General features: G+C 40.9%; 100 protein-coding genes, 1 tRNA gene, 2 pseudogenes and 1 other annotated feature (1 of these 104 running past the window's edge). Of the genes and pseudogenes, 65 read left to right on the top strand and 38 right to left on the bottom strand.

The window, feature by feature from the left end; translation table 11 throughout:
- Positions 1-289, bottom strand: the 5' portion of a protein-coding gene (locus AACQ38_RS05260; protein WP_011146792.1) for a hypothetical protein. It extends 719 nt beyond the left edge of the window; only the first 289 of its 1008 coding nucleotides appear in the window; the start codon lies at positions 287-289; its stop codon lies off the left edge, out of view.
- Positions 290-690: 401 nt separating this feature from the next.
- Here AACQ38_RS05260 and AACQ38_RS05255 point away from each other — a divergent pair, with 401 nt between their 5' ends.
- On the top strand, positions 691-1170 hold the full coding sequence (locus AACQ38_RS05255; RefSeq protein WP_011146791.1) for an Hcp family type VI secretion system effector: 480 nt from the start codon (positions 691-693) through the stop codon (positions 1168-1170).
- Here AACQ38_RS05255 and AACQ38_RS05250 read toward each other — a convergent pair.
- The gene (locus AACQ38_RS05250; protein WP_158538202.1) at positions 1135-1299 is read right to left on the bottom strand and encodes a hypothetical protein; all 165 of its coding nucleotides are present in this window, start codon (positions 1297-1299) and stop codon (positions 1135-1137) included. The two genes, AACQ38_RS05255 and AACQ38_RS05250, sit on opposite strands and share 36 nt — an antisense overlap.
- Before the next feature lie 619 nt (positions 1300-1918).
- Between AACQ38_RS05250 and AACQ38_RS05245 the strand changes: the two genes are divergently transcribed.
- Both AACQ38_RS05245 and AACQ38_RS05240 read left to right on the top strand, forming a co-directional pair.
- Positions 1919-2251 (top strand): DMT family transporter, encoded by a 333-nt coding sequence (locus AACQ38_RS05245; RefSeq protein ID WP_011146789.1) that lies wholly within the window; start codon positions 1919-1921, stop codon positions 2249-2251.
- 53 nt (positions 2252-2304) lie between these two features.
- The gene (locus AACQ38_RS05240) at positions 2305-2622 is read left to right on the top strand and encodes a putative hemolysin (RefSeq protein ID WP_011146788.1); all 318 of its coding nucleotides are present in this window, start codon (positions 2305-2307) and stop codon (positions 2620-2622) included.
- A gap of 260 nt (positions 2623-2882) precedes the next feature.
- On the opposite strand, the gene dsbB is transcribed toward AACQ38_RS05240, so the two are convergent.
- Entirely contained in the window at positions 2883-3392 is a 510-nt protein-coding gene (dsbB, locus tag AACQ38_RS05235; RefSeq protein ID WP_011146787.1) for a disulfide bond formation protein DsbB, read from the bottom strand.
- A gap of 181 nt (positions 3393-3573) precedes the next feature.
- Positions 3574-5121: a sodium/proton antiporter NhaB gene (gene nhaB, locus AACQ38_RS05230; protein WP_165577612.1), complete on the bottom strand. Its 1548-nt coding sequence runs from the start codon at positions 5119-5121 to the stop codon at positions 3574-3576.
- Positions 5122-5343: 222 nt separating this feature from the next.
- Here nhaB and fadR point away from each other — a divergent pair, with 222 nt between their 5' ends.
- The 4 genes from fadR to AACQ38_RS05210 all read left to right on the top strand — a co-directional run bounded on the left by fadR (position 5344) and on the right by AACQ38_RS05210 (position 10245).
- Entirely contained in the window at positions 5344-6063 is a 720-nt protein-coding gene (gene fadR, locus AACQ38_RS05225) for a fatty acid metabolism transcriptional regulator FadR (protein ID WP_109791603.1), read from the top strand.
- Between the two features lie 671 nt (positions 6064-6734).
- On the top strand, positions 6735-8045 hold the full coding sequence (locus AACQ38_RS05220; RefSeq protein ID WP_165577610.1) for a D-amino acid dehydrogenase: 1311 nt from the start codon (positions 6735-6737) through the stop codon (positions 8043-8045).
- 6 nt (positions 8046-8051) lie between these two features.
- Entirely contained in the window at positions 8052-9140 is a 1089-nt protein-coding gene (gene dadX, locus AACQ38_RS05215) for a catabolic alanine racemase DadX (RefSeq protein ID WP_165577609.1), read from the top strand.
- Positions 9141-9492: 352 nt separating this feature from the next.
- Complete coding sequence (locus AACQ38_RS05210; RefSeq protein WP_011146782.1) at positions 9493-10245, top strand: MipA/OmpV family protein; 753 nt, start codon at positions 9493-9495, stop codon at positions 10243-10245.
- 201 nt (positions 10246-10446) lie between these two features.
- Here AACQ38_RS05210 and gapA read toward each other — a convergent pair whose 3' ends face one another.
- The gene (gene gapA / locus AACQ38_RS05205; protein ID WP_011146781.1) at positions 10447-11442 is read right to left on the bottom strand and encodes a glyceraldehyde-3-phosphate dehydrogenase; all 996 of its coding nucleotides are present in this window, start codon (positions 11440-11442) and stop codon (positions 10447-10449) included.
- A gap of 465 nt (positions 11443-11907) precedes the next feature.
- On the opposite strand from gapA, the gene msrB reads away from it, so the two are divergent.
- On the top strand, positions 11908-12318 hold the full coding sequence (gene msrB, locus AACQ38_RS05200) for a peptide-methionine (R)-S-oxide reductase MsrB (protein ID WP_011146780.1): 411 nt from the start codon (positions 11908-11910) through the stop codon (positions 12316-12318).
- An 82-nt stretch (positions 12319-12400) separates the two neighbouring features.
- Positions 12401-12670: a YeaC family protein gene (locus tag AACQ38_RS05195; protein WP_011146779.1), complete on the top strand. Its 270-nt coding sequence runs from the start codon at positions 12401-12403 to the stop codon at positions 12668-12670.
- A 63-nt stretch (positions 12671-12733) separates the two neighbouring features.
- Here the strand turns inward: AACQ38_RS05195 and pncA are convergent, their stop codons facing one another.
- From pncA to sppA, 4 genes are all read right to left on the bottom strand, one after another.
- Positions 12734-13372, bottom strand: a complete 639-nt coding sequence (gene pncA / locus AACQ38_RS05190) for a bifunctional nicotinamidase/pyrazinamidase (protein WP_011146778.1) — start codon at positions 13370-13372, stop codon at positions 12734-12736.
- A 12-nt stretch (positions 13373-13384) separates the two neighbouring features.
- Entirely contained in the window at positions 13385-14404 is a 1020-nt protein-coding gene (gene ansA / locus AACQ38_RS05185; protein WP_165577607.1) for an asparaginase, read from the bottom strand.
- A gap of 9 nt (positions 14405-14413) precedes the next feature.
- Entirely contained in the window at positions 14414-14551 is a 138-nt protein-coding gene (locus tag AACQ38_RS05180; RefSeq protein WP_165577604.1) for a hypothetical protein, read from the bottom strand.
- Positions 14552-14649: 98 nt separating this feature from the next.
- On the bottom strand, positions 14650-16515 hold the full coding sequence (sppA, locus tag AACQ38_RS05175; RefSeq protein ID WP_165577603.1) for a signal peptide peptidase SppA: 1866 nt from the start codon (positions 16513-16515) through the stop codon (positions 14650-14652).
- A 170-nt stretch (positions 16516-16685) separates the two neighbouring features.
- Between sppA and AACQ38_RS05170 the strand changes: the two genes are divergently transcribed.
- The 3 genes from AACQ38_RS05170 to AACQ38_RS05160 are packed head-to-tail and all read left to right on the top strand — an operon-like array spanning position 16686 to position 20227.
- Positions 16686-17237: an NAD(P)H nitroreductase gene (locus tag AACQ38_RS05170; RefSeq protein ID WP_011146775.1), complete on the top strand. Its 552-nt coding sequence runs from the start codon at positions 16686-16688 to the stop codon at positions 17235-17237.
- 12 nt (positions 17238-17249) lie between these two features.
- A complete protein-coding gene (gene selD, locus AACQ38_RS05165) occupies positions 17250-18293 on the top strand; it encodes a selenide, water dikinase SelD (RefSeq protein WP_058588638.1) in 1044 nt (347 codons plus the stop codon).
- A 5-nt stretch (positions 18294-18298) separates the two neighbouring features.
- Positions 18299-20227 (top strand): DNA topoisomerase III, encoded by a 1929-nt coding sequence (locus AACQ38_RS05160; protein WP_011146773.1) that lies wholly within the window; start codon positions 18299-18301, stop codon positions 20225-20227.
- 57 nt (positions 20228-20284) lie between these two features.
- Here AACQ38_RS05160 and xthA read toward each other — a convergent pair whose 3' ends face one another.
- On the bottom strand, positions 20285-21091 hold the full coding sequence (gene xthA / locus AACQ38_RS05155; protein WP_011146772.1) for an exodeoxyribonuclease III: 807 nt from the start codon (positions 21089-21091) through the stop codon (positions 20285-20287).
- 502 nt (positions 21092-21593) lie between these two features.
- Here xthA and AACQ38_RS05150 point away from each other — a divergent pair.
- Positions 21594-22457: a helix-turn-helix domain-containing protein gene (locus tag AACQ38_RS05150; RefSeq protein WP_011146771.1), complete on the top strand. Its 864-nt coding sequence runs from the start codon at positions 21594-21596 to the stop codon at positions 22455-22457.
- A gap of 268 nt (positions 22458-22725) precedes the next feature.
- Here the strand turns inward: AACQ38_RS05150 and AACQ38_RS05145 are convergent.
- Positions 22726-23542, bottom strand: a pseudogene (locus AACQ38_RS05145) (hypothetical protein).
- Between the two features lie 904 nt (positions 23543-24446).
- Here AACQ38_RS05145 and AACQ38_RS05135 point away from each other — a divergent pair.
- The 5 genes from AACQ38_RS05135 to AACQ38_RS05115 all read left to right on the top strand — a co-directional run bounded on the left by AACQ38_RS05135 (position 24447) and on the right by AACQ38_RS05115 (position 26967).
- Positions 24447-24698: a hypothetical protein gene (locus AACQ38_RS05135; protein WP_207631789.1), complete on the top strand. Its 252-nt coding sequence runs from the start codon at positions 24447-24449 to the stop codon at positions 24696-24698.
- Positions 24699-24786: 88 nt separating this feature from the next.
- On the top strand, positions 24787-25359 hold the full coding sequence (locus tag AACQ38_RS05130) for a hypothetical protein (RefSeq protein WP_165577600.1): 573 nt from the start codon (positions 24787-24789) through the stop codon (positions 25357-25359).
- Between the two features lie 108 nt (positions 25360-25467).
- Positions 25468-25782 carry a type II toxin-antitoxin system YafO family toxin gene (locus AACQ38_RS05125; RefSeq protein ID WP_165577599.1) on the top strand — a complete coding sequence of 105 codons (315 nt, stop codon included), beginning with the start codon at positions 25468-25470 and terminating at the stop codon, positions 25780-25782.
- A gap of 275 nt (positions 25783-26057) precedes the next feature.
- Positions 26058-26828 (top strand): Thoeris anti-defense Tad2 family protein, encoded by a 771-nt coding sequence (locus AACQ38_RS05120; RefSeq protein WP_165577597.1) that lies wholly within the window; start codon positions 26058-26060, stop codon positions 26826-26828.
- Positions 26794-26967 carry a hypothetical protein gene (locus AACQ38_RS05115; protein WP_165577595.1) on the top strand — a complete coding sequence of 58 codons (174 nt, stop codon included), beginning with the start codon at positions 26794-26796 and terminating at the stop codon, positions 26965-26967. Before AACQ38_RS05120 ends, AACQ38_RS05115 begins: the two co-directional genes overlap by 35 nt.
- 223 nt (positions 26968-27190) lie before the next feature.
- Here the strand turns inward: AACQ38_RS05115 and AACQ38_RS05110 are convergent, their stop codons facing one another.
- Positions 27191-27499 carry a hypothetical protein gene (locus tag AACQ38_RS05110; RefSeq protein WP_242685524.1) on the bottom strand — a complete coding sequence of 103 codons (309 nt, stop codon included), beginning with the start codon at positions 27497-27499 and terminating at the stop codon, positions 27191-27193.
- A gap of 240 nt (positions 27500-27739) precedes the next feature.
- Here AACQ38_RS05110 and AACQ38_RS05105 point away from each other — a divergent pair, with 240 nt between their 5' ends.
- The gene (locus AACQ38_RS05105; RefSeq protein WP_165577593.1) at positions 27740-27898 is read left to right on the top strand and encodes a hypothetical protein; all 159 of its coding nucleotides are present in this window, start codon (positions 27740-27742) and stop codon (positions 27896-27898) included.
- Positions 27899-28053: 155 nt separating this feature from the next.
- Here the strand turns inward: AACQ38_RS05105 and AACQ38_RS05100 are convergent, their stop codons facing one another.
- Positions 28054-28536, bottom strand: a complete 483-nt coding sequence (locus AACQ38_RS05100; protein ID WP_232507858.1) for a winged helix-turn-helix domain-containing protein — start codon at positions 28534-28536, stop codon at positions 28054-28056.
- Positions 28537-29197: 661 nt separating this feature from the next.
- Here AACQ38_RS05100 and AACQ38_RS05095 point away from each other — a divergent pair.
- From AACQ38_RS05095 to AACQ38_RS05000, 20 genes and pseudogenes are all read left to right on the top strand, one after another.
- Positions 29198-29329 carry a hypothetical protein gene (locus AACQ38_RS05095; protein ID WP_255563013.1) on the top strand — a complete coding sequence of 44 codons (132 nt, stop codon included), beginning with the start codon at positions 29198-29200 and terminating at the stop codon, positions 29327-29329.
- A gap of 23 nt (positions 29330-29352) precedes the next feature.
- Complete coding sequence (locus AACQ38_RS05090) at positions 29353-29802, top strand: phage tail protein (RefSeq protein WP_011146754.1); 450 nt, start codon at positions 29353-29355, stop codon at positions 29800-29802.
- Positions 29803-29881: 79 nt separating this feature from the next.
- A complete protein-coding gene (locus tag AACQ38_RS05085; protein WP_165577591.1) occupies positions 29882-30976 on the top strand; it encodes a phage tail sheath family protein in 1095 nt (364 codons plus the stop codon).
- Positions 30977-30987: 11 nt separating this feature from the next.
- Positions 30988-32367: a phage tail sheath family protein gene (locus AACQ38_RS05080; RefSeq protein ID WP_165577589.1), complete on the top strand. Its 1380-nt coding sequence runs from the start codon at positions 30988-30990 to the stop codon at positions 32365-32367.
- A 48-nt stretch (positions 32368-32415) separates the two neighbouring features.
- A complete protein-coding gene (locus AACQ38_RS05075) occupies positions 32416-33612 on the top strand; it encodes a phage tail sheath family protein (protein WP_165577586.1) in 1197 nt (398 codons plus the stop codon).
- Between the two features lie 13 nt (positions 33613-33625).
- Positions 33626-34084 (top strand): phage tail protein, encoded by a 459-nt coding sequence (locus tag AACQ38_RS05070; RefSeq protein ID WP_011146750.1) that lies wholly within the window; start codon positions 33626-33628, stop codon positions 34082-34084.
- Positions 34081-34260 (top strand): DUF5908 family protein, encoded by a 180-nt coding sequence (locus tag AACQ38_RS05065; protein ID WP_011146749.1) that lies wholly within the window; start codon positions 34081-34083, stop codon positions 34258-34260. The genes AACQ38_RS05070 and AACQ38_RS05065 overlap by 4 nt, the downstream gene beginning before the upstream one ends.
- On the top strand, positions 34247-34930 hold the full coding sequence (locus tag AACQ38_RS05060) for a CIS tube protein (RefSeq protein ID WP_011146748.1): 684 nt from the start codon (positions 34247-34249) through the stop codon (positions 34928-34930). Before AACQ38_RS05065 ends, AACQ38_RS05060 begins: the two co-directional genes overlap by 14 nt.
- A complete protein-coding gene (locus AACQ38_RS05055) occupies positions 34927-36528 on the top strand; it encodes a phage baseplate assembly protein V (RefSeq protein ID WP_165577585.1) in 1602 nt (533 codons plus the stop codon). Before AACQ38_RS05060 ends, AACQ38_RS05055 begins: the two co-directional genes overlap by 4 nt.
- A gap of 13 nt (positions 36529-36541) precedes the next feature.
- Positions 36542-36958 (top strand): GPW/gp25 family protein, encoded by a 417-nt coding sequence (locus AACQ38_RS05050; RefSeq protein ID WP_011146746.1) that lies wholly within the window; start codon positions 36542-36544, stop codon positions 36956-36958.
- Entirely contained in the window at positions 36955-37371 is a 417-nt protein-coding gene (locus AACQ38_RS05045) for a hypothetical protein (RefSeq protein ID WP_011146745.1), read from the top strand. The genes AACQ38_RS05050 and AACQ38_RS05045 overlap by 4 nt, the downstream gene beginning before the upstream one ends.
- Before the next feature lie 207 nt (positions 37372-37578).
- Complete coding sequence (locus AACQ38_RS05040) at positions 37579-40308, top strand: hypothetical protein (RefSeq protein ID WP_165577583.1); 2730 nt, start codon at positions 37579-37581, stop codon at positions 40306-40308.
- The gene (locus AACQ38_RS05035; protein WP_165577581.1) at positions 40301-43204 is read left to right on the top strand and encodes a hypothetical protein; all 2904 of its coding nucleotides are present in this window, start codon (positions 40301-40303) and stop codon (positions 43202-43204) included. The genes AACQ38_RS05040 and AACQ38_RS05035 overlap by 8 nt, the downstream gene beginning before the upstream one ends.
- A gap of 127 nt (positions 43205-43331) precedes the next feature.
- Complete coding sequence (locus AACQ38_RS05030; RefSeq protein WP_165577579.1) at positions 43332-44588, top strand: tail fiber protein; 1257 nt, start codon at positions 43332-43334, stop codon at positions 44586-44588.
- 58 nt (positions 44589-44646) lie between these two features.
- Positions 44647-46506 carry a contractile injection system tape measure protein gene (locus AACQ38_RS05025; RefSeq protein WP_165577655.1) on the top strand — a complete coding sequence of 620 codons (1860 nt, stop codon included), beginning with the start codon at positions 44647-44649 and terminating at the stop codon, positions 46504-46506.
- A gap of 9 nt (positions 46507-46515) precedes the next feature.
- The gene (locus AACQ38_RS05020; RefSeq protein WP_165577577.1) at positions 46516-48600 is read left to right on the top strand and encodes an ATP-binding protein; all 2085 of its coding nucleotides are present in this window, start codon (positions 46516-46518) and stop codon (positions 48598-48600) included.
- A 24-nt stretch (positions 48601-48624) separates the two neighbouring features.
- Positions 48625-49521: a DUF4255 domain-containing protein gene (locus tag AACQ38_RS05015; RefSeq protein WP_165577575.1), complete on the top strand. Its 897-nt coding sequence runs from the start codon at positions 48625-48627 to the stop codon at positions 49519-49521.
- A gap of 143 nt (positions 49522-49664) precedes the next feature.
- Positions 49665-50591, top strand: a complete 927-nt coding sequence (locus AACQ38_RS05010; RefSeq protein ID WP_110826457.1) for a cycle-inhibiting factor — start codon at positions 49665-49667, stop codon at positions 50589-50591.
- 247 nt (positions 50592-50838) lie between these two features.
- A pseudogene (locus AACQ38_RS05005) lies at positions 50839-50964 on the top strand (IS30 family transposase); the annotation flags it as partial.
- A gap of 54 nt (positions 50965-51018) precedes the next feature.
- Positions 51019-52164 (top strand): hypothetical protein, encoded by a 1146-nt coding sequence (locus AACQ38_RS05000; RefSeq protein WP_165577573.1) that lies wholly within the window; start codon positions 51019-51021, stop codon positions 52162-52164.
- A 165-nt stretch (positions 52165-52329) separates the two neighbouring features.
- On the opposite strand, the gene AACQ38_RS04995 is transcribed toward AACQ38_RS05000, so the two are convergent.
- The 10 genes from AACQ38_RS04995 to AACQ38_RS04950 all read right to left on the bottom strand — a co-directional run bounded on the left by AACQ38_RS04995 (position 52330) and on the right by AACQ38_RS04950 (position 61379).
- Complete coding sequence (locus AACQ38_RS04995; protein WP_058588648.1) at positions 52330-53715, bottom strand: GntP family permease; 1386 nt, start codon at positions 53713-53715, stop codon at positions 52330-52332.
- A 2-nt stretch (positions 53716-53717) separates the two neighbouring features.
- Entirely contained in the window at positions 53718-54683 is a 966-nt protein-coding gene (gene denD, locus AACQ38_RS04990; protein ID WP_165577571.1) for a D-erythronate dehydrogenase, read from the bottom strand.
- A 168-nt stretch (positions 54684-54851) separates the two neighbouring features.
- A complete protein-coding gene (locus AACQ38_RS04985) occupies positions 54852-55619 on the bottom strand; it encodes a DeoR/GlpR family DNA-binding transcription regulator (RefSeq protein ID WP_011146734.1) in 768 nt (255 codons plus the stop codon).
- 12 nt (positions 55620-55631) lie between these two features.
- Complete coding sequence (gene otnI / locus AACQ38_RS04980; RefSeq protein ID WP_165577570.1) at positions 55632-56411, bottom strand: 2-oxo-tetronate isomerase; 780 nt, start codon at positions 56409-56411, stop codon at positions 55632-55634.
- Between the two features lie 18 nt (positions 56412-56429).
- Entirely contained in the window at positions 56430-57071 is a 642-nt protein-coding gene (gene otnC, locus AACQ38_RS04975; protein ID WP_041380095.1) for a 3-oxo-tetronate 4-phosphate decarboxylase, read from the bottom strand.
- Complete coding sequence (gene otnK / locus AACQ38_RS04970) at positions 57064-58341, bottom strand: 3-oxo-tetronate kinase (RefSeq protein ID WP_011146731.1); 1278 nt, start codon at positions 58339-58341, stop codon at positions 57064-57066. The genes otnC and otnK overlap by 8 nt, the downstream gene beginning before the upstream one ends.
- A complete protein-coding gene (ltnD, locus tag AACQ38_RS04965) occupies positions 58341-59246 on the bottom strand; it encodes an L-threonate dehydrogenase (RefSeq protein WP_011146730.1) in 906 nt (301 codons plus the stop codon). The genes otnK and ltnD overlap by 1 nt, the downstream gene beginning before the upstream one ends.
- Before the next feature lie 393 nt (positions 59247-59639).
- Positions 59640-59724 (bottom strand) — tRNA-Tyr (locus AACQ38_RS04960).
- 299 nt (positions 59725-60023) lie between these two features.
- Positions 60024-60872 (bottom strand): formyltetrahydrofolate deformylase, encoded by an 849-nt coding sequence (gene purU / locus AACQ38_RS04955; protein WP_011146727.1) that lies wholly within the window; start codon positions 60870-60872, stop codon positions 60024-60026.
- 45 nt (positions 60873-60917) lie between these two features.
- Entirely contained in the window at positions 60918-61379 is a 462-nt protein-coding gene (locus AACQ38_RS04950; protein ID WP_082302869.1) for a YchJ family protein, read from the bottom strand.
- 158 nt (positions 61380-61537) lie between these two features.
- Here AACQ38_RS04950 and rssB point away from each other — a divergent pair, with 158 nt between their 5' ends.
- The 4 genes from rssB to AACQ38_RS04930 all read left to right on the top strand — a co-directional run bounded on the left by rssB (position 61538) and on the right by AACQ38_RS04930 (position 66337).
- The gene (rssB, locus tag AACQ38_RS04945; RefSeq protein WP_165577568.1) at positions 61538-62563 is read left to right on the top strand and encodes a two-component system response regulator RssB; all 1026 of its coding nucleotides are present in this window, start codon (positions 61538-61540) and stop codon (positions 62561-62563) included.
- 393 nt (positions 62564-62956) lie between these two features.
- A complete protein-coding gene (gene galU, locus AACQ38_RS04940) occupies positions 62957-63949 on the top strand; it encodes a UTP--glucose-1-phosphate uridylyltransferase GalU (protein ID WP_207631788.1) in 993 nt (330 codons plus the stop codon).
- A gap of 23 nt (positions 63950-63972) precedes the next feature.
- Positions 63973-65319, top strand: a complete 1347-nt coding sequence (locus tag AACQ38_RS04935) for a UDP-glucose dehydrogenase family protein (protein WP_165577567.1) — start codon at positions 63973-63975, stop codon at positions 65317-65319.
- Positions 65320-65323: 4 nt separating this feature from the next.
- The gene (locus AACQ38_RS04930) at positions 65324-66337 is read left to right on the top strand and encodes an NAD-dependent epimerase (RefSeq protein WP_165577566.1); all 1014 of its coding nucleotides are present in this window, start codon (positions 65324-65326) and stop codon (positions 66335-66337) included.
- A gap of 298 nt (positions 66338-66635) precedes the next feature.
- On the opposite strand, the gene hns is transcribed toward AACQ38_RS04930, so the two are convergent.
- Positions 66636-67040, bottom strand: coding sequence for a histone-like nucleoid-structuring protein H-NS (hns, locus tag AACQ38_RS04925; protein WP_011146721.1), 405 nt, complete (start codon positions 67038-67040; stop codon positions 66636-66638).
- A gap of 645 nt (positions 67041-67685) precedes the next feature.
- Between hns and AACQ38_RS04920 the strand changes: the two genes are divergently transcribed.
- Complete coding sequence (locus tag AACQ38_RS04920) at positions 67686-68291, top strand: thymidine kinase (protein ID WP_165577565.1); 606 nt, start codon at positions 67686-67688, stop codon at positions 68289-68291.
- Between the two features lie 242 nt (positions 68292-68533).
- Here AACQ38_RS04920 and adhE read toward each other — a convergent pair whose 3' ends face one another.
- Entirely contained in the window at positions 68534-71167 is a 2634-nt protein-coding gene (gene adhE, locus AACQ38_RS04915; RefSeq protein ID WP_165577564.1) for a bifunctional acetaldehyde-CoA/alcohol dehydrogenase, read from the bottom strand.
- A 411-nt stretch (positions 71168-71578) separates the two neighbouring features.
- On the opposite strand from adhE, the gene AACQ38_RS04910 reads away from it, so the two are divergent.
- The 7 genes from AACQ38_RS04910 (at position 71579) to oppF (ending at position 80128) form a co-directional block, all read left to right on the top strand.
- Entirely contained in the window at positions 71579-72223 is a 645-nt protein-coding gene (locus AACQ38_RS04910) for a YchE family NAAT transporter (RefSeq protein ID WP_011146718.1), read from the top strand.
- A gap of 554 nt (positions 72224-72777) precedes the next feature.
- Positions 72778-74415, top strand: coding sequence for an ABC transporter substrate-binding protein (locus AACQ38_RS04905; RefSeq protein WP_165577563.1), 1638 nt, complete (start codon positions 72778-72780; stop codon positions 74413-74415).
- A 138-nt stretch (positions 74416-74553) separates the two neighbouring features.
- The gene (gene oppA / locus AACQ38_RS04900) at positions 74554-76194 is read left to right on the top strand and encodes an oligopeptide ABC transporter substrate-binding protein OppA (RefSeq protein ID WP_165577562.1); all 1641 of its coding nucleotides are present in this window, start codon (positions 74554-74556) and stop codon (positions 76192-76194) included.
- Between the two features lie 84 nt (positions 76195-76278).
- The gene (gene oppB / locus AACQ38_RS04895; RefSeq protein ID WP_011146715.1) at positions 76279-77199 is read left to right on the top strand and encodes an oligopeptide ABC transporter permease OppB; all 921 of its coding nucleotides are present in this window, start codon (positions 76279-76281) and stop codon (positions 77197-77199) included.
- Positions 77200-77213: 14 nt separating this feature from the next.
- A complete protein-coding gene (gene oppC, locus AACQ38_RS04890; protein ID WP_011146714.1) occupies positions 77214-78122 on the top strand; it encodes an oligopeptide ABC transporter permease OppC in 909 nt (302 codons plus the stop codon).
- A 9-nt stretch (positions 78123-78131) separates the two neighbouring features.
- Positions 78132-79130, top strand: a complete 999-nt coding sequence (locus AACQ38_RS04885; RefSeq protein WP_165577561.1) for an ABC transporter ATP-binding protein — start codon at positions 78132-78134, stop codon at positions 79128-79130.
- Positions 79127-80128, top strand: a complete 1002-nt coding sequence (gene oppF, locus AACQ38_RS04880; protein WP_011146712.1) for a murein tripeptide/oligopeptide ABC transporter ATP binding protein OppF — start codon at positions 79127-79129, stop codon at positions 80126-80128. The genes AACQ38_RS04885 and oppF overlap by 4 nt, the downstream gene beginning before the upstream one ends.
- Positions 80129-80256: 128 nt before the next feature.
- On the opposite strand, the gene AACQ38_RS04875 is transcribed toward oppF, so the two are convergent.
- Complete coding sequence (locus tag AACQ38_RS04875; protein ID WP_113025908.1) at positions 80257-80586, bottom strand: HI1450 family dsDNA-mimic protein; 330 nt, start codon at positions 80584-80586, stop codon at positions 80257-80259.
- A gap of 111 nt (positions 80587-80697) precedes the next feature.
- Positions 80698-82158: a cardiolipin synthase gene (gene cls, locus AACQ38_RS04870; RefSeq protein ID WP_041380093.1), complete on the bottom strand. Its 1461-nt coding sequence runs from the start codon at positions 82156-82158 to the stop codon at positions 80698-80700.
- A gap of 371 nt (positions 82159-82529) precedes the next feature.
- Here cls and AACQ38_RS04865 point away from each other — a divergent pair, with 371 nt between their 5' ends.
- Positions 82530-82712, top strand: coding sequence for a YciY family protein (locus AACQ38_RS04865; RefSeq protein ID WP_011146709.1), 183 nt, complete (start codon positions 82530-82532; stop codon positions 82710-82712).
- Positions 82713-82813: 101 nt separating this feature from the next.
- A complete protein-coding gene (gene tonB / locus AACQ38_RS04860) occupies positions 82814-83494 on the top strand; it encodes a TonB system transport protein TonB (protein ID WP_011146708.1) in 681 nt (226 codons plus the stop codon).
- A 62-nt stretch (positions 83495-83556) separates the two neighbouring features.
- On the opposite strand, the gene yciA is transcribed toward tonB, so the two are convergent.
- Positions 83557-83988 carry an acyl-CoA thioester hydrolase YciA gene (gene yciA / locus AACQ38_RS04855; protein WP_011146707.1) on the bottom strand — a complete coding sequence of 144 codons (432 nt, stop codon included), beginning with the start codon at positions 83986-83988 and terminating at the stop codon, positions 83557-83559.
- Positions 83989-84065: 77 nt separating this feature from the next.
- Positions 84066-84602, bottom strand: a complete 537-nt coding sequence (locus AACQ38_RS04850; protein WP_011146706.1) for a septation protein A — start codon at positions 84600-84602, stop codon at positions 84066-84068.
- Between the two features lie 213 nt (positions 84603-84815).
- Here AACQ38_RS04850 and AACQ38_RS04845 point away from each other — a divergent pair, with 213 nt between their 5' ends.
- From AACQ38_RS04845 to AACQ38_RS04830, 4 genes are all read left to right on the top strand, one after another.
- The gene (locus tag AACQ38_RS04845; protein WP_165577560.1) at positions 84816-86573 is read left to right on the top strand and encodes a SulP family inorganic anion transporter; all 1758 of its coding nucleotides are present in this window, start codon (positions 84816-84818) and stop codon (positions 86571-86573) included.
- A gap of 265 nt (positions 86574-86838) precedes the next feature.
- Positions 86839-87390 (top strand): Ail/Lom family outer membrane beta-barrel protein, encoded by a 552-nt coding sequence (locus AACQ38_RS04840; protein WP_113025905.1) that lies wholly within the window; start codon positions 86839-86841, stop codon positions 87388-87390.
- A gap of 524 nt (positions 87391-87914) precedes the next feature.
- Positions 87915-88463, top strand: coding sequence for an Ail/Lom family outer membrane beta-barrel protein (locus AACQ38_RS04835; protein WP_165577559.1), 549 nt, complete (start codon positions 87915-87917; stop codon positions 88461-88463).
- A 183-nt stretch (positions 88464-88646) separates the two neighbouring features.
- Positions 88647-88793 carry a hypothetical protein gene (locus AACQ38_RS04830; protein WP_165577558.1) on the top strand — a complete coding sequence of 49 codons (147 nt, stop codon included), beginning with the start codon at positions 88647-88649 and terminating at the stop codon, positions 88791-88793.
- Here the strand turns inward: AACQ38_RS04830 and AACQ38_RS04825 are convergent.
- Entirely contained in the window at positions 88739-89509 is a 771-nt protein-coding gene (locus AACQ38_RS04825) for a YciC family protein (protein WP_165577557.1), read from the bottom strand. The genes AACQ38_RS04830 and AACQ38_RS04825 overlap by 55 nt on opposite strands.
- 449 nt (positions 89510-89958) lie before the next feature.
- Here AACQ38_RS04825 and ompW point away from each other — a divergent pair, with 449 nt between their 5' ends.
- Positions 89959-90600 carry an outer membrane protein OmpW gene (gene ompW / locus AACQ38_RS04820; RefSeq protein WP_113025903.1) on the top strand — a complete coding sequence of 214 codons (642 nt, stop codon included), beginning with the start codon at positions 89959-89961 and terminating at the stop codon, positions 90598-90600.
- Between the two features lie 36 nt (positions 90601-90636).
- Here ompW and trpA read toward each other — a convergent pair whose 3' ends face one another.
- From trpA to AACQ38_RS04790, 6 genes are all read right to left on the bottom strand, one after another.
- Positions 90637-91443, bottom strand: a complete 807-nt coding sequence (gene trpA, locus AACQ38_RS04815) for a tryptophan synthase subunit alpha (protein WP_113025896.1) — start codon at positions 91441-91443, stop codon at positions 90637-90639.
- Positions 91443-92633, bottom strand: a complete 1191-nt coding sequence (gene trpB / locus AACQ38_RS04810) for a tryptophan synthase subunit beta (RefSeq protein WP_165577556.1) — start codon at positions 92631-92633, stop codon at positions 91443-91445. The genes trpA and trpB overlap by 1 nt, the downstream gene beginning before the upstream one ends.
- 76 nt (positions 92634-92709) lie before the next feature.
- Positions 92710-94074 (bottom strand): bifunctional indole-3-glycerol-phosphate synthase TrpC/phosphoribosylanthranilate isomerase TrpF, encoded by a 1365-nt coding sequence (trpCF, locus tag AACQ38_RS04805; protein ID WP_165577555.1) that lies wholly within the window; start codon positions 94072-94074, stop codon positions 92710-92712.
- Between the two features lie 2 nt (positions 94075-94076).
- Positions 94077-95075, bottom strand: coding sequence for an anthranilate phosphoribosyltransferase (trpD, locus tag AACQ38_RS04800; RefSeq protein ID WP_011146688.1), 999 nt, complete (start codon positions 95073-95075; stop codon positions 94077-94079).
- Positions 95076-95088: 13 nt separating this feature from the next.
- Positions 95089-95667 carry a glutamine amidotransferase-related protein gene (locus AACQ38_RS04795; RefSeq protein ID WP_011146687.1) on the bottom strand — a complete coding sequence of 193 codons (579 nt, stop codon included), beginning with the start codon at positions 95665-95667 and terminating at the stop codon, positions 95089-95091.
- Positions 95667-97241, bottom strand: a complete 1575-nt coding sequence (locus AACQ38_RS04790; protein WP_165577554.1) for an anthranilate synthase component 1 — start codon at positions 97239-97241, stop codon at positions 95667-95669. The genes AACQ38_RS04795 and AACQ38_RS04790 overlap by 1 nt, the downstream gene beginning before the upstream one ends.
- A gap of 28 nt (positions 97242-97269) precedes the next feature.
- Positions 97270-97370 (bottom strand) — a sequence feature (Trp leader region).
- Between the two features lie 758 nt (positions 97371-98128).
- Here AACQ38_RS04790 and AACQ38_RS04785 point away from each other — a divergent pair.
- The 7 genes from AACQ38_RS04785 (at position 98129) to AACQ38_RS04755 (ending at position 112924) form a co-directional block, all read left to right on the top strand.
- Positions 98129-99763, top strand: a complete 1635-nt coding sequence (locus AACQ38_RS04785; RefSeq protein WP_011146685.1) for a glycoside hydrolase family 18 protein — start codon at positions 98129-98131, stop codon at positions 99761-99763.
- A gap of 96 nt (positions 99764-99859) precedes the next feature.
- The gene (locus tag AACQ38_RS04780) at positions 99860-103381 is read left to right on the top strand and encodes a Tc toxin subunit A (RefSeq protein ID WP_165577553.1); all 3522 of its coding nucleotides are present in this window, start codon (positions 99860-99862) and stop codon (positions 103379-103381) included.
- Positions 103374-107462: a Tc toxin subunit A-related protein gene (locus AACQ38_RS04775; RefSeq protein WP_165577552.1), complete on the top strand. Its 4089-nt coding sequence runs from the start codon at positions 103374-103376 to the stop codon at positions 107460-107462. Before AACQ38_RS04780 ends, AACQ38_RS04775 begins: the two co-directional genes overlap by 8 nt.
- A 127-nt stretch (positions 107463-107589) precedes the next feature.
- Positions 107590-109458: a glycoside hydrolase family 18 protein gene (locus tag AACQ38_RS04770; RefSeq protein ID WP_165577551.1), complete on the top strand. Its 1869-nt coding sequence runs from the start codon at positions 107590-107592 to the stop codon at positions 109456-109458.
- Between the two features lie 201 nt (positions 109459-109659).
- The gene (gene rnm / locus AACQ38_RS04765) at positions 109660-110520 is read left to right on the top strand and encodes an RNase RNM (protein ID WP_049789779.1); all 861 of its coding nucleotides are present in this window, start codon (positions 109660-109662) and stop codon (positions 110518-110520) included.
- A 27-nt stretch (positions 110521-110547) separates the two neighbouring features.
- A complete protein-coding gene (locus AACQ38_RS04760; protein WP_011146680.1) occupies positions 110548-111168 on the top strand; it encodes an L-threonylcarbamoyladenylate synthase in 621 nt (206 codons plus the stop codon).
- A 607-nt stretch (positions 111169-111775) separates the two neighbouring features.
- The gene (locus AACQ38_RS04755; protein WP_242685522.1) at positions 111776-112924 is read left to right on the top strand and encodes a C2 family cysteine protease; all 1149 of its coding nucleotides are present in this window, start codon (positions 111776-111778) and stop codon (positions 112922-112924) included.
- A gap of 595 nt (positions 112925-113519) precedes the next feature.
- Here AACQ38_RS04755 and AACQ38_RS04750 read toward each other — a convergent pair.
- Positions 113520-113813: a hypothetical protein gene (locus AACQ38_RS04750; RefSeq protein ID WP_228957021.1), complete on the bottom strand. Its 294-nt coding sequence runs from the start codon at positions 113811-113813 to the stop codon at positions 113520-113522.
- Positions 113776-115343, bottom strand: a 1568-nt coding sequence (locus AACQ38_RS04745; RefSeq protein ID WP_207631787.1) for a DUF637 domain-containing protein, incomplete at its 5' end; no start/stop codon positions are given. The genes AACQ38_RS04750 and AACQ38_RS04745, both read right to left, overlap by 38 nt.

Below are 115343 nucleotides of genomic sequence, written 5' to 3'. Positions count from 1 at the left end.
CAAAATGACGATGCAAAAATGCTGCGGATTCATTAGGCAGAGCTGAAACGGATTGGTTGACCTGATACTGAGATTGTCTTAATAGCTGTATCATGTGGGGCGGATTATAAGAGTCTGGATCTGCCACCAGCAGAATTTGCCCCGGTTTCAGGAATCGGTAATTTGAATTTAATGCCATAAAATAGCGAGCCGCTTCGCTATTTGAATGGCTGAATAACAGACTGGCTTGAAAACTTAATCCTCCAGGTTGCTGTACGACACAGAAACCGGGTTGAATGTTTCTTTTCATAAATACTCTATTTGTTCCTGTGGTAGCTTTTAACATGTTGGCCTGACGTTAGATGACATAACTTAATCAGATAATCGGATTATTTTCAACATATAATAAATGGGTTTCTAATCTTTACAGAGTGAGAATTTATAGGGAGTCGGTGATGTATAAATTCAATCTGATGTTTTCGGTTGATATTGATTAATTTGCAGTTTTTTCTTTGCTAAAGGATAGTAATAGTGAATGGAAATTTGTTTATATATTTGGTCTGACTACGAGCCTTCAATATTTACATTTATATAAGATAATTAACAATTTGTTACAATTATCTTATGGAAATTACAATTATTTTATTGAAATCAAAGGAAAATAACTCAGAATGAGAACTTGAACATAAGGTAAATTAAGTAGGTATAGTTATGGCAAATATGATTTATGTGACGATAAAAGGTGAATCTCAGGGGCTTATTTCTCAAGGATGTTCGACTTTGGATTCCATTGGTAATCGGTATCAGCATGGACATGAAAATCAAATTATGGTGTTGCAATTCAATCATGGTCTGACAGTTGCTCAGAATGTTAATTATCAGCCGGTAAACTTCATTAAACTATTAGATAAATCTTCCCCATTGTTAATGATAGCGGCAGCTAATCATGAAAGACTGGAGTTGACATTTGATATTTATCGGACTTCTCAAATAGGTTCACAGGAACTTTTTTATTCCATCTTGCTCACCGGGGCAAAAATTTGTGATTTAAATGTTAATTGTCCGCATGTTATTAATGATAATAACGGCCAGCCGGAGGAAGTTATTTCAGTTCAGTATGTTAATATTACTTGTCGGCATCATATGGCGGGAACATCAGGATATTGCATTTGGGATGAGATGGTTTATTGATAAATACAGTTTATACCCGTTATCTTTCAAGTTGCCTCTTTGTTGGCCGCACTCACTCACCCCGGTCACATAGTTATCTATGCTCCCGGGGATTCGCTCCCTTGCCGCCGCGATGCATCTTGAAATCAATAGGGTATATACGCTTAGTTTTCATTTAATAGCTAAGCGTGTTTTTAAAAGTAAGTATATTGCTATTGATATAATGATGCTATTCATATTAATATCCCATTGAATATTTAACAATAAGTTTAATAAGCCATTTTCCTCCTTTACTATCCATATAACCACCCGGCCATGCAAATTCCAGCAGCTAATCTTTCAGTTGTTGCGCCAAGAGTAACATATGTTGGCTCAACGTTGGACAACATAACTTCCTTATCGTTTCGTCACCATCATTGCTTAATCAAATGATAAGATTATTTTTAGCTTATAAATGTACACGTTTTTAATTCTACAGTGCTATGTTTTCTTAGAAATCCTAAAGGGTATCGGCGAATGATTCTGATCTAAATCTCAAAGCTGGAACCTATCGTTAGCACTTTTCCATATTCTCTGTAAAATCGCTCCAACGATTTTCCTGCCTGAGTGGTACTTCTTAAGCAGGGGGTAAATAAGGTTTGAATTGGATTTAAGGAACGAAATATATCAATTTTGTTACGTTACACCTTAAAGCGTTTGTGATAAATTCAATCCGTTTTTGTCTATTAATGTTGGTCGATTTATTTTTTCTACTATAGAGAGTTAGGATATGAATGGATTTGTATATTTAGCAATGGCAATTGTTGCTGAGGTTATCGCAACGGCTTCATTAAAAGCCTCTGATGGGTTTAGTAAATTATTCCCTTCTATACTGGTCATTGTTGGATACGGTATCGCTTTCTGGGGGTTATCTCAGGTGGTCAAAGTTGTGCCATTAGGAATTGCTTACGCCATATGGTCTGGCTTGGGTATTGTGTTGGTTTCTATTGCCGCGATATTTTTATATCAACAGAAGCTGGATTGGGCGGCTATTTTAGGTATGGCTCTTATTGTTGCCGGTGTAATGGTAATAAACCTGCTTTCTAACAGCAGTGCACATTAATTAACAATTAACGGTGCTCCTGTTTTCCCTGAATCGTTTTCTGGAGAAGAGATATGTTAAATGCCAGTAATAAGAAAGGATTCCAGACAGTGTTATTAGGAGTCCTCTTTAGTATTGCTGTATTAGCGGGTTGTAGTCGCCAGACAGGGAAAACAGCGACTCAATATCAGGGGATACAATACTCTCAACCGGAAAATTCTCAACCGGCAGTTGCTCTTAGGGATAATGCCAGAGCAATCTGTTCTTATGTAGGTGGCATGCCTGCATTAGCAATACAATTAAATGGTGCGCAAATACCTGTTTGCCAGTTGGCAAATGGTAAGCGTTGTGATGAAAGGGCATTGTTGCAAGGTTCTTGTGCGTCAAGTTGAAAGGTGAGGTAGAAATCAAGCAACTGATATGAGCAGAAACATGCCGTTGGAAAGGCAGCCTTGGGCATGATTCTGTGAGTATACCTGTCATCTTTCAAGTTGCTTCTTTGTTGGCTGCACTCACTCACCCCGGTCACATAGTTATCTATGCTCCCGGGGATTCGCTCCCTTGCCGTCGCGATGCATCTTGAAATCCATTGGGTATATATTTGATTCATCAGACAATCATTTTCAACTATTTCAACTATCTAAGTTGGAAATTATTTACGGCTAAAAAATTGGCTGATTAATACTAATGCAGCAACCACTAGGTAAGCAGCAAAAATACCGACTAGCCATTGTGGCATCTCTAATGTCAGGAATTGCCACTGTCTTACTGAACAATCACCTGTAGCTTCGAATACAGAAGGAAGCCATTGGTTTAACGCCAACCATGAAGGGAAGTTTACGAAGAAATCACAGGTATTAAATGGAGAAGGGTGCAACTGCATCATAGTATGTTGCCATGCGAGTTGCAGGCCACCCCAGGCACTGTAGATCCACAAAATAATAGCCAGCCAGCGTAACGGCGTTTTTGGTGCGATTACACCTAATATCCCAGCGCTCAACACACCAAACAGAGCAACCCGCTCATAAATACACATCACACAGGGTTGTAATTTCATCACATGTTGAAAATATAATGCCGAGCTTTCTAGTATCAGGGCAGTCAAAATCATTAACAGCCATGCGCTTCGTCCTTGAGAACAGTGGTTCAAAAATCGCATCATTTCCGTTTTTCCATGCAGATTAAGATAAATAATTGAGCGCCTATTTTGCCGATTTACAGGTAACAAAAAAAGTCAATTAAGGTAAATTTGGCTTTTTCGGGGAAAAATAATGCCGTATTGAGCGTTATCATTGCTCAATACGGCATTGGCTGGTTAATGCTATAAAATGAATTATTGCTGGTTATGGCAAAGCAATTAGGCCCCAATGAACCATCATGTCAGTGACTGGAATTAGCAGAAATTCTACACACAGCAAACCGACCAGCGTCATGACAATGGTATAAGGTAGTGCCATTATCACCATGCGGCCATAAGATAAACGAATCAATGGCGATAATGTCGACGTCAACAGGAATAGAAATGCAGCTTGTCCGTTAGGTGTGGCAACGGAAGGCAGGTTTGTGCCGGTATTAATCGCAACAGCCAGATATTCAAATTGTTTATGTGAAATCAGGCCCTCTTGCATCGCAGTTCTTGCTTCATTGATATAAACCGTACCGACAAATACGTTATCTGATACTGATGAGAGTAAGCCATTGAATAGATAGAACAGGGAAAGTTGAGAAGTTTCAGAAACCTGTAATACGAACTGAATAAATGGCGTAAACAGTTGCTGGTCAACAATGACGGCAACGATAGAAAAGAATACAGTCAGTAATGCCGTGAACGGTAGTGCCTCTTCAAATGCCTTACCCAGTGCATGTTCTTCGGTAATACCACAGAACGACGTGGTTAGAATAATGACGGAAAGGCCAATCAGACCAACTTCTGCCAGATGAAACGCCAGCGCGACAATGAGCCATATACCGATTAGCGCTTGAGCAATAAGCTGTGCTTTTTCTTTATGTGTTCGTTTTGCGCTGGTTTTTTTATCGTAATCTTCCAATACCTGTCGGACGCGTTCTGGCAATTCTGTACCATAACCGAACAGTTTAAAGTGTTCGACCAGAAAACAGACTAGTAGCCCGCAGATAAAGACAGGTAGGGTAATTGGAGCCATGCGAATAAAGAAGGTGACAAAATCCCAATTAACGTTTTTGGCGATAATCAGATTTTGGGGTTCTCCTACCATCGTCATCACACCACCAAGTGCAGTGCCTACCCCTGCATGCATCATGAGACTGCGCAAAAAAGCGCGAAACTGTTCAAGAGTTTGTTTCTTTTTTGCTGTATCAATGTGGTCGTCATGTTTAGCGTTAATGACATCATTCTGATCAGTAATGAAGTTGTTGTAGATAGAATAGAAGCCAAGGGAAACACTAATAACTACCGCGATAACTGTCAGGGCATCAAGAAATGCTGACAGGAATGCGCTGGCTAGGCAGAATGCTAAGGCAAGCATACGCTTAGATTTTATGGAGAGCAGGAGTTTAGTGAAAGCAAATAATAGTAATTGCTTCATAAAGTAAATTCCTGCGACCATAAATATCAGTAACAGTACAACTTCCAAGTTATTAGCAATTTCATGACCAACTTGTTGCGGGGAGGTCATGCCGATGATGACCGCTTCAATTGCCAACAGGCCACCCGGTTGTAACGGGTAACATTTAAGTGCCATTGCTAACGTAAAGATAAATTCGATAACAAGCAGCCAGCCTGCGACAAATGGATTAATAAAAAAGAATATCAATGGGTTGATGATGAGAAAGATGATGATAGCGAGCTTATACCAATCTGGCGAGTTGCCGAGAAAGTTTTTTACCGCTGTTTTTAGGATACTGGTTTCCATTGCAATTAAAGTTCCTCTAAATTCGTAAAATCGTGTTCTTTAAACAATAGTACGCTTTTATACAGAATGTTTTAAGGGAAATGAGGCATAACTAAGCATGAGTACGCTTTTTTTCATGACCGCCTTTACGCTTTCTAGACTACATAGCTATATTGAAGTTGCGTATTCTGATATAATTTCATCTATTATTAGTTGGAAAAATCACGTTGGAATAATAAAAATATGGTCATTAAGGCTCAAAGTCCCGCAGGTTTTGCGGAAGAGTATATTATTGAGAGTATATGGAACGGCCGTTTTCCTCCAGGCTCTATTCTTCCGGCAGAACGTGAATTATCTGAGTTAATTGGTGTGACAAGGACCACCCTGCGTGAAGTATTGCAGCGTTTGGCACGTGATGGATGGTTAACAATTCAGCATGGCAAACCAACAAAAGTGAATAACTTTTGGGAAACATCGGGTCTTAATATTTTAGAGACTCTGGCCCGTCTTGATCACGATCGCGTTCCTGAGTTGATTGATAATCTACTGGCGGTGAGAACGAATATTGCAGCGATATTTATTCGCACGGCTTTTAAGCATAATCCGGGTAACTCATTGGAAGTACTGGCAGAAAAGGAGCATGTGGAAGATAATTCAGAGTCATTTAGTATGCTAGATTATGATATTTTCCGTGGTTTAGCTTTTGCTTCAGGTAATCCAATTTACGGCCTTATTATCAATGGGTTGAAAGGGCTATATACCCGTATAGGGCGTTATTACTTTTCTAATCCTGAGGCGCGTAAATTGGCGCTGAATTTTTATCAGCAATTGGTGATATTATGTCGTGATGAATCTTACGATAACGTCATGGAATGTGTACGTAACTATGGTAAAGAGAGTGGTGTCATTTGGCACAGTATGCAAAGTACGATGCCAAGTGATTTGTCTGAAGTGTATCGCTGATATCTCGTTAGTATTTTTACTTAATTCCAGGCGTTATCCGATCTATTAGAGCCTATCTCAATAGGCGTAATTGTTGCAGACAGTTTGAACACGGACAGCGCGGAAAAACCGGAGCGTACACGTAGTACGTGAGGATTTTGAGCACTGCCCAGGTTCAAAATGGCAAATAAAATAGCTCTATTGGGATAGGCAGTTAGTTTCAAATCAACATTATTTTAAATTGACCCGGTGCAGAATGTTCTGTACCGGGCATTTTGTTTCTTTTTTTTCATTCCATCTCCAGCCAATCGTTAATGTCTCTATTTCAGAGTATTATTCTGATTTTTTGGTTTTTGTTTGGGTTTTTATTTCGATTAATTGATGGTTATTGGTATCTTGTGGTTGTTTAATTGATTCATTTTTTTCACCGAAAAACGCTGAATAATGACTTGATATGAAATAATTAGCCTGCGGCTCATATCGTAATTATTATCTTAATTTTATGATTTTAATATTAATTTTCATAACTTGGTTATGTATAAATCATAAATAAGTCTGTTGCATAAATGTAATCTAATTGTGATCCAAATCATAAATATAGATTATTGACGTGACCGATGATTGTTCTATATTGGTTTTTTATAAACAGCATATTATGCTTGCCTAAAATTTTAAATTGTCCGGGGGCCATGATGAAAATCCTTATTTTAGGTAGTGGTGTTATTGGTGTAACCAGTGCCTGGTATTTGGTACAGCAAGGTCATGAAGTCACTGTCATTGATCGCCAGGGAAGTGCTGCTGAGGAAACCAGTGCGGCGAATGCCGGGCAGATCTCACCGGGATACGCAACCCCGTGGGGAGCGCCGGGTATTCCATTGAAAGCGATTAAGTGGATGTTTCAACGTCATGCTCCATTGGCTATTCGTCCGGATGGATCGCTGTTTCAGTTACGCTGGATGTGGCAGATGTTGCGTAATTGTGATGCAAGTCACTATGCGATAAATAAGAGCCGGATGGTACGATTGGCAGAGTACAGTCGTGACTGTATCAAACAGTTGAGGGCTGATACGGGTATTCAATACGAAGGGCGTCAGAGAGGCACGCTTCAGTTATTCCGCACCAATAAGCAGTTTGATAATGCGGTGAATGACATCGCTGTTCTTGAACAGGAAGGTGTTCCTTACAATTTATTAACGGCAGATAAACTCGCGACAGTAGAGCCGGCATTGGCGCATGCCGCTCACAAATTGACGGGGGGCTTACAATTACCGAACGACGAAACGGGTGATTGCCAGCTTTTTACCAAAGAGTTGGTAAAAATGGCAGAAGCGGCAGGTGTAACGTTTTTGTTTAATAAACAGGTCAAACAGTTATTGGTGGAAGGGCATCGGGTTATCGGCGTCCAGTGCGAAGATGGTGTTATGACAGCAGACAATTATGTTGTTGCAATGGGAGCTTATTCCACTGAATTACTGAAAGGTCTTGTCAAAATTCCGGTATATCCACTGAAAGGTTATTCATTAACTATGCCTATTGTCGATGCGGAACGGGCTCCGGTATCTACTGCATTGGATGAAACATACAAAATTGCGATTACCCGGTTTGATAACCGTATTCGTGTGGGTGGAATGGCAGAAGTTGTCGGTTTCAATTTGAATCTGCTTAAAGCACGTCATGAAACATTGAAAATGGTGGTGCAAGACCTTTATCCAGGTGGTGGCGATATTACTCAGACTCATTTTTGGACAGGATTACGTCCAATGACGCCAGATGGTACGCCAATTGTTGGTCCGACTGAATATCACAATCTCTACCTAAATACAGGGCATGGTACATTGGGATGGACAATGGCATGCGGTTCCAGTCAATTACTGGCGGATATTATTTCGGGTAAAAAGCCTGCTATTGCATCTGATGATTTATCCGTATTTCGTTATGTTAATGGTTTTAATACAAAATTGGTGCCATTTAGCCATCAATTACATACTGAACTGAGAGGCTAATAGAATATGCCACGTCCGATTTCGGCAACGATCCATCTTGATGCATTGGAAAATAATTTGGCGATTATTCGTAATAAGGTCGGTAATAGTAAAATCTGGGCTGTTGTTAAAGCAAATGCTTATGGGCATGGTCTGCATTGTATATGGCGGTCTCTTGATCAGGCTGATGGGTTTGCTTTACTTGATTTTCATGAAGCGATTTTATTGCGGGAGCAGGGGTGGCAGGGTGCAATCTTACTATTGGAAGGGTTTTTCAAACCCGAAGATTTGCCAATAATTGATGAATATCAGTTGACAACGGTGGTGCATAGCCATTGGCAACTTGAAGCAATAGAAGCGGCCAATTTGAGTAAACCCATCAATATTTATCTCAAACTCAACAGCGGTATGAATCGATTGGGATTTCCTGCGGATCAATATAGCGCGGTTTTATTATTAGCAAGAGGGATCCGGCAAATTGGGCAAATAACGTTAATGTCACATTTTGCGAATGCGGATAAGGATAATAAGGAGATCAGCGTTACTGAACAACTTAACGTTATTCATTCGGTGAGTCAGGGATTGGATATTTCTCAATGTTTGGCGAATTCAGCCGCTTCCTTGTGGTATCCACAAACTCATAGAGATTGGGTACGTCCCGGTATCGTGCTTTATGGTGCCTCACCCAGTGGAAAGTGGAAAGATATTGCCGATATTGGGTTGAAAGCGGTGATGAGTCTGCAAAGTGAGATTATTGCTATTCAGAATCTCAAGGCAGGAGATAAAATAGGTTATGGCAGTGAATATACAGCGCCAGGCCCTATGCGAGTCGGTACCGTCGCCTGTGGCTATGCTGATGGTTATCCCCGTTGTGCCATGACGGGAACACCGATTATTGTTGATGGCGTTAGGACCCAAGTATTAGGTACGGTATCAATGGATATGTTATCGGTGGATTTAACGCCTTGTCCGCAGGCCCAAATTGGCAGCCCTGTTGAATTGTGGGGGCAAAATTTACCGGTGGATGATGTGGCGGAGAGCTCTGGAACAATTGGCTATGAATTATTGTGCGCATTGGCAAATCGGGTCCCGGTATCTATACCCTATGGATTTTGAGGTGCATCGCGACGGCAAGGGAGCGAATCCCCGGGAGCATAGGTAACTATGTAACTATGTGACCGGGGTGAGTGAGTGCAGTCAACAAAGAGGCAACTTGAAAGATAACGGGGATAGTGTCAAATAGTCGTTAGCGTTTGGTATTATTGCAGGAAATAAGTTACCGTTTTCGCTAAATTAATATCTCTTTGTTTCCTATAATCAGTCTATTTTTGTCAGAAGAATTAGGTGGGAGCTAAACATATCGTGCTTTTTAAGGCAAAATAGAACGTTATTACTTGGAAATGAGAGAAATGATCTTTTACACTTGATATAGCTAATCGCATAATTGTTTTAAAGGAAATAGTTAATCATGATCAACAAAGCTAAAATTTTAGCCACAGTCGCCGCTTTTTGTCTTTCTTCATCTTTAGCTTATGCGGGACAGTGGTCAATTGGTGCCTCTGTTTTGGCTGAGGCATCACCTTATAAGGGGGTAAAGAATAAAGATAAAGTGTTGTTTGTTCCAATGGTTAATTATGAAAGTGACAATTTCTATTTTCATACTTTAGCCGCCGGGTATTATTTGTGGAATCAACCAAAAGATCAGCTATCTTTAGATGTCTATTACTATCCTCAAAATTTCCGCCCAAAAGATAATGAAGATAAGCAGATGAAAAAGCTGGATCGTCGCCATGATACTATGATGGGCGGCTTTAGCTATCGTCATATTGAAGATTGGGGAACGTTGCGTAGCTCTTTTGCTGCGGATACGTTGGGTAAAAGTAAAGGCATAACGATTGACCTGGCTTATTTATATGAATTTAAAAGTGATGATTGGTCATTACAACCAGGATTAGGTGTGGTTTGGAATAGTAAAAAACAAAATCGTTATGAATATGGCATTAAAGATAGTGAATCACGCCATAGCGGACTAGAAAAATATACCCCAGATGATAGCTGGGCTCCTTATTTGGAATTATCTGCTAATTATAAATTTAACCAGGAGTGGTCTGTATTTATGATGGGGCGTGTTGAGCGTTTACCGAGTGAAATTAAAGATAGTCCAATGGTTAATAAGTCATATTCAAGTATTGTTTGGACAGGTGTTACATATAGTTTTTAATTACCCACGGCGATAATATACCCTATGGATTTCAAGATGGATCGCGGCGGCAAGGGAGCGAATCCCCGGGAGCATAGATAACTATGTGACCGGGTGACCGGGGTGAGTGAGTGCAGCCAACAAAGAGGCAACTTGAAAGATAACGGGTATAAAAGAGCTGCCGGGGGAAGGCAGCTCTTTTCAGACAAAGTAATGACTCAGTTATTTGGAAATATGAGCAATCAGATCCAGAACTTTGTTAGAGTAACCGGTTTCGTTGTCGTACCAGGAAACCAGTTTTACAAAGTTATCGTTCAGAGCGATACCTGCTTTTGCGTCAAATACAGAAGTCAGCTTTTCACCATTGAAATCGTTAGATACGACATCATCTTCGGTGTAACCCAAAACGCCTTTCAGTTCACCTTCAGCCGCATCTTTGATTGCATCGCAGATTTGTTGATAAGTGGCGGGTTTTTCCAGACGTACAGTCAGGTCAACAACCGATACGTTAGGCGTAGGAACGCGGAAAGCCATGCCAGTCAGCTTACCATTGAGTTCAGGGATAACTTTACCCACAGCTTTAGCTGCGCCGGTAGATGATGGGATAATATTCTGAGCAGCGCCACGACCACCACGCCAATCTTTCGCAGAAGGGCCGTCAACTGTTTTCTGAGTTGCCGTTGTTGCGTGAACAGTGGTCATCAGACCTTCAACAATGCCGAATTTATCATTGATAACTTTAGCCAGCGGTGCCAGACAGTTAGTAGTACAGGAAGCATTGGAAACGATCTCCTGGCCTGCATAAGCTTTGTGGTTGACTCCCATAACAAACATCGGCGTGTCATCTTTGGACGGACCGGTCAGAACAACTTTTTTCGCACCAGCGGCAATGTGCTTACGTGCAGTTTCGTCAGTCAGGAAGATACCTGTTGCTTCTGCAACAACATCAACACCTACTTCGTTCCATTTCAGGTTAGCTGGATCTCTTTCTGCTGTAACGCGGATAGCTTTGCCGTTAACAATCAGGTGGCCGTCTTTTACTTCAACAGTGCCGTTGAAGCGACCGTGAGTTGAATCGTATTTCAGCATGTAAGCCATGTATTTGGCGTCGAGCAAATCGTTGATTGCAACGATTTCGATGTCTGAACGTTCTTGTGCAGCACGGAAAACAATACGGCCAATACGACCAAAACCGTTGATACCTACTTTGATAGTCATAGTGTTCCACCAGCTATTTTTTAGTGAATTAAAAATTATTACTAAAGTTACCAAAACCTTGCCAGCCGTCAAGCGGAATCGTGTCAATAGCCGAAAAACATTAGCTTTGAGTTCATCATTTAGACGCTTGCTATAGGGTACTGGCAATCGAGCCGCCCATCATTATCAAGGCGCAGACAGATATTGAAAGTTAATTGGTTAGATATGCGAGTCACATCACAATATAGTAGGATATACCCGTTATCTTTCAAGTTGCCTCTTTGTTGGCTGCACTCACCCCGGTCACATTGTTATCTATGCGCCCGAGGATTTGCTCCCTTACCGTCGCGATCCCTCTTGAAATCCATTGGGTATAGACAGATTCAGTTAACCGCTTAAAATAAATTTCACTGATGCAATGTTAATTTTTTGTTATTATTAATCAATTTTATTGAGCACATGAGTCTTACTATTAAGGTGGTCGTTATGGCTAAGCATCCTGAGGTTTCCCTTTATAAAGAACTTACTGATATTCAGCGTCATGTAACCCAAAATGCCGGGACAGAGCCGCCATTCTCAGGGAAATTGCTACATAATAAGAAAAGTGGCGTGTATCATTGTTTGTGCTGCGAGCAACCGTTATTTATGTCCGGCACTAAATTTGATTCTGGTTGCGGCTGGCCGAGTTTTTACCAGCCTGCCACTCATGATGCAGTGCAGTATCTTGATGATGATAGTCACAATATGCATCGTATTGAGGTGCGTTGCGGTCATTGTAACGCTCATTTGGGGCATGTGTTCCCTGATGGGCCGCAGCCGACAGGAGAGCGTTTTTGTATCAACTCGGCTGCATTAAGCTTTACTGATGAAAATACAGGCGAAAAAACAGTAGGTTAACCGTTTTTAGTATTGCGGCCATAATCTTAGTTTATGCGAAAAATCGTTTCAGCTAATTCTGAAAAATAATGAGGAAATATCAATGGAACTGGATGATCTGTTATCTGTAATGACACCAGAAATATATCAACGCTTGGTTCAGGCAGTAGAACTGGGTAAATGGCAGGATGGTGTGCCTCTAACGGTCGAGCAGAAAGAGAATAGTTTACAAATGATTATGCTATGGCAATCAAGGCATAACCATGATCCGCAACATATGACGATTGGTACTGATGGTCAGTTGGTGATGAAGAGTAAACAAGAACTGAAAGCGATCTTTCGGTCTAAAATGGTGGCAACATTCAAGCCATAATCTTTGGCAAATTAGGTATGAAAAGGCTGAGTGTGTAAAACTCAGCCTCGCCTTGGATTGATATCAGAGAAGAGCATCTTCTAGTTGAGCAAGTTCTATCAATATAGCGCCTTGCTCTTTTAGCTCTTTTAAGGCTGATTGGCTATCATTTGGACTCAGGTTAACCCCTCGACAGCCATCCGTAATGACCCAGGTTTCATAACCTAATGCCAGCGCATCCAGCGCGGTAAATTTCACACAATAGTCAGTGGCGATACCAATAATAAACAGACGTTCAATTTGCTGGGTTTGCAACCAGCCATCAAGCCGGGTTTTATTCTGATGGCCGTTGTCAAAGAAAGCACTGTAACTATCGATCTGTGGATTTTCGCCTTTGTGGAAAATTTCAACAATTGCCTGCTTGTTTAGCTGTGGATGGAAATCTGCGCCATGCTGACGTTGAACGCAGTGTACCGGCCACCAGACTTGTGGAATACCGTTTAATAGACCGATATCACCGATCTTCTGGCCGGAATTTACGGCAAAGCTCATATGTTCAGCAGGATGCCAGTCTTGGCTGGCAATAGTGCTGATATTGTGTTTCAGACAAATAGCCATTGCCTGATTTGCCGCAACAATGACTTGTTCACTCTCTTCTACGGCTAAAGCGCCGCCGGTACAGAAGTCGTTCTGTAGATCAATAAGTAATAGGGCTGTTTTCATCTCTTTCCTTGATTATTTATCAATATAACTTAATTCACCACGTAAATTTTGTTGCATTAAATAACGAATTTTTTCATTGCTATAAGGTTGGCTAAGTAAATAGTGCAACTTGGTTAAAGTTGCTTCAAAAGTCATATCGTAGCCGCTTATCACCCCCGCTTCAGCCAGAGCATGGCCTGTTGCATACCCTTCCATATTTACTCGGCCAGAAATGCATTGAGTCAAATTAACCACCACGATCCCTCTCTCTGTGGCCTGTTTTAGCTCTTTTAATAATTCAGGGTGTTGAGGTGCGTTTCCGACGCCATATGAGCGTAGGATAAGCGCCTTAACCGGTTGCATCAAAATATTATTCACAATCTGACTGGAAAGGCCGGGGTAAATGGTGATTACGCCAATGGGCTGAGGGGTGATCTGATGAGTAATAAATTCACTGTGATTGGCAGGGGCAGAACATGCATTGAAGGTTTTGATGTTAATACCAGCTTCCATTAATGGAGAATAGTTTGGTGAGGCAAAAGCATCGAAGCCGTCGGCATGTGCTTTGACGGTCCGGTTCCCCCGAAACAATTTATTATTGAAAAACAGACTGACCTCGTTAACAGGGTAATTAGCGGCAAGATAAAGCGCATTCAACAAGTTTGTCTGCCCATCAGAGCGCAGTGCTTCCAGCGGGATTTGTGACCCGGTGACAATGACTGGCTTACCCAGATTCTCGAACATAAAGGAGAGGGCAGAAGCCGTAAATGCCATTGTATCCGTACCATGCAGGATCACGAACCCATCATAATCATGATAATTTTCTCGGATATCATCAGCGATAAATTGCCAGTCTTCTGGGGTCATATCAGAAGAATCGATCAATGGTTGATGTTCACGGATAGTGAATGTGGGCATTTCCGGTCGATGGAATTCGGGCATCTTTGTTAATTGGTGCTGTAAGTGCCCGGAAACGGGGATGTATCCCTGAGATGAGTGTTGCATCCCAATGGTTCCGCCAGTATAGACGACATAAATAGATTTCTTCTGCATGACTGTACCTCATAAAAAGATCAGCTGGATTATATACCCGTTATCTTTCAAGTTGTCTCTTTGTTGGCTGCACTCACCCAGGTCACATCGTTCGCTATGCTCCCGGGGATTCGCTCCCTTGCCGTCGCGATCCCTCTTGAAATCCATAGGGTATAGGAGTATTACAAAATAAAAAAAGCCTGACAGGGTTTGTCAGGCTAAATTAATCGAGCTATTAACTAGAATCATGCACTGTGATAGGTTGCTTAGCGAATATCTCCGCAATTTAAACAGAATGCATAACGATTTTGTGGATCATTCAGATGGCGATAGAACTCACTCTGTTGTTTCACTTCCTGAGCTACCTGCACCAATGGCGCGGGTAGCCAGGCTTGAACCGCTTCCGGCACGATAGCTTGTGCGGTTGTTGTCAACTGACTCATCAGCAACTCACTGAATGACATTTCTGGTTGCATCCAGTCAAGCTCAGGGTTATCCAATTTTGCCAATTCAGCCGCTTTGGTGACCGCATCATCAAAATCCCCTAATTGGTCGACCAATCCATTGGTTTTCGCATCATGACCAATCCACACATGCCCCTGAGCAATATTATTGACTTCTTCGCGTGTTTTATGGCGCGAGGTAGCAACAAGGCCAATAAAGTTGTTATAGCCGTTCTCAATATTAAGCTGCATCAGTGCTGAGAACTCTTTGCTGAGCCCTTTAGTAACAGAAATACCCGCGAGTGGTGTGGTAGAAACGCCATCAGTGTGGATACCAATATGTTCCAGACTGTTTTCATAAGTGGTGATGACACCGAAGATACCGATCGAACCCGTCAACGTACTTTGGTTTGCGATGATGTAATTAGCCGGGGTCGCGATCCAATAGCCACCGGATGCCGCCATTCCCCCCATAGAAACCACCACAGGTTTATTCGTTGCACGTAGCGCAGCCAGTTCGGTGCGAATAACATCTGAAGCGCTCACGCTGCCGCCAGGGCTGTTTACTCGCAGAATAACGGCTTTGATATTATCATCCAAACGAGCTTGACGGATTTGAGCGGCGGTTGTGTCACCGCCAACCATGCCTTGGGTCTGCTGCCCATCGACGATTGCCCCTTGCGCGACAATAACGGCGATATTGCCTTTAGATGATAACCTGCCTTCTACCAATTGCGGTGCATAATCATAAATGCTGATAGCATTGAAGTGGCGGTTTTTTTCGTCCCAACCAAAGGCTTTTGTCATGTCACTTTCAATGACATTGCGTGGCGCAACGTAATCGACCAGCTTGTGTTTAAGCGCATATTGCGCATTATCTCCGCCAACAGCACGTAAGCTGGCAATCATCTCATTAGCGCCTGGGAATACCTGATCAACAGTGAGTTTGCGGTTGGTAGCGACAGTATTGAGGTAGTTGTGCCACAGGCCGTTGATCCAACGGCTATCAGCTTCGCGGGCAGCGGGAGACATATCATCACGCATAACCGGTTCAACGGCCGATTTATACGTGCCGACGCGGAAAATATGCGCGGTGACTTTCAGCGAATCCAGCAGGGATTTGTAATACAGGCTATTGGTTGAATAGCCATAAAGACCAACCGTTCCTTGTGGCGATAGATAGATTTTATCGGCAAAAGTCGCCAGATAATATTGTGACTGATTATAACTATCACTGATAGCATAAACTGGTTTACCGGAAGTTTTATACTCATTAATCGCCTTACCGATATACTGCATAGATGGCTGGTCGGCACCGATGAAATCATCAAGTTTCAGCACCAGTCCCGTGATTTTGTTATCGGTTTTTGCTTGGCGAATGCTATCAACAATATCAAACAGGGAGTTTTCCTGGAATTTATTGCTGGATGTACCAAACAACTCACGGCCTAATTGAGTCAATGGGGTACGGTTGGAGACCTGATCCACAATAACACCGGTGAGATTGACATATAATGCTCCTTGATAACTATCTGCCGTTTTGTTTGTCTGTTGGTAAAGTAGAAAACTGCCAACCACCACCAGAATCAGCATGATAAAAATCAGGTTTGAAATGACTTCCCGAATAAAATTTAATAGTCGCCAACTCCATTTAAATAATCTTGCGATCAACTTCCATAAAATACGCATATCATCTCCAAAAATAGGATCAAGTGAAGCTATCCTAATGATCAGACATGTAAATGTCAGCTTCAAATAGTGGCATATTGCCTGAAAAGACAGCTTTAGGGCTTTTATTTGTTAACAAATAAACAGAAAATGTTAGCTTATAACAAAATACATTACTTAGGAGAGAAAAGATGAATGCATTAGAACTTTTGTTGAACAGACGTTCAGTATCACGTTTAACCACCCCGGCACCTCAAGGTGAAGCATTACAGCATATTCTGGCGGCGGGAATGAGAGCACCTGATCATGGTGCATTACGTCCGTGGCACTTTATTGTCATGCAGGATGACGGTATTGAGCGATTCAGTCGATTACTCCATCAAGCCGCCATTGATAGTCAGCTTGGCGCTGAGGCGGAAGAAAAAGCGAAAAGTGCGCCTTATCGTGCACCATTAATCATCGCTGTTATTGCAAAAGTGGTGGAGAATTCCAAAATACCTGAATGGGAGCAGGTGGTTTCAGCCAGTTGTGCGGTGCATGCGATGCAAATGGCGGCTGTGGCTCAAGGGTTTGGTGGTATCTGGCGTACGGGTTCATGGACTGATGATAATACCGTGCGTACCGGTTTGGGTTGTCATGAACATGACAAAATAGTGGGTTTTCTCTACCTTGGAACGCCTGCACTAAAAGCACCCAATAAGGTGACTGCGCCTGATATGACCAATTTTGTCAGCTACTTGTAACCGGGGTCTGTTATGTCAACAGAAGTTCGTCTTACCCAATACAGCCACGGTGCTGGATGCGGTTGTAAAATTTCACCAAAAGTTTTGGAAACCATTCTGCATAGTGAGCAGGAAAAATTTCTTGATCCTCACTTACTGGTTGGTAATGAAACCCGTGATGATGCTGCGGTTTATGATATTGGCAATGGTACCGGCATTATCAGTACGACAGATTTCTTCATGCCGATTGTCGATGATCCATTTGATTTTGGGCGCATTGCTGCCACAAATGCTATCAGCGATATTTATGCGATGGGCGGTAAGCCTATTATGGCGATAGCTATCTTGGGATGGCCTATTGATAAATTAGCGCCGGAAATTGCCCGTAAGGTGATTGAAGGTGGCCGGGCTGCGTGTAAAGAGGCTGGGATTGTACTGGCAGGAGGGCACTCTATTGATGCGCCTGAACCTATTTTTGGTTTGGCTGTAACCGGTATCGTTAATATTGACCGAGTGAAACAGAACAGTGCCGCGAAAGCAGGAAGCCAGCTATTTCTGACCAAGCCGCTTGGAATTGGTGTATTGACCACCGCGGAGAAAAAAGGCTTGCTGTTACCTGAACATCAGGGAATTGCGATAGAAACCATGTGTCGCTTAAATAAATTGGGAATGGATTTTGCGGAAGTGGCTGGCATTACAGCAATGACCGATGTAACCGGGTTTGGTCTTTTAGGCCATTTAAGTGAAATTTGTGCAGGATCGGGGGTTCAGGCAACACTCCATTTTGCAAAAGTGCCTAAACTGCCAGAAGTGGAATCCTATATTGCAAAGGGTTGTGTTCCGGGGGGAACCGGGCGTAACTTTGATAGTTACGGTCATCTTATTGGTGAAATGACAGAACTTCAGCGCAAACTGTTATGTGATCCGCAAACCTCCGGTGGGCTGCTGCTGGCTGTTCTACCAGAAGCTATGGACGAAGTGAAAGCGATTGCACGATGTCATGGCATCGAACTGACCGCGATTGGTGAATTGTCTGAGCAACAGTCAGGCAGAGTACTCATTGAGGTTAATGAATAATATCCATGCGGCTTTTTATTGCAGAAAAACCAAGCCTAGCCAGGGCGATTGCCGATGTTTTACCAAAACCGCATCGCCGTGGTGATGGCTTTATCGCTTGTGGAGATAACCAGTTTGTTACTTGGTGTATTGGGCACTTGCTGGAACAGGCGGAACCTGATGCCTATGACAATCGCTTTGCTCGTTGGTCATTAGTTGATCTTCCCATCATTCCTGAAAAATGGCAGTTAAAACCGCGACCTTCTGTTGAGAAACAGCTCAATATTATCCAGACGTTGTTGGAAAAAGCCGATGAAATAGTGCATGCCGGTGACCCAGATCGGGAAGGGCAACTGTTGGTGGATGAGGTGCTGGATTTTTTGAAACTGGATGCAGTGAGGCGAAAAAATGTTCGCCGCTGTTTGATAAGTGATCTAAATCCACAAGCGGTAACCAGAGCGGTTGATCGGTTAAGAGATAATCGGGATTTTATTCCGCTATGTGTTTCAGCTCTCGCCAGAGCTAGGGCTGATTGGCTTTATGGCATTAATATGACCCGTGCTTATACCTTGCTTGGCCGTAATGCGGGGTATCAGGGGGTACTATCTGTCGGGCGGGTTCAGACCCCTATTTTGGGTTTAGTTGTTCGCCGGGATGAAGAGATTGAGCATTTCGTACCCAAAGATTTTTTTGAGGTGAAAGCGCATATTGTTACGCCGAAAGATGAACGTTTTATCGCTATCTGGCAACCAAGTGAATCTTGTATCGATTTTTTGGATGAAGAAGGGCGATTGATACACCGGCCTCTGGCTGACCATATTGTTACCAGAATAACCGGTCAACCAGCCTATGTGATCTCTTATCAGGATAAACGGGAATCTGAAGTCGCTCCTTTGCCATTTTCATTATCTTCTTTGCAAATTGAAGCCGCTAAACGTTTTGGCTTAAATGCGCAGCAAGTGTTGGATATTTGTCAGCGATTGTATGAAACCCATAAGTTAATTACTTATCCCCGTTCTGATTGCCGTTATTTGCCCGATGAACACTTTGCCGGTCGTCATGCCGTGCTTAATGCGATATCTATTCATGCAACAAAGCTGTTGCCACAAGAGTTACTGGAAATAGATAGAAAGAATCGTTGTTGGGACGATAAAAAGGTTGATGCTCACCATGCAATTATCCCTACAGCTCGAAGTAGCCATATAAATCTGACGGATAGCGAGGCTAATATTTATGGTTTAATTGCCCGACAATATTTGATGCAATTTTTCCCGGATGCCATATTCCGTAAATGTGTTATTGAATTGGAAATTGCGGGTGGAAAATTTATTGCTAAAGCCCGTTTTCTTGCTGAGGCAGGTTGGAGAACGTTACTTGGTAATAAAGAGCGTGATGAAGAGAATGACGGAACGCCATTACCCGTTGTTGCTAAAGGTGATGAATTATTGTGTGAAAGAGGAGAGGTAGTCGAGCGCCAAACCCAACCGCCAAAGCCATTTACTGATGCGACTATCCTTTCTGCTATGACCGGAATTGCCCGTTTTGTACAGGATAAAGAGCTGAAAAAAGTCCTTCGTGCAACAGATGGGTTGGGAACGGAAGCCACGCGGGCTGGCATTATCGAACTATTGTTTAAACGGGAGTTTCTTTATAAAAAAGGGCGTCATATTCATGCCACACCTGCGGGTAGGGCGTTGATCCATGTATTGCCTGATATGGCCGCTTTACCGGATATGACCGCCCATTGGGAGTCGCGGTTAACGCAAATCAGTGAAAAACAGTTCCGCTATCAAGATTTCATGGGGCCACTTGAGGAGACATTGCAGCAATTAATTTGGCAGGCCAAACAGAACCGTAATTTAACCGCTTTTCGTGATTTACCCCCCCTCCCAGTGAAAGATAAAAAAGGGAAAAAAATAAAAGCACCGAAAAATACCAAAAGAGCTGCGCCATAGCGCGCAGCAATTATTACATTATTTTAAAAACGATTGATATTCGGTGTTAACGGAATATCAAATTTCAAATTCTGCCCAAACAGGGGCATGATCTGACGGTTTTTCCATCTCACGGATTTTATAGTCAATACCTGTTGCGATACAGCGATCCATCAAAGGCTTACTTGCAAGCAGTAAATCAATACGTAGCCCTCGATTATCATCAAACCCTTTGGAACGATAATCAAACCAGGAAAATTGGTCGTTACATTCAGGATTGAGATGGCGGAATGTATCAACCAGACCCCAGTTTTTCAGGCGATCCATCCAATCTCTCTCTTCTGGCAGAAAAGAACATTTACCTGTTTTTAACCAGCGTTTTTGGTTGTTCTCACCAATGCCGATATCCAGATCGGTCGGACTAATATTCATATCACCCATGATAATCACGTGTGATTGAGGGGTTAAGTTTTGCTCCAGGTAGTTTTGCAGATCCTGATAAAATTTCTCTTTTGCCGGAAATTTCACTGGATGTTCACGGTTTTCTCCCTGTGGGAAATAGCCATTAATAACGGTCAATAATCCGTGTGGGGTTTCCACTTCTGCCATGATAACCCGGCGTTGAGCCTCTTCATCATCCCCTGGAAAACCACGATACACCGCAAGAGGCACCTGGCGCGTTAACAGTGCAACGCCGTAATGGGCTTTCTGGCCGTAATAAAATACATGATAGCCAAGCTTCCCAACCTCTTCTAGAGGAAACGCTTCATCATGAACTTTTGTTTCCTGTAGACCGATAACATCGGGTTGATGTTGCTCGATGATCGCAGCTAACTGATGGGGGCGGGCACGTAATCCATTAATATTAAAAGAGATAAATTTCATCTTTTACAGCCATCCAGTAAAAAGACACAGGAACAATAGTAACAGATGGATCTTAAAAAGTAACTATTGACAATGGTCAGCACGAAATAGTAACGGATCCCCTAATATTATAATTTGCTGTGAAAAATATAATAAATTGTGGTGAGAAAGAGCCTCAGTTAGACCGTTTTTATCTCAAGTGTTACAAAAATTGATTACTGAAAAATGTAGAACCCTATCCTAATCTTTGATAGAAAATTGAGCTCGTTAGTAATGTTTATATTTTCTAATGGTTGATTGGTTGAGATTAATTTTTGAACCATGATAAACATGAATAATAGAGTTTATTGAGCCACCTATGTATTGAACATACGCTTTTTTTATGTGGTATATGTTTGAGAAGTATTTGTTTTTTTGTACAAAATTTATGCCTTCACAGTATCAAACTTGATTTAGCTGTCATTTGGTGAAGGCTATTTCAAAGAAATTATTTTAGCCACAAGTTATATAGGAACGGTGAATTATGTTTTTTTCTCGTAAATTAGAAGCATTCATGGCAGTGGTGGAAAATGGTTCTTTAAGTAAAGCGGCAAGAGTGATGAACCGTACAACTCCCCCAGTAGCTAAATCAATCAAAGACTTCGAAGCAACATTAGGGAAGCGCCTTTTCAAAAGGGAGAAATTTGGGATGAGTCTGACTAAAGATGGTTTAGAATTATATAATGATCTTAAAGATCTTTATTTACAAGAAAAAGAAATAACTAAAAAACATATCAGTGGTAGTATATGTAACATAGTTAATATTTATTACGATTGGGGGAAAAACAAACATCTTATTTATTTATATAAGGCAGCTGATAGAAATAGCTCACAGGTAAATATATTCCGGTTTAGTTATGATAACATTGAAGAAATAGTGGATTATGACGGCAACACGCTCATTCTGAGCTCAGAAAAGATACTAAGTGACCGTTTTAGTCTCATTCGCAAAATAAAAGGGCCTGAATTGGGAATTTGCTGCCGAAAAGAGTTATTAGATATTGCTAATGGCGATGTGATGCAATTGCTAAAGAGTAATACTTGGCTATGCGATCCTGTACTTTATAAAAGTAGCTTCGTTAAAAACTTGGAAGAAGAAGTTATTCAAAGTGGTGGAAAAGTAAATATGCGTCAGATGGATAATATGGGATGCTGCATGAATTTCATTTATTCCAGAGATTATATATTTATTACAGATTCTCATCCTGATGAATTGGAAGGAGGAGACGCTTTGAGTTTTGTTCCCATTGAAAAACCTGGCGCAGCAAATCAATGTTATATTTATAAGTCTAAATCACACTCAAGTGTTCTTAATCGTTTTATCGATTCAGTTAATGACATGAGTTAAAATTCATCTACGCGGAGAGGATTATTGTAAGCTCCGCGTTGTTAATATGCGGAGATAATTATAAAGATTTTTCACTGTACCTAAATGATAAATTTATATTTATAATTCTTATTTGAATATTCCAAGTGAATGTTTGATCGTGGTGAGGAAAAATGGACTGTTCCTCGCCTTTTGGAGCAACTTGTACGACAAACCTGACATTATATTCACTCTCGTCTGGTGTTTGGCACAGCCCATTGTGCATGCACAAATCTGCATGGCCTTGGTTTTACTGCTTTAGCCGGGGTGTTGTGGTACTCCAAAAAATAATGTTAGCCCCCAAGTCGTTTTCGGCAAAATTAGTAAACTCCTCCTGAGTGAAGGCTTTTTTAGTTTTTGGATTGGTGTAGGTCAGTGTGGGTTCTTGGACTGCCATTGCCACCAAATCCAGTTTGCCTTTGTAACGATTGAAAAAGGGATAAGCGTTTTTCATTTGAGCAGATTGATATGGCACGATATCGGGGCCGCCGAGACCGATCTTATTTTTCGACGCGAAATTAAAAAAGCGAGACATATACTGATGATCGTTATCCCATTCACATGGCCAGAAATTAACGTATTGTACTACGTAGGATTTTTTAAATACCTGGCGGGCGAATTTGATATTATCAAGTTCGGCGGAAAAATAGCGGTCACGGCTAAAACCGGTCTTATCCTGTTTCATGTCAATATCAACGGCGGTTTCTGGTAGATTAATCCCGGTAATACGGCCGTCAAACTCTTTTACCAGTTCGAAAAGCAGATCCTGATAGCGTTTGCGCAACGCTGTATTCCATTGAATAGCAACCCAACCATAACCTTGTGCTTTGCCTTCACCGGGATTATCAACTTGAGCAACTAAACCGCCTTGATATTTTGTGCCTTGTTAGAGATAAAATGGCATAAACAACTTGTACACCGTCAATATTTTGACGTTCTAACAGAGGACGTAATTGATCGAGCTCATCGGATGAAGTGTAGAGATAGTTTTGTGGTTTTCCTGCGAGTGCATCAGTTGACAATAAACTAAAAATCAGAGTGGCTAAGATGAGTTGTTTTAGCACCATGATTATTTCCCTCCTTAATTGTAAGGGAACGAGTAACCGGCTTATGGCAGTTTAACAAGACAGATAGTTCCATGACTTTACGAATTTATTTAACACCACAAAGTTACTTTATTGATTAATTGGTAATTATTTTCCGCATCTTAGTACTCATTTATCCCTATCTTTGTAAATAAGTTCTCATTAAAAACAAATAAGAATATTATTAATTAATATAATTTTATTAGGATTGTTGACTGTTTTTTTTGGAATTATTTAGTTATTTATTGTTGAAGTTCAATAAAAATTAAACGAACGGCATTTTGTGATAATAAAGTCTTGACTTTGTTATCAGATAATTAAGGGGATTGTCCCATCTATAAATAATTTATCTTGCTGTGGAAGATAAGGAATAAATGGTGGGCATATCAGTGTAAAATATAATTTATACCCTATGTATGGGTTTCAAGATGCATCGCGACGGCAAGGGAGTGAATCCCCGGGAGCTTGTTATTCGCATAACATGAATGAGAATTATTCCTTTTTACAGCGATTTTATGAATGATATTTAAAAAGGAATAATGAGATTTAAATTAATGTAACGTGTTGAATAATAATGAAAATAGTATATTTCTCTCATGGAGTGATTATCTGATTATAACCGAATGTTCAACTCTTTGTCATTTTATGGCAACCAATGTAAGCTTATTTTTTTTCAATAAATGTCATGTTATTGTTATGGGGATTAAATATCCTGCCCGATACGTTGTTATATCGATGGCGATAGAGTCTAGGCATTAAAAATCGTATTTTTTTGAAAAAAAGAGTTGATCTTTATATACACCCATTAAGAGGATAGGGGAATTAGGCAATCGCTTATTTTGTTCATGTGTTGGTGTGTTGCGAAAAGATGAGGAGTCAATGATGAATGAAGCGAAGGAAAATGAGATTTACCTTCATCCTGAATATGATGAATGTGGTCGTCCGTACTACAACGTATCATTTTCCTGCCGGGGTAATGGGGAGCAATCTAAAATCGAAACGCGATGATGAGCCAGTCTGGTTGGTAAATTCTGAGATTGGCGTTGCAAGTTGGATAATGAAGAATGCTTCTTATAGGAAAGAGACGTTAGATCCTAGTAAATTTGATTGTGCTTTGATAAGCAAGTATGCAGAATAATGTAAGGTAGTGCGGAAGGCGATATGTATACTGTATTCCTATATACTTATCCCACAGACAGATCAAAGGGGGTCACATGACAGTAGGAATGACAACGTTAGTAACGTTGCTAACTCCACTTCCAGACGTTAATCAGTTAGCAAAATTGCCAGAGTATCTTTCTGCTCCGATTACGCAATTGGTGCAAGACAGAGCAGGGCAAAAAATGCTGACTGCTCAAGAGGTGATGTCATATTTCTCTGAATCTAAAATGGCGCTTGCCTACCTGAAAGAAAATACCCAAATTGGTATTGAATTACTTGAAACCATTGACCGTGACGGGATCGAACCAGATATAGATATTCGTGATGTAGTCGAACGTTACGAATCCGCTGCAAAAATCGCCACGAGTCAACTCCATCTCTTGAAATTAAGTTATATTCTTGCGGAGTCTTCGCCTGCATGGGGACTGCATGTCAAGCTATTCCAAACGCATTCTCAGAGAGCGTTGAGGATTTTTGCAAATAATAGAAACGTTTTATTGCGTATTGCAACAATGTTAAAGCAGTACTTGCCAGTTAATGCAGGTGAATATACACCGAAAGCCGACGCGGAAAGTTACAAAGAGTTGGTGAATCTCTCGCATAAAAAGCTCGGTATTCCATTGCCTGTGTGGGGTTAGGTATATGGTTTACGTCAGCGTGGCGGAAGAGATACTTTTCAATGCGGCTGCTCATGATTACGCAACCATGTTGGTTAAATATTTGAGTGGTGCAGAAGAGGTATCTGGTTGGCTGGGTGCCAAGGGCGTTTTGAGCGCAACATGCAGGCTATGGAATCAGGAATATGGAAGTTACATATTCTTCCCCTGAATGAAAAACCGTGGCCGACAAATGTGATGCTACACAACAGGAAAAGTGACAATTATCTGGTTTATGCTCAACATTGGTATTATGAAAATCATTATCAGGTCATGGCCGTGGTGATGCCAGATGCACATTCGCGTATTGATAGGCTGTTGGATAAACTTGTTCATATCGTAGAAGATTCTTTTCAGTGTCTAAATGAGCGGGAATTAAGACTGCTTAATCATGTAAGCGTATGAACCCATTTACTAAGAAAAACAATAGACCTGCGCAGGCAGGTTTTTTTATGGAGTTTTCACAATGCCAATCTATTGGAGATAAATGAGGAAATAGTGTAATTACCAACTATTCTTATTAATAGTTTAGGCTTAGCACTCGCGGTGCTTTACCGTTTATGCAGTAGTAAACTTAAGAATATTCGATTGAAGTAAGAATCTAATTTGAATAATATCTTATGGCTATTTGGCAGTAAGATGAAATTACCTTTATTAATAAATAATTAAGTGAGGTGTTTATGTCTGAAATGAATAAGCCAGAAATTACTGAAATAGAAAATAAACCGCCTGAGCATAAATCATTAAGCCCTGATCAATACAAATGTAATCATGTCGTTGCCCCAGAAAATTCTTGTCCGTGGGCGATTATTCAAGTGTATCTAGGAAATCAAGCGCGTCGTGGTGATTGGGATTCCCCTAATGAATATATACGCCTTATTCCCGAATCGAACGCTAACAGTGAAGGCAATAATCTGATTTATATTGAGAAGTGCGATAAGCATGGACATTGGTTACCTTGGCAACCAACGCCGGAAGATATAATGGGTAGTGATTGGTCATTGTTAGAGCCAGATAACAATATGTTGGTTTTTGATGTTACCTTAGGGACTAGTAAGTATGATACAGGGCAGGACTGGGGATATATGAGTGACAAGGGAATCCTTGGTAAAGGGGAATCTACTTTCGGTGCTTTAAATATAACCCAAAATAAAACAGATATTAAAAGCATTTTAATGTTCTGCTATAATAGAGGTGGATTGTATTTGAGAGTATCTTTTGATAAAGCTAATTATCAGAAAATTAAAGAAGTACTCAAGAAGAATTTTTATGTCTCAGTTGATAATGTAACTTATGATTTTGGAACTTTCTTGCATGATAATGGTGCAGATAACGATAATTATGAATACGATGTCTACTATTATGAATCGGAAAACCCAACCGTAGAAAAACTAGGTGCCATATTAAAGCAGACAGGTGAAACCAAGCGTTTTTACTGTAACTGGCGTTAACTATACCCAATGGATTTCAAGATGGATCGCGACGGCAAGGGAGCGAATCCCCGGGAGCATAGAAAACTATGTGACCGGGGTGAGTGAGTGCAGCCAACAAAGAGGCAACTTGAAAGATGACGGGTATATATTATGTTGAATTCCAAGCCTCTTACTTGCGGAGTTTTTCATATATAAAGTCCACTTCCACGTTCTCAGATAATGTCTGATGTGGCATTCAATTTCAACTACCGAGTAATCCTCGGTAGTTGATAAGTATTTAGCAGAGAATGAAGATGTTACTTTCTGCGTAGTGAAGTTTGAGCTATATTGACCTAAATCTTCTTATATACGAGAGATATGTAGCTAACTCTTAAGAATCTTTATACCCAATTAAATTCAGCTTCTGTGGTTAGAGTTGCGTCTAAATTGACGGCTGTAATTCTATAGTAATAAATAGCGTTAGGAGGCGCGTTGAGTATTTTAGTTTCTCCAGGCCAGACATCAATAGAATTATAGAATTCATACTCCCCAAATGGGGACGCCCAGAAATTTAAAACCCTCATTGCTGCTTGGCCTTTGTTTTTTATTGCTATATTTCTCCATCGAATAGGAATGGCTATATTCCCATTTTTATAAGCTTCGATAGCTTGGTTAGGGTTTAGGAATATTTTGAAATCTGTTAATATCATATTGGTTTCCTTATTATTGCTGTTATTTGTTGGCATATATAATCAGGTGATTTCACCTGTGACATTTAACTTAACACTTTCTATGAGCAGTTAAATATTGAAATTTATCAGTGACGTAAAAGGAATAAGGTAAACGTAAAAGTAAAAGCGGTTAATACACATTCCATGCTACGCATTGCGTGGCCTTTTCTTTTTTCACACACGTTTAACGGGATCTTAATTTCTAGTTGGGGTGGAAATATGAAATTCATGGACAAGCCGATTGACATCTGGATGTTATCAGTCAAAGAGATACGAAAATCCCGACAGTGGCGGGGACATGTATTCCTGACGGATTTATTGCCGATAGCGGTAGTCGTAATTAATGACGAAGGAGTTACACCGATAAAAAATAGATAACTTAATATCATGAATCATGATCTTTTCTTATTAAAGCGGCCCATAACTTGCTGAAATGAGCCGTAAAGAAGTGGATGAAACCCGCTTGTATGCTGTTTAATTTAATGGACCATCCATTGATGGGGATTTAATCATTTTTTAAATAAAAGTCACCATTATTTCTTAGCCAGAAAAGGAGCTGTATATAGGATAGTTGATATCCAGATGATTGCGGTGATAAACATAACAATCATCCTGGTGAAACGCCAGTAAAATGGCTTTGGCGGTGTAGCGATGGGAATAGGTAATTGAGTATTTTGGAGCTGACGATTATCTTGTTCGTCATCTTGAAGTGGCAGGATAAAACGATAACCTTGTCGGTACACCGTGTGTATGGCTTCACCTAGATCACAATAACGTAATGTTCGGCGTAACTTGCAGATTAATTGCAGTAAATTGGTTTCTGCTACCCCATCTTTGCGTTCAGGCCAAACTAGAGGGATCAGTTGCTCCCGGTTTAACGTATTCCCTTGGGATGCATGTTCCCACAGTGCAAGTAGCAGGCGTTTCTCTTTCTCTGTAATGATAAATATATTTTTACCATGAATTATTTTGTTTGAGTCACAGTCTAAATAAACATCTCTAGTTATTTTCAACATAACGCATTCTCTGCCTCTGTTTAGTGTTTGTCTATTTTTTATATAGCCAGGAGGGCTCAATAGGCACTTATACCTGTTAGAGTTTATATATTTTATGAATGAGTAATGCAAGAAAATAAATTATTTAAAATTTTTTATTTTATTTTGTCATATGGGTTATTTTTCTGTTTTTTATTAAGAAGTAAAACTAATGATAATTAATTATTAGTTTTATTTATATTGTGATGATTACCCATGAAGTGATGTAAGATTTAGAAATATAGATAAAATATTTTTAGGTGTTATTTATTGTTTATAAATTCCTTTTGTAAAAATTAATGAATAGATATCCACGAGCAATAATGCTGTGAATTGAACGTGATTTATTTATGTAATTGAATTAACAGGTAAAAATCGATAAAAATAATTATTTTTTATTTTTAACTTTTATTTGGCGGTATTTGAGTGATTACTGTTCGATGAATAGTTTAAAGCTCCAACAGTGTGATGTTTATCACGTATTAACTTACGTTAATCAGTAGTTAGTCAGTAGTCAGGTCGCCTCATTCCTTGAACCTTGAATGAGGGTTTGGATATTAAAGCACAGTGAATATATACCCTATGGATTTCAAGATGCATTGCGACGGCAAGGGAACGAATCCCCGAGAGCATAGATAACTATGTGACCGGGGTGAGTGAGTGCAGCCAACAAAGAGGCAACTTGAAAGATGACGGGTATACAAGTAAGGCATTAGGCATGATACCTAAGGGCGGTAGCGTACCTAAAATGATATGTGTTCTAACCCGGTTATGAATTTAACTCTTAAGGAAATAACAATGTCTACAACTGTCGATCAAATTGCTGTTCAATACCCTATTCCAACTTACCGTTTTGTCGTGACCGTTGGTGATGAGCAAATGTCTTTTCAAAGTGTATCGGGATTAGATATTAGCTATGACACGATTGAATATCGTGATGGAATTGGTAATTGGTTACAAATGCCCGGTCAGCGTCAGAGACCAAGCATTACCTTGAAGCGCGGTATTTTTAAAGGGCAATCTAAATTGTACGATTGGATTAATTCTATTTCGCTTAATCAGATAGAAAAGAAAGATATTTCTATTAGTCTCACCGATGAAACAGGTTCAAACCTGCTAATTACCTGGAATATTGCTAATGCTTTCCCGGAAAAACTCACAGCACCCAGTTTTGATGCGACCAGTAATGAAGTTGCGGTACAGGAAATAAGTTTAAAAGCCGATCGAGTGACTGTTGAGTTCCATTAATACACTGTTTGGTGTCAGGACTGTTTGTTGTCAGGAATAGTCTGGCACGTCAATGCAGTGCTTTTTAAAGGCGAATATTATGACAACTTATCATTATCCGGGTGTCTATATTGAAGAAGATGCTTCATTGGCACTCTCTGTCCGTACCAGTGCAACGGCGGTCCCTGTTTTTGCTGTCGGAGATGAAAATCTTTTTAGGTCAGGAGATGACTATCATCGTGTTAATAGTTGGCTAGAATATCTGGCTCTAAGAGGTAGACAATTTAATCCTAGTGATAAGCTTGATATTTCACTACGTGCCTATTTTATTAACGGCGGTGGATATTGTTATCTCGTTAAAACTAAAGATTTAGTAAACCAAGTTCCAAAGTTGGATGATGTCACATTGCTGGTTGCTGCCGGAGAGGATATTACTACTGCTGTAGGTACACTTTGCCTACCGGGCAAAGGTTTATTTGCCATTTTTGATGGCCCAGTCACTCAAATAGATTTGAACCAAAAACCCGATGAAGTACTTAAGATTTATACCGCTACCGCCTATGGCGCAGTTTATTATCCTTGGCTGACCGCTGAGTGGGGAGAAAAAAATGAAGAAGGGAAAAGAGCTAGCGTTGATATTCCACCCAGTGCAGTGATGGCCGGTATTTATGCCAGTGTCGATAACAATCGAGGTGTCTGGCAAGCACCCGCTAACGTTGCTATTCAAGGAGGATTACAACCTAAATATCCGGTGACTGATGATCTGCAAGCGCAATATAACAAAGATAAAGCGTTGAATATGATCCGTACTTTTCCTAAAAGTAGCCCCTTGGTTTGGGGAGCCAGAACACTTGAGGACAGTGATAATTGGCGTTACATCCCTGTTCGCCGTCTGTTTAACAGCGCGGAACGAGATATTAAAAATGCCATGAGCTTTGCGGTCTTTGAACCTAATAGCCAACCAACTTGGGAAGTTGTACGCCGAGCGATTGATAATTATCTCTATTCTCTCTGGCAACAAGGCGGATTGGTGGGCAATAAAGCTGAACAAGCTTATTTTGTTCAAATTGGTAAAGGCATCACCATGACTGATGTCGATATTAAACAAGGCAAAATGATCGTTAAAATTGGTATGGCCGCTGTTAGTCCAGCCGAATTTATTATCTTGCAGTTTACGCAGAACATCGGACAATAATTGGAGGCAGTATGCCAATAGTACCAACTTATCCTGGCGTCTATATTGAAGAAGATGCCTCACCGGCGCTCTCTGTTAGTCAAGGAAGCACCGCAATCCCTGTTTTTATTGGGCGTTTTTTACCGAAAGAAACCAGTACGACGCCAAAAATAACACGTGTTAGTAGCTGGTTGGATTTCACTAACCTGTTTCATGTGGGTTGTGTTACGTCAATAGCGATTAAATCAACACCTCCACCTGCCGCTAAAAAAACTAAGAAAGTTGAAAAAATTGAAGGTGATATATCAGCCGAAAATGAAAATGGAGAGGTTAATAGCGATCCAGAAGAAGAAAAAAAAGCTGATTACACTTATGAGGTGACTGTCGGTACCTATACAACAAGCAGCGATGCCTTAAAACTTTATTTCCAAAATGGCGGTGGGCCTTGTTATATCCTACCAATAGCTGATACCAATAATACGACTCTGGCATTAATCCCAGAATTAATTAAGCAGGCTTTAGAAATTACCTTAATCGTCTGTTCTGAACAGGATTCTGGTTATCAGAGTCAGATATATAACAGCCTGACATCTTCATTATTAAATGAGGGCTATTTCCTTATCGCTGATAATCAGGATAAAGCATTCGCTATCAGCACTAACGTATCCTCACAAACCGCAACGTATTATCCCGCGGTGAAAGTCTCACAACTTATGCAAATGGAAGAGAGTCTTATAGCTGTTTCAAGTTATAAGGATGCAAAAGCAAACAATGTTACCAATTTGACGGAACTCAAAGAGAAAAACCCGAATGTCTATAAGGAGGCTATTACTGCAATAAAGAATGTAAACAAAACTATTCCCGCCAGTGCAATCATGGCCGGCGTCTATTGTGCTACTGATGCCAGTCGTGGTGTCTGGAAAGCACCGGCTAATATTGTTCTGAGTGGCATTAGTGATGTAGAAGAACGGCTCACCGAAGATGAGCAAGGTACCATGAATCAAAAAGGTATCAATGTTATCCGCTATTTCAATAATCGAGGGTTTGTCGTGTGGGGTACACGTACCCTGAAAGATGATGACAACTGGCGCTATATTCCGGTACGGCGTTTATTTAATGCGGCGGAACGGGATATCAAACAGGCAATGCGATTTGCCGTCTTTGAACCCAATAGTCAACCGACTTGGGAACGAGTAAGGTCAGCCATTGACAACTATCTCCATCAACTCTGGCAACAAGGGGCGCTGGTTGGCAGTCATCCCCAAGAAGCCTATTTTGTCCAGATTGGTCAAGGTGTCACCATGTCCGAGGTGGATATTAAGCAAGGAAGAATGATCGTCAAGGTTGGCATGGCGGCGGTTCGCCCGGCTGAATTTATTATCCTGCAATTTTCGCAAAAAGTCGCACAGTAACTGTACTGGGGCGCGGTTTGCCGCGCCTGTCCTGTTGAGGAAATGATAATGGAAATAACACAGCCGGGTGTGACAAGCGCGGAAAACCTGATATCCCAGAAGCCGGGGGATGCATTTATTGGTGTACCGGTTTTTATTGGTGATATTCCAAAAAGTTCGGGCAGTAAAACTATAGTCAAATTAAACAGCCTGACCGATTTTACCCTAAAATTTTGTGAGCCAGGATTAATGTACGACTCATTAATGTACACCTCCGTGCGCCACTTTTTTGAAAATGGCGGTCAACAAGCCTATGTGCTGCCGCTGACCCTTGATGAACCACTGAGCGATTTTCAATCATTGATCATCGCACTGCAACAGGATTGGCTTAAGCAGGCTATTGCCGCGGAGAGTGCTATTACACTGGTTGTCGTCCCTGATATTGTCCGCTTTAATCAGACGGGAGAGTCCGGTGCCGAGATAGATCTTTGGTTGCAGTTTTGGCAGTCGGTACTCGAACTGTGCAAGAGCCGACGTGGCATCATGGGATTGCTGGATGCCCCGGATGATCCGGTACTGGCCGCTAAATGTTTGGCGCAGTTTTCCTCAAGTGATCGGCAATGGGGCGCGGTATATTGGCCGGGGCTGAAAACCACATATCAAGAAAATGGTCAACATATCATCCTTTCGCCTACTGCGGCGGTGGCGGCGGTTATCCAGCGTAATGATCATCAACAAGGTATCTGGACCGCACCGGCCAACGTAGCTTTAGCTAAGGTTGTCAGCCCAGTACGATCCTTTATTGAAGCTGATGCGCTCTTTAATCAGAATGGCACTTCGTTGAATCTGATTCGCAGCTTCCCCGGCAAAGGGATTAAAGTCTGGGGATGCCGAACGCTGGATAACATCCCCGGTTCTCCCTGGCGTTATATCCAAACTCGCCGATTGGTCTCCTATATCGAAGCTCATCTCACCCGATTAGGCCGGGCTTTTGTTTTCGAACCTAACAACGCTATCACTTGGATGAAACTTAAAGGCCAAACTTACAACTGGCTGCATCAATTATGGTTGAAAGGTGGACTGTTAGGGACCCAAGAGGACCAAGCATTTGACATATTACTCGGTGTTAACGAATCAATGAATGAAGCGGATCTGCGGGCTGGGAAAATGATTATGAAAATCAAACTGGCTCTGCTCATTCCGGCGGAATTTATTGAGCTGAGTCTGACGTTTGATACGCGCACCGGGACCATGGGATTAAATTAAACAGGGGCAAAATATGCACAATCTATACACCCCGTCAGTGTCACACCGTTTTATCGCCAGTTTTCTGTTTAACAATATTCCCAGTCCACTTGATATTGCCTTTCAGCGCATATCGGGGCTCAGTCGTGAACTGCAAACTACTCAACACAGTCAAGGCGGGGAAAACGCCAGAAATGTTTGGCTGGCCGAGAAGATCCAGCACGGTAGTTTGGTATTGGAGCGTGGTGTGATGACGATTACACCGCTGACTCTGATATTTGATCGTGTCTTGCGTGGGGAAAAAGCGGTTTATGCTGATGTGGTCATCATGTTGCTGAATGAAAATTTTTTACCGGTGGCAAGCTGGACCGTGAGTAACGCGTTACCGGTTCGTTGGTCTACCGGTGACTTTGATGCCAATAGTAATGCCGTTTTGGTCAATTCCCTGGAGTTACGTTATCAGGATATGCGCTGGTTAGGAGTGAAAGCATGACTGTAGAAATTAAAGAACTGATTATTCAGGCCAAAGTTACCGATTCTGCGAGTGATTTATCTTCCCTGCGAACCTTAGCTCAAGAAGCACTGGATGACGCTCGCCTGATTGAGAGGGTGAAACGGGAGGTGTTAGAGGCATTACGTGAAACCGGGGGCGATTATGAGCTTAATTGAACGTAGTCTGTCCAAATTGACGCTGACGGCTTTTAAAGATCGGGAAGGTAAAATCTTGGTGGGCAGTTTACCGGTGATGTATAACCCCGATGCGATCCAGTTCAACTATCAAGCCAATTATAGAAACGATGAAAGCATTACCCATGCCCACCAAGGCAACCATTATGTGTCGTCTCAGCCCGCGGGCTTGTCATTAGATCTACTGTTTGATGCCTCTATGCCCGGCAACAATACGCCGATAGAAACCCAACTGGCGACACTGAAAACCCTCTGTGCTGTTGATGCCGGTACCAACGTCCCTCATTTTCTTAAAATCAAGTGGGGCAAAATGCGTTGGGAAAACAAAGGTTATTTTGCTTGCCGGGCCAGCGGTCTCAACATTCATTACACCTTGTTTGATCGGGATGCTATGCCGTTACGGGCAATTGCCACCTTATCGCTGGTGGCGGATGAGAGCTTTATTATTCAGGCCACTGAGCAGCAGTTAAAATCACCACCGGCTACTGCGGTTAGCGTAACCGATATGCTCTCTCTGCCATTGATAGCACTGGGTGCTGGCGCGGCTCTGGCGGGCGGTATCGATTATCTTTCGCTGGCTTGGCAAAACGATCTGGATAATCTTGATGATTTCACGCCGGGACAAACGCTACAAGCACGGAGGAAGGCATGAAGATACCTCCGATCGCGATTAAGATAGGCGGCAAAACGCTCAATCAGTTTACAGTTATCAGCCTGTCAGCCAATTACCCTATCAATGGCATTCCTTCGGCTAACGTCACTTTGGGTATTATTGGTGATTCCAGTCATATTTTTGATGCCAAGGTGCAGGCTGAGTTAGCAAATTGCCGCCCGAACCATGAACTTATCGTGCAAATGCAAGAAACCGTGTTGTTTAAGGGAGTCATCGTTCGGCAGACACTGGGGCTTAAAGGTCAGGACAGTTTAATGATTCTGACGGCAAAACATCCACTGCAAAAATTAACCCATAATTTTCACTCACAACTGTTCAGTAAGCAGAGTGATGAGGCGATTATCAAGAAGCTATGCAGTCAGGCTGGGGTACCTGTCACGATAAAACAGGCACCTCAACTTAAAACGGTACATGAGCAAATGGTGCAGTTTCGTTGCAATGATTGGACATTCTTAAAGAGCCGATTGAGTGCTACCAATACCTGGCTGCTCCCCAGCCATGATGCCGTTACGTTGGTCACGCCGGAATCACTTAATCGGTCAACTGTCCACACCATTCGTCAGCGCGGCGACCTGCGGGACATTGTGCTGTTTGAAGCGAATTTGCAATGGGATAATCAGCGCAGCCCCAAAACGGTGAGTGTACAGTCTTGGGATATTAACCAACAAAAGTTGTCTCAGGCGATTCAGGTAAAAAATAGTGGGTTTGGGCATGGTCAACTTGCTACCGACGCGCTGAAACCGCTGACCGATCAAGAGTGGCAATGGATTTTCAGCTCCCCATTGGATAATGAACAAACCAAGCAGTTTACTCAGGGCATCATGGGCAACCGGCGAAACCATAATATATCCGGCAGCTTTGAGGTTGCAGGCCATGATTGCTATCAGCCGGGTGATGTTTTGGCGTTAACTGGCTTTGGGGCGGGAATGGATGGTCAGGCGATTATCACTGGTGTCAGCCAGATCATTAACCCGCGGCAAGGTTGGCGTACCCGGTTAACGTTAGGCATGCAATCAGATATAGAACAGGTTATACCTCAGGTTAAAGAGTTGCATATCGGGATCGTAGAAAAATATCAACAGGATAGCCAATCGTTAGGCCGTATTCCGGTCAACATACCGGCCTTAAGCTTAACCAACGGCACCTTTTTTGCCCGTTTAGGCAAACCTTATGCTAGTCATGAGAGTGGATTCTGCTTCTATCCAGAGCCGGGGGATGAAGTAATAATCGGTTTCTTTGAATGTGATCCTCGTTTTCCGGTGATATTAGGTGCCATGCATAATCCTAAAAATAGATCACCGTTAGAACCCAGTGAAAAAAATCAAATGAAAACGTTAGTGATTAAACAGGGAGAGAATCAGCAGGCATTAATCTTCGATAATAAAGACAATACGCTCGCATTTAATAGTGGAAAAAATACCTTATCTTTGCAACAGGATAAAGATATCACCATTAATTCCGCTAAAAATCTCATCACTCAGGCGCAGGAAATTAATATTCAAGCCGAAAAATCCCTATCAGCCGCTGGAAAATCTGGGGTTGATATTAAAGGGGCGAAAATTAATTTAACACAATAATAGGTTAAATAAGATGGCAGACAAAATATTAGCCGATATTTATGGTCGGGGCTGGGCATTTCCGCCACAATTTTCTTCTCAGACGGGAGTCATCATGGCAGAAGGGGCAGAACATGTCCGCCAGAGTATGAAAGTACTTTTTCTCACCGAACCCGGTGAGCGGATTATGCGTGAAGATTATGGCTGTGGTTTGCATGATTATCTGTTTGAAAATATCACTGATGAATTAATGGCGCGTATTCAAACGCGTATTGAAGAGCGAATATTACGTTATGAACCCCGAGTGGAAATGACTGAAATTCAGGTGAATCAAAAAATAAATTTGCCTAATAGCCTGCATATTCAGGTGAGCTATGCCCTGAGAGGTAGCGAAATTAGCCAGCAAGTTGAAGGTATTATTAAGCTTGGTGAAGGAGAAGTGATCTTATGAGTAAACAACTGGTGGTTGATGGCGACACTTTGCTATTCGAACCCTTGTTCGGTAACCGGCAGGTCACTATTCTGGGGCCGGCAATCGTCCGGGGCAGTGGTCACGTTAAGATCCAAGGCAAAAAAATCGTAATGGTGGGGGATGAAAAAAAGATACAGCTTCAAGCACAATATATTACTCCTAGCCATCCAATACCCGGCATGGGTATGGTCACCATTGCTCAATTGGATGTCGGCCAGCAGGTAAATTTTTGTCGTAGCCCTGCCACGGTGATTGTGGTTGGACAGCAATTCATTGCCCGTTTTACCCCATCACAGCCAGCAAATAATCCATCGAGTGGCCCCGATATAACCGCACCCAGTATGGGAAAAGGCCGATTTATTGCCAGCCAATACGCTGTCAGTGCCGGATAAATAACTTCTATACCCGTCATCTTTCAAGTTGCTTCTTTGTTGGCTGCACTCACTCACCCCGGTCACATAGTTATCTATGCTCCCGGGGATTCGCTCCCTTGCCGCCGCGATGCATCTTGAAATCCATAGGGTATAAATTTATTTTTAAATAGTAATGATCTCCTGAAAACATATTAAAGTTATATTCAAATAACAGGTGGTATAAATATGGAACAGACCGAATTAGAAAATAAACTTACCGCTATGGTATCGGATACGACTTTTAAACTTGATGAAAGAAGTACGCGGGATATATTAAACTGGATTCAGGAATATACGGAAAAAATCCCTTTTGAACAGGGGAAAGAAAAATTCTGGCATAGCTTCTACTTTATTCAGGAAAATCATCCTCAGCAATTAGCGGATATTTACCAAAATGTGAATAAAGCCAATGGTCTTTTACCCGCTCATCAAGCTTTTTTATTGGCTTTTTTAAAACTTTTAGAAACGACAAAAATATTATTCAATACCTTTCCGGCGCGTCATCGCGATCTTTATTATCGGGAATTATTGGGTTTAACGCCGAGAAGTGCCCGAGCGGATCGGGTGGCGATAGGTATTACCTTGAATGGAGGTAACGCAGAATATCTTGTCCCTCAAGGAACTTACTTTGATGCCGGACATGATAGCGCTGGCAATCCATTACAGTATGTGTCCGAGTCGAATGTATTGGTGAATCAAGGAGAATTGACTGACCTATATTGGTATCGAAAAGAGGGCGATGGTTGGAAATCGGCAATGTCACTGAATCTTGCAGATAGCATTAAATTACCTGAGAACGGTATTCGGCTTTTTAGCCCAACACCTAATGATGTTTCAGTTCTGTCCGGTTACTTAATTACTTCGCCTTTATTTGCGATGTTAGCAGGAGAGCGCACGATTAAAGTCACATTAGCCAGCAAGTGGGATGGTGAATCTGAGCATATCACGGCTAATATCAGCACAGAAAATCGCTGGCTTTCCTTGGCGGTAAAACTTGTCAACAAAACAACGCTTGAACTTGGATTGTCTGCCAGTGATGCGTCGATAACTCCTCCTGATGCCTTGGATAATATGACGTTTGATGTACCGGTATTAAAACTGGGTACCAAACAGGGACCGATTTTGCCCAAAATTATAGACATAGAAGTCAGCATTAATGGTAACCAAAGTGTGTACTATGCCTCTGATGGTGGTATTGAACGAACGGATGCATCCAGTTTTCCCTTTGGTCAATCACCGTTGCTAGGCTCCGGTTTTAATCTGATTGCCCCTGAATGGTATGGCACTGAAAACGCAACGCTCACGATTACTCCCCAATGGGTTGGCTTGCCCAAAGAAGGTTTTAAAGAGTGGTATAAGGAGGTTAAGAAGGGTAAAGAACTTAACCCTGTTTATAGGATTACTGCAAATGACGCATTCAAAGTACAGGGCTATTTAATCACTCCTCAAGAAAGAAAGACACTCAGTGCTACCCAATCGTTATTTGGTGGAGATAAGGAACCACAGGTCCAAAGCTTAAAATTCACCTTACCGGCAATGAATCACCTTGTTGCAGATAGCTCATCGCCCAATGAATGGCCTGCGTCTGTGCGTATAGAACTGGCCGGACAGGATTTTATGCATACCCAATATTGGCAAGATCCTACCGGTAAGAATTTACCTTATACCCCACAAATCAGTGCATTGCAGATTCAATTCAGCGCTAAAGCTAAACCTGAGCAATTTGCTGTTTACCCTCTGACGCCTTTTGGCCGGGGCGAGGCAACAGCAGAAATGCCTGCATTAACTCATGAAGCATTCTATTTAGGCTTCACGGGTGTACAGCCGGGGCAAACTTTATCTCTTTATTGGCAATTAGAAGGTATTAAGAAGCTCACTTTATCTTGGTTTTATCTCAACAAGCACAATACCTGGCGTAAATTGGATAAATTAGTTGATGATCAAACCGGTAACCTGTTTGAGCGAGGTATCTGGCGCACCTTATTGCCAAAGGAGGCTTCAAATAAAGCCGCTTTGATGCCGACGGGGCGGTACTGGTTGAAAGCTGAGATAGTTGGAAAGACAGATCCCCAAGATTACCCACTTATTAAAGGTCTGCTATATAACGCCACCACCGCCACCTTAGCTAACGCAGAAACTGTTGAGCAAGAGCATTTTATTAATGGATTGACCGCCGACAGCATAAAACAGCCGGTAACCACTATTCCGGCAATCAGCAGTGTTACGCAACCTTGGGCTTCTTGGAATGGTCGCCCGCAAGAGAGTGAGCAAGCCTTCTTAACACGAATCCCTGTCCGGTTGTCCCATCGTAACCGAGTGTTGAGTTGGGGAAATATGGTCACCTTACTAAAGGATCATTTTGTCAGCCTACTTGATGTCAGACACCATTCAGGCAGTAAATTGACTACCATTCCGGCACCGGAAGAGCAACAACTGATAGTTATCCCGGACAGCCGTTACAAGGATAATGATGATGCGTTACGCCCAAAATTGAACCCGGCGCGATTGGCTGAGATGGTCGAATGGTTAAGTCAATTAAGTAGCCCTTGGGCAACCATTGAAATCAACAATCCTACTTATGTTGATGTTAATGTGGACTATCAAGTGACCTTCATCTCTGGCGTTAATTCTGACTATGGCCACCATCAGCTACAACAGCAATTAAACCGGATATATATGCCGTGGGCGGAGAATCCTGCTATCGGCGTGACGACCGGTAACTGCATTGACTATTACCAGTTATTAGCCACCATCCAACAATCCCCTCTGGTAGAACGTGTCACCGATTTAAGCATAACCATAGCTAACCGAACTACGGGTGACGTGGGTGCAAGTATCGAAGCCAACGATGACGAAGTGTTGATTTTAGTTTGGACAGATAAGCGTTCTTTAAACCAAGGAGTTAACAATGAATAATCAGGATGCTCTGTTTCCCATCGTTAAAGACGATATTGCCTTTGATACCTTACTTGCTCAGGCTAAGGCTGTGATTGAGCAATATTCCGGTCAATATTGGAGTGATATGAGTGAAAATGATCCCGGTATCACTTTATTGGAAGCCTGTTGTTATGGTGCGTCTGATTTAGCTTATCGTCACTCATTACCACTGAAAGATCTGCTTACGCCCAAACCAGAGGAACAGAACGGCAGAGAGGGTATTTTCCCGCAGGAATTTGGCCCGCAACAGATGCTGACCTGTGGTCCAATTACGCTGGCGGATTATCGTCGGGCATTGCTAGATTTGCATAGTGACGACACGGTTGAGGGTTACTTTTTATTTAATGATGCACAGCTGATATGCGAACCTCAAGATCAACGCTACACATACTGGTATAGCAAGAAGGAACGCGAATACAGTTTTATTCAAAACCCGGCTTCCGAGAGTGAACAATTAACATTAAGAGGAAATTATTGGCTTTATTTGCTGCCTAGCCGGGAAACTCAGGCCGATAATAAGCTGGCTCAGGAGAAACTTAACGCTTTCCTGAAAGATAACCGTAATCTGGGGGAATGGGTGAGTCGGGTTATCTGGTTAAAACCTGTTGATTTGCCATTGAAGATTGATATTCAGCTTGATAATGACGTCAAAGATATCGCTGATGTATTTGCCCAAATTTATATGACAGCGGAACAAACGGTGCAGGAAAAGCCGCTACGTTATACCACTCAAGCAATGAAAGAGATGGGTTACAGTAATGAAGAAATTTTTGATGGGCCTTATTTGCATCACGGTTGGATACCTGAATTACCGCCGACCAAAGATTACAACGGTGCCATAGTGTTAAGTTTAAGCCATTTGGTTAACCAATTATTGGCTATCAAGGGAGTTCAAGGTATTACTCGGCTGGAATTAGATAAAGATAATAAGGAAATTATTTCTCTGCTACCGCAAGATAATTGGTCTTGGGAAATTGCAAAAGGATATTATCCCAGATTATGGGGCAGTGATCCCTTAAAATTGATTACCTCACCAAACAGTCCATTGAATATTATTGCCAAAGGTGGCGTGAAAGTTACGGTTTCTAGCGAAGAGATCAAGAAAAAGCTTATTACAGAACCGTTGATTAATACACAACCGGAATTATTGAACTGGGGTAAGCATCGTAAAGTGCGGGATTATTACCCGGTAAGCAATAAATTACCCGCTTGCTATGGATTGCAGACTAATAAACATAGCTTACAACAACTACAGTTACACCAATTTATGTTGCCTTTTGAACAACTGCTAGCTAATGGCTGTGCAGAACTTGCCTTATTGCCAAAACTATTGGCGTTTACACAACGGGGAAATACGGTATACGGTGCACAATGGCCTTTTAAAGTTAATTCCGTTAGTCAGAACGTTCATCAGGCGATAATGCCTGACTTAATTAAGAAACTGAATGATGATGGGCAAATTGAGAACGATGGTGGCATCCATGAGCGAAACTATGCAAAAGAGCTAGCTATCCTTGAATATCTGTTAAGTTATTTTGGTGCTCATCGAGCGGCCAGACCACTTATTCTCAATCCACAGGATTTTCTATCCACTCAGCGCGGTTATTTGGCTCAACAACCAGAGCTGGCCTATCATCGTAATAATATTTGTATTGATAAAGTATCGGCGTTGCAAAAACGAATTGCCGCTCGGTTAGGCTTGGGAAGAAAATGTTTTAATGAACCGCCTGATTTGGCTGATCTACCTTTCTATTTAATTGAGCATCGTCAATTGTTACCCGTGAAACCTGATCCGGTATTCAATAGTGAACAAACACCTGATAATCTGGAAATTAAAGATCATCCTGATTCTAAAAGCCATCACTTAATTATTACTCAGCAAAGTACGGCAGGGCAGTTATTGCATGGTCAGATAATTGACTTAATTGTTAAAGGTGAGGGCGGATTCACATTACGGGGCCAAGTGATCACGGAAATTACAGAAAAATCATTTTATCTTGATACCCGTAACAGTGTTGCTCTGGAATACAATTTGGACAGAGTACAACAAGCGTTTATCGATAAAAAACTATGCTGGCAAAATAGCCCGGTGTGGTTGGAAGATATGGATTATCAATTGGTTTATGCCGATGAGACAGATCAAATCGATGTCAAAGATGAATGCTGGATCACTTCCAGTCCCCAAAGCCCTTTTCCAGCCATGATTAAAGAAGGTGATGAAATCACGCTAAAATATAAAATTACCCCTTATGAACCAACCAAAAAAATAGTAGCTAGCATGAATTCTCCATCTGACTATATGCTTAAAGCTGTGGTAAAGAAATTCGATCGTATTGAGGGTAAAATATTAATTAAACGAGATAAAGACAATGAGGCTGCTTTTCCACAAAAGGAAAATGCATGGCGTTATCGCTGGTATTTCTCTGGGGCAGAATACGCGCATACTGATCGTTTCTCATTTGTCGTCAGCGTAGTCATTAATCGTCAGTTAATTGAAAATAGCAAAGTTGATCCTCATAAATTGGAATCATGGGTAAAAACTGAGATTTTAACTGAATTTCCGGCACATGTTTCCATGATTATCCATTGGTTACCCTTAGAGCATTTCAGGAATTTTGCCAGCACCTATAAACATTGGCAAAATAACGGTTCTGCTTTAGGGGATGAAGCATACCATATTTTGGAAATGTTAACGTTAGGTCGTATACCTTCCCCATTAACGGGAACAGGGAATATGAGAATTGCTACTGAAGAACAAAGAACTGAGGTTATTGGTGAATCTGAAACAGAATGGCATTCTGGATTTATTGAGAGTAACCAGTTGCTGTATATACCGAAAATTCAGGAAGATATTAATCGTAATAAAGGGGATTAATATTGTATTGCAATAGGAGATACTTATTGCACTATTAAATTCATTGTCTTTAATGATTATGTCATTATACAGTCGTAATTTTAGGATATTAGCAATAGCATAGACTAATATATATAAGGTGATAAAAATGGAAAAGAAAAATAATCTATCTAATTCAGAGATTAATCCAGAAAATACCAATAATAAAACAGAATCTCCTTCGGCGGATGATTTAAAAAAACGCTTTAAAGCAGGTAGTATTCCATTGCAAACTGATTATGAACGCTTGATTAATATGGCTGATATTGGCCGTAAAGCAGTAGGGAAAGCACCGCAACAAAATGGACCAGGAACAGGATTGAAGTTGGATGATAATGGTACGCTTAATTTAAAGATAGGTACTATCCCCGATCTTGCCGATAAAGGCTTTTCTCCATTAATGTTAAAAAATGATATTTTATCTGTAGACCTTGGTAGTGGTTTGATTAATCAAGACAATGGAATATCTGTTGGTCAAGGTAATGGTATTGTTGTAAATACAGATAATATAGCTGTCAAGGCCGCTAATGGTATTACTGTTGATGGTAGTGGTGTTTCAGTTAAAGCGGGTAATGGTATTTCTGTTAGTGGAAATGGAGTAGAAGTTAAGGCCAAGAATAATGGCAGTATTTCTGTCGAGCCAGATGGTATAGCTGTTAAATGTTGGGATGGGGGTGGTATTGTGGTAACTGATAATACCGGTCTTTATTTGAAATTAGAGGGAGGAAATACAAACAATGCTTGGAGTGGTGTAAGTGGTTTGAGCCTGAGTAAAAATGGTGTAAAAGTTAAAGCGGGTAATGGTATTAAGGTCGATGATAAAGGTGTCAGCATTGATCCTAACAAAGTCCTTCCTAGAGGAATGATTGTGATGTTTTCTGGTAGCAGTGTTCCTGAGGGATGGGCATTGTGTGATGGTAAAGATAATAGGCCCAATCTTATTGATAGATTTATCATGGGAGGTACAACACAGAATATTGGTGGTAAGTCTTCAGATTCATTTTCGGGCGCTAAAGACAATAAAAAATTCACGTTCATATCAGAAAGCCAGACCGTTCGTATATCAGGAAGTACTGACGGACATGGATTAACTGCTGATGAAAATGGTCCTCACCAACATGAGCAAGGTGAAACTCTAAACAGGCAAGGTAAGTGCCATAATGGCTATACAGAAGATAATACTGATCGTGACTGGGTTGACGGTGGTAGACGAGGTCCTGAGCCACCTAATTATAGGGCATACACATTTCCAAGCGGTAAGGGAAATCCACACTCTCACCCTATAAATCTGACCAGCGGTGGGCATAATCATAGCAATAATGTTACTGTGCCGTATTATATATTGGCTTTCATTATTAAACTTTAATATCTATGAAGAAATTGAGAGTTTAAATTATCAATTAATCTCAAAGAGAGTACTATTTATGATTTCGGAGAAAAATTTGTTAAATCGAATTACTATTACTATTGAAGCTAATAATCAACAAGGAGCTAAAAAATTATTACATGGTTCTCTGCTCAATCAAATCGGTGTACGTAAATTATTTAATTTATATTTTAATAAACATGTTGTTAGTCAGGATATCTATTTGGATAAATTAACGCTGAATCTTGGTGAAATTAACTCACCTGATTTTAATTCATTATTCCCTATTCGTCTTAATTCTGAATTAAATAAATCATTAGATCAATATTGTAAAAATAATAAGGAAAAAACCATTACAGAAAATTCAATAATATCCAAAAGTGCCGGTAAGTTTTCTTTATTACAGAGTGATTATTTATCTAATATCGAGGAATTTATCCAGTATTTATATCAAAAAGATATTAAATTAAATCATGAAAAAGCAATGGAGAGTAATAGGAATATTAATGTTAATGCTGAGTCTTTAATTAATCAATTAATGAGAATAGAGAAAAATTTAACATTATTATTAGCAAAAAGCTGCTTATCTGAGCACGGTTTACAACGGCTTTTAGCTATCAGCCAGCCAACTTTATTAAGCGAAATTAATCACAAATTATCGGAGAATATAGATAGATCTCAGCATCAAGGAAAGGTAGTTACCTCTTGGCAATTGGTCTTGAATGCATTGGGATATATACAGCGGCATAATATGCAGGAAATACCTAAACCAGATATAAAAGTGATATCATATATCATGGCTGAATTTGATAGCAGTATGCTTGATATTGTGCCTATTATTACCTTATTTCGCCAAAATATAATCGCTGAAAGTACCTCATTAAATGCATGGTTGAAGCCAATTTGGCAAATAGAATGGATTCCAAAACTGTGTAAAAAACACCTCTCTGTTCAGGAATATAAAAGTTTAGCCAATCGTTTTGGCTGTGAAACTCAGACTTTTAGAGAACAATCTTTACAGCAAACAGATCCAGTTAATTCAATGATTACTGAGCTATTACTGAAATTATCTACAAAACATCGGGAAAATTTACCACCATTAAGTCAGCATCAACTTTCATCAATAACTCTTTCATTGATCACTACAGCGATTCAAAAAGGAGAAATAAAAGTAAAAAATATCATCCAGTTATTGCAACATCCAGCGTTATATAACCAAACAGGGACAACTTGGTTAGCCCCACTATGGCAATTAGGCTCTGTTTCACAACTCTGTAAAAAACATCTCTCTGCTGAGGAGTATAACAAACTGTCGCAACGTTTTATGTCAAATAATGCCAATCAAGCATTAATCCCTCAAGATCAGACAATATTATCAATATCAAATAATTTTCACGTCAAAGATAATAATTGTAATCAATATCAGATAAGTAATGCTGGAATATTAATTCTATGGCCGATGTTACCCGCTTTATTTAATCAACTAGATCTACTTGAGGAGAAGAAGTTTATTCATCAGCAAGCTCAATTTAGGGCGGTTGATTTCCTTGATTATCTTATTTGGGGAGATGAAGAGGGTCTGGTAGAGAGAAAAACCCTAAATAAAGTTTTATGTGGGCTAATGATTGATGAAGAGACGCAATCAATTCTTGTTGAACCAGAAAAACAGTTAATAATAGCACAATGGTTGGATGTGATTATCGCTCAACTTCCGGGCTGGAAAAAACTGAGCCGTAATGATGTTCGCCAACTGTTTTTACAACGACCGGGTGAATTACTGATAGATAAACAGGAAATCAAAATTACGCTACAACATCAGCCATTTGATCTGTTATTAGCTGACTGGCCGTGGCCGTTAAATATCGTCAAACTCCCTTGGTTAAATTGTCCTTTACAGGTTGACTGGCAAAATATTTAAAAGGTCTATATGAACTCTTTACTTAAAAATAGCCACTACGTGGTGACGGAATTACATTGGATTTATCCCCATCTGGAGCGTATCGATCTGCTATTACAGCGCTATTATTATCAAAAGAGGGAAAGGTACGATTCATTACCGGAGAGTTTTTTACTTACTGAGAATAAGGTAGAGGAATATTTGATACAACCGCAAGGCTTTCCTCATTGGCTATTTGAGGAGGGTAATATTGTTGATCATCCGAAAACCGAAGAACATTTTGCTTCTGATGCGCTGTCTTTATTGGTTGAACGTTTTGAACTCACGGAGTTTGAGCGTGATGTCTTATTACTCGGTTTATTGCCACATTTTGACAGCCGTTATCATGCATTATTTGCTGCTCTGCACGGTAATAGTAAAAAACAGTGGCCTGGCTTTGCTTTAGCAATTGAATTATTTAGTCAACGCCACAGTGATTGGCAATTATTGCAAAACTGCTTTTTACCATCCTCACCATTAATAAGGAACCAACTATTACGGCTCAATAACCACGAAGAAGCTATCTGGTTACAAACGCAATTTTTAACCCACAGCGCCGTTTGGCATTTTTTATCAGGACAACAGGTAATTTTTCCGCCCCTAATAAATTGTGCTTATTGGCATTCTCCTACTTCGAACGTTTGGTATCCATCAACTCTTTATCATTCACTTGAAAAGATATTATTGAATGAAACTGATGAAATTCGCCCGTTGGTGATACTGAGAGGAAAACAGGGCAGCGCCAGAGAATTAGCGGTCAGCAATATTATGGCGTTTCATAGCATCAGTACTCTAATTTTGGATTTAGCTCGATTGCCAGAGGAAGAGAATTTAACTGTAATAGCTAGTTTGCTGGCAGATGCAGTGAGAGAAGCACGGTTACATAATGCTTGTTTATTAATTCGTCATTTTTCTTTACTTGCAGATGAAAAGAAAACATTGAATAACCTATTATCCATTTTGCTGCATCAACCCAAATTACCGGTGGTTTGTTTAGTAGAGCCGGGAGACGCATTAGTCTGGATTAAACATTTATCAATGGTGCAAATTGAGATGCCGGTAGCTACACGGGTGGATAAAGAATCTATGTTGAAAGAATGTTTACCGGATAATGCCGCTCAGAAAGTTAATCTTGCACAATTGTGTCAGCGTTTCTCATTTACCGCGGAAACTTTACCGTTAATTCTTAAAGAAGCTTATCAATATCAAATATTACGACAACCAGATGATCAATTAGAAGAGATAGATTTACGTAAAGCATTAAGTTTCCGCGCTCAACAGAATTTAGGTAAACTGGCTCGACGAATAACGCCAAAACGTAATTTTAATGATTTAGTGGTTTCTGATGAATTAGCTCAACAATTGAAAGAGATTATTGCAACGATTAATTACCGTGACCAGATTTTGGGTGCTGGCTTTCAGGAAAAAGTAGGTTATGGCACGGGTATTAGTGCACTGTTTCACGGTGAATCGGGAACGGGTAAAACGATGGCCGCAGAAGTGATTGCCGGGCATCTTGGTGTTGATTTGATTAAAGTTGATCTTTCTACCGTGGTGAATAAATATATTGGTGAAACGGAAAAAAATATCGCCCGTATTTTCGATTTAGCTGAATCGGATTCCGGGGTACTGTTTTTTGATGAAGCCGATGCACTGTTTGGCAAACGCAGTGAAACCAAAGATGCTCAAGATAGACATGCCAATATTGAAGTTTCTTATCTGTTACAACGGCTGGAGGATTATCCGGGATTGGTGATTTTAGCGACTAATAACCGTAGCCATTTGGATAGCGCTTTTAATCGTCGTTTTACTTTTATTACCCATTTTACTTATCCTGACGAAGTATTACGTAAAAAAATGTGGCAAACTATTTGGCCTGAACAACTGAAATTATCCGGCGAAATTGATTTTGCACATTTGGCTAAACGAGCTGATTTGACTGGGGCTAATATCAGAAATATTGCCTTATTGGCATCAATATTAGCCACAGACAATAATAGTGAAAAAATTGAGCATCAACATATAGAGCGGGCAGTTATTCTCGAATTAAATAAGAGTGGCAGACTGATTTTTTAAATATTTATTAAATTTGGAGTCGATATGAAAGATATCATTGAACCTAACAATGCTATTGTCGAAGTTAATAATGCATTAAAAGATATTCTATCTCGATATTTAAATAATATTGATATTCGTTTTGATTTGCCAGATATAGATTCAATTCCATCTAAACCGACAATAAGTGTATTTCTTTATGATGTACATGAAGATTTGCAATTACGCTCTGCTGAACCAAAGCGTTATAATCCTGTGACTAATTTATTGTTACCGGGATGGGTCAATATTAATTATAATTATTTAATTACTTACTGGCATTCGAATAAACCCTCAGTTGATGGTAGTAGCCCGGATAGTCAGCCTGATAATCAGGCGGCAAAAATAATGACCTCTATTTTGAACGCGTTGATTAATCATCGTCAATTACCCAAAATTCCTGGTGCCTACACCAAAGTTATTCCACCACAGGAAAATTTAAATAGTTTAGGTAATTTTTGGCAGGCTCTTGGCAATCGACCTCGACTTTCTTTATTATATTCCATTACCGCACCGGTGAAACTTCAAGATATTACAAATATAGTAGAGCCAGTTATGGATATTTCCCATTCTGTGGATCAAAAACTGTATCTGACTAGCTCACAAATATGTCAGGAATTATTAGAAAAATTATGTGTTGATTTAGGTGGTACGGAAGATATACGTTTGGCACTGACTAAAGTGAATCTAACAATTGAACCGCTTGTACCAGCCACAGGCAATAATGAAAATGAAAAAATTATTCTTGAGGCTTCAGGTATTACTTTTTCAACCTATTACTCTAAAATAAAAGAGATTCTTTCAACATGGGTAAACAGTCGTAAAGCAGTTGTTAAGATAAATGGCATAGGTATTATTGTTGATAAAGTAGATTTTAATAAATTAATTAGCATTGAAAAGTAATTACTTAATTAATTACCCATAATAAGATGGCAAGTAATAGAAGATAACAATATTTTTATTGATTGCTTTATATAAAAACATCTTGTTATTAGTAGTGTTTTAATCTATATATTACTTACTTATAACTCTTGGGTGATGATATTATGCCAATCAGCAATCTTGCAAAAGAATCTGAAGTTCGTGCCGTAAAAGATATACCCTGTAAAAATATAGAAACTGATAATCATCTGGAAATAGGTCTTTCTTCTGGCTTATCGAGATCAAAGGATACCTCAAAATTTAAAAAAAATAGTATAAATACCATAAAATTGATAGATGATATTATCGCACTACATAATGATCCGAAAGGGAATAAATTACTGTGGAATGATAATTGGCAGGATAAAATCATTAATCGGGATTTGGCGAATATATTTGAAAAGATTGATGAAAGTGTTTCTGAATTAGGTGGTCTTGAAATGTACCAAGAAATGGTTGGGGTAAATCCTTATGATCCTACTGAGCCAGTTTGCGGTTTATCTGCCCAAAATATATTTAAATTAATGACTGAGGGAGAACATGCAGTTGATCCAGTAGAAATGGCCCAGACAGGGAAAATAGATGGTAATGAATTTGCTGAAAGCGTTGATCAGCTTAGTAGTGCAAAAAATTATGTTGCATTGGTTAATGATCGTCGACTTGGGCATATGTTTTTAATTGATATTCCATCCAATGATCAGGAAACAGTGGGATATATCTATCAATCAGATTTAGGACAAGGGGCATTACCTCCGCTGAAAATAGCAGATTGGTTAAATTCCAGAGGAAAAGATGCCGTTAGTCTTAATAAATTAAAAAAGTTGTTAAGCCGTGAGTTTAATCTATTATCTGATGATGAAAAGAGAGCGTTGATTTCAGAGACGCTTGATATACATAAAGATGTATCTAATGTTGAGTTGGATAGAATAAAGAGAGATAGAGGGGTGGATATTTATTTAACCGAATACGATGTTAATAACTTTTATGAAAATATTGAAACATTAAAATCTAAACTTTCTAATTATGATAAAAAATTGAGTAAACCAAAATGAATTGTGTTATCTAAATATTATATTAGGATTGTCAGAATAATATTAGGTAAATCAAAGTCTTGGATATACCCAATGGATTTCAAGATAGATCGTGACGGCAATGGAACGAATCCCCGGGAGCATAGATAACGATGTGAGCGGGGTGAGTGCAGCCAACAAAGAGGCAACTTGAAAGATGACGGGTATATTTATGCCTAAGGATTCTGTGAGTCACTTTATCGTAGAAGATTTAATACTCCTTAGGCAAGGAGTGTCTTTGTGTCATGAAACTATTTATAGATAGATTTGTAAAGATAAAATAAAATGAGGTGATTTATGGAAGCATCTGAGGATTGCCAGTAAATATTATTGTAAACGATATGGTTGCTATGAGTTCGAACCCTCGTGGTTATAAGAATTTTATCTTTGAAAAGGTAGAGGTGATTATATGTATGACTCGAAAAAAAAGAATAGTGAACCAACAACAAAGAAGAAATTTGAAAGAAGTAATTATAGTCAATGGGATGACAGCATTAACCACTATGAAGACATGAATCGTGCCAGAATAAAAAACAGAAATGATATATTGACCACTGTTGATTATTTTGGTGAAAAAAAGAAGAGAATGCATACATTTGAATACCATTCGGATATTAAACATGATACTAATTTTAATAATAAAAATAAGTCATTGTTTGAGTCTTTCGCTGCATCATTTGTTTTACAAAATCCATCTTTTTTTTCAGGTGTAATAGATAAATTATCAAAAAAATTATTCAATATAATATCTAAGATCGATGAAAAAAATAATTTCCAAAAAAAACTGTACGATTTTATTGAAAAAGATACGAGTCCAGAGGGCCAATTTGGCCGATTTACTCTAGGTAAAAATGAAATCTTAAATGTATTGCAAGTAAAATCGGATACTCCTCAATTATTTGTTAAAAAAATGCTATTAATAAAGTCTTTGGGAGCTTTTATTATTGATTTTTCCTCAAAAGATATTGGAAATTATGATTTTATCTTTGATGGAAAAGGGAGAGAAGTAAATGATATAATAGAGAAAAACAGACCAACTAATCTTTTTAAAGTTAGAGGAAGGAGCAATATTAAGAGCAGCCAACATCGTTCAGATATAGGTATTTTAGATACTCCAACCTTTGATAGTCTTACGGAAGAGCAAAAATCATTTTTAACCATTCCTGAACTTACAAAACGTAGACCATTATTTAGAACATTTACACATGAATTGGATGCTGAGGATAAAAGGGTTGTAGAGTCAGTGTTTGTTAACAGAACCTTTGATTGTGATTCTCCATTAATAGGATCCGTATCTGGTAGTACATCTTGTGTTTTAGTTGCGGCTGATATTTTATTCCCTGATATGACTATGGTGGAAAGGAAGAAATTAGCAATAGCAACCTTTGCATTTTTAGTTGGTGGTGGATACCATTCAGCAACTGAGGTGTTTGATGTTGCCTATCCTGGATTAGATTTGAATAAAGAAATAAAAGAATTGATTGAGAATAACCCGATCCAAGAAAATGCTGGTGTGGCTACCTTACGGCAGCTTATCGGAAACAGCGGTTTTTAAGGACAATGATAGTGTTGCGTATATACCTAGGCCCTATATTGCAGTTGTGGCTTTCTATGATTAAGAAATAAAACTCTGTAAGCGTCGTAGGATTATCAATAATCTGATTCAGGCCCCCCATACAAGAGAGGCCGAATTAATATCGCTTTATTGGTGAGTAGGCGTCTATAACACCAGATCCAAGATGATGACACCACACAAGCCAATCGCCCATGCAATAGTGGTGGGTATTGACCAAACGAACATCTGTTGTTTGGCATCTTTGATTCCCATCATGCGGTTAACGACCCAGAATAGGCTGTCATTAAAATAACCAAAGAATAATGAGCCCATCGTTGCTGCTTGTGCGGCAACCAGCATGTTGATCCCCGGAATTTGACTAATAATTGGCGCAGAAATAGAAGCAGCAGTAATCATTGCCACCGTGCCGGAACCTTGAATTAAGCGAACCAGTGTTGCGATGATAAATGGAATCAGCACCGGTGTTAGTGGGAGAGTGGCTATATATTGCGCCAGAATGGTGCCGGTACCACTTTCGCGCAATACTGCTCCTAACGCACCGCCTGCGCCTGTCACCAATAAAATAATACCGGCAGCCTGTAAACCTTCTTCCAGACGGTCAATGACTTCATGTTTATTGGCTTTTGGCATCAAGGTATAAACCGCCAATAATACACTGATGGCTAAAGCAATAACGGGTGCACCAAGGAAATCAAATGTCTGAAAATAGAAGTTGTTTTCTTGTCCAGTCAAAGTTTCAGTGTTTAATAATAGGCTATTAATGGCTTTAATGAAGATCAAAACGATAGGGACAATAATCGGCAGCAGGGAAAGAAATAGGCTCGGTAGCGGTTTGTTCGCTTTCTCTTCCATGTAGCGTTGGTGGATTGTTTGTAGATCTTGCGCTTCTTCTGCTTCATCAATGGGTTGAAATTCAGGATATTTTACTGCTAACCATTTGGCATAAAATACAATGCCAATAACGCAAGGCACCGCCAGAACCATACCGGTTAACATCATGGCACCAATGTCGACACCGAAAATACCAGCAACCCCCAGTGGCCCCGGTGTTGGCGGAACAGTGTGGTGGGTAACAACCAATCCGCCGGCCAATGCCACGCCAAGCGTTAGAAGATGACGTTTTCCCTTTTTTGCGAGTGCTTTTGCCAGTGGGTAGAGGATAACAAAGGCAGAGTCGACGAAAATTGGGATACTGACGATATAACCGGTGATCGCTAATGCCCACTCTTCGCGTTTTTTACCTAACCATTTGATAAAGCTGTAGGCTATCTGTTCCGCGGCGCCGGAAACTTCCAGCACCCGTCCCATCATGACCCCCAGACCGATAACAATTCCGATACTGCCCAGTGTGGAGCCAAAACCTTTAGTCATAACATCAATGGTATTTGCTGCGGTTAAGCCACCAGAGAGCCCGGCGATCGCTGCTGCGATGAGCATGGCTAATAAAGCATGAACACGGGTACGTAGCACCAGAAAGATCAACGTAAATACGGCTACACCCAGACCAACGACCGGAATGTAGTGTTCCATAATTAGCCTCCAGTTTGGGACAGGTTATTGGTAATAAAGGCACGGATTGTATCACTGAAAGTATTATCAGCATGAAAACCCAGTGATAAGCCACGGCTGATATCGAAATGACCCGGCCAACTGGCAACAATACGGTTAATGTTTTCGTCTGGTTCGAAGCGGATGAGTTCCACCGTTTTCTGCCCGGCAACCTCTGCCAGTGCATCAATCATCTCCTGAACCGTGACACTAATACCCGGTAAATTGACTGTGCGGGAAAGACCAAATTTTTCCGCCGGAATTTGAACCGCATGTATAAAGTTGTGGATCACGGTTTCAGGGCTGGAGAGCCATAAAGTCAGATCGCGAGAAACTGGGCAGATGCTGCTTTCTCCGTGTAGAGGTTCACGGATGATAGCACTGGCAAAAGAAGATGCTGCTTTGTTTGGCTTCCCAGGGCGGATACTGATTGTCGGTAGACGAAGAACTCGGCCATCGACATATCCTTTGCGGGAGTAATCGTTAATCATCAATTCACACATGGCTTTCTGTGCGCCATAGGATGATTGAGGATTAACCGCACATTGATCTGTAATGGTTGCGGGTAATTCTCCACCAAATACGGCCAAGGAGCTGGTGAAAATAAATTTCAATTTTGGATTTTTAGCCCGGGCAACGTTTAATAAGTTGCGAGTAACATCAAAGTTAACTTGCAAGCCAAGATTAAAATCGCTTTCAGCGTGACTACTGACAATGGCGGCGAGATGGAATAATACCGTGCTGTTTTCATCGATCAGCTTTTCCGCAGCCCTTGATTGAGTTAAATCCAATGCCAGACACTGGACGCGGGGATCATTAACCGGTGAGACAGGGCATTGAATATCGGTCAATATAAGTTGATCGAAATTTAATGTTTGATGGTTGTTTAGCAAGGTGCTGGCGAGTTGCTGGCCTAGAAAACCTGCTCCACCAGTGATTATGACTTTCATTGCGACTCTCCTTGTTTAATAGCTTTGGTTATATATACCCGTCATCTTTCAAATTGCCTCTTTGTTGGCTGCACTCACTCCGGTCATATCGTTATCTATGCTCCCGGGGATTCACTCCCTTGCCGTCGCGATCCATCTTGAAATCCATAGGGTATAGGGTTTTTATCCTTATACGCTGACAGTATGTAATACCAGATTGTGTTCTCGTAATTGTTGCTGCACTTTCGGCGGAAGCTGGCTGTCACAGACAATATCATCCAAACTTGCAAGCGGGCAGACCCGAAACATGCCGTATTTGCCATATTTACTGCTATCAGATACCAAAACACGACGGCGGGCGATTTCCAATACTGCCTGTTTGACTAATACTTTTTCTTCATGTGGCGTGGAGACACCATGCTCTAGATCCCATGAACTGGTGCTAATAAAGGCAATATCCACATTTAGATTGCGAAGCAGCATGGCGGCGATAGGGCCAACACAGGAATGATTTCTCTTATCTACCTGCCCCCCGGTATGGAACAGATTTAATTGGGGTTTGTTCATCAGATATTGGGTAATGGAAAAATCGTTCGTGATGATAGTGAGGTTAAAACGCTCAGCCAAGACTCTGGCAATTTCAAACGTGGTGGTGCCAGCATCAAGATAGACCACTTGTCCATCTTCAACCATAGAGACTGCATATTGACCAATTTCCCGCTTATGGCGATGATTAAGCTGGGCTTTTTCATTCCAAGGCAATTCCTGACGTAAAACATCACTAAGTTGCACACCGCCACTGACACTAACGACTTTTCCTTCTTCCTCCAGAGTGTGGATATCCCGCCGTACTGTCATATGTGAGACATTCATCAGTTTAACCAGTGTACTGATAGAAATTGTCCGATATTCGTGTACATAGCGATAAATAAAGTCCCTACGCTCTGATGGAAGCATATCTTCTCCTGATTATTTCTGTGCTTTGGTCAACCAATCCAGACCCTCTTCGGTGTAACCCGCAGGGTGATATTCACAGCCCAACCACCCTTGATAGCCCATTTCATCCAGTTTGTTAAATAGCCACGGATAGTTCACTTCGCCGCTATCGGGTTCGTGGCGTTCGGGCACCGAGGCAATCTGGATGTGACTGAATTTGTCCCATAGACGTTCAATGGTGCGTAGCAAATCCCCTTCCATAATCTGGCAATGATAAAGATCTAGTTGGATAAAAACATTTTGACGGTCAATTTCTTTGAGTAATGTTTCAGCTTGATGCTGAGTTGTCAGAAAGTAACCCGGCATATCACGCGTATTAATTGGTTCAATTAATACGTTGATGTTATGTTCTACCATCACATCAGCGGCATATCGAATGTTTCTGATATAACACTCACATTGTTGTTCTGGTGTGAAGTGTTCATGCAGCTTTCCCGCCATCGCATGAACTTGCTTGCAGTTCAGCGCCAGTGCATATTTCAGCGCGGTTTGCACACCGGCGGCAAATTCTTTTTCACGGCCAGGCATAGAGGCTATTCCTCTTTCTCCCGCCGCCCAGTCTCCGGCGGGCATGTTGAATAGAGCTTGAGTTAATTGATGCTGTTTTAATAGGGCAGCAAGCTCTTCCGCTGCGACTTCATAAGGAAACAGATATTCAACGCCTTTAAATCCAGCTTTGGCTGCACGGGCAAAACGTTCTGTGAAAGGTACATCATTGAACATCATGCTCAAGTTTGCCGCGAATTTAGCCATAACGAATTCCTTGTTTGTTCACTCAGTTTTTGGGTAACGAGTTTCAAGTTCTTGTACTTGCTCTTCATTTAATGTCGTGAAGCCGTGTGGCAATAAGGTTAAATAGAGCCGTGCGGTATCTTCCAATTCTTCTGCGTTGAAAAAAGCTTGCCGTAAAGTTTTGCCGCCGACAACAGGTCCGTGGTTCGAGAGGAGGATTGCGTTGTGTTTTGCGGCCAGCTTCGCAATTTCTTCACCGATTCTTTCATCTCCTGGTGGCAGATATTTGACCAGAGGCAGTTTTCCGACCCGCATGACATAGTAGGGCGTAATCGGAGGTAGACAGTTACTTCTATCCAGATTGGATAGGCAGGAAAGGGCAGTTAACCAAGGGGAATGTAGATGGACCACCGCATGGCATTCGGGACGGTTGCGGTACATGGCCAAATGCATGGAAACTTCTTTTGTGGGTTTGTCACCGGATAGCCAATTACCCTCTGCATCTAGCTTACTCAGGCGATTCGCTTGCAAGTCACCAAAACTGGAGTTGGTCGGCGTGATGATAATCGTGCCATCTTCCAGTTTGGCGCTGATGTTACCTGCACCGCCACTGCTATAACCCCGGTAGAACATTGAACGAGCCCATTCGACTAACTCTGACCTTAGTGCTTGTTCACTCATGAAACATCTCCTGTACATGCAGGAAGAAATCGATATTGCCGAAGTTACCTGATTTCAATGCCAGCCAATAATTGTGTTGTCGATCGTGTACCCAAGGTACGCCGGGAGCAATGGGTGCACCGATACTGAATTGTTGGATGTCCAAGCTTTGTACTATCTTACCGGCAGTCTCGCCGCCTGCGACAATAAAGGTATTGAATCCTAGCTGACTCAGACCTTTTACAACGCTGGCGAAGGTGTTTTCTATTGCTTCACTGGCAGTAGTTGCACCATATTGTTGCTGGATTTTCTGTAATGTTTCTGGGAGGTGAGTCGTGTATAGCATCGGTGCCAGATAGTTTTCGGATTGCTGAATAACCCACGCAACCAGCTTTTCGGCATATTGTGGATCATTGATGCATGAATCAATATTCAGGGCTTTAGTTGGAGCGAATTTCTGGTATAGAGCAACTTGTTTGTTGGTCATGACGGAACAACTGCCAGAAAGGATCACGGTGCGTCTATTCTCGGCGGGTGGGGTTGCTCCTTCCGGTTGGTATGGCATCAATGGCTTACCGGTGTCTGTGCTGGCAAGGGCAGCACCAAGACCAGAGCCACCAGTGATTAATTTCAGCGCTGATGCCGCTCTGGCAATAGGCAGTAGGTCATTCATGGAGAGGGTATCTGTTATTGCGTAGCGTATGTTTTGTTGTTGTAAATGATTTAGCCTTACGCGGATTGCCTGCTCGCCTTGGTGTACACATGCCAGATCCACCAGATCTGCTTTCCCTTGAGCTTGTTGTTCTATTAGGCGCAGTAGATTGGCATCTGTCATTGGTGTCACCGGATGGTGCTGCATACCACTTTCATTAAGTAGTTGACCGTTGACAAATAGATGCCCATGTATAACGGTTCGCCCGTTAACGGGAAGGGCAGGGGAGATCAGCGTGATGTCTGTTTGTAGTTCATCCATCAGGGCATCCGTGACCGGCCCAATATTGCCTTTGCTGGTAGAGTCAAAAGTTGAGCAGTATTTGAAGAATATTTGTTGACAACCTGTTTTCTGACGTAACCAGCGGCAGGATTTCACTGCGTTATTCACGGCTTCGTCTATCGGGCAGGAACGGCTTTTCAGGCTGATAACGATAGCATCAATATCCTGTGGAATGGCGATATTTTCATCAGGTGTATCCAGTAACTGGACAACTCGCCAACCGCTTTGTGCCATAAAACCGGCGATATCGGTTGCGCCGGTAAAGTCATCAGCGATAACGCCCAATTTAATGGTCATTATTTTTTCTCCGGCAAAGTGATACCTTTAAATGTTTTGATAACCGCGCTGTCATCCCATTGGCCGAAACCTTCATTACTGGCAGTAAGGAACATTTGATGTGCAGTGGCTGATAATGGTAATGGGAGTTTCAGATCTCTACCTGTTTCTAAGACTAATCTCAGATCTTTGACAAAAATGTCTACGGAGGATTTAGCAGTGTAATCCCCTGCCAGAATATGGGGGACGCGGTTTTCAAACATCCAAGAGTTACCCGCTGCGTGGGTGACAATGTCGTACATCAGCTCCAGAGAAATGCCGGCTTTGGCCGCCAATGCCATACTTTCCGCTGCGGCAGCAATATGTATACCGGCAAGTAATTGATGGATTGTTTTGACGGTAGAGCCTTGACCAATTTCATTTCCAACATGGTAGAGACGTTCGGTGGTGGCATCAAATACGGGTTTTAGTTGTTCAAATAATGCGGGTTCACCGGAAGCCATAACGGTGAGCTGGCCTTGTTCAGCTTTTAGTGCGCCCCCTGAAATAGGCGCGTCCAGCATGTTTAGATTGTGTTGGCTAAGACGATGGGCAAAATCTTTAGCCTGTTCTGCGGCAACGGTACTGTGAAGCACAATGATCGTACCGGCTTTTAACTGGTTGACTAACGGTGTTTCGCCCTCAAACAGGATGCTTTCTATTTGAGCACCATTGACAACAACAAGTAAGATAGCATCCAGCTCTGATGCCCAATTTGCTGCGTTGTTTGTCGCCGCTTTAGCGCCTGCTTGTAGTAGTTGGTCACAGGCTTTTTGGTTTAAATCAAATCCATACGTGGGAATGCCCGCGCGTATTAACGCGCGGGCAATTCCCATGCCCATAGCCCCCAATCCTATAATTCCTATTTTTTGTATTGATTGGCTCATGGTGGTTCCCTGGTGTTGTTGTTATAATTTGTTATTCTTTTATCATTATTTCACACGTCATTTCACAAATACACGATGGTTATCACATTCTAATGCCCGCTGTTTGAAGGTGGTTATTTTTGTAATTATTTGATTTATATTATTTATTGTTGATTTTTGCGAAATGTTAAATTTCACATAAAGGTGTGATAAGAAATATCATTATGGGTACATTAAGGTTGGGTAAGCGCTTTTCACTGAATTCTTTTAAAGATGTTAGTTAGTCTCTGGAACTGTTAAGGGTAGGTAATTTAGGAGCGTTGCTGTAGGTTGTCTGTTTTTGGAGGAATCAAGGGGTGTATTGGATGTTAACTTAGGAAATTAGGTTTGTTTGTAATGCTCGGAGGACATTTATGGTGGTGGGGGAAGGATTCGAACCTTCGAAGTCTGTGACGGCAGATTTACAGTCTGCTCCCTTTGGCCGCTCGGGAACCCCACCAGATTTTGAAATATATCACTGTTGCTAACAGTGGCCGGAATCATACCAAATGAGCCGCAGCTGTAAAGTAGATATTTAAAAATAAGTGACGATATGCTGATTTTCCATCCTTATTGATCTTGTTGTGAGCAAAGAAGTGGTCTGTTTGCTGGTGGCGGGGGAAGGATGATTCATCATTTTTGAAAAGTCACTACTACTGCTTACAGCGGCCAGAATCACATCAAATGAACTGCCGCTGTAAAGCATATGCTTGAAAATAAGTTACCGTGTCCTGTTTTTGGGCCTCAATTAATTCAGCTTTAAAGAATTACAGTACGGTTGCCGTAAACAAAAACCCGCTGAGCAAGAACCCAAAATAAAGCATGGCTCAGAACATTTTTTTCAACATCCCGGCCCGCTCTCATCATATCTTCAGCCGTGTATGTGTGGTCTATGTTAATGACCTTCTGAGTAATAATTGGACCTTCATCCAGATTATCATTCACATAATGTGCTGTTGCGCCGATGATTTTTACCCCTCTCTCATAAGCCTGATGATAAGGACGCGCCCCGATAAATGCAGGTAAAAAGGAGTGGTGAATGTTAATAATCTGATTTGGATAATGTTGGACAAATTCTGGTGTCAGTACTCGCATGTATTTAGCTAATACCACGTAGTCAGGTTTGTATTGGTCAATCTGGGCAATCAGTTTTTCATCATGTTGTTCACGGGTTAAACCCTCGTGACTGATTAAATGGAAAGGAATGCCAAATTGTTCAACCAATGATTGTAATGTTGCGTGATTGCCGATAACCGCAGCAATTTCAACATCAAGCCCGTCATAAGCGCTTTTCATGAGCAAATCCCCAAGACAATGCGCTTCTTTTGTCACCATAATGACAATACGCCGACGCCCCGCACTATTTAATTCCCGTTGAGAACCCACCGGTAGTGCATCATCTAAATCAGCAAGCAATGTCTCATCATTGAAGATTCCTTCAAGCTCAGTACGCATAAAAAAGCGACCAGTACGATGATCGACGAATTCATTATTCTGAACTATATTCAGTTGGTGTTTGTAGCAAATATTAGTAATTTTGGCGATCAGTCCTTTAGCATCAGGGCAAATAGTGCGTAAAATTTTCTTTTGTATATGTTGGTGTTGCATGGATGGGATTATCCTTAAATATTTTGTGTTTGCTGTTTATGGGCCTTAACCACAACATTTTTTGTATTTTTTACCCGAACCACATGGGCAGGGGCTATTACGGCCAATTTGAGGTTTTATGCCATCAATATAGTACCAATGCTGGTCTATACGAAGAAAACGTGAACGCTCATGAATAAGTTGCTTATCTTGGGATTTTTGATCAAGAAAGCAAGCTGAAAATTCAACATAGGCTTCGTTATCATTTTCGCCTTTTTCAGTTGTAATGACATTGAGTCCGAGCCACTGGGTAACAATAAAACTCTGTTCTATATCTAAACGCCACTTTTCAGCCTGGCAGTCAGGATGCCAACTGGTAATTAGATAATCGGCGTTGTGCTTTACATAGGCACTGTATCGGGAACGCATCAGTGATTCGGCAGTTTGGGCAAATTTTATGTTTTGGAGATAAGGGGAACAGCAATCCGCAAAATCTATTCCACTACCACAAGGACATAGCTCTGTCAAAATTAACTCCAATTGTAAAGGGTGAAATACCATTTTTATGGGTTTTCTATTGCAAAGAAACGTAAGAGAACAAATGATAGTCACTTAATTGAACTAATATGAGTGATAGTACCTAAGAAAAGGTGAAGGTCGCAATATTAAGGTAAGGGAGCGTATTTATGGAAAAGGCATTGGCAGGCAAAAAAATTCTGATTGTGGAGGATGAACCTGTTTTTTGTTCTTTGCTGGCAGGGTATTTGCGAACGTTGGGTGCTAAGGTATTAGTCGCATCTAATGGCGCTGTTGCACTACAGGTGCTAGGACGCGAAGCTCATGTTGAACTTATTTTATGTGATTTAGATATGCCGGTTATGAATGGCATTGAATTTATTGCGAAATTGACGAATGAGGGTATTAGCATTCCAGTTATTATTATTTCAGCGACTAACAAGATGGCCGAAATTGATGAAGTGCTTCGTTTGGGAGCAAAAGATGTTTTATTAAAACCGGTTTCAGATCTTAATGAGATAAAAAAATCGGTGTTGGCCTATTTACATCCTACGGTCTTTGTGTCTGGTGCGATTGAACAGAATAACTTGAATAAAGATTGGTTAACCCTAAAGCATAATTCGGATGAAGCATTAAATATGCTTAAGCAGTTACAACCCCCAGTTTCTCAAGTGATTGCCCATTGTAAAGTCAATTACCGAAAATTAAATATGATTGATAATCCAGGGTTAATTCTCGATATGGCGGCGTTATCTGACAATGAATTAGCTTTTTATTGTCTAGATATTAGCCGTTCAAAAGAGTATGGTGTGATTTCAGCATTATTACTTAGAGTCATATTTAACAGTTTGTTACAGGAGCATATCATCCACCATTCCCGGCGTTTACCCAATATGGCAGCTATTCTAAATAGAATTAATAAATTACTGGAAGGTGCAGGGTTACAAGGGCAATTTCCATTGCTGCTTGGGTATTATCATACGATCAATAAAACGGTTCTGCTCACTTCCGCGGGGTTACATGCCAGTATTAAGTCGGGTAATCGCCAAATCCAATTAGACAGTGGTGTTCCTCTTGGGACATTGAGAACGATTTGTTCGAACCAAGTTTGTTCTCATAGTGCTGAATGGCAATGTCGGATTTGGAATACAAATAGTCAAATAAATCTGATGCTTTCTTCAATGTATTCTGGGTGAATATTCCCAAGGTGGAATTTTGTTTAAAATGGATTTTAAACATCAAGTCACGGTAATGTAATTATACAGAATGGTGATGTTTATCGAAGAGAATTAGCTGGTATACTCCGCCTATTATGCTTGGAAATCTATCTAATCAGGCTATTTTATTTGCCGCTCTTTAGTACAAAGAACGGATTTAGCACTGCTCAGATGAAAGTGATAACTTTTTGAGTGGTCAGAAGGGTGAACGAAGCCGTGAACTTTTGTATGCATTGGTTCCTGCGTGCTGTTCGTGTGCGCGGTTTATTGACACAAAATAATCAGTAATAGTGATGCCTTATTAAAGAATTGGCACTGATTTTGAGTTGAAGACAGATTTGTTTCAGCCAAAAAACATCGGGAGAAAGGTTAATGCCATTAGTAAACGAACCATTAGTAGAAAAATCATTAGTAGAAAAAGTATCAGTAGAAAAAACATCAGTAGAAAAAACATTAGTAGAAAAAATAGTAAAAAAAGCCGTTATTCCAGTTGCGGGCTTGGGAACGAGGATGTTGCCTGCTACGAAAGCAATTCCTAAAGAGATGTTGCCTTTAGTAGATAAACCTCTTATTCAGTATGTTGTTAATGAATGTATTGCCGCTGGGATTAATGAAATTATCTTGGTGACTCATTCATCAAAAAATTCAATTGAAAACCATTTTGATACCAGTTTTGAGTTAGAAGCTATCCTTGAGAAAAGGGTGAAGCGTCAATTATTGGACGAAGTTCAATCTATTTGTCCAAGTCATGTCACCATCATGCAAACTCGTCAGGGAATTGCTAAAGGATTAGGGCATGCGGTGTTATGTGCCAAGCCTTTAATCGGTGATGAACCTTTTGCTGTGATACTGCCTGATGTTATTCTTGATGAATACAGTACAGATCTGACCAGATATAATCTAAGCGAAATGTTGGTTCGGTATAATGAAACGGGCGCGAGTCAAATATTAGTAGAACCTGTACCTCATGAAGAAGTTTCTAGTTATGGTATTGTCGATTGTCAGGGGGAAAATCTTCAACCCGGTGACAGCAAACTCATTAAGCGCGTGGTTGAAAAACCTAAACCGAAAGAAGCACCATCAAATCTTTCTATTGTTGGCCGTTACGTATTGTCCGAGAAAATTTGGCCGTTATTAGCAAAAACAGCACCCGGTGCCGGTGATGAAATTCAACTTACTGATGCAATTGCTATGTTAATAGAAAGGGAACCTGTGGAAGCCTATCATTTGCAGGGTGTAAGCCATGATTGCGGTAATAAGCTTGGTTATATGCAGGCATTTGTCCGGTATGGTATGAAACATCATGCTTTGGGCAAAGAATTTACGGATTGGTTAGTGGCGTTGCAGGATCAGGTTAAAGAATAATTTTACGGAAATTTAGGGGTTATATGAAAGTTACGGTGTTTGGTATTGGCTATGTTGGCTTGGTTCAGGCGGCGGTTTTAGCTGAAGTCGGTCATAATGTTCTTTGTATTGATATAGATGCAAATAAAGTTGAAAATTTGAAAAATGGCCAAATTCCCATTTTTGAACCTGGATTAGCTCCACTGGTGAAAAAAAATTATGAAGAAGGCCGTCTGAATTTTAGTACGGATGAAAAGGCCGGTGTGGCACACGGTAAATTGCAATTTATTGCTGTTGGTACTCCTCCTGATGAAGATGGTTCAGCAGATTTGAAGTATGTGACAGCGGTTGCTCGTACTATTGCGGAATATATGGATAGCTATAAGGTGATTATCGATAAATCTACGGTTCCTGTTGGTACCGCAGATAAAGTTAATGCCGTTGTTAATGAGACTCTGCGTCAACGTAATATTGATATTCCATTTGATGTGGTTTCTAACCCTGAGTTCCTTAAAGAAGGCGCGGCTGTTGCAGATTGTATGCGCCCTGAACGGATTATTATTGGGTGTGACAATGAAAGAGTCGTTGACCTAATGTATGAATTGTATGAACCATTTAATCGTAATCATGATCGTATGATTGTGATGGATATCCGTAGCGCAGAACTGACAAAGTATGCTGCTAACTGTATGTTGGCAACGAAAATCAGTTTTATGAATGAGATATCTAATCTAGCTGAAATGCTTGGCGCTGATATTGAACATGTTCGTCAAGGAATTGGTTCTGATTCCCGTATTGGCTATCATTTTATCTATCCGGGCTGTGGTTATGGTGGCTCATGCTTCCCGAAAGATGTGCAGGCGTTAATTCGTACCGCAGAGCAAATTGGTTATCAGCCTAAAATTCTTCGTGCTGTGGAGCAAGTGAATGAACTGCAAAAGCATAAATTGCCTTCTTTTGTAACGCGCCATTTCGGTGAAGATTTATCCGGTAAGACATTTTCTGTCTGGGGATTATCGTTCAAACCGAATACCGATGATATGCGTGAAGCATCAAGCCGTGTTTTGATGGAAGCATTATGGCAGGCCGGAGCCAAAATACAGGCTTACGATCCTGAGGCGATGCAGGAAGCTCAGCGTATTTATGGTCAGCGTGATGATTTATTATTGATGGGAACTAAAGAAGCAGCGCTTAAGGGAGCCGATGCCTTGATCATTTGTACTGAATGGCAAAGTTTTCGTGCGCCCGATTTTGATGTCATCAAAGAGTCTCTCAAAACGCCGGTTATCTTTGATGGCCGGAATCTCTATGATCCTGAACGCCTGCAATCCCGAGGTTTTACTTATTATGGGATTGGTCGTGGTGCTTCCATAATCCGGTTATCTGAGTAATACAATGAAATTCTTAGTCACAGGTGCTGCTGGTTTTATTGGCTTTCATGTGAGCCAGAGATTATTGCAAATGGGGCATGAGGTTGTGGGTATCGACAACCTTAATGACTATTATGATGTGAATCTCAAACAAGCACGGTTAGATCTATTATTTGATAGGTCAGGTTTTAAATTTGAAAAGCTAGATTTAGCTGACAGAATAGCCATTCCCGATCTTTTTTCGCGACACCAATTTCAGCGGGTTATCCATCTGGGGGCTCAGGCGGGTGTTCGCTATTCGTTGCAAAACCCAATGGCTTACATTGATTCGAATATAATAGGGCATATCAATATTCTGGAAGGTTGCCGTCACAATAATGTTGAGCATTTATTATATTCTTCTTCTAGTTCTGTTTATGGATTAAATAGAAAGCAACCGTTTTCTACAAACGATTCGGTTGATCATCCCGTTTCACTATATGCGGCAACGAAAAAATCAGATGAATTAATGTCTCACAGTTACTCTCATCTTTATCAGTTGCCAACGACAGGTTTGCGCTTCTTTACAGTATATGGTCCGTGGGGACGTCCTGATATGGCTTTATTTAAGTTCACCAAGGCCATGTTATCAGGGCAGCCTATTGATGTTTATAACCACGGTAATATGGTTAGAGATTTTACGTATATAGATGATATCGTTGAATCAATAATCAGATTGCAAGAGATCATTCCCACATCAAATGAGAGCTGGATGGTTGAAGATGGGCAAATATCTGCCAGCTCTGCCCCTTACTGTATTTATAATATTGGTAATGGTCAACCAACTAGACTAGGTGATTTTATTGAAGCAATAGAAGAATCATTAGGCATTCAGGCTAAGAAAAATTTCATGCCCATGCAAGATGGTGATGTTCTGTCGACCTGTGCTGATTCAAGTGGCATTGTCCAAAAAATAAGGTTTGCCCCAAATACATCTGTGAAGCAGGGTGTGAAGCAGTTTGTAGAGTGGTATTTGAGTTTCTATCATCAGTCTAAATAAGATAAGGAGCCGTTGGCTCCTTATCTATTGAATCAACGACCGTGACCAGAGAGAAGGAAATAGTTGTGCCTGTTTGATTATTAATTTATCTAGGCATTGGCTAAGTGAGTAACTAGCCTTGCTTTGTCATAAAGAAATGATACAAAAAACGGGCAACTCGACTAAATTCTTCTCAAGGATACTTATCTCGTTTGTACGATAGACGTTAATTCTTTTGTCAGCTAAGTTGTTTTACAATAAAAACACCCTTCTATTTTAAAAGGGTGTTTTTAATTAAATTAACTTGAAAAACAATGAATTAGAGTAAGAAACTTTCCAGCGTTCTTCCTTCGTCTTCAATTGCTTTTTTGATAACAGCAGGTGTACGTCCTTGGCCAGTCCAAGTTTTAGTTTCACCGTTTGTATCAACATATTGGTATTTAGCTGGACGTGCAGGACGTTTTGCTTTACCAGCAGATTTGCCGGCGCTCATTGTCTGAAGCAATTCGCTTGGATCAATTCCTTGGTCAAGAATCATTTTACGAACTTCTTCCAATTTACGTGTACGTTCCTCTAATTCAGCTTGTACCTGACTTTCTTCTTCACGACGTTCTTCAACAACGACGGTCAGTTTCTCAAGTATTTCATCTAAGAACTCAAGTTGGCATTCTCTTGCTTGGGCTCGTAAAGTACGGATGTTATTTAGGGTTTTTAAATCGCTCATTGTCCTGGTCTCAAATTATTAATGATGATGGCGGATGTGGATATAATAATAGAATGCTATTTTATTTTCTGCAATAGTCAATTTCTCATATTCCGATAAAATAGCTCTTTTTTTTTAAACGTAATTTCTTTACAAAAGTTATATAGCGCTTTTTATACAGCTATTTCGATTGTCATTCCCCAATAACATGTTCAGGGTACCTTTAACAAAGAGACGACATGATAATCTCTCTAATTTATAAACCAGGTATATACTAAATCGGTAAGTAATTTTAACTGTTTCTTATCATACCCGCTAAAGCAGAATAATACTAAGTTAAAAAAAACTTATGACTAATCCATGAGTTATCGCTGATTTACTGTTACCGGTTCCTGGAAGTAAATCACGCACATTATTAATTTGCATACGATATGCAACAAATCAGCCTGGCTTTCATTTTTTAATTTAAGCATGAACATTTGTCACTCAAATGCGTTTTATTACTCGGCTGGTGTGATGGTGGTCATGAATCATTAAGACATCACTAAGCTAAATATTTCGGTATATCAACCCGTGCAGCTTACTAAGATGGATAATCACGACTCAAGTTTATGGTAAACTCATCTGACTATATGGCTTTATAAATTTTGTTAAGGGGCAGGGTTGATGGCTCAACTTTATTTTTATTACTCCGCAATGAATGCTGGAAAATCGACATCTTTGTTGCAATCCTCTTATAACTATAATGAAAGAGGGATGAGAACGCTGGTGTTTACCGCAGAAATTGACACCCGGTTTGAAAATGGAAAAGTCAATTCTCGGATTGGATTATCTTCTGATGCACTTCTGTTTAGTCAACAGACAGATATTGGTGAGTTGATCAAAAATGAAAATAAGCAGGCAAAAGTGCATTGTGTGCTTATTGATGAGTGCCATTTTCTCACGAAAGCACAGATTGAACAGATATGTAAGGTGACTGATTATGATGATATTCCGGTTCTTTGTTATGGGCTGAGAACTGATTTCAGAGGCGAGCTTTTCAGTGGTAGCCAGTATCTTCTAGCATGGGCTGATAAGTTAGTTGAATTGAAAACTATTTGCTATTGTGGACGCAAAGCGAACCGTGTATTACGTTTTGATAGCGAAGGTGTGGCCATTTATGATGGCGAGCAAGTTGATATCGGTGGTAATGAAAAATATGTGTCTGTTTGCCGTAAGCACTATATGGAGGCTATTAATGAGGCGAGGAAAAACAGAAAAGACAGCGTGTAATGGATAGATTTCTGTGAAGCGATTGGATGTTCTGTTTGAGAGTTTGTATTAAGAATATACCTAATGGATTTCAAGATGGATCGCGACGGCAAGGGAGTGAATCCCCGGGAGCATAGATAACGATGTGACCGGGCAGCCAACAAAGAGGCAACTTGAAAGATAACGGATATAGAGCAGCGTAAGTTAAAGGATGCTGATATCAGCACCCTTAAGTAGTATTTAATCAGTTAATAAATTTGTTCTTATTGGCTTTTTTCTGTTGCAACGGTTTCTGTGAATTCTCGTCCATAGTATGAATCCAACAGCAATTGTTTTAGCTCAGAAATCAGCGGGTAGCGTGGGTTAGCACCGGTACATTGGTCGTCGAAGGCATCTTCAGATAACTTATCAATTTTTGCCAGAAAGTCAGCTTCTTGAACGCCCGCTTCACGGATAGATGTCGGGATACCTAGCTCAGACTTGAGCTCTTTCAGCCAGGCTAACAGTTTTTCAATTTTTGTGACAGTATGGTCACCCGTAGCCGATAAACCAAGATGATCGGCAATTTCAGCGTAACGACGGCGGGCCTGTGGGCGATCATATTGACTGAATGCAGTCTGTTTGGTTGGGTTATCGTTAGCGTTATAGCGGATAACGTTACAAATCAGCAATGCGTTAGCCAAGCCATGCGGGATATGGAACTCAGAACCCAGTTTATGCGCCATAGAGTGGCATACCCCCAAGAAGGCATTAGCAAATGCAATCCCTGCAATAGTTGCTGCATTATGAACCCGTTCACGGGCAACTGGGTTCGTGGCCCCTTCATGATAGCTGGTTGGGAGGAACTCTTTCAGTAGTTTTAGCGCTTGCAGTGCTTGTCCGTCAGAGTATTCGTTTGCTAAGACTGATACATAAGCTTCTAAAGCGTGAGTGATTGCATCCAGCCCACCAAAAGCACAGAGTGATTTCGGCATATCCATGACTAGATTGGCATCAACAATAGCTATATTAGGCGTCAATTCATAATCAGCCAGTGGATATTTCTGGCCGGTTGCATCATCAGTGACAACCGCAAATGGTGTCACTTCAGAACCTGTGCCGGAAGTTGTGGTAATGGCGACCATTTTCGCTTTAACCCCCATTTTAGGGAATCTATAGATGCGTTTACGGATATCCATAAACCGTAGAGCTAGCTCTTCGAAATGCGTTTCAGGGTGTTCATACATCACCCACATAATTTTGGCCGCATCCATTGGGGACCCTCCCCCCAGAGCAATAATGATGTCCGGTTTGAATGAGTGCATTTGTTCCGCACCCTTACGAACAGTGCTTAGGGTAGGGTCTGCTTCAACTTCAAAGAAAACTTCTGTTTCTATCCCGTGGGATTTCAGCACATCAGTGACTTGATCAGCATAACCATGATTAAATAAGAAACGGTCTGTTACGATAAAAGCGCGTTTTGCACCGTCGGTTGCAATTTCTTCTAATGCCACAGGCAGGGAGCCGCGACGGAAGTAAATGGATTTCGGAAGTTTATGCCACAGCATATTTTCTGCTCTTTTCGCCACGGTTTTGGTATTGATGAGATGTTTGGGCCCTACATTTTCAGAGATGGAATTTCCTCCCCAAGAGCCGCAGCCTAGTGTCAGAGAGGGGGCAAGCTTGAAGTTATAGAGATCACCGATACCGCCCTGAGAAGCAGGAGTATTCACGAGAATACGAGCTGTTTTCATTTTATCGCCAAAATACTTGATTCGTGCGGCTTGATTGTCCTGATCGGTATACAAGCAAGAAGTGTGACCAATTCCGCCCATTTCAACCAATTTTTCTGCCTTTTCTACGGCATCTTCAAAGCTATTACCACGATACATAGCGAGCAGTGGAGACAATTTTTCGTGAGCAAAGGGTTCTGCTTCATCAGTTAAGCTCACTTCTCCAATCAAGATCTTGGTCTTTTCAGGAACATTAATGCCTGCCATTTCGGCAATTTTTGTTGCAGATTGACCAACGATTTCCGCATTTAGACTACCGTTTTTCAGAATGATATCTTGAACAGCTTTCAGTTCCTTGCCTTGTAACAGATAACCGCCATGAGTAAAGAAACGTTTACGCACCTGATCATAAATTTCATCCACCACGATAACGGATTGTTCTGAAGCGCAGATGACGCCGTTGTCAAAGGTTTTAGACATCAGAATAGAGGCAACAGCGCGTTTAATATCAGCTGATTCATCAATGACAACCGGGGTGTTACCGGCACCGACGCCGATTGCGGGCTTACCAGAGCTGTATGCCGCTTTTACCATACCTGGGCCTCCGGTCGCCAGGATGAGATTGATGTCTTGGTGGTGCATCAATGCATTGGAAAGTTCAACGGAGGGTTCATCAATCCAGCCAATAATATCTTTTGGCGCACCCGCGGCAACCGCAGCGGATAGAACCAATTCTGCTGCTTTGGTTGTTGCTTTTTTGGCGCGTGGGTGGGGTGAGAGAATAATGCCGTTACGGGTTTTTAGGCTGATGAGGGCCTTAAAAATAGCGGTAGATGTTGGGTTAGTGGTTGGCACGATACCGCAGATTAAGCCAATAGGTTCGGCGATAGTGATGGTGCCGAATGTTTTATCCTCAGACAAAATGCCGCAGGTTTTCTCATCTTTATAAGCGTTATAGATATATTCGGAAGCAAAGTGGTTTTTGATTACTTTGTCTTCGACAATGCCCATACCGGATTCTGCTACGGCTAATTTTGCTAAAGGGATACGTGCATCTGCCGCTGCAAGGGCTGCTGCGCGGAAGATTTTGTCAACTTGCTCCTGAGAAAAGTTAGCAAATTCACGTTGTGCTTTTTTTACCCGAGCAACGAGTTCGTTCAGTTCAGTAACATGAGTTACAGTCATAAAGAAGTACTCCTGGAAAATATTAAAAACCCTTTAATATCAATGAATAAGTATTTTTTAGACCATTTAATTGGGTGATTTTTTGGTAACTACAGGTTACCATTTGGTATTAAATATATATTGATCTTAATCACATAAATTCCCAAGCTGATTCCTTTCAGCTTGGGTCAGTGATAATTATTATTGATTGGGTTGTAAATAGCGTTAAAAGGTTGAATTTTTAATCTAATAAAAATATCGGGTTAACAACTTGTTATATAAGATATTTTAAATTAAAAAAAGCGTTGTGGTTGATGGAAAAGGGAACTTCGCCAGTATAAAGTGAAGAAAAAATTAAGTTTTATATGATCTTTGGGAGAGCAATCATGAGAATGTTTTTAACAACACAGCGTAACTCAATAGAGGTTCTTCGTGGGTGACTTACTGCTGGATCTGCCAGGTTACATTAAGTTTTTTGTTGGGCTATTTGCACTGGTCAATCCTGTTGGTATTTTGCCGGTTTTTATCAGTATGACTCACTACCAAGCCCAATCGGCGCGTAATAGAACTAACTTTATTGCCAATATTTCTGTTGCCATCATTTTATGGACAGCTTTGCTGTTAGGTGACTTGATACTGCGTATGTTTGGCATTTCCATTGACTCTTTTCGTATTGCCGGTGGGATTTTGGTTGTGACCATCGCGATGTCGATGATTAACGGTAAACTTGGAGAGGACAAACAGAATAAGCAGGAAAAATCAGAAACAGCCGTTAGAGAAAGTGTGGGTGTGGTGCCGTTGGCATTGCCGTTAATGGCAGGTCCCGGTGCAATCAGTTCTTGTATTGTCTGGAGTTCTCGTTATCAGGGATGGCAGAATTTTATTGGGTTGATGCTTACCAGCGCGTTGTTTGCTTTTTGCTGTTGGTTATTGTTTCGATCTGCACCTTTAGTCGTCAAATATCTTGGGCAAACAGGCATTAACGTTATCACCCGAATTATGGGACTGCTATTGATGTCTTTGGGGATTGAACTGATTGTGACAGGGATCAGAGCGCTATTCCCAGGGTTGCTTTGATATGATTTACGATAAAAGGTGCTAGCTTCCTTTCTAGTGAAATTACAAATTATAATATTCTTATCATTTTTATTATAAAGCCTATTTCATAGGCTTTTCTCCCTTCTTTTATCGGTACTTCCTGAATTTTATACAAATAACCCAATATTTTTCTAAATTATTCTTTCCTGTTAGTTCAATGTGTAACTGGTTGCTTCCACCACTGTTTTGTGATGAATGTAGGTTTTTAATTTGCATTGATTGCAATTTGTTAAAATTATGTTTATTTTCATCTTTAGTCTAGCTTTGTTTACTATTTTATTTAAGTGTTAAGTTGATAATGCTATACATATCAATTAGTTATAATGAATTTTGGGATATTTTATCAATTAATGTAATAAGTCGTACTAAGTTGTTTGTAAGGATGATTTTTGCAATATGAGAGCGATATTTTAACAATTGATATGATAAGTTGCCTTTAATATTTAATCCGTTACTTTGGGTTAAATAATGTGAAGATACCGGCCTTGATGGGATATGTGGAATGAACCGGTCCATCAAACTGGAGGTAAAAAATGAAGATCAAACGATTAAAATTACATAAGTTTATTTCCTGTATATTTTTATTATCGGCGTTTTCTGTTACAGCCGTGTCTGCCGCTGAACTTCCAGATGGTGTGAAACTTGCGGATAAACAGCAGATTATTATTAATAATGGCGCAGAAGTTGCCTCGCTTGATCCACATAAAGTCGAAGGTGTACCAGAAAGCAACATTATTCTTAATCTCCTGGAAGGGTTAGTGAGGACGGGTTCTGAGGGAGAAGTTGTGCCAGGCGTTGCGACCCATTGGGAAAATCAGGATTACAAGGTATGGACTTTTTATTTGCGTGATAATGCTAAATGGAGTGATGGAACGCCTGTCACTGCCCACGATTTTGTCTATAGCTGGCAACGGTTAGCTGACCCAAAAGTGGGTTCACCTTATGCCAGCTATCTTCAATATGCTTACGTTGAAAATATTAGTGATGTTCTAAAGGGTAAAAAATCGCCTGATCAGTTGGGGGTAAAAGCGCTGGATGATCATCGTTTGCAGGTGACTCTGACGCACCCCGTGCCTTATTTCGTCAGTATGCTCAGCCATACGGCAATGAAACCCGTCAAAAAGGATGTGGTCGAAAAGTTAGGTAATAAATGGACGCTACCAGAAAACTATGTGGGTAATGGGGCGTATCTGTTAAAAGAGTGGGTGGTCAATGAGCGGATAGTGATCGAACGCAACCCGCGATATTGGAACAATGCAAAAACAGTTATTGATCAAGCGACTCTTTTACCCCTTCAATCCGAAACCAGTGATATTAACCGCTATCGTAGTGGAGAGGTAAATATCACCAACAGCGCCATTCCGCCGACTCTGTATCAGAAAATGAAAAAAGAGCTCCCTGAACAGGTTCGTGTCAGTCCATATCTTTGTACGTTTTATTACGAAATTAACAACAAAAAACCGCCATTTACTGATGTTAGAGTCCGCGAAGCTGTCAAATTAAGTCTCGACCGGGATATTATCGCTGGAAAAATTATGGGGCAGGGGCAAATCCCGGCTTATGGTTTCACGCCAACATTTATCGGTGGTGGCGATTTTGTTAAGCCAGAATGGGCTAATTGGACACAGGAGCAGCGCAATAAACGCGCCAAAGAATTGTTAGCCCAAGCCGGTTTCAATCAGGCGAATCCATTGAAGTTCACCTTGTTGTACAACACCTCTGAGCAAAATAAACAACAAGCTATTGCTGCCGCTTCCATGTGGAAAAAGAATCTGGGAGCGGATGTGATTTTGCAGAATCAGGAATGGAAAACCTCTCTTGAAAGCCGCCATCAAGGGAATTATGAGGTGACCAGAGCAACCTGGTGTGCCGATTACAATGAACCTACAGCATTTTTAAACATGTTGTTGTCAGACAGCAGTAATAACACCACTTTCTATCAGAATAAAAATTTTGATAGCTATCTGGAACAGGCGTTACTCGCTAAGGATGCTATTGAGCGTAAGAAATTATATCAACAAGCCGAGTTTCAACTGGATAAAGACTCGGTGCTGATTCCCGTTTATTACCGGGTGAGTGTACGGCTTGTTAGCCCATCAGTGGGAGGGTTTTCAGGGAAAGACCCATTGGATTATATGGATATTAAGCGACTGTATAGGATAAAAAATTAGACAGTAGCTTTATTCAAAAGAGTTACTGAGACCCTGCAAACAAAATCGTTCCTTTTGTATGCAGGTGGTAATCCACCCCTTATTTCTGGGCCGTCGGCTGATAAAAAGTCTGACGATGTAAAATTGGAGTAGAAAAAGATGATAAACACAACGAAAAAGAGACTACTTACTGTCAGCATCAGCGCTGCACTGAGTATGATAATGGCAAGTCAGGTCTTTGCGGCAAAAGTGCCTGATGGCGTTCAATTAGCGGATAAACAGATTTTAGTCCGTAATAACGGTTCTGAACCGCAATCGTTAGACCCGCATAAGATTGAAGGAGTACCAGAATCACATTTGGCCCGCGATCTGTTTGAAGGGGTCGTCATCGTTGGTCCGAATGGCGAAATTTTACCAGGTTCTGCGACCAATTGGGAAAATAAAGACTTCACCGTCTGGACATTCCATATGCGTAAAGATGCTAAGTGGTCTAATGGTGATCCTGTCACTGCGCATGATTTTGTTTACAGTTGGCAGCGTTTGGCTGATCCTAATACCGCTTCTCCCTATGAAAGTTACCTCCAGTATGCCCATATCACCAATATTGATGACATCATCAGTGGTAAAAAGAAACCAGATGCTCTGGGAGTAAAGGCGCTGGATGACTATACATTGCAGCTTACATTGAGCGAAGCGGTTCCTTATCTACCAAGGCTTTTGGCTCACTCTTCAATGTCACCGGTGCATAAAGCGACGGTAGAAAAATATGGCGAAAAATGGACTCAGTCACAGAATTTTGTCGGTAATGGGGCTTATAAACTGAAAAATTGGGTAGTTAACGAACGTATTGTGATGGAGCGCAGCCCAACATATTGGGATAACAAAAATACCGTTATTGATCAGGTTACTTTCCTGCCAATTTCGTCAGAGGTCACGGATGTCAATCGTTATCGCAGTGGTGAAATTGATATGACTTATACCAATTTGCCGATTGAGCTATTCCAAAAACTGAAAAAAGAGATCCCGAACGAGTTGCACATTAACCCACAATTATGTACTTATTATTACGAAATTAATAACGAAAAACCCCCATTTAATGATCCCCGCATCCGTACTGCACTGAAATTGGCTATGGACCGCGACATTGTGACCAATAAAGTAAAAGCACAGGGTGATATCCCGGCTTCCGGTTATACACCGCCGGTGACTGATGGTATGAAAGAGATGAAACCGGTGTGGTTTACTGGTTGGAGTCAGGAACAGCGCAACCAGGAAGCCAAAAAATTACTGGCTGAAGCGGGTTATAATAAAGATAATCCATTGAAATTTAATTTGCTTTATAACACCTCTGATCTACATAAAAAAATTGCAATCGCGGTAGCTTCTATTTGGAAGAAAAATTTAGGTGCTGATGTTCGTTTAGAAAACCAAGAGTGGAAAACTTTCCTTGATACACGACATCAGGGGAATTATGACGTGGCCCGTGCTGGCTGGTGTGCCGATTACAACGAACCTTCTTCATTCCTGAATTCAATGCTTTCTTACAGTAGTAATAACACGGCTCATTATAAGAGTGATGAGTTTGATAAACTGATGAAACAATCTCTGAAAGTGGCAACAGATGATGAACGTGCTGCTGTTTACCAGCAAGCAGAAGCGCAGTTAGATAAAGATTCGGCTATTGTCCCTCTCTATTACTATGTGAATACCCGGTTAGTGAAGCCCTATGTTGGTGGCTATACAGGGAAAGATCCTTTGGATAATTTACACACCAAAGATTTTTATATTATCAAACACTAACGTTGTAAAGCAGCCCGGAGAGGGCTGCTTTAGGGTCAAATTATTTTAAGGCCAGGGTTGAGGGCCAACACATAGGAACGGGCGATGCTTAAATTTATTTTACGCCGTTGTTTAGAGGCGATCCCGACACTTTTTATCCTTATCACTATTTCGTTTTTCATGATGCGGTTAGCGCCGGGCAGCCCATTTACCGGTGAACGGAAATTGCCACCAGAAGTGCTGGCAAATATTGAAGCGAAATATCATCTGAATGATCCAATTTATAAACAATATTTTGATTACTTAATTCAACTCACTAAAGGAGATTTTGGGCCCTCTTTTAAATATAAGGACTACTCTGTTAACGATCTTGTGGCAACAGCGTTTCCAGTATCGGCTAAATTAGGCGTCTCGGCATTTATCATGGCGGTTGTCTTGGGGGTCAGCGCCGGGGTTATTGCGGCACTTAATCAAAATACCAAATGGGATTATACGGTTATGGGGTTCGCCATGACGGGGGTTGTTATCCCGGGGTTTGTCGTGGCACCGTTACTGGTGCTGGGGTTCGCTATTCATCTTAAATGGCTACCGGGAGGAGGCTGGAATGGCGGTGCGCCTAAATATATGATTTTGCCGATGGTGGCATTGTCTTTGGCTTATATCGCCAGTATCTCCCGTATTACCCGGAGTTCGATGATAGAAGTGCTGCACTCTAACTTTATTCGTACTGCGCGAGCTAAAGGGTTGCCATTGCGCATCATTATTTTCCGCCATGCTTTAAAGCCCGCATTATTACCGGTTATCTCTTATATGGGGCCTGCTTTTGTCGGCATTCTTACCGGCTCAATGGTGATTGAAACGATCTTCGGGTTACCGGGAATAGGGCAGTTGTTTGTTAATGGCGCATTGAACCGTGACTATTCGTTGGTGTTAAGTCTGACTATTTTAGTTGGTAGCTTAACGATTCTGTTCAATGCGATTGTTGATGTATTGTACGCTGTTATCGATCCGAAGATTCGTTATTAAGACTGGAGCACGCAATGATAGTTAATAAACAAAATAGCGAAGCTCTGGAAAATTTCTCTGAGCAATTAGAAATTGAAGGCCGTAGTTTGTGGCAGGATGCACGACGTCGTTTTATTCACAACCGGGCAGCGATTGCCAGTTTGTGTCTGCTATCTTTGATTACCTTGTTTGTGATCTTGGCACCGATGTTAGCTCAATTTACTTATGACGATACTGACTGGGCCATGATGTCGATGCGACCTGATTTTGAATCTGGTCACTATTTTGGTACCGATTCTTCCGGCCGTGATTTACTGGTGCGTGTTGCCATTGGGGGGCGCATTTCATTAATGGTTGGGGTGGCAGCCGCTTTGGTTGCGGTCGTCGTCGGGACCTTATATGGATCATTATCCGGCTATATGGGCGGAAAAATAGATTCAGTCATGATGCGTATGTTGGAAATCTTGAACTCATTTCCATTTATGTTCTTTGTGATCCTGCTGGTGACCTTCTTCGGACAGAATATTTTTCTGATATTTATCGCCATCGGTATGGTGTCATGGTTGGATATGGCGCGTATTGTCCGCGGTCAGACACTGAGCTTGAAACGTAAGGAGTTTATTGAGGCGGCGTTGGTGTGTGGTGTGCCAACCCGTCATATTGTGCTGCGCCATATTGTCCCTAATGTGTTGGGAGTGGTGGTGGTTTATGCCTCTTTATTGGTGCCAAGCATGATTCTGTTTGAATCATTTCTTAGTTTTCTGGGATTGGGAACTCAAGAGCCGTTAAGCAGTTGGGGCGCATTGTTAAGTGATGGTGCGAATTCGATGGAAGTTTCCCCGTGGTTGCTGATGTTTCCTGCCGGTTTTCTGGTGGTGACACTGTTTTGTTTTAACTTTATCGGCGATGGCTTGCGTGATGCCCTCGATCCGAAAGATCGTTAAGGAGGTAACATGGACAGCGTTAGAAACCAGAAAAGTTCTGAGCCGTTGTTAATTGTTAAAGAGTTGGACGTGACTTTTAGTACCCCTGACGGGGATGTTACCGCGGTGAACAAGCTGAATTTTGATTTACGAGCGGGGGAAACGCTGGGAATTGTGGGGGAATCTGGTTCTGGCAAATCACAAACCGCTTTTGCTTTGATGGGGCTACTGGCCAGAAACGGCAAAATTGGCGGTTCCGCTATTTTTAATGGTAGGGAAATTCTTAACCTTGAAGAGAAAGCGCTTAACCGCATGAGAGCAGAAGAGATATCAATGATATTTCAGGACCCAATGACATCTCTCAATCCCTATATGCGTATCGGCGATCAGCTTACAGAAGTATTGATGTTGCATAAGCATATGAGTAAAAGTGAAGCATACCTTGAATCGATACGGATGCTGGATGCCGTCAAAATGCCAGAAGCACTTAAGCGAATGCGGATGTATCCTCATGAATTTTCTGGTGGGATGCGTCAGCGTGTGATGATCGCGATGGCGTTGTTATGTCGACCAAAATTGCTGATTGCTGACGAACCGACAACCGCACTTGATGTCACGGTTCAGGCTCAGATTATGACTTTACTGAATGAGCTGAAACGGGAATTTAATACCGCGATTATTATGATTACTCACGATTTGGGGGTGGTTGCTGGTATTTGTGACAAAGTGTTGGTGATGTATGCGGGGAGAACGATGGAATATGGTTCGGCCCGTGAAGTGTTTTATCAACCAACCCATCCTTATTCTATTGGCCTGCTTAATGCTGTTCCACGTCTTGATGGTGATGAAGCATCGTTGACGACCATTCCCGGAAATCCACCTAACTTATTACGGTTGCCGAAAGGGTGTCCGTTCCAGCCACGCTGCCAGTTTTCAGTAGATCGTTGTGTAAATTGTGATCCAGGGTTAGAGACATTTGGCAACGGGCGTTTGCGAGCTTGTTTTAAAGCACCGGGGGAATTGGTATGAGTCCGATTGAAGAAAGACGTGTGCTGCTGGAAGTAGCAGATCTGAAAGTTCACTTTGATATCAAAGATGGCAAACAATGGTTTTGGCAACCAACAAAAACCTTGAAAGCGGTTGATGGTGTCACATTAAGATTATACGAAGGGGAAACCCTTGGTGTGGTTGGTGAATCCGGTTGTGGTAAATCGACTTTTGCGCGTGCAATTATCGGATTGGTTAAGTCTTCCGGTGGTTCGGTAACGTGGTTGGGAAAAAGCCTGCTGGATATGGATGATAAACAGTGGCGGGATATTCGTAGTGATATCCAGATGATATTCCAGGATCCATTAGCATCCTTAAACCCGCGAATGACGATTGGCGATATTATCGCTGAGCCACTGCGCACTTATCATCCGAAGATGAAAGGGCTGGAAATTAAAGAGCGGGTAAAAGCCATGATGATGAAGGTTGGGTTATTACCGAATTTGATTAACCGTTATCCGCACGAATTCTCTGGTGGTCAATGTCAACGTATTGGAATTGCCCGTGCACTTATCCTTGAACCTAAATTGGTGATTTGTGATGAGCCGGTATCTGCACTTGATGTATCCATTCAGGCTCAGGTCGTTAACTTGTTGCAAAAATTACAACGAGAAATGGGGCTGTCGCTAATTTTTATCGCTCATGATCTGGCGGTGGTTAAGCACATATCTGACCGTGTACTGGTGATGTACCTTGGGCATGCGGTGGAGTTGGGTACTTATGATGAGGTTTACCATAATCCACAGCACCCTTATACCAAGGCGTTGATGTCGGCGGTACCGGTGCCTGATCCAGATAAAGAACGAAATAAACACATTGAATTGTTGGAAGGGGAATTACCGTCACCTATCAACCCGCCATCAGGATGTGTTTTCCGTACACGTTGCCCGATGGCAGATCCTGAATGTGCTAAAACCCGACCATTGATGGAGGGGAGTTTCCGCCATGCCGTGTCTTGTTTGAAGGTTGATCCATTGTAGTTATTGAGGGACACTCAATGTGAGAGTTACTTTTGGGGTTTTATATCAGGATTCAGACCTGCCTTAAAACGGGTAGCTCTCACTTTTTGCATAAAAAAGAGCAGATCAAAATAACTGACTTTAATTTTTCACTCTTTCCATAAAATATGGTAAATCGGGTGAGATTTTTCTCGACAAATAAGGATGCGGGCAAAAACATCGTTGATCTCAGCATCCTCAGATTCTGCTAGCCCGATAATGACTTCGGCAAAGAAATCAGGGTTTGGATTGAAATCCACGTGTTCAAGCCACCCATCAGAAGGGGGCAGTAATTCTGCGCCGCCACGTATTTCGAATTGTAAGCTAAATAGCAGAATATCAGCGGGGTCAAGGTTGAACGAAGCCAGTTCGAGAAAGATGTCATAGGCTTTCTCAAGGGTTTCATCTTCTGTCATGCGGTTATTGAGGTCTAAATCCATAGCTTGTGGAGATCTGTTGTCCATATTGATTTATTCGTAGGTCATGATGAAGAATTAAAGCATGTTGAAGCGTTGATTGGTACCCCCGTCTTTACAAGACGAGGGTATTGGTCACAGTAGCGGGCTAAAGAAGTAACAAATACGCTCAATAATCCGATGCCACAAAGGGCGTTGTTCCCACTCATGAGTTTCCAGCAATGTAGAATGGGCGATGTAATCGTATTGCACCAGCGTCAGATCATTACCAAAGTTTTCATCATCAATCACCACGGTAATTTCGAAATTTAGCCACAGGCTACGCATATCGAGATTAACGGAACCCACCATGCTGAGTTGGCCATCAACTAAAACGCTTTTAGTATGTAGCAATCCATCTTCAAATTGATAAATCTTAACACCGGCGTTTAATAGTTCAGCAAAAAATGCCCGGCTTGCCCAACGAACTAAAAAGAAATTATTTCTGCGTGGAACGATAATAATAACCTCAACCCCTCGTAAAGCGGCGGTGCAAATAGCATTTGTCAGGTCATCACTGGGAACAAAATAAGGGGTAGTTAAAATCAGTTGCTTACGGGCAGAGAAAATAGCCGTCATTAAAGATTGTTGAATCAACTCTTCAGGGAATCCGGGGCCGGATGCAATAACCTGAGTTGTGTGTCCACTGGCCTGTTCAAATGGCATGATATTGTTATCTGGTGATGGCGGAAAGATACGTTGACCTGTTTCCATTTCCCAGTCACAAGCGTAAATAACCCCCATGGTTGTAGTAACCGGTCCTTCCATTCGTACCATGATATCGATCCATTGCCCAACACCGGCATCTTGTTTAAAAAAGCGTGGATCGACCATATTCATACTGCCGGCATAAGAGATATAATCGTCTATCAAGATAATTTTACGATGCTGGCGCAGATCCATACGGCGTAGAAATAGACGGAATATATTGACTTGCAAAGCTTCAACAAATTCAATTCCCGCCTGGCGCATGATATCCGGGTATTGGCTACGGCAATATAACCAGCTACCGGCTGAATCCACCATAATACGGCATCTGACTCCTCGGTGTGCTGCGGCCATAAGAGCATCCGTCACTTGCTCAACCAAGCCGCCGGTTTGCCAGATGTAAAACACCATATCAATACTGTGTTTGGCATTCTCAATATCTTTGATAATGGTTTTTAGTGAATGGTCATAGGTTTTCAGTAGTTGGATCTTGTTACCTTTAACACCCGCCAGCCCTTGCCGTCGTTCGCAAAGCTGGAATAGTGGTGTCGCGACTTCGCTATTTTCTGTCGCGAAGATATGGCGAGATTTGCGCAATTCTTCAAGCCATACGGTTGTTGAAGGCCACATGGCTTTTGCTTGTTCAACTCTGCGTTTTCCCAAATGCAGCTCACCAAATGACAGGTAAGCGATGATTCCAACTAAGGGTAGGATATAGATAATCAGCAGCCAGGTCATAGCAGAAGTGACCGGCCGGCGCTTTATCAGAATGCGTAAAGTGATACTGGCAACAATTAGCCAATAAAAGAAAATAGCAAGCCAACTTAGGACGGAATAAAAGGTTGTCATATTCGGCAATCAATCCTGTTTTGTTCAGACATCTTTGGTGGCGTTTAACGCGGTTTCCTCAAGACTCGGGATATACCTGTTATCTTTCAAGTTGCCTCTTTGTTGGCTACACTCTCTCACCCCGGTCACATAGTTATCTATGCTCCCGGGGATTCGCTCCCTTGCCGTCGCGATGCATCTTGAAATCCATAGGGTATATAAACGATCTAATTAACTTGGTGAATTTACCAAAAAATCGGCAAATATACTGCAAGCATCATACTTGATATTGGTCATTTCGCATTATTGATACAAAAAGTACTATCCAGATACGCCTTGGATATCTTTTTTAAAGGCTTATAATGAGCGTGATGTTTTTATAGGTAGGTTTTATGAAACGTAGTCGGAATGAAGTAGGGCGGTGGCGGATGTTACGCCAGAATCTCAACCGCCGTCGCCGTTGGTTGGAAGGGCAATCAAGACGTAATTTGCGTATTTATTCACTACGTAAATTAGATGGTTATAAACAGCGTCGAGCTTTATTGTTTGTTCAGCATGGCGAATGGATACATTGAAAAAATAATATTTTTGGCCTTATATTCACGCTCACCTACAATCTTTATTGAATATGATTGCTATTTGCATTTAAACTAGCAGTCATTCGAGGATTGACTTTATGCTGCTAATCAAGAATTCCCTTATGCGCTGGATACATTGGCCAATATTGTTGTCAGTTTGTTTACACGTTTCTGTTGCTGCCGCACTTTTTTGTTCTGCAATACCGGAAAAGCAGCCTGATGCTGCACTTATGTCTGTTGCTATGATTCAGTTAGCTGCCGAAGAAGCGCCTGTTTCAGAACCGGCAGCACCAGAACCTGAATCAGAGCCAGAGGAGCCGGAACCTGTTCCAGAGCCGGTAATTCCAAAACCAGAGGTGAAGAAGCTAAAACCGGAAGTGAAGAAAAAGATTGTTAAAAAGCAATCTGAACCCGTTGAAAAGAGGGCTGAGCAACCGGAAAAGCCGTTGTTTAATCAGAATGCATTAGCTAACCGTACTGATAATAATCAGAATAAACCGGTGGTTAAACCGCAGAATGGGCCAAGAGCATTAAGTAAAGCGTTACCTGTCTATCCATCCAGAGCGTCAGCTTTGGGCACCGAAGGTTATGTGAAAGTCAAATATGATATTGATGAAGACGGACGGGTAAAAAATATAGAAGTGATTGGTGCTAATCCACCTAATGTTTTTGAACGGGAGGTGAAAAAAGCGATGAGAAAATGGCGCTTTGAAAAAATACCCGCGCTTGGTTATATCACAACCGTCGAATTTAAAATTACGGGTATATCTCAATCCTGATTGTCGGGGAAATGCAAAATAAAAAAGGAGCATTATTAACACGCTCCTTTTTCGATTAATGTTTATTCGCTAGTACTGCTAGCGAGTTGAAAGTGGGTTTTACCTTCTGGTAACCGACGTGAAGTATTATCTTCATTTACCGCAACATAAGTGAATACCGCTTCGGTTGCACGATAGCGTTGGCCGACAGGTTCAGAGGCGACTTTCTTCACCCAGACTTCAATGTTGATGGTAATCGAACTGTTACCGGTTTTGAGGCAATGTGCATAGCAGCAGACGACATCACCAACGGCAACAGGTTTCAAGAAAGTAATACCATCTACTCTGACAGTGACAACACGGCCTTCCGCAATTTCTTTTGCCAGAATTGCACCACCAATATCCATTTGTGACATTAACCATCCACCAAAAATATCTCCATTGGCGTTGGTATCAGCGGGCATAGCCAGTGTGCGGAGGACTAACTCTCCGTTAGGTAATTGTTGTTGTGTCATTGAAAACTTTACTTTATTTGATGAAAAAACAATACCTGCCTACAGACGATAGCAGGCAGGTATCCATTTGAATAGGGTTACTTCTGTTCGCGTGGCAGGTGACGGTAAATATATACTACACTGAGCACGGTGAAAACCAGAGTCAGGGCAGTCAGACCAAATACTTTAAAATTAACCCAGACATCTTGTGGTAACCAGAATGCGACATAAATATTAGCCAGCGCGCAGGCTGTAAAAAACAGCGCCCATGCCATATTGAGTTTATTCCAGACAAGATCGGGTAAAATTAACTCTTTTCCTAGCATTTTCTGAATAAGTGGTTTTTTCATAAACCACTGGCTGCCTAGCAAAGCTAATGCGAATAATGCATAAATTACAGTGACTTTCCATTTGATAAATAGATCACTGTGGAAAGCTAAAGTTAACGTACCGAAAACAGCAACCATGATAAACGTGATCAGGGAGGCTTTCTCTACTTTCCGGTAGATGAAATAAGTCATCGCGACAGCTAAACCGGTAGCGGCGATCAACGCCCCGGAAGCGTAGAAAATGTCATACATCTTGTATACGACAAAAAAGACGACTAGAGGTAGAAAGTCTAAAAGTTGTTTCATATTTGAACCTATTGTAATTTCGGCATCTGATTATCATCCGATAATGGACTAGCAGCAACAGTACGGTTTTATCTTTCAATAAAAAAGGTTTTTATCGATCGGTTTCGCACAATTTTACCATAAAGAGCGGCGTAATTAACTTCCGGTTGTCAGTGAACATATAAGGCAGCATTATAACGAAAACCCGTTGAAAAATAAGAGGGCATAAACCAGATGCAGTGGAAAAAACTACAGCGTTGGATGCCAGGGTTGGGCAATTTTTCTCATTATCGCAAGGAATGGTTTAGTCATGATTTAAGAGCTGGGCTTTCTGTTGCCGCAGTTGCTCTGCCAGTTGCTATTGCTTACGCCGAATTGATGGGAATAAGTGCAATTATCGGTCTTTATGCATGCATTTTACCCATGTTCGCTTATGCACTATTTGGTACTTCAAGACAGTTGATTGTCGGGCCAGATGCCGCAACGTGTGCTGTTATTGCCGCGGCTGTCGCGCCATTGGTTTTTGGTAATGAAGATGTACGCTGGCAGCTCACGATCGTAATGACCTTAATGACCGGGATATGGTGTGTTCTCGCCAGTCACTTCCGGTTAGGCGCGTTTGCTGATTTTCTTTCCAAACCGATCCTGAAAGGATTAATGAACGGTGTTGCATTGACAATCATTGTGGATCAGCTAGCTAAAGTCTTTGGTTTTGCTGGCGTTCCGGTGGGATTGATTGAACGGGTGATCGCATTACCTGCCAAGCTCATGAGTACACATTTACCGACGTTAGCAATGTCTGTTGCTATGGTATTGATTTTGCTCACTGTTCGTTTCTTGCGCCCGACTTGGCCGGGGCCTTTGTTAGCAATGGTATTAGCGACTTATATAAGCTGGCAATTTGATCTGGAAAAATATGGCATTCAGATTGTTGGCAGTGTCAGCGGTGGGGGATTACCTGTTGTGCCAATGCCCGATTTTCAGCCTGGCATTATGCGTGAGCTAGTTATCCCATCTTTGAACCTTGCTGTTATCAGTTTTGTCAGTTTTATGATGACGGCCCGTAGCTTCGCCAGTAAAAACGGTTATCAGATTGATGCAGATTGTGAACTTAGGGCCTTAGGCATTGCGAACATTGCTTCTGCTTTATCACAAGGATTTGCTGTCAGTGCTGCCAGCAGTCGTACTGCGGTTAATGATGCGATTGGTGGGAAAACGCAATTGGTCTCTGTTATTGCAGCGACCATTATTTTGCTGGTTTTGTTATTTATGACTCGTTTTCTGGCTTATATCCCATTGTCATCTCTTGGTGTGGTGCTGATTTATTCGGCATCGTCATTGTTAGGCTTACGGCAGATTTGGTCACTGAGGAAACGAAATCATCAGGCATTTACTTTATCACTATTTACATTCATTGCCGTGCTGGTGGTTGGTTTGATTAACGGTGTTGGTTTCGCCGTTCTGCTGGGTTTATTACAGTTTTTGCGAATTATATTCCGCCCGACAGATCAACTCTTGGGAGTGAATGACCAAGGAATGATTCATTCAATTAATCATGGCAATGATATTAAACCAATAGATGGTGTGATGATGTACCGATTTAACTCGCCATTGACTTATTTCAATGTTAGCTATTTTAAAAAACGGGTACTACAGCATGTCGACAGAATTCAAAAAATTAACAAAACGCAAAAACGTCCGGGTTGGCTGGTTGTCGATGCGGCTGTTAGTTTTACCCATGATGATGTCAGTGTCTTTGCTGCTATTGATGAGTTGATTAGTGAATTGAAAGTAAGAGATATCACCTTGGTGCTCGCCGGTCGTCGGACAGAACTTACCCGTTGGATAAAACAGAATAAACTGCGAAGTAGTGATGACGATCTGATTGTGGTGCCCGATCTCTATTTTGCGGTCCGAATGATTCAAAGTAAGCCTGAATGGTACTCTAATTACGCTAAAAGATATAATAGCGTTATTGAAATCAACCAATGAATACGATAAATAAAATAATAACATTGATGATTATAATCGAGAAAAATAGTTCTTAATTCCCGAACGTATGATTATTGACTGCTGCTCTTCTATTAACTGAGATATCAGATCCTGAATACCTGCTTTATTTAAAAATTTCTTGTTAAAAAACAATATGATTGAAGTATTAAGTATTTACTACCACGTTACATTTTGTTTTTTGATAAGTATATTTTAACAAAGCAAAGTCATTATTACTTGTACAATAACTATTTAGGACGTTCCAATGAAAAAGGCATTGATAGCCTCAGCAGTGGCAGTGGGTTTATCTGTATTCGCATTTGCAGCAAATGCCGGTGAACATACGATTTCTGGTGGATATGCTCAGAGTCATGTGAAAGTTGATGGTGAAAAGCTTGATGAAAACCCAAAAGGCTTTAACCTGAAATATCGCTACGAGCTGGATAATAATTTTGGTGTTATTGGTTCATTCACGCTGACACATCAGGGTTATGATTACTATTATGGTAGTAGCAAGATTGGTACTGGTGATTTAGATTATTATTCTCTGATGGCTGGTCCTACATATCGCTTTAATGAGTACGTGAGTGTATACGGTCTGGTGGGTGCTGCACACGGAAAGGAAAAAGCAAAGGGTAATGCTGCTGTATTGGGCTATGACGTTGAATATAAAGAGAGTAAGACCTCTGCTGCTTATGGTCTAGGATTGCAATTTAACCCTATGCCAAATTGGGTTATTGATGCATCTTATGAATATTCAAAACTGGGTGATTTCAAAGTTGGCACTTGGGTAATTGGTGCTGGTTATCGATTTTAAATAGTGTTTCCAATGTAGTCGTTCCTTTAAAGGGAATTCAGTCCAACTTTTGTGATCTGTGCAATCACATTAAGTGACTGAAGATAATAAATGAATGTTAGAACCAACTCTCTGTTAGCTTGTTAGCTTGTTAGATAGTTTATCTATTAAGTCTATCGAAATAATGAAAATAGAGAGAACATATTTTCATCAGGGATTATTGAAAGCGGGTATCCAGGTTTAGCCATGTAATCTGAAGATTATTCCTTTATTAGTTATCACTATCTATTTTATACAAAATTCCCTGTGGTAAAACAGGGAATTTTTTTGCGTTTATTCCAATAGTAATAAAGAACTAATAAGTACGAGAAATAGTCGATTGCAGTGGGAAGATTTCCATGATACAGCGGAGCAGTCACTAGTTTCTTAGTTAAACGGGAAATTAACAATAAACGAGATTGAGTTGTTTTCTATTGATTGTTGATAAATAATCGCGCCTCGTAATTAATCTTTTCTATAATTTTATATAATATTAGGGATTTTCAATGAAAAGAACATTAGTGGCTTCAGTGGTAGCGGTAGGTTTATCTGTATTTGCATTTGCGGCAAATGCCGGTGAAAGTACGATTTCGGGTGGTTATGCTCAAAGTCATGCAAAGTTTAAAGATAGTAAGATTGATGATCATCCAAAGGGTCTTAACTTAAAGTACCGTTACGAATTGGACAATAATTGGGGCGTTATCAGCTCATTTACGTATACATATTTGGGTTACGAGTTTCATAACGGTGGCCGAAAAGTAGGTAAAGCTGATATGGATTATTATTCTCTGATGGCGGGCCCTACATATCGTTTTAATGATTATATTAGTGCATATGGTTTGGTTGGTGCTGCACATAGAAAGGTAAAGGGTGAAGATTTTGTTTCGGGTTATGACTTTCTTAACCATAAAGAGAGTAAAACATCAGTGGCTTATGGCCTAGGATTACAGTTTAACCCTGTGCCAAATTGGACTATTGATACATCTTATGAATATTCAAAAATGGATGACTTCAAAATAGGCACTTGGGTAGTTGGTGTTGGTTATCGGTTTTAATTAAAATTCGCTAATTGATCTCTAATTAGCTCTCTTTTCTATAGAATTCCCTGTTGAAAAACAGGGAATTTTTTTGCATTTTAGATCAATCCAGCTATAACAGCTTATTCTGTTTATCCCCTATGGATTTCAAGATGCATCGCGGCGGCAAGGGAGCGAATCCCCGGGAGCATAGATAACGATGTGACCGGGGTGAGAGAGTGCAGCCAACAAAGAAGCAACTTGAAAGATGACGGGTATATCCCCATAGTTTTATCACTATGGGGCTTTGTTTGTTATATTGATTTTTGTTGTGGAGAGGTAATCAGCATATACAACCGGTATAGATAAATCAGCAAAATAGCTGAAATGAGGTTATTAAACACACCGAGAATAATCCCTGCCATCTCGCTGTGAATGAATGTTAGGCGGTCAATAATAAACACCAGCAAGAGCCTCGCGGTCAGCCATAAAAGAATTGCCGGAACCAGCAAGCGAATATTGGCAAATGCCAGTTTCCAGCTTATTTTCATAGAAGCAAAAACGCCGCGACGCTCAGCAGTCATAATCACGGGTGATAACGCCAGCGCGATCGACAAAATAATGCCTGGTACCAGCATCAGCATTAAGCCAAATTGAATCAACAGAGTGCAGATAAGCAGTAACAGGAACAGTTTCGGTAATTGGCTTGCTGATAAACCAATTGCCTGTAATGAAGAGATACGATTTCCCGCTGAAACTGCCGCAACCAGTGTCAATACACCCCCAACCAGTAGCACGCTACCAATCATGCTTGAGAAAATGGTTCCGATTCCCGCACGCATGATCATTGATTGTTGCTCTGGAGTCATTTGAGACACCAGCTCCTGAATACCGGCCTTGCCTGAGGTAGCAAACGTGAATTCTGCTTCTGTCAGCAACTTCATCTGTTCGCTGTCAGGAATAAACAGGTGCCCCAATAAGGTGGTAACCAGAGCCGCCAGAACGGCCAGGGTCAGGGTACTTAACAGTTGATTCTTGAAAAAGTTAAAACTGTCACGGTACAGGGTATTCGCCGTGATTGGCATGAAGACAGCTCCTATCAGGTTAAACAACAATTATCAGGTTAAACAACAATGCATAGGGGATGATTGTACCTTGTTATGGGGAAACGTGGATAGTAGAAACGAGATGATACGGATAAATTAATGGTTAGTTGTGATTGTTGATAACAGAAAAAAATTCTTCACATTATATTTTTAAGATAAAAATAAACATAAAATTAACCTTATTAAAACATAATGGAAATATAATGAGAGGAAAAATAAAACATCGGAATGGGTAAAAAGATTTCTAACTGATTAATAATAAATAACTTTGATTTGGATCAAGTTAAAATAATTCCTAATTGAAATAATAATATTATAGATATGCGGTTTTACTGAATTTTTTTGAAAGATGTGATCTGTCTTGGATCATGATTTCTAATATATGAGTATATTTTGACTGACTTTAAATCACAGGAATGGGATGAATAATGAAAAAAATTTCTGCATTTGTATTAGCAGCGGCAACTTTAGCACCATCATTCGTTTTTGCTCATGAAGCAGGTGATTTTATTTTCCGCACAGGTACGGCAACAGTAAGACCTAATACGGGTTCTGATAATGTATTGGGGGTGGGTTCTTTAAGTGCGGATAATAATACCCAGATGGGTTTAACTTTCAGTTATATGATGACCGATAATATTGGTTTCGAATTACTGGCAGGGACACCCTTCCAGCATCGGGTAAGTTTACCGGGTGCTGGTGATATTGCCAAAGTAAAACATCTACCGCCGACATTAATGGCGCAATACTATTTCGGCTCTAAAGAAAGTAGTTTCCGTCCTTATGTTGGTGTTGGTCTTAACTATACCACTTTCTTTAACGAAAAATTCAATGGTAATTCGGCTGTTAAAGATAATAATTTACATAGTTTGGATTTGAAAGATTCCTGGGGTGTGGCGGGGCAGGTTGGTCTGGATTATGAGTTAGATCAGAATTGGATGTTGAACGCCTCTGTGTGGTGGGTAAACATTGAAACGGATGTGAAATTTAAAGCAGGTGACCAGCAATATAAAATTGATACCCGGCTTGATCCGTGGGTATTTATGTTTGGGGTTGGCTATCACTTTTAATATAAAAATGGGGCAGATTTTGCCCCATCTTTTGTATTAAAGTTGCGTGGCAGACTTCATTTTTGATACAAATTCAGTCAGTTCTTTCAGCATTATTTCTGGCTGAGAAAGATTTTCTTCGATAATTTTAACGATGGCAGATCCTGAAATGGCTCCTGCTGCGCCACTCGCTAATGTTTCTTTTACCTGCTTAGGTTCTGAAATACCAAATCCCTGTAACGGTGGTGCAGCATGATATTCTCGTAGTTTATTGACTAGATGATTTAATGGTTTTTCACCTCGTCTTTCTATACCGGTTACTCCTGCTCTTGATAATAAGTAGGTATATCCGCGGCCATAAGAAGCAATTTCACGTAATAGTTCATCTTCCGCGTCGGGGGGACAAATAAAAATGGGGGCAATCCCATGTTTCATGGCTGCGGTACGGAATGGCTGTGATTCTGACATAGGAACATCTGCAACTAATACCGAATCGATATCTGTATCTTTGCAACGGTGGTAGAACTCATCTATTCCATGATGAAAAACCAGGTTGGCATACATTAATAAACCAATAGGAATATCAGGATATTTTGCCCGAATTTTTGTTAATAGTTCAAAACAGAGCGTGGGAGTTACATTTGAGGAGAAAGCGCGTAGATTAGCATTCTGAATTGTCGGGCCGTCAGCCAGCGGATCGGAAAAAGGAATACTTAACTCAAGAGCATCAGCACCACCGGTAATCAGTGCATCAATAATTTTCAATGATAATTCTGGGGTTGGATCACCGAGTGTGACAAAGGGGACAAAAGCACCTTGTTTACGACTTTCCAGTTGCTTAAATAGCTGCTCGTAACGTTCCATTAGATTTCCCCCCTAGATTTTAAAATATCGTGGACAGTAAATATGTCTTTATCACCGCGACCAGATAGGTTAACGATCAGTAATTGCTCTTTATCAGGAGTTTGATGGATCATTTTCAAAGCATAAGCCAGCGCATGAGAGGATTCGAGGGCTGGAATAATACCTTCCTCACGGGAAAGGGTTTTGAATGCTTCTAATGCTTCATCATCGGTGATGGAAACATAGTCAGCCCGTCCAATGCTGTTCAGATAGGCATGTTGAGGGCCAACGGAAGGGAAATCCAGACCGGCGGAAATAGAATAAGATTCTTCAATCTGGCCTTCATCTGTCTGCATCATCGGCGATTTCATACCAAAATAGATACCCAATTTACCATGTTTCAATGGAGCGCCATGTTTACCGGTTTCGATACCGAGCCCGGCAGGTTCAATACCAATCAGGCGGACCGATGTTTCAGGAATAAATTCGGCAAACATACCAATGGCATTGGAGCCCCCACCAACACAAGCTAACACGGCATCGGGTAGACGTCCCTCTCTTGCCAGAATCTGGGATTTGGCTTCTTCGCCGATCATACGCTGGAACTCTCGGACCATCGTTGGATAAGGGTGTGGTCCGGCGGCAGTCCCTAATAAATAGTGGGCTTTATCATAGCTACCAGACCAATCACGTAACGCTTCATTGCAGGCATCTTTTAAGGTGGCAGAACCGCTGTGAACCGGAATAACTTCGGCTCCCATCAGGCGCATGCGGAAAACATTAGGGGATTGGCGCTCCACATCTTTAGCACCCATATAAATGCGGCATTTCATATTTAAAAGTGCGCAGGTAAGGGCGGTGGCTACACCATGTTGACCGGCACCGGTTTCTGCAATAATTTCGTTTTTGCCCATGCGTTTCGCTAATAGAGCCTGACCAAGTACCTGATTGGTTTTATGAGCACCGCCGTGTAATAGATCTTCTCGTTTCAGATAAAGGCGCGTTTTGGTGCCTTTTGTCAGATTACGGCATAACGTTAATGCCGTTGGCCTGCCTGCATAATTTTTCAGTAAATCTTGAAATTCTTGCTGGAATTCGGGATCTTGCTGAGCGGCAATAAATGCGGCTTCTAATTGTTCAAGGGCGGGAATAAGGATCTGCGGTACAAATTGTCCACCGAAATCACCAAAATAGGGGTTAAGCTTACTCATTATTCTATTTTTCCATTGTAATTAATTGAAATATAGTAATTAATCAGAAAACAGTAATTAATCGAAAAATTGCTGTTTATTGGTAACAGCGTAACAGTTGAAACACCTTATTTAGTTTATGACTGCTTTTAATGCCAGGTGCGTTTTCGACGCCAGAGTTAAAATCAAGTCCGCAACAGCCATATTTTGCGGCTTGTTGGCAATTTTCTTCATTTAATCCACCGGCGAGCATGATGTTGGCGAGTGATTGTTTTTCAAGTAATTGCCAATCGAAACTTTGGCCGGTTCCACCTTTGCCGTTATCAAGTAAATAACGGTCAACATTTCCGGCTTTGGTGTGAAATTCATCTTTCGACATATCAATTGCTTTCCAGATTTGACAATTTTCAGGCAATATTTTTCGCAATTCCTCAATATAAACTTCGCCTTCGGCACCATGTAATTGCACCGCAGCCAGAGAAAGGACACGGGCGGTATGACTGATGAATGCAGATGATTGATTTTGAAATACCCCGACATATTTGAGATTTGCTGCATTGATAATTTGTTGGGCCTGTTGGATATTAATTTTACGCGGTGAATGTTCAGCAAATATCAAACCACCATAAACAGCACCTGCCTGTAATGCCACTTTCGCATCTTGTGGGCGAGTTAATCCACAGACTTTATTTTCACCCAGAATCAGTTGACGTAATGCTAAGTCCAAATTGGATTGGGCCATCAAAGCACTGCCAATGAGAAAGCCATTAGCATAATGGCTAAGCTCACGAATTTGTTGATGCTGGTGGATACCCGATTCGCTAATAACAATAGTTTCTTCCGGTAACTGTGGCGCAAGTTGTTTGGTACGGTTTAAATCGATAGAAAGATCTCTCAAATCACGGTTATTGATACCTATAACTTTAGCTTTTAGTGCAACCGCTCTGGCTCGCTCTTCTTCTGAGCTGATTTCAGTCAGTACGCCCATATTCAGGCTATGCGCAAGTTCAGACAGCGTAATATATTGCTGATCATCAAGAACAGAAAGCATCAGCAAAATCGCATCGGCTTGATAATAGCGGGCGAGATAAACCTGATAAGGATCGATAATAAAATCTTTGCACAATACCGGCTGGTGAACGGTATCACTGACTAAACGAAGAAATTCATAGTTGCCTTGAAAATATTTTTCATCGGTTAATACAGAGATGGCAGTTGCATAGGGCTGATAAATTTTTGCTATTTGAATTGGATCAAAATCTTGGCGAATAACGCCTTTAGAAGGAGATGCCTTTTTACATTCCAGAATAAAAACGGTCTGTTCACTGTTTAGTGCCTGATAAAAATGACGGTTGCTGGCAACAACAGCATTAATAAAACTTTCCAATGGTTGTTGCTGTTTACGATGAATAAGATATTCGGCTTTATCATTAACAATTTTCTGTAAAATGGTAGCTTGCATGATTAACTCCTTGTTGCAAGTGCTATAACTCGTTCATAAGCTCGGCCACTGTGAATGGTTTCGAGAGCTTGTTGGGTGTTATGACGTAAATCTTCCTGTCCATGAATTTTCATTAACAGAGCAACGTTAGCCGCAACGGCATCAGCATGGGCTTTCTTACCCCGTCCTTGTAACAATAAACTGAGCATTTCATGATTATCCACGGGTGAACCTCCTTTTAATGCTGACATTGGATGACGTTGTAAACCAAAATCTTCAGCATTTAATTGATAATGGATAATTTCTCCATCGTTAATTTCTGCCACTTTCGTTGGTGCATGCAGGGCGACTTCATCCATGCCTCCGCTGTGTACAACCGCTGCCCGTTGATAGCCAAGAACCAGTAAGGTGCGGGCAATCGGTTCAACGAGCTCCGGGCTGTAGACGCCAATTAACGCTAATGGCGGACGTGCCGGGTTAATCAAAGGACCTAATATATTAAATATAGTCCGGGTTTTCAGTTGTTGACGTACCGGCATCGCATGACAGAATCCCAGATGATAATGTGGCGCAAACAGGAAACAGATGCCGATTTCATCCAGTGCACTACGGGCACATTCCGCGCTGATGTCAAGGGCGATACCAAACGCTGCCAGCAAATCAGAAGAACCTGATTGGCTGGAAACGCTGCGGTTACCATGTTTGGCAATTTTAATCTGGCAAGCCGAGGCGACAAAGGCACTGGCGGTTGAAATATTGATACTGTTCGCACCATCACCGCCTGTTCCAACGATATCGCAGAAAGTGTAATCTGGCCGTGGGAATGGCAGGGCATTTGCCAATAATGCTTGGGCTGCACCGGCAATCTCCTGTGGTTGTTCACCTCGTAATTTCATGCTGATAAGTACAGCAGCGAGTTGTGGTTCACTTAATTCTCCTTGAATAATGGCGGCAAATAGTTGCTGGCTTTCTTGTTGTGTCAGTGTTTGCGCATTAAACAATTTGTTGAAAATAGCTTGCATTTTCATCTCCCTTTTAATTTAGTGCCCAAACCAGAGTTTGTTCAAGCAATTTAGCGCCATGAGTTGTGAGAATCGATTCTGGGTGAAATTGAAATCCACAAACTTTATGTTTATCGTGGCGAACTGCCATCACGGTGTCGCCACAACGGGCAGAAATAGTCAGTTCAGATGGAATTCGGCTACCTGTGAGAGAGTGATAACGGGCAACGGGTAGCGGGTTTTCCAGATTAGCGAACATAGCTTGATTATCGTGTTTTGCCAGAGAAGCTTTGCCGTGTAGGATTTCATCAGCAGCAGAAATTTTTCCACCATAAGCTTCAATAATGGCTTGATGCCCAAGACAGATGCCGATCACTGGGATTTTGCCGATAATTTGTTGGAGTAATTGGGGCATACAACCTGAGTCAGATGGTTTACCCGGTCCCGGTGAAAGCATCAATAGCGGAGAGGAGAGCATTCTTAATTGCTGCATAATCATTTCAGTTGCCACAGTATTGCGATAGATAACAACCTGATGACCATGATTACGTAATTGATCGACGAGGTTATAGGTGAATGAATCCACATTGTCGAGCAGAAGAATATTTGCCATTAGAAAGTCTCCTCTGCCTGATGAGCCTCAATAATTGCCCGAATGACGGCTCTTGCTTTGTTACGAGTCTCTTCGGATTCGGCTAAAGGTTCGGAATCCAGTACGATACCTGCGCCAACCTGAATCGTCGCCATGCCATCTTCCACGTAAGCAGAGCGAATAACGATACAATTATCCATATCCCCTTTGCCGGTGAAATAACCGACAGCCCCACCGTAACTACCACGGCGTTCACTTTCATAGTGAGCGATAAGTTGCATTGCGCGTACTTTCGGTGCGCCGGTAAGGGTACCCATATTCATACAAGCTTGATAGGCATGAAAGGTGTCTAAATCATGGCGTAATGTCCCCACGACGCGGGAGACCAGATGCATAACAAAAGAGTAGCGATCAACTTTTGTCAGATCCGCGACATAGCGACTGCCCGGTTCACAAATGCGGGCCAGGTCATTACGCGCCAAATCAACTAACATTAAGTGCTCAGCTAGCTCCTTATGATCTGTTCGCATTTCCAGTTCGGTCCGGCTATCAAGATCCGCATCCAGCTCGCCGGCCGCATTGCGCCCACGGGGGCGGGTGCCGGCGATTGGGTAGATTTCAATTTGGCGATTGGATGCATCATATTTAAGCGCGCTTTCAGGAGACGCGCCAAACAGACAGAAATCTTTGTCCTGCATGAAAAACATGTAGGGACTTGGATTGTGGTACTTAAGTTTTTGATAAGCATGAAGTGGTGCCGGGCAGGGTAAAAAGAAGCGTCTTGATGGCACTACTTGAAAAATATCCCCTTGGCGGATGTATTGTTGCAACTGTGCCACCATTTCTGCATAGCTCTTGTCATCCCGATTGTATGAAACTTTCATGGTTGGCAGAGAGATTTGTTGTACTGGCTCAATGGGCTCGGTAATGAGTGCCACTAATGTTTTCAATCGTTGTTTAAGGCGTTGCTCTTCTGCTTGAGAATCACTGAAAAGAGAGATTTGCAAGCGTGCATTTTTATTCTGGTGGTCGATCACCAATAACGTTTCTGCGAGATAAAAACAGAAATCTGGGCAGCGTTGAACGGTTTTTACTGCCGGTAACAGCTCAAATCCGGCCACCAGATCGTAGGAAAAAAGGCCGCCAACGAATATCGCTTCTGCGCTTGACGAATTATATGGTGACGGCTCTTCCGCCAGAGAGAGCAGGGCACGCAGTGCATCAAATACGGATACCGCTTTCAGACGATTATCTTCATCTATATTGTGATTGATGGGTGGGAAAATCACTTGAAGAGCATTGTGTGTTATTTCAGATTGAACGTCGCTGGAAAATTTGTTGGCCAAAATGGGTAATAAATTTCGCCCATTTTCTGTTAACGCGTCAAAAGTAACCTGATTGCCGTTGGCACTGATGCGCAAGGTACTATCGATAATTAGCAGACTTTTTAAGTTTTTTTTGCTGTTAATTTCCGCAGATTCTAGCAATAAAGTTGCTGGTCGCTCACCGCAGAGCTGGTTGAATAGCTGCGTAGGATCGGGTTGGTAAGCAGCTTCCTGCTCGATTACTGTGATTTTTGGTTGTTTATCCGTCATTTTGTCGTCCTGTTAATAAGCTATGCATATAAAAAAACCCGCTGATTAGGCGGGTTTTGGTAATTCGGCACTGTTGATTTATGTGCGTGACCATACCGCCCTTACTGGGAAGTTATGCCACCAACGGATAGACGTCATCAATACAGCCATTTTCAGTGCCTCTTCATTATCACTCTTGTACTAGTAAACTGGAACGAAATTGGTGTGTCAAGTATTTTTTGGTACGTTTATTAATTTGCTGTGTTATTTCTCGAATTTGAAATGACCAACGTTACAAGTAGTGCATTTCCCACAGAATCTATTCAAGAGATAACCCTATTTTAATAACTAGATAAAATTGAGGGTTAATTTGGCGACATTTTATTACGGTGTAACATAAAATAGTCAATAGTTAGAGATAAGATAATATAGGGTACTTAATTTTAATAAAATTATTATTTTATTGTCACAAATAACTCATATTATTATTTTATGGTATATCTTGATATATATTTAGTAATATTAAATATGTACATCATATTTCATGAAAAAAATAATTTAGCGATAGTAAAAATTGGTTAAAGAGCAGGATTGGCTGGATTTTGTTTGAGTCAATAGGCAAACGGGGAAAATAGATAATCAAATTTTATATCTTAATATGAAAAAAAGAGGTTTAACCGATATTACTGTGAGAAGTAGTATTCATAACTCTAACATATCGTGTTATTTAAAATTTAGATCTTTATAAGTTAAAACTATGTAATTATTTGTATTTAATACGTTATAGGTATGTCAGATGAACGATTTTTTAATCTGAATACTTATAGATCTCTACTTAATTCTGGCATCGGTCGCCATGATTTAACTCTCTGATGTTTAAAATAATTGTACTATTAGTGGAGTAAGATATGAGTGAAAATGAACCCAAAGCAGATAGCCAATTGGTGTATGAAACTGATCCATATAAGGTTAAGAATTCGGAAGAAGGCGCGGCGCAAAAAACTTATCGGTTAAATGGTTTTGATCCTAAGACAACCGATGGGGCATTATCCTATACCCCAACAAGACTCGCTAAAACGGTTTTTAATATTTATGAGCAGAAGGATGATTTTGGCGTTTTCTGTTATTTAACTGATTGGTCAATCTATGATGCGCGTTTTATTGACACAGCAAGCGAAGATGATTTTAAAAAGAATGGTGGCAGAAGCTCTGACTTAATGCGCTTTAAGGGTGATAAAGACAAGGGAAAACCGTTTCAGCGAATTATCTTTAGCTTTGCAGGTATTATTGGTGATCCCGGAGAGAAGAAAGCAACTATCATTGCTGCTGCGGGTAAAAATGGATGGAAAATGGGGGAGGACGAACAAGATATTCTTGAGAATCACGAAGGCAAACCTATTCCAATTGATCCCTGGGCTGATGTTGGCGCTTATCTTAATTGTGGCTTTACTGGGTGGAAGGGGGATGTTTGGGATTTATATGAACAAGCTAAAGCACAGGGAGTATTAGGCGGTTTACGTTTACTCAAGGAGGAAAATCCAGATCTGGAAATTTCTGTCAGTGTTGGCGGTTGGTCAATGAGCGGTGCTTTTTATAAAGTTTGTCGTGATGAGAAACTGCGCCAACGGTTTGTTGAGGGGGTTAAAGATTTATACACCAAATTCCCGATGTTTACTCACATTGATCTTGATTGGGAATATCCTGGTTCTGCGGGGGAAAGTAATCAATTTGATGAAGATGATTATAAGTATTTTGCTGAGCTTATTAAGGATTTAAAAAACTCAAATATCAGTAATTTGAAAGGAATTAGTATTGCAGCTTCTGCTGATGTAGAAAAAATTAAAGCCGCACATATTCCAGAATTGATCGCTGCCGGTGTCAATGAAATCAACTTAATGACTTATGATTTCTTTACATTGGGCGATGGGAAACTTTCTCATCATACTAATCTTTATCGTAATAAGGATGACCAGTATTCTAAATATTCAGTCGATGATGCAGTTAACTATCTTATCTCTTTAGGTATTAATAAGAAATTTATCTATATTGGTTATTCGGGTTATACGCGTAATGCCAGAACTGCGGAGTTAGAGAGTAAGGATAATGAACAGCTAGTTGGTAAATATACTGATGGAACATCCACGGTAGGGAGTTTTGAATACAGCGTAATTGAATGGACAGATATTATCTATAACTATGTTGATTATGAAAATCAAATAGGTCGTAATGGCTTTGCGGTTATTCATGATCCGGTTGCTAAAGCTGATTATCTTTACAATAAAGATCTCAAAGTATTTATGTCGTTAGATACGCCCCGCTCAGTAAGAGATAAAGGCCGCTATGTTAAAGAAAAAGGGCTTGGTGGTTTATTTATTTGGACCGGCGATCAGGATAATGGCTTATTAACGAATGCGGCTCATGAAGGGTTAGGCCGTAAAGCAGTTAAAAAAGTCGTAGAAATGGAGCCATTTTATTTCGAAGGTGAACTTCCTTCTTACGATAAACCGAAAGAGAAACAGTGTGAAGCATGTAAATTGAATTGAATTTATGCTTTAAAAAATCTCACTACTTAAAGTGGTTATAGTCTCTATAACTATTCTGTTCAGGTGTTTCCGATTAATTAGGTTGGGAATAATATAATGGATAAATATAAAAGCATTTCTCGTGAAAAACAGGATATAACACAAGTATCACCATTATTAGCTGCGGTGGCAGAAGTCAAATCATCAAAATTGCCATCAGGTTATAGGGTATTAAACGCAGTAGAGAAAGAAGATAATTCCACTATCACGCTGGTTAATACACTCCAGCGTCTGGGTTATCGCTCAATTTTTGATATTGCAGAAGTATCAAAGCAGAGATTTATTAAACGCCATAATGAATCTTTATCAGGTCATGCAGAGGTAATTTTTGATAAAGCAGTGAGTGCGGCTAATCAATTGGTACAAAGTTATCGGCAAAGACAATTGAGGGATTACGATGGCGCATTATTAACAAAAGCAAGCCATCAGGCAAGATATTCTTCTTATAGTAATAATGATGTAAATGATAAAGAAAAATTACCTGATTATAGTAGTTTATTTCCTGAGCCTTGGGATAGCTTTTGTCAGCCAAACGCTATTGAGTCCCTCGACAGTCCGGTAAATTACCTGCTTGATCTTTATAAGTTTGTACAACAAATAGAGTTAGATGGCTCTAATAATGCCGTGGGATTGGAACAAAGGCGTGCTGATATTCCTGACTTATTACTGAATAGTGATAATCTTTACAAAGAGATTACGGCAATATCTATTGTGAATGATGTTTTGTCGAAAAGTGCCAGGGAATATATTGATCAAACAGGTCAGGCGGAAAAACCGGTTAATCAGGTTTTGGGAGAGACGCGTTTTCCCTTTACATTACCCTATAGTTTACCCTCTCAACAGATCAATAAAGGTTTGGCCGAACAAGAGACTGAATTAGGTACAATTATTCAGCAAGTGAATCAACAATTTCCTTGGCATATCTTCACGGAAAATCGAGATCAGGCTCTGCTTGCTTATACTCAATTAAGTAAGGAGCAAATGACTTTACTGACAGAGAAAAGCCCATTTGCACAAAACTTTTTATCACGCGAACAACTTATTAATAGCTATTTCAGCACAAGTACAACAGAAGTATTGCCTGAACATGATGTTGTAAAACATGCTTATATTATTCATGCTGATGAAAATATCACTGGCCCGACATTATTGAGTGATAATGTTGATAAAGCCTATGATGAAATTGTTGTTACCTGTGAAAATAAAGCTAAAGAGACGATCAAAGTTAAACTTCGTGGTGAAAATGTTCTGACCTACAATCGCATAAAAGCGAGGATGGAGCCTTTCGATAACTCATCACCATTTAGTCGACAGTTAAAATTGACTTATGTAGAAAGTGATAATAGTGATATCGGTAATTTAGATAATGGTCCTTTCTTTGGTGAAATGACAGTTTATGCTGCGATACCAAGAGAGAACACAAATAATTCTTCGGTAAATATTGAAGGCATTAATTTCCTGACCATGACTTACCGTTTTGCTATTGCGAAACAAGGGACGGCACAATCAGAATTATTGCCAGAAGCTGAACAATTTTTCCAAGATAACTATGGTGTTTCTGCGGATGAAAGTGTGAAATTAAAAGAGATTTTATCTTTTGGTCAACAAACAGGCTCGAAAGTAACAGATCTCGAACACTTGTTTAATAGTGGTGATTTCCGGTCTTTAGTTTCGCCAAATGTGGTATTTTCTAATCCTATCTTCGATAGTGGGCAAACATCAGAACACTTTCCTGCACCTTATCACTATGGTGGAATTTATATAAATGCGGGGCAATTAGACGCATTAAGCATTGTGAGAACCGACTCTGGACGGGAAATAGATACAGTTTCCGATTTTCGTTATGATCGAATGAACCGCTTTATTCGTTTACAGCGTTGGTTAGCGTTACCTTATCATCAGCTTGATTTATTGGTAATTTCAGCAATAAAAGCGGAGTCCAATAATACCGATTTGGCTATCTCTAATAATACATTAAGATCATTAGGCTTATTCCGCCATTTATCGACACAATATAAAGTATTACCGGAGGCGTTTGCCGGATGGATATATCAAATTACGCCATTTGCTATCAGCAATAATATTCCGTTTTTTGATCAACTGTTTAATCAGTCTAAACTTTTTGATCAGCCTTTAATTCTGGATGGGAAAGAATTTAACTATACGGAAAATCAAGGTGATGGAGCAAAAACAGTTAAACAATTGTGTGCTGGGTTAGCCATTTCTTTATCCACATTTCAAGTGATTGCGCCTATTGTTGAGAACGCATTGAAGCTCTCTTCTGGCAAATTGGTGCGTAATCTTGATGTCGTATCCAGACTTTATCGCTTGGTGACTATTCCACGATTATTTAGTTTTTCTGCGGAAGATGGATTAATTCTGGCGGATATTTTAACCGATAAAAGCGAATATCTGGCAAATATACCGGCTTTAGGAGAGAAAGATGACATCCTCAGTATTATTGCTCAAATGGAAGTTTTGACTTCTTGGTTGACTAAAACAAAACTGACACCGATCAAACTTTCCTTATTATTAGGTAAAACTCAGCTTCCGGTCGTGCCAACAAGTGGTATGTTAACCTTTTATAAGGGAATTTCTGAGGGTTTGACTGATAATGTATGCTTACAAGAATCTGATTTTAATCGGCAAGAAATAAATAATATAGATTGGTGGACCGTTCTGTCAGGTGAAAATGGCGTTTTTGATAAGGAAAATGGATTAATCAAAGATATTCCATTGATATGGGGAAAAACAGATGAGGAATCTCTGAGGAAAGAAATAGAAGATATTGTAACGAATATAAGCCCAGATGATAATCAAATTAATATTGTCGTACAGATTATATTGCAAGCTAAAACCGCACAAGAGAGTCTATTATCTAGCGCTATTTCGGGTGAATATGGGGTATCAAGAGATATTGTGCCACTACAATTGCGTTGGTTAGGAAGTAGTGTTTATTCAGTGTTGAAAATGGTGTTAGATAATACACCAGAAAAAGTTGAAGATATTAAAACAGAGTTTCTGGACTTGACCTATAGTCTGTTAGTTTATACCCAATTAATTAATGCGTTGAGCATAGGTAATAATCTATTGTTATTACGCCTGACAAATCCGAAATGGCTTGGGCTAAATATAGATGAAACAACAGAAATAGCATTGTCGTTAGATGAAATTTTCCTGTTGAATCGCTATCAAAATTCACTGGAAAATGCGAAACAAAATGAAGATAAGGTTCAGGAATACTTTACTTTTGCTAACAGTGAAATTTTACCAAAGACAGAAGAGGATGATAATAATTATAAATGTGCGCAATTACTGGCTGAAATTTTAGATTGGAGTCCTGATGAAATTTATCTTGCTTGCGATAAAGGAGGATTAGAAAGAAAACGTGCGATGACCTTATCCCAAATAGATTGGATACGACGGCTACAACAATTTTCTGTGAAAACCCATTTATCTGTTGAGCCTTTATTAGGTGCTGCTGCACTTGATGTTAATTCAGATTTTGAAGCTTTCCAAAGCATCGGTGAAGCGGTAATGGCTGCATTAAAAGCACAAGGAGATGATGAGAATGTCTAATTTAATTGAAGCAAAATTACAGGAAAATTTGCGTGATGCATTAGTTGACTATTATCTTGGTCAGATTGTTCCGCATGATATCGATTTTCAATCTCAGCGTGAAGGAATTAAAAACGTTGATGACTTGTATGATTTTCTATTGTTAGACACTCAGGTTTCTTCCAAAGTAAAAACAGCCCGTGTCGCACATGTTACCCAATCGGTACAACAATATATTAACCGTATTGTTTTGAATTTAGAGTCAGGTTTATCGATGACTCAGGAAGAGGCAGATAATTGGCAGGAGTTTGCTAATCGTTATGGTTATTGGTCGGCAAATCAACAACTGGCTATTTACCCGGAAGTCTATGTTGATCCCACATTACGTTTAACCAAAACGGAATTCTTTTTCCAACTTGAAAGCGCACTTAATCAAGGTAAGCTCACGGATGATGTTGCTCAGAAAGCAATATTGGGATACCTGAATAATTTTGAAGAGGTCAGTAATTTAGAGATTATTGCTGGCTACGAAGATGGTATTGATATTGCCGATGATAAGATCTATTTCATTGCTAAAACACGAACTCAACCTTACCGTTATTTTTGGCGAACACTAGATGCCAAACAGCGTAATAATCAGACTGACGAACTCAATCCTACCGCTTGGGGTGAGTGGAAGCTGATTAATGTTCCTTTAGAAAATGCCTATAATGGTATTATTCGCCCAATTATTCTAAATAGTCGATTGTATATTAGTTGGTTTGAAGTTTCTGAAGAAAAACAAGATAAAGATAATAGTATTAAATATCGCACCAAACTTAATTTGGCTCATTTAGCGTTTGATGGGACCTGGAGTACCGGGACAACGGTTCGTGAGGATTTACTCGACCACTCAATGAAAGAGTTGATTGCGGTTCTCGATCGTACCGGAGACGCTGAACGTTTAGCGTTGGTCGCATTTGTACGCTTGAAAGGTTCGGATCAGGGAATACCGTACGATTATGATGAAGTCTTCACTTATGTTTGTGACAACCTATTAATGGAAGCAACGGATTTGCCCAAATCCACTTCAACATTATCTGACCTTGATGCATATGGTGCTGCTTTAGTTTGGTTCTATTTCCGGGAACCCTTAAATGGTGGACCGGAAGAATATAAGCAATTGGTGCTCTATCCCGTTAATAATAATATGAAATGGCCGATTGCCGAACCACCAATATTTGAAGGACAATTGGGTACAGTAAATGATTTCAAGCTAGATGCAACTTATGTTGACGGGACATTGAATATGTATCTTACGTCCACTTCAACGTATGTATATGATTTTAGCAGAAGCAAAAATATCCTCTATTGTATTTGGCTAGAAGATAGCAAGGGTGAACGCTGTTGGCTTGATTATAAGATACTGACTCCAGAAGATTATGATCCAAAGCTGAGTGTCACATTGAACCGTTGTGATAGAAATGATGTAACGGTTGTTACGGGTTTTAGTTTGCCATCAGAAACTGGAGATGTTGCGGGTAAAATTAAAACTAAGCTCAGTGTAGGTAAATTGCTTCGTGGCAAGATACAAATTAAACAGACTAAACAAACTCAGTATTTGCAATTTCCAAAAGAAGAGCAGCCAGAGGAGCAACGAGAAAGTTGGTATTCTGACAAAGCGATTCGTTTAAATACCCTGTTTGCAAAAGAGTTAATTAGTAAGGCGAGTCAAAAACTGGACAAAGTTCTCAGTTGGGAAACTCAAAATATTCATGAAGAGCCGATTACTGGCAATGTTTCAAAACCTATTGACCTTAAAGGGGCAAATGGTATTTATTTCTGGGAATTATTCTTCCATATGCCATTTATGGTGGCCTGGCGGTTTAATGTCGAACAGCGTTATGAGGAAGCTAGCCGCTGGATTAAGTTTATTTTTAATCCTTTTGAAAGTAATGACGAACCGGCGCTAGAACAAGATAAACCACGTTATTGGAATAGTCGCCCGATCATTGACGAGCCCAAAAGATTACGCAGTCTGATAGAACCGGCTGATCCTGATGCAATTTCTGCCAGTGAACCTATTCATTATCGTAAGGCTATTTTTAACTTCTACGTTAAGAATGTTATTGATCAAGGTGATATGGAATATCGCAAGTTACAGCCTACTGCCAGAACGCTGGCACGTCTGAGCTATGCAACGGCAAGTTCATTATTAGGTGCGCGTCCTGATCTCCAATTAGCCAGTTCCTGGCAGCCAATAACCCTTGAGGATGCATCATATAAGAAAAATAGCGCAGTACGTGCATTGGAGATGATCAGTTATCCTTTGCCTTATGCCCCGGTGGTTCATGATAAAACAATTCGTGCGCTGGATAATGATCTCTTTATGAAACCGATTAATGAAGAGTTAACGGCCCTGTGGGATAAAATAGAAAACCGGATTTACAATTTACGGCATAATTTAACGCTGGATGGTAAAGAAATTTCCATGGATCTTTATGATTCAAAGATTTCTCCTCGTGGATTAATGAATCAGCGTTATCAGAAGGTTGTTGCTGCCAGAAATGCTAGCAGAATGAATTTCAGAGTACCAAATTATCGTTTTGAACCGATGTTGGCGCGGGCTAAATCGGGTGTTGATACGTTGATACAATTTGGTAGTACGTTGTTAAGCCTGTTAGAACGGAAAGATAATTTGAGTTTTGAATCATTCCAGATGGTTCAGAATAATGATCTCTACCGTTTTGCGGTTGACCTCCAGCAACAAGACATCAATATTAATCAGGCCAGTCTTGATGCATTGCAAGTGAGCAAACAATCTGCTCAGGAGCGGTACGAACATTATAAAAGTCTTTATGATGAAAATATTTCGTCAACGGAGCAGCAGGTTATTGAATTACAGGCTCAGGCATCTTCTGCTCTATTAGCTTCACAAGTATCAAGAACAGCGGCGGCAGCACTGGATTTAGTTCCCAATATTTATGGATTGGCCGTTGGGGGGTCACGTTGGGGTGCCGCTTTAAATGCTGTTGCTGAAATAGCAACTTTGAAATATCAGTCTGATAATACTAAAGCTGAAAGCCTCAGTGTTTCTGAATCTTATCGCCGTCGCCGGCAGGAGTGGGAACTGCAATATAAACAAGCTGAATGGGAAACAAAGTCTATTGATCAACAAATTAATATTCAGCAGTTGCAGGTCAGTGCCGCGCGTAAACGTTTGGTGCAAGTTGAAGCGCAACAACAACAATCTCAGGCACTGTTGGCTTATTTCTCCAGCCGTTTTACCAATGAAAGTTTATATACTTGGATGATTAGTCAGATCTCAGGCCTCTATTTACAGGTTTATGATGCTGTTTCATCATTGTGTTTATCTGCACAAGCCTCTTTACAGTATGAGCTTGGGCTAGGCGAGCAGAATTTTATTGATGGTGCGAGTTGGAATGATCTCTATCAAGGGCTGTTGGTTGGTGAAAATCTGAAATTGGCGTTGCAACGTATGGAACGCACTTATGTTGAGCAAAATTCACGTAAATTGGAAATTATCAAAACGATTTCGCTTAAATCTTTATTGGGTGAGGAGTGGGAAACAAAACTTCAAACCTTGAAATCGCATAACCAAATTACGTTTAATTTGGATGAAACCAAACATTTTGTTCCAGATTATACGGGCTTATTTAATCGGCGGATTAAATCAGTTTCAGTGACGCTACCGATGTTAATTGGGCCTTATGAAGATATTTGTGCCAAATTAAGTTTGTCGGGTGTGAGTAGCTATACGACAAAAGCGGATCTCAAAACCGTTGAAAAGATGTTAAAAGAGGGAACTCGTGCGGAAACACCTTATACGGTGCGCAGCATCCAGCCTAATCAACAAATCGCTTTATCTACGGGGATTAATGACAGTGGAATGTTCACACTTAATTTCGATGATGAACGTTTCTTACCCTTTGAGGGGGTAGGGGTAGGATCGAGTTGGAATTTCCAATTTACCAATACCTCACAGGATTTAGAAAGCTTAACCGATGTTATTCTTCAAATTCGATATACCGCACAAGAAGGATCTGCATCATTTGGCTCGGCTGTTAAGGCATTATTGAGTAAGGAAAACCCAGATTTGTGATAACGAGAATTAAGCATTAAATGAATCAGTCACCTGAATTTAAAATGCTTACTCATTATCTTTAACATTCAAATTAGCCTCTTCTAATGATGTGGAGGCTAAATATAAATCGCATTGGAGTTTATAAATGGTAAATAAATATACTTATACCTCATCGAAATCCATGTCCGACATCAGTGATATTGTTGGTGAACCATTAACTGCATGGAATAATCAGGCAGGCGGCCAAGTTTATAATGTTATTTTTAATAGTGGTGTTTATACCAATACCTATTGGGTTGAGCGCTGGCATATTCCCGATCCTACGGCTAAAGAGGGAACACCGCATAATGCTTGGAAATATATTCGTCCAGCGACGGAAGATGAGATAAAACAGCACGGAAATCCTACCGATGGGCGTGTTGATCCAACCGAAGATATTCCTTCACCAGTTTTACAACCGGATGCTATTACAGAACAAACCTATCAACGGCCGGATGTTAATTTTAAACCTGATGGTTCAGCGGGTAATCTTTCTTATACTGCGTCGCGTGTTTGTCGCCCGATGTATAATGAATATGAAAGCGATAAATCCAGACCAAAACTTTCTGCTTATATTACTGATTGGTGCCAATATGATGCGCGCTTAGATGGTAAAAATGAAGACGCTGATCAGCGGGGAAGAGGATTTGATTTAAGCACTATCAATGTGGCTGCCTATGATAAATTAATATTCAGCTTTTTGGGTATTTACGGTGATACTGGTGTAAAAGGGGATAAGATCAAAGAAGTTGCCGATGGTTGGAATAGCCAGAGTGAAATAAAAATTACTGAAGGCCATATTGTTCCTCTTGATCCTTATGGCGATTTAGGGACTGCCCGTAATGTGGGATTACCTAAGGAAAGTGCTAACACTAATATTAATGCAGGAACATTTCTGCCTTTTTATCAACAAAAGAAAGCGTCCGGTTTATTAGGTGGATTACGCGAATTACAAAAAACGGCGCGTTTAGCGGGTCATAAACTTGAACTGGCTTTTAGTATTGGTGGCTGGAGTATGTCCGGTTATTTCTCCGTGATGGCGGCTGATGAAACAAAACGTGGCGTTTTTGTTGACAGTATTGTTGATTTTTTTGCGCGCTTTCCTATGTTCAGTTGTGTCGATATTGACTGGGAATATCCCGGAAGCCCAGGTGAGGATGGTAATGTTATTAGTGATAAAGATGGAGAACACTACGCTCTGTTAATTAAAGAATTACGTGAGTCTTTGGATAGTCGATTTGGTCGAGAGGATAGAAAAGAGATCTCCATTGCTTGTAGTGGTGTAAAAACGAAATTAGCAACATCCAATATTGCCGAATTAGTCAAAAATGGTCTGGATAATATTTACTTAATGAGTTACGACTATTTTGGTACTGGTTGGGCACCTTATATCGGCCATCATACTAATCTCTATTCACCAAAAGATCCTGATCCATCAGGCGCATCTGATTTATCTGCGGAAGTTGCTATCAATTATTTGCATCAGGAACTTGGCATACCTTTGGAGAAAATTCATTTAGGCTATGCTAACTATGGTCGTGCAGGCAAAGGGGCAAATCTTGAAACGCGTGAATATAATAAAACGGGTGAGGCGTTAGGAACAATGGAAAAAGGTTCACCTGAATTCTTTGATATTGTTAATAATTATCTGGATAGCGAACATACTCTCGCTACCGGGAAAAATGGCTTTGTGTTAATGACAGATACCAATGCTGATGCCGATTTCTTGTTTAGTGAAACAGAAGGACATTTTATCTCATTAGATACGCCACGCACGGTGAAACAGAAAGCGGAATATGTCGCTACGAATAAACTGGGCGGTATATTTTCTTGGTCAGGCGATCAGGATTGTGGCTTGTTGGCAAATGCGGCCAGAGAAGGGATGGGCTATATTGCCAAATCTAATGATGAAACTATCGACATGGGGCCACTCTATAATCCGGGTAAGCCCTATTATTTGAAATCTATCGGTTAGGTGAAGAAAAACGCCGGTTAATTCTTCTTTGCCAATAAAAAGGGATATCGCTTTTCTTATCTGTCCGTTTTTCTATTCTTAAAATAATCATGTTTAGCCCGATATTCCAGGGCTGAACATGATTATTTCTGTAAAACGCTACCATTTACCGTTAAGCTATCCCATCAAGCGTTTTAAGCTATTCGGGCAGAGAAAGAGATAATGACAAATTCAGCCACTGAGTTAGTAACAATTTACGATCTGCATAGCCATACGACTGCATCGGATGGTTTACTTTCACCAGCAGAATTGGTCGAACGAGCGGTGGCAATGGGCGTTAATGTATTGGCCGTGACTGATCATGATACAACGGATGCTATTTTGCCAGCCCATGAATATATCAACCAACATGATTTGCCATTAAAGCTCATATCAGGGGTTGAGATATCCACCTTGTGGCAAAATATGGAGATTCATATTGTTGGTCTGAACATTGATATTCAGTCAAATGCAATAATTGAATTACTTAATAAACAATCTGAACTCAGGAAAGAACGAGGAATTGAAATAGGTCGCAAGCTGGCAAAGGTGGGTATTCCCGATGCTTGGGCAGGCGCGAGCCGATTAGCGAATGGTGGACAAGTAACACGAGGCCATTTTGCCCGTTATTTAATTGAAATAGGCAGAGAGCCAACAGTGGCGAAAATATTTAAAAAGTATCTGGCAAAGGGAAAAATCGGATACGTTCCACCGCAATGGTGTACAATTGAACAAGCTATTGATGCCATTCATCAATCAGGTGGTCAAGCAGTCATTGCGCATCCGGGACGATATGATTTATCGACCAAATGGTTGAAGCGTCTGATTGTCTGGTTTAAACAACATGGTGGTGATGCAATGGAAGTTGCACAGTGCCAGCAGGCACCTAACGAGCGGAAATATCTCGGTCAATTGTCACGGGAATATGATTTGATGGCTTCGTTAGGTTCTGATTTTCACCAGCCTTGTTCATGGATAGAATTAGGGCGTAAATTGTGGTTACCCGGTGATGTGGTACCAATATGGCGTAACTGGTCACTGTAGGGGCTGCATAAAATTAAGAGGTAATTTATGAGCCAGTTTTTTTATATTCATCCAGATAATCCGCAGCCCCGCTTAATAGGGCAAAGTGTGGATATGTTGAAAAAAGGTGGGGTGGTTATTTACCCCACTGATTCCGGTTATGCGATTGGTTGCCATCTGGAAGATAAAGATTCGATGACTCGGATATGCCGTATCCGCCAGTTAGATAGTCATCATAATTTCACCTTAATGTGTCGGGATTTGTCAGAAATATCGACCTATGCTTATGTCGATAATTCAGCTTTTCGGCTGATTAAAAATAATACGCCGGGCAATTACACGTTTATTTTGCGTGCGACGAAAGAAGTCCCTCGCCGTTTGATGAATGATAAGCGGAAAACTATCGGGTTACGTGTTCCATCCAATCCAATTGCCTTGGCGCTTCTTGAACAAGTGGGTGAGCCATTGATGTCCACGAGCCTGATTTTGCCAGGCAATGATTTTGCTGAATCTGATCCTGAAGAAATTAAAGATAATTTGGGAAAACAGGTTGATCTGATTATTCATGGGGGTTATTTAGGGCAACAGCCTACCACCGTAATTGATTTAACTGAGGATACGCCGGTTGTAATACGGGAAGGGGCTGGCAATATCACGCCATTCTTATAAGTTACGCAGTAATTATTTTCAGAATCTATATAAAGCCTGTGTATTATACGCAGGCTTTATACCCGTCATCTTTCAAGTTGCCTCTTTGTTGGCTGCGCTCGCTCACCCCGGTCACATAGTTACCTATGCTCCCGGGGATTCACTCCCTTGCCGTCGCGATCCATCTTGAAATCCATAGGGTATATATTTTTGATTTTTTAATTGAATCGAAATGGTTATTGTTATTTCGAATTATTAATACTAACTCAATAAAATAAGACCATCATCTATTTAATAATTAAGTTGATTTTAATAACGTGATAAGGAAATATTTACCTCGCCTAAGGTAAGTTTATTCGCTGATTATTTACTGCCAATCTCAATAGGGCTATTTTATTTGCCATTTTGAACCTGGGAAGTGCTCAAAATCCTCACGTACTACGTGTACGCTCCGGTTTTTCCGCGCTGTCCGTGTTCACTGTTCATTGATAAGAATGGCCTGCAACAATTACGCTTATTGAGATAGGCTCTTAATCATATTATTAGGTATAAAACCTTTGGGCTGGCTATTTAATATAAATTACAGCGTAAGGTTATCCATTCATTATAAAATCAAGGGATATTGAAAATGTCAGTTGTTAATTTCTCCGATAAACCAGTTGATGTCGCTAATGTTCATACATGGCCGAAATCACCAGATAGGGATTTAATCGCATGTGGACGTGACGCATATGCTGAAAAAACAGTGCAAGAAGCATTGAACGGAGATCCTGATAAAGCGGTAAAATTAAGTGAATTAAATGATATTCTGGCTGCCTGTGAACCTTTTAACTTTAAAGGCGTCACTTTATATGCAAAAGATCCTGTCTTGGCCTTAATTAAAGCGTTATCAGAGAAGAGTGCCTATTTAGTCGATGATTCATATCCTCCTAAGCAATGGCAGAGCGGGGGAGTTAACAACCATAGCCGTATTAAAGATTTTATTGAATCTCCGGGTATGTTTATTAAAGGGATAGAGATGATCGATATGGGTCAGCTTTATCTTGGTAATTGCGGCTTTGTTAGCACCATTGGGGCAATTGCATCCCATCCTGAAGGGCATAATTTGTTATTTTCTGCTATCTATCCACCGGTTTATAACCCAACGGGCATTTATTCGATCAGAATCATCAATCAATCGACGGTTGGTTATTTATTGATTGACGATGATCTGCCACGAGTGAGTTTTTCTGCTATGGAAGATAAAAATGAGTTTTGGTATTACCTGATTGAAAAAGCATTTGCGAAATTGCATGGAAGCTATGAGAATTTAGGCGGCGGTAATGAAATCTATTTTGGTATAGAATCGACAGCAAATACCAGTATTAATCAGGGTAATCAGGATCGTATTTGGGATGAGAAATTTATTGATATCTTCAAAATAAAACATCATGTGACTTATCAAGGAACCGGTTCATCAACGGATTTGGTATCAGGTCATGCTTATTTAATATTAGATGCTCAGCAATGGAATGATATTAAGTTAGTACGACTGCATAATCCGTGGAATGTCGTTAAATATAAAGGTCCATATTCGCCTGATGCTGCTGAATGGGAAAATATTCCAGCAGACGTGCAAAATGATATATTCCAGAATAATCGATTTGAGGGGAAATCATTCTGGATGCCATATGATCTCTATGTTAAAAATTTGCCAAAAATTAGTGATATGTATCTCAGTAAAATTATTCCTGATTCACTGAAAAGTATTGCAAATCCCTCTCCAATTCAAGAGTAATAGGATATAGGATTTGCCAGGATTGATTTGTAGGTCATTAATTTAATATTAGTGCCTGACATGAATGGCAAGCTAAATAAAAGCTTGATGAAACGTGGCCTGAAATTTTATAATTCATGGCCACTTTTATATTATTAAAAATTATATTTATTAATTAATTTTACTATTGAAAGAATGTGTGGATAAGTCAATTGTAGAAAATTAACTATTTATGGGTATTGGTAGTTTATTATATCGGGAGGTGGTCTTTTAAATAATTATAATTGCTCATATATTTGGCTAATCGTGTTTTAGCTCGGTTTATGTACTAATATTTCAGTGTTTTTCCAATGAATTTTAGTGTTGAGTAATAAACAAATATGCTGAATTGTAATATAAAGAATTTCCATTAGCCTGGGTTTTGATTAAAGTTCCTTTCGAGGGTTTTTATGAGAACTGTCCAAATACAGTTGATCGCCTTTCTTGATTATATCACCCAGTTTACTGGCTGATATGATGGGCTATAAATTCCCTGTGTTAGCGTATTGCTAACACAGGGAGAGTGGTCATTTTATTAACAAGAGATCACCCAAATCCATTTGCATACTCTTAAATTTTACAAATATTCTTTAGGTATATTTGATAGTTGCTCCTCTAGCGACCAATTTTTTGGCTTGGATTTTTCAGAGTTCCATTTTGCGCCTTTATCCAACCATTTGGATCTATAATTCTTTAATGCTGCTAAAATAGCGTCTTCATAGCCAAACTCTACCCCACAACAATCACAGATATCAAATGTTGGTGAGTTACCATCTTCACCCCACGGAGGATCTAACTGTTCTGCACCACACACACGGCATACATATAATCTATTATTTTTGTGCATTGAAGTAATCCAAATTTGTTTCATATCCATGATCTACTGGATTTGGTTTAAACATTGTTTTCGGGACATTATCCACATTTTTTACTGCAAAAATATTTGTTTTTGGATTGTAATACAAGGTATCACCATTAGCTCGGGTTTTGACTAAAGTTCCTTTTGGAGGATTTTTAATAAAATTATGGGTGGCTTCGACATATTGTTTTGAATTCTGATATTCAGGGAATTCACTTTTATGTTTATCCCAGTGGCCGTAAGCATTTGCTACAGGCTCTTTTTTCTTCGTTTCTGTCCATATCTGAGTTTCTTTCGTTTTGCTTGAGCCTATTGTGTTGCCAACATGACGACTCTTCCCAACAATCGAAGCAACCGAAGCTTTACCGCCGATAGCACCACCAATACCGGCAGATTCTACCGCCTCTTTGGCTATCAGTGCACCTTTTTCCCAAGCTGGCAACGAGTTATACAACAGCCCTAAATCGTTCTGGTTTTCTGTCGTCACAAACTGGCTGAGACGATGAGTATCTTCAGCCGATAAGCCAAACATCCATCTCAGACCACTGATGGCATCCGCTGTTTTTATCCCACCTTCCATTTCAGCCTGATAGGTCAGTGTGCATAACCCACCGTTCCCGGCACAGTGAGACAACATTTCTGCCCGTTGTGTAGCGCCCAGTTTGTTGTATTTGTTCCAGATTGCTTCGGTAGGGGTTCCTTGCTTATTGGCTTCCTGGAGCTCTCTAGCCAGATTGTAGGCATTCATGGAGTTCAGGTGGTTAAAGAGAATAACAATTTCCCCGGCATTAGCCCCACTGTTAGCCCCTTTGGCGCTGTTGGTCGCAATGGCCCCTGCGACGCTGCCGATGATTTTGCCACCCGCCTGAATTTTCATTGGATCATTGAATGTTTTATCCAATGTTATCGCGGCCAATTCTGCGGCTAATGCCCCAGCCGCCGCCCCTTTGGCATCACCGCCGCCAATTTCCGCAGCAAGGGCAGAAACCGCCGCATGGCTAATGGCTTTTCCGGGTAAATCTAACACCTGACCGTTAGCCCCAATCAACCCGGCACCTTCGGCGTTAATCTGGCTGCCAATATTGGCAAGTAATGCGGTGGTAAAATTGTCCTTAAAACTACCGCCATTGATGGCTGTACCAAGGCTGGAACTGATAATGGATTGACCGGCGATCCGTTGAGCCACTTTGCTCCAGTCGCCATTGCTCAGTTTAGGTAATGTCGCTTTTGCCGGGTCAATTTGAGCGCCATTGGCGGCTTTATCCCATCCCATGACGTTATCAAAACCCGCCAGTGCGCCACCCATCGCCATTGATGTGATAGTTGATTTAACGGTATCGCTGCTTCCCATATCCTTAAGGGTTTTCGATAGGTTTCCTTTATTATTAATAAGCTTAACTGCTGCCGTAGAAGCTAGAGATGAGATACCCGCAGAAACTGCGCCGTATGTGGCGGTATTCACTGTTGCTGCTGTTGCAGCACTGGCTCCGGCTGCGGTAGCACCACCACTGGCTGCACCCGCGGCACCATTGGCAGCCGCTA

Origin of the sequence: Photorhabdus sp. RW14-46, assembly GCF_963887965.1 — a bacterium.
GTDB classification, from domain to species: domain Bacteria; phylum Pseudomonadota; class Gammaproteobacteria; order Enterobacterales; family Enterobacteriaceae; genus Photorhabdus; species Photorhabdus laumondii.
The sequence above is the reverse complement of the archived record's forward strand: the minus strand, read 5'-3'. Positions and strand labels throughout refer to the sequence as shown.

Bases quoted from the DNA above. Each gene is read 5' to 3' on its own strand.
- AACQ38_RS05255 (WP_011146791.1), top strand. From the start codon at position 691: ATGGCAAATATGATTTATGTGACGATAAAAGGTGAATCTCAGGGGCTT.
- AACQ38_RS05245 (WP_011146789.1), top strand. From the start codon at position 1,919: ATGAATGGATTTGTATATTTAGCAATGGCAATTGTTGCTGAGGTTATC.
- AACQ38_RS05240 (WP_011146788.1), top strand. From the start codon at position 2,305: ATGTTAAATGCCAGTAATAAGAAAGGATTCCAGACAGTGTTATTAGGA.
- dsbB (WP_011146787.1), bottom strand. From the start codon at position 3,392: ATGATGCGATTTTTGAACCACTGTTCTCAAGGACGAAGCGCATGGCTG.
- nhaB (WP_165577612.1), bottom strand. From the start codon at position 5,121: ATGGAAACCAGTATCCTAAAAACAGCGGTAAAAAACTTTCTCGGCAAC.
- fadR (WP_109791603.1), top strand. From the start codon at position 5,344: ATGGTCATTAAGGCTCAAAGTCCCGCAGGTTTTGCGGAAGAGTATATT.
- AACQ38_RS05220 (WP_165577610.1), top strand. From the start codon at position 6,735: ATGAAAATCCTTATTTTAGGTAGTGGTGTTATTGGTGTAACCAGTGCC.
- dadX (WP_165577609.1), top strand. From the start codon at position 8,052: ATGCCACGTCCGATTTCGGCAACGATCCATCTTGATGCATTGGAAAAT.
- AACQ38_RS05210 (WP_011146782.1), top strand. From the start codon at position 9,493: ATGATCAACAAAGCTAAAATTTTAGCCACAGTCGCCGCTTTTTGTCTT.
- gapA (WP_011146781.1), bottom strand. From the start codon at position 11,442: ATGACTATCAAAGTAGGTATCAACGGTTTTGGTCGTATTGGCCGTATT.
- msrB (WP_011146780.1), top strand. From the start codon at position 11,908: ATGGCTAAGCATCCTGAGGTTTCCCTTTATAAAGAACTTACTGATATT.
- AACQ38_RS05195 (WP_011146779.1), top strand. From the start codon at position 12,401: ATGGAACTGGATGATCTGTTATCTGTAATGACACCAGAAATATATCAA.
- pncA (WP_011146778.1), bottom strand. From the start codon at position 13,372: ATGAAAACAGCCCTATTACTTATTGATCTACAGAACGACTTCTGTACC.
- ansA (WP_165577607.1), bottom strand. From the start codon at position 14,404: ATGCAGAAGAAATCTATTTATGTCGTCTATACTGGCGGAACCATTGGG.
- AACQ38_RS05180 (WP_165577604.1), bottom strand. From the start codon at position 14,551: ATGGATTTCAAGAGGGATCGCGACGGCAAGGGAGCGAATCCCCGGGAG.
- sppA (WP_165577603.1), bottom strand. From the start codon at position 16,515: ATGCGTATTTTATGGAAGTTGATCGCAAGATTATTTAAATGGAGTTGG.
- AACQ38_RS05170 (WP_011146775.1), top strand. From the start codon at position 16,686: ATGAATGCATTAGAACTTTTGTTGAACAGACGTTCAGTATCACGTTTA.
- selD (WP_058588638.1), top strand. From the start codon at position 17,250: ATGTCAACAGAAGTTCGTCTTACCCAATACAGCCACGGTGCTGGATGC.
- AACQ38_RS05160 (WP_011146773.1), top strand. From the start codon at position 18,299: ATGCGGCTTTTTATTGCAGAAAAACCAAGCCTAGCCAGGGCGATTGCC.
- xthA (WP_011146772.1), bottom strand. From the start codon at position 21,091: ATGAAATTTATCTCTTTTAATATTAATGGATTACGTGCCCGCCCCCAT.
- AACQ38_RS05150 (WP_011146771.1), top strand. From the start codon at position 21,594: ATGTTTTTTTCTCGTAAATTAGAAGCATTCATGGCAGTGGTGGAAAAT.
- AACQ38_RS05135 (WP_207631789.1), top strand. From the start codon at position 24,447: ATGAAGCGAAGGAAAATGAGATTTACCTTCATCCTGAATATGATGAAT.
- AACQ38_RS05130 (WP_165577600.1), top strand. From the start codon at position 24,787: ATGACAACGTTAGTAACGTTGCTAACTCCACTTCCAGACGTTAATCAG.
- AACQ38_RS05120 (WP_165577597.1), top strand. From the start codon at position 26,058: ATGTCTGAAATGAATAAGCCAGAAATTACTGAAATAGAAAATAAACCG.
- AACQ38_RS05110 (WP_242685524.1), bottom strand. From the start codon at position 27,499: ATGATATTAACAGATTTCAAAATATTCCTAAACCCTAACCAAGCTATC.
- AACQ38_RS05105 (WP_165577593.1), top strand. From the start codon at position 27,740: ATGAAATTCATGGACAAGCCGATTGACATCTGGATGTTATCAGTCAAA.
- AACQ38_RS05100 (WP_232507858.1), bottom strand. From the start codon at position 28,536: ATGTTGAAAATAACTAGAGATGTTTATTTAGACTGTGACTCAAACAAA.
- AACQ38_RS05090 (WP_011146754.1), top strand. From the start codon at position 29,353: ATGTCTACAACTGTCGATCAAATTGCTGTTCAATACCCTATTCCAACT.
- AACQ38_RS05085 (WP_165577591.1), top strand. From the start codon at position 29,882: ATGACAACTTATCATTATCCGGGTGTCTATATTGAAGAAGATGCTTCA.
- AACQ38_RS05080 (WP_165577589.1), top strand. From the start codon at position 30,988: ATGCCAATAGTACCAACTTATCCTGGCGTCTATATTGAAGAAGATGCC.
- AACQ38_RS05075 (WP_165577586.1), top strand. From the start codon at position 32,416: ATGGAAATAACACAGCCGGGTGTGACAAGCGCGGAAAACCTGATATCC.
- AACQ38_RS05070 (WP_011146750.1), top strand. From the start codon at position 33,626: ATGCACAATCTATACACCCCGTCAGTGTCACACCGTTTTATCGCCAGT.
- AACQ38_RS05065 (WP_011146749.1), top strand. From the start codon at position 34,081: ATGACTGTAGAAATTAAAGAACTGATTATTCAGGCCAAAGTTACCGAT.
- AACQ38_RS05060 (WP_011146748.1), top strand. From the start codon at position 34,247: ATGAGCTTAATTGAACGTAGTCTGTCCAAATTGACGCTGACGGCTTTT.
- AACQ38_RS05055 (WP_165577585.1), top strand. From the start codon at position 34,927: ATGAAGATACCTCCGATCGCGATTAAGATAGGCGGCAAAACGCTCAAT.
- AACQ38_RS05050 (WP_011146746.1), top strand. From the start codon at position 36,542: ATGGCAGACAAAATATTAGCCGATATTTATGGTCGGGGCTGGGCATTT.
- AACQ38_RS05045 (WP_011146745.1), top strand. From the start codon at position 36,955: ATGAGTAAACAACTGGTGGTTGATGGCGACACTTTGCTATTCGAACCC.
- AACQ38_RS05040 (WP_165577583.1), top strand. From the start codon at position 37,579: ATGGAACAGACCGAATTAGAAAATAAACTTACCGCTATGGTATCGGAT.
- AACQ38_RS05035 (WP_165577581.1), top strand. From the start codon at position 40,301: ATGAATAATCAGGATGCTCTGTTTCCCATCGTTAAAGACGATATTGCC.
- AACQ38_RS05030 (WP_165577579.1), top strand. From the start codon at position 43,332: ATGGAAAAGAAAAATAATCTATCTAATTCAGAGATTAATCCAGAAAAT.
- AACQ38_RS05025 (WP_165577655.1), top strand. From the start codon at position 44,647: ATGATTTCGGAGAAAAATTTGTTAAATCGAATTACTATTACTATTGAA.
- AACQ38_RS05020 (WP_165577577.1), top strand. From the start codon at position 46,516: ATGAACTCTTTACTTAAAAATAGCCACTACGTGGTGACGGAATTACAT.
- AACQ38_RS05015 (WP_165577575.1), top strand. From the start codon at position 48,625: ATGAAAGATATCATTGAACCTAACAATGCTATTGTCGAAGTTAATAAT.
- AACQ38_RS05010 (WP_110826457.1), top strand. From the start codon at position 49,665: ATGCCAATCAGCAATCTTGCAAAAGAATCTGAAGTTCGTGCCGTAAAA.
- AACQ38_RS05000 (WP_165577573.1), top strand. From the start codon at position 51,019: ATGTATGACTCGAAAAAAAAGAATAGTGAACCAACAACAAAGAAGAAA.
- AACQ38_RS04995 (WP_058588648.1), bottom strand. From the start codon at position 53,715: ATGGAACACTACATTCCGGTCGTTGGTCTGGGTGTAGCCGTATTTACG.
- denD (WP_165577571.1), bottom strand. From the start codon at position 54,683: ATGAAAGTCATAATCACTGGTGGAGCAGGTTTTCTAGGCCAGCAACTC.
- AACQ38_RS04985 (WP_011146734.1), bottom strand. From the start codon at position 55,619: ATGCTTCCATCAGAGCGTAGGGACTTTATTTATCGCTATGTACACGAA.
- otnI (WP_165577570.1), bottom strand. From the start codon at position 56,411: ATGGCTAAATTCGCGGCAAACTTGAGCATGATGTTCAATGATGTACCT.
- otnC (WP_041380095.1), bottom strand. From the start codon at position 57,071: ATGAGTGAACAAGCACTAAGGTCAGAGTTAGTCGAATGGGCTCGTTCA.
- otnK (WP_011146731.1), bottom strand. From the start codon at position 58,341: ATGACCATTAAATTGGGCGTTATCGCTGATGACTTTACCGGCGCAACC.
- ltnD (WP_011146730.1), bottom strand. From the start codon at position 59,246: ATGAGCCAATCAATACAAAAAATAGGAATTATAGGATTGGGGGCTATG.
- purU (WP_011146727.1), bottom strand. From the start codon at position 60,872: ATGCAACACCAACATATACAAAAGAAAATTTTACGCACTATTTGCCCT.
- rssB (WP_165577568.1), top strand. From the start codon at position 61,538: ATGGAAAAGGCATTGGCAGGCAAAAAAATTCTGATTGTGGAGGATGAA.
- galU (WP_207631788.1), top strand. From the start codon at position 62,957: ATGCCATTAGTAAACGAACCATTAGTAGAAAAATCATTAGTAGAAAAA.
- AACQ38_RS04935 (WP_165577567.1), top strand. From the start codon at position 63,973: ATGAAAGTTACGGTGTTTGGTATTGGCTATGTTGGCTTGGTTCAGGCG.
- AACQ38_RS04930 (WP_165577566.1), top strand. From the start codon at position 65,324: ATGAAATTCTTAGTCACAGGTGCTGCTGGTTTTATTGGCTTTCATGTG.
- hns (WP_011146721.1), bottom strand. From the start codon at position 67,040: ATGAGCGATTTAAAAACCCTAAATAACATCCGTACTTTACGAGCCCAA.
- AACQ38_RS04920 (WP_165577565.1), top strand. From the start codon at position 67,686: ATGGCTCAACTTTATTTTTATTACTCCGCAATGAATGCTGGAAAATCG.
- adhE (WP_165577564.1), bottom strand. From the start codon at position 71,167: ATGACTGTAACTCATGTTACTGAACTGAACGAACTCGTTGCTCGGGTA.
- AACQ38_RS04905 (WP_165577563.1), top strand. From the start codon at position 72,778: ATGAAGATCAAACGATTAAAATTACATAAGTTTATTTCCTGTATATTT.
- oppA (WP_165577562.1), top strand. From the start codon at position 74,554: ATGATAAACACAACGAAAAAGAGACTACTTACTGTCAGCATCAGCGCT.
- oppB (WP_011146715.1), top strand. From the start codon at position 76,279: ATGCTTAAATTTATTTTACGCCGTTGTTTAGAGGCGATCCCGACACTT.
- oppC (WP_011146714.1), top strand. From the start codon at position 77,214: ATGATAGTTAATAAACAAAATAGCGAAGCTCTGGAAAATTTCTCTGAG.
- AACQ38_RS04885 (WP_165577561.1), top strand. From the start codon at position 78,132: ATGGACAGCGTTAGAAACCAGAAAAGTTCTGAGCCGTTGTTAATTGTT.
- oppF (WP_011146712.1), top strand. From the start codon at position 79,127: ATGAGTCCGATTGAAGAAAGACGTGTGCTGCTGGAAGTAGCAGATCTG.
- AACQ38_RS04875 (WP_113025908.1), bottom strand. From the start codon at position 80,586: ATGGATTTAGACCTCAATAACCGCATGACAGAAGATGAAACCCTTGAG.
- cls (WP_041380093.1), bottom strand. From the start codon at position 82,158: ATGACAACCTTTTATTCCGTCCTAAGTTGGCTTGCTATTTTCTTTTAT.
- AACQ38_RS04865 (WP_011146709.1), top strand. From the start codon at position 82,530: ATGAAACGTAGTCGGAATGAAGTAGGGCGGTGGCGGATGTTACGCCAG.
- tonB (WP_011146708.1), top strand. From the start codon at position 82,814: ATGCTGCTAATCAAGAATTCCCTTATGCGCTGGATACATTGGCCAATA.
- yciA (WP_011146707.1), bottom strand. From the start codon at position 83,988: ATGACACAACAACAATTACCTAACGGAGAGTTAGTCCTCCGCACACTG.
- AACQ38_RS04850 (WP_011146706.1), bottom strand. From the start codon at position 84,602: ATGAAACAACTTTTAGACTTTCTACCTCTAGTCGTCTTTTTTGTCGTA.
- AACQ38_RS04845 (WP_165577560.1), top strand. From the start codon at position 84,816: ATGCAGTGGAAAAAACTACAGCGTTGGATGCCAGGGTTGGGCAATTTT.
- AACQ38_RS04840 (WP_113025905.1), top strand. From the start codon at position 86,839: ATGAAAAAGGCATTGATAGCCTCAGCAGTGGCAGTGGGTTTATCTGTA.
- AACQ38_RS04835 (WP_165577559.1), top strand. From the start codon at position 87,915: ATGAAAAGAACATTAGTGGCTTCAGTGGTAGCGGTAGGTTTATCTGTA.
- AACQ38_RS04825 (WP_165577557.1), bottom strand. From the start codon at position 89,509: ATGCCAATCACGGCGAATACCCTGTACCGTGACAGTTTTAACTTTTTC.
- ompW (WP_113025903.1), top strand. From the start codon at position 89,959: ATGAAAAAAATTTCTGCATTTGTATTAGCAGCGGCAACTTTAGCACCA.
- trpA (WP_113025896.1), bottom strand. From the start codon at position 91,443: ATGGAACGTTACGAGCAGCTATTTAAGCAACTGGAAAGTCGTAAACAA.
- trpB (WP_165577556.1), bottom strand. From the start codon at position 92,633: ATGAGTAAGCTTAACCCCTATTTTGGTGATTTCGGTGGACAATTTGTA.
- trpCF (WP_165577555.1), bottom strand. From the start codon at position 94,074: ATGCAAGCTACCATTTTACAGAAAATTGTTAATGATAAAGCCGAATAT.
- trpD (WP_011146688.1), bottom strand. From the start codon at position 95,075: ATGCAAGCTATTTTCAACAAATTGTTTAATGCGCAAACACTGACACAA.
- AACQ38_RS04795 (WP_011146687.1), bottom strand. From the start codon at position 95,667: ATGGCAAATATTCTTCTGCTCGACAATGTGGATTCATTCACCTATAAC.
- AACQ38_RS04790 (WP_165577554.1), bottom strand. From the start codon at position 97,241: ATGACGGATAAACAACCAAAAATCACAGTAATCGAGCAGGAAGCTGCT.
- AACQ38_RS04785 (WP_011146685.1), top strand. From the start codon at position 98,129: ATGAGTGAAAATGAACCCAAAGCAGATAGCCAATTGGTGTATGAAACT.
- AACQ38_RS04780 (WP_165577553.1), top strand. From the start codon at position 99,860: ATGGATAAATATAAAAGCATTTCTCGTGAAAAACAGGATATAACACAA.
- AACQ38_RS04775 (WP_165577552.1), top strand. From the start codon at position 103,374: ATGTCTAATTTAATTGAAGCAAAATTACAGGAAAATTTGCGTGATGCA.
- AACQ38_RS04770 (WP_165577551.1), top strand. From the start codon at position 107,590: ATGGTAAATAAATATACTTATACCTCATCGAAATCCATGTCCGACATC.
- rnm (WP_049789779.1), top strand. From the start codon at position 109,660: ATGACAAATTCAGCCACTGAGTTAGTAACAATTTACGATCTGCATAGC.
- AACQ38_RS04760 (WP_011146680.1), top strand. From the start codon at position 110,548: ATGAGCCAGTTTTTTTATATTCATCCAGATAATCCGCAGCCCCGCTTA.
- AACQ38_RS04755 (WP_242685522.1), top strand. From the start codon at position 111,776: ATGTCAGTTGTTAATTTCTCCGATAAACCAGTTGATGTCGCTAATGTT.
- AACQ38_RS04750 (WP_228957021.1), bottom strand. From the start codon at position 113,813: ATGAAACAAATTTGGATTACTTCAATGCACAAAAATAATAGATTATAT.